Here is a 114,571-nt window from a genome sequence, read left to right as displayed (position 1 = left end):
CTTGGCGGGTGCCAGCGCAGCGATTTGCTGGCATCCTTTCCCGCCTGACCGGCCGTTCGCCCCGAATCCGCGAGCGCCGCCCCTTTGCGCAACAAGGTAAGACGCCCATGGCATCGATCGACAAACAACACAAACGTGCCGCCCGGGCAAAGGCCAAGGCCAAGCAGAACCGCGCCAAGCGCACTGCACCGACCTCGGAGCTGGAACTGGACCCCAACGACAGCCGCATCGACTTCGAATCGGTGGACCTGACCGAGCTGTTCGTGAAGATGCGCGACGCCGAGAAAACCAGCCAGCAGGCGCTGTGCACGGTCTTCCTCTCGGACCCGCTGCTGGAGCTGGTCTATGAGCAGGAGGGCGAACAGGGCGCCACGGACTTCATCCTTGCGGCGCTGATCGAATACCGTAACTGGTCCACCGAGGCCGACGAGGCCACGGCCCTGGCCTGGATCGAGTCCGAGGCCTTCCAGGCCGACTACATGGCCGCATCCCAGGCACTGTTCAGCGCCGAAGGCTGAGTTTCTTCCGGGCATGAAAAAAGGGCGCATTCAGCAATGAATGCGCCCTTTTCCGTTTCAGCTAAACAGCCTGGCGTGATGCTCAGGCAGCTTCCAGCCGAGGGATTTCCATGCCGATGCGCGAGCTGGCGAAGTTCAGGTCGCCGCTGGCGATGGACTGGGCCTTGAAGCCTGCGCCGATCAGGTCGCGTACATACAGCTTGTTGTAGATGAACATGAACACCAGGTTGCTCAGGCCGAAGGTGAACATGGCCAGCAGGAACATGATGGCAGCCCATTTCCAGTCGGCGCGGAACAGCGCCGGGATGAAGCCGAAGAAGAACACGGTCCAGGAGAAACCAACTGGCGCTTCCTTGATGGCTCCGGTGTTCGGGTTTTTGAAGATGATTTTAGTGAACGCCATGCGCGTCTCCTTGCCGCCCTTTCTTTAAGGGACCAATGGCCGGGCGATCACCATTGAACCCTGAATGCTCGTTCTTCGAGCCGGGACTGTCAGGCAGGCGCTGACACTCAGGAACCATGGCGGCTACGCAGGGAACAAGGGACAGAGGCAGAAGGCGGATTCAGGGCCCCGACAAGCATTCAATCCCTTGCAATACAGCGCTATTCCATAGCTCCTCTCACGCTGGCACGCAAGAGCTCTTATCGAAGAGCGCGCAGGCTACTATTTCGCCAGCGGGCTGTCCATGAAACGCCATGTAACAAGTCACAAATCCAGCAAAAAGGCCACCGTCAATGCTGACGGCAGCCTTTTTTGCCTTTCAGAACGCCAAACTCTCAGAGTCGGCGTCCCCTGCCGGGGCCTTCTTCAGTGCCTGGTGGTACTGCTCGGCGCTGATTTCGCTGAGCGTCGCGTAACCGTCGTACTGGTAGAAACGCTGCTTGTCCCGGGCATAGCGCTGGGCAACAAACTCCAGGCTGGCCAGGTCGATGCGCTTGGCACTCACCGGCCGCCGGCCACAGAACAGCTTGCGCGTGCCCAATTGCAGAAAGTCCGGATGAGGAACCATCACTTCCTCCGGGCTGAATTCAACCTCCAGCGGTTTGCCGGCAGCAAACATCAGTGTCGCGGTGAAGGCGTAGCTGCCCATGACGCGAGTGTGCGCCGGGTCGAGGGGCTTCTTTCTTGCGCCGTAGTAGTACACCGCCCCCTTGTCCCGGGCCCAGCCATGCCCGCATGACTCGAAGCTGGCCAGATCCGCTTTGGCCATAGGCTCGGGCACCTGATAAAAGACACTGTGGCAAAAAACCCTCTGGCCATCGGTCAGGTACGGGCCGCCCAGGGCACGGTAATGATCGGCGCAGGCCGAAGAGAATCGCTCCGGCACCCGGGTCTCGGCGCGATGAAAGGGGATCAGATACAAGCCATTGGCGTCGCCACACAGGTGTGTGTCCAGCAGCTTGAAACTACCGGCATCCAGACCATTGATGGGGCGGCCATGGAAGTGCACCTGGCTCCCCAGCTCGAACCCGGAGCCGATGGAACGCAAGGCCTGGGCTGTTGACGCCGATGGTGCCTGCAAGCGATGCCACCAATAATCTTGCAACTGCGGATGCGCCTCGAAGTACGCCGACCACTCTTGCAGCATGATGTCATCGATCACCCCATCCGAACCGAGCGGGCCGTGCCTGTCACCCACCAGCAACGGCGAATAGTTGCCTTCGCCACGCTCCAGCTGGGCCACCACAAAACTCTCTACATCCACGTCCAGCGGCTTGCTGCGCCGGTAGACGCGATGCCGGTCAGCGTAGTAGTCGAATCCCAGGTGACGGAAACTCGGGCCATCGGCACCACGCAGGCGGGTGCCATTGCAGTAGACGAACTGATCGTCCACGGCAAAGTACGGGTCCGCCGCTTCACTCTGGCTCAAGATCCGGCCACCGGCATCGAACACCGACTGAACACGGTTCAGCAGGCGGAAGTCACCGACATAGCGCAGGGTTTTTCCGGTCAGGTAATAAGCCCGGCGTGCGTCCTTGGCGTAGCGCTCGTTGAGCACGCTGAAAGTCGCCAGATCGACGTTGTCGATGCGGTAGAAATACTCATAGGCGATGCTCGAGCCCTGCTGCGCCTGGACGATCACCGAATGCCCATCCGTACCCCAGCGCCAGGCCAGCATCTGGAAGCCATCCGGATTGGCAATCGGCAACGGCGAACCGTCCTTCTGATGCAGCACAACGCCGCCCCGGCAGACTTGGCCGCTGATCACTTGATAAGCCGGATGGTTGGTACCGCGTACCTGCTGCTCCGCGCTGGCGATCGCTCGGGCGCCGAGGAAGACCTTGTCCCCGTCACTGAACAGCACCGACCCCGCAGGCCAGTTTTCTGGCACCGGGTGCACAAGCGCCAGGCGCTCAGGCTGCGCGCCGTCGATCACCTCCTGCCCGTAGTCATGACAGAAGTAGGCACGGCACTGATCACGCCAATGGTCATGGCCCAGGCTCTGCAAGCCCCGACACACACGCACCGGCAAGGCTTGCAACGGGTGGTAGCCATAACGCGCGAAGTAACGGGGCAACGCATAATAATCGGCCCGCGCATCACGCAGCAGGTGCCGATGAACACGATGTCGCCAGAGCGGCTCGCCCTCTACCAGGGGGGAAGCCGGGAATTGCTCGGTCGCGGCCTGGCAAGCCTGCTCAGCCGGGGTCCGCCCTTCACGCTGCAGCATGAGGTACACGTCACGGGCTCGCTCCTCCACCAACAGGGCCCCTTCCACGAAGGCGAACCCTTGATGCCATTCGAGGTCGAGCAGTTCCCACTCGGCATCATCCATATCCAGGTCTTTCATCGCTGCATCCCAAGCTAACCGAGTGGAGGATTATCAGCAGGCGCCCCGGGTGGGTAAAGCGCCCCGTCGCCAGGCCGCGAGCGAGCCTCTGCCCGCCACCAGCAGCCCCCCCCAAAGTTGCATCCGGGCATGAAAAAGGCCGCGGTCATTTCTGAGCGCGGCCTTTTCATAAAGAGCGGAGCAAACCGTCAGTTCAGTGCCAGGGCACCATTGCGCTCGGCCTTGCGCCGACGGGCCACCATCAGGCCGGCAGCGATGACGATGACACTCAGCAGGCCAGTGGCGAGGATCTCCACCCGGTGCTCTTCCTGGAACAGCATGATGCCCAGCACCGCGACGATGAACACGATCACAGCGTAAGTCAGGCCCGGGAACAGCCACATGCGGAAGGCGATCTTCTCGCCGGCAGCCATGCGCTTGTGGCGCATGCGCAGTTGCGAGACGGCAATCACCAGGTACACCAGCAAGGCGATGGCGCCGGAGCTGGCCAGGAGGAATTCGAACACCGCCGCCGGAGCGACATAGTTGGCGAACACCGCGAGGAAGGCCGCAGCGGTGGACAGGATCACCGCCCAGTAAGGCGTGCCGCTGGCGTTGGTGCGCTTGGCGGCGGCCGGGGCATCGCCACGCTTGCCCAGGGAGAACAGCATGCGCGAGGCAGTGTAGAGCGCCGAGTTCAGGCAACTGGTCACGGCCACCAGCACCACCAGGTCAACGATCAGCTTGGCATTGGGGATGCCCATGCGGTCGAGCACGGTCTGGTAGGAGCCGACCTGGGCCAGGCTCGGGTCGTTCCACGGCACCAGGGCCACAACGATAAAGATCGATACCAGGTAGAACAGGCCGATCCGCCAGATCACCGAATTGGTGGCCTTGGAGATCTGCTTGCCCGGGTTGTGGGATTCCGCCGCGGCGATGGTGACGATCTCGGTGCCCATGAAGGAGAACATGGTGGTCAGCATGGCGGCCAGTACCGCGCCCATGCCGTTGGGCATGAAGCCCTGGGTGTCCACTAGATGCGATACGCCGCTGACCTGGCTGTTGGGGAGCAGGCCGCAGATGGCGGCGAGGCCGAGGATCACGAAGCCGATGATGGCTACCACCTTGATCAGGGCGAACCAGAACTCGAACTCACCGTAGTTCTTCACGCTGAACAGGTTGGTGGCGGTCAGCAGCAGGGTGATCACCAGAGTGAAGACCCAGATCGCCACGTTGGGGAACCAGGCATGCAGAATGGTCGCGGCAGCGTTGGCTTCCAGGGGAATCACCAGCACCCAGAACCACCAGTACAGCCAACCGATGGTGAAACCGGCCCAGTGGCCGATGGCGCGGTCCGCGTAGGTGGAGAACGATCCGGTGTCCGGCGAAGCCACGGCCATTTCCGCCAGCATGCGCATCACCAGCACCACCAGGGTGCCGGCGGCAGCATAGGCCAGCAGCACGGCGGGGCCGGCTTCGGCAATGGCGTGGCCGGAGCCGACGAAGAGGCCTGCGCCGATCACACCGGCAATCGACAGCATGGTCACATGCCGCGGCTTGAGCCCCTGTTCGAGGTCATTGGAGAGTTGCGTACCGCTCATGAAAAGCACCTTTGCAACGAAAAAAGAGTAACTCCACCCGGTCTGCATTCGTTCTCGTAAAAAGAATCCAACAGGGCGTTCTTTATATCGCACGCAAGAATTGCGCCAAAATGTTACAGAACCCCGGGCAACAAGGGTTGGCGAGCCGACCGATGGAAATCCCAAGTCATTGAGAACAATGGCATTTCGCCATTTCGTTACCGGCCGACTCACTTGCAGGACGAAATGGCGCACCAAAAACACACCCGAAAAGCAGCCGATGAGCGATTAGAGTGCAGATCCATGACCTTTGGCCCGTTAACCCTTCCAACACCCGGCCAAAGCTGGCACCATCGCGCCTTTTTTTACGCGACACCTACCGGATTTCAGGCGGATCCAGGGTTCAAACAGGCGTTCGGTTGTTGATGGGGCGACAGTCTTCTGTGCTGATGCGACAACCTGCCACACACCGTCTGTTTACCTCCGGTAGCGCTGTTGGCTGCGCTTGGAACCCTATGCTAGCTTGGCGCCTCGCCAGGAAGGCCGCCCAACAGCAGGAGCACAATGAACTCAATGAGGACCGCACATGGCTGAGGCCACGCCCGCGCTTGAAATCCGCAACTTGCACAAACGCTACGGCACTCAGGAGGTACTCAAGGGTATCTCGCTGACCGCACGCGACGGTGACGTGATATCGATCCTGGGTTCCTCCGGCTCCGGCAAGTCCACTTTCCTGCGTTGCATCAACCTGCTGGAAAACCCGCACCAGGGGCAGATCCTGGTAGCCGGCGAAGAGCTCAAGCTCAAGGCCGCGAAAAACGGCGAGCTGGTAGCCGCCGACGGCAAGCAGATCAACCGCCTGCGCAGCGAAATCGGGTTCGTCTTCCAGAATTTCAATCTCTGGCCGCACATGAGCGTGCTCGACAACATCATCGAGGCGCCACGCCGGGTGCTGGGCCAGAGCAAGGCCGAGGCCATCGAAGTGGCCGAGGCGCTGCTGGCCAAGGTCGGCATCGCCGACAAGCGCCACGCCTACCCGGCACAGCTGTCCGGCGGCCAGCAGCAGCGCGCCGCCATCGCCCGGACCCTGGCGATGCAACCCAAAGTCATCCTGTTCGACGAGCCGACCTCGGCCCTGGACCCGGAAATGGTCCAGGAAGTCCTCAACGTGATCCGCGCCCTGGCCGAAGAAGGCCGCACCATGTTGCTGGTCACCCACGAAATGAGCTTTGCCCGTCAGGTCTCCAGCGAAGTGGTGTTTCTGCACCAGGGTCTGGTAGAAGAGCAAGGATCGCCACAGCAGGTCTTCGAGAACCCGCTTTCGGCACGCTGCAAACAATTCATGTCCAGCAACCGCTAACGGAGCTACACGCATGCAGAGCTATAAGAAAATCCTCCTGGCCGCTGCCGTCACCCTGGCCTTCAGCGCCAGCGCTGCCGCCGAGACCCTGAAGATGGGCATCGAAGCAGCCTACCCACCGTTCAACAACAAGGACGCCAGCGGCCAGGTCGTGGGCTTCGACAAGGACATCGGCGACGCCCTGTGCGCCAAGATGAAAGTCGAGTGCACCGTGGTCACCTCCGACTGGGACGGCATCATTCCGGCCCTGAACGCGAAGAAGTTCGACTTCCTGATCTCCTCGCTGTCGATCACCGATGAGCGCAAGCAGGCGGTGGACTTCACCGACCCGTACTACTCCAACAAGCTGCAGTTCATCGCGCCCAAGGCCAAGACCGACTTCAAGACCGACAAGGCCTCGCTCAAGGGCAAGATCATCGGCGCGCAGCGGGCGACCCTGGCCGGTACCTGGCTGGAAGACAACCTGGGCGACGACATCACCATCAAGCTCTACGACACCCAGGAAAACGCTTACCTGGACCTGACCTCCGGCCGCCTGGACGCGATCCTGGCCGACAAGTACGTCAACTACGAGTGGCTCAAGAGCGACGCGGGCAAGCCTTATGAGTTCAAGGGCGAGCCAATGGTGGAAAGCGACAAGATCGGGATTGCCGTGCGCAAGAAAGATCCACTGCGCGAGAAGCTGAACGCCGCCCTGAAGGAAATCGTGGCCGACGGCACCTACAAGAAGATCAACGACAAGTACTTCCCGTTCAGCATCTATTGATACTGACTTGCCTGACCGGCGCTCGCCCCCTGGGCGCCGGTCCTTAGCAAAGCCATCCAGACCCCATGAATATCGATCTCTACGGATTCGGCCCGGCGCTCGCCGCCGGCGCGCTGATGACCGTCAAGCTGGCCCTCTCGGCGTTATGCCTGGGACTGGTGCTCGGCCTGCTCGGTGCCTTGGCCAAGACTTCCCCGTACAAGCCACTGCGCTGGCTTGGCGAAACCTATTCGACCATCGTGCGCGGCGTCCCGGAACTGCTGTGGGTGCTGCTGATCTACTACGGCACGGTGAACATGATGAGCGCGCTGGGCGAGCATTTCGGCAACCCCGATCTGGCCCTCAGTCCGTTTCTCGCCGGGGTGATCGCCCTCGGGCTGTGCTTTGGCGCCTATGCCACTGAAGTGTTTCGTGGCGCGATCCTGGCCATCCCCAAGGGCCACCGCGAGGCCGGCACCGCGCTGGGCCTTTCCAAGTTTCGGATCTTCAGCCGCCTGATCCTGCCGCAGATGTGGCGTATCGCCCTGCCGGGCCTGGGCAACCTGTTCATGATCCTGATGAAGGACACCGCGCTGGTGTCGGTGATCGGCCTTGAAGAAATCATGCGCCACGCGCAGAACGCCGTGACCTTCGCCAAGCATCCCTTCACCTTCTTCATGGTCGCGGCCTTCATGTACCTGGGCCTGACCGTGCTGGCCATGACCGGCATGCACTTCCTGGAAAAACGCGCCGCCCGCGGCTTTGTGAGGACGACGTAATGGAATGGGAAGTCATCTACAAATGGCTGCCGAAGTTCATCCAGGGCGCGACGCTGACCCTGGAGTTGGTGGGCATCGCCGTGATTCTCGGTTTGCTGCTGGCCATCCCCTTGGGCATCGCCCGTTCGTCCAAGCTCTGGTACGTGCGCGCCCTGCCCTACGCCTACATCTTCTTCTTTCGCGGCACGCCGCTGCTGGTGCAGCTGTTCCTGGTGTATTACGGCCTGGCGCAGTTCGATGCGGTGCGCGACAGCTTCATGTGGCCCTACCTGCGCGACCCGTTCTGGTGCGCCACCGCCACCATGACCCTGCACACCGCGGCCTACATCGCCGAGATCCTGCGCGGCGCCATCCAGGCCATTCCCCCCGGTGAGATCGAAGCCGCGCGGGCCCTGGGCATGTCCCGGCCCAAGGCGCTGTTCTATATCATCCTGCCGCGGGCGGCGCGCATCGGCCTGCCGGCCTACAGCAACGAAGTGATCCTGATGCTCAAGGCCAGCTCCCTGGCCAGCACCGTGACCCTGCTGGAGCTGACCGGCATGGCGCGCACCATCATCGCCCGCAACTACCTGACGGTGGACATGTTCTTCACCGCCGGGGTGTTCTACCTGTTGATGTCGTTCATCCTGGTCCAGGCCTTCCGCCAACTGGAACGCTGGCTGCGGGTCGACGCCTGCCAGGGACGCTGATCTTCTCCCGCTCCCGCCAGGGAGCGGGTCTGCCCCGGACTCGACACCATGCCCGCCATCCTCCAAGGCCCCGCGCTGCTCGATCGCTTCCAGGCCCTGGACGGCTTCCTGCTTGAACACCAGGATCTCTGGCGGCCTCGTCCGTTCCAGTATCTGCACCTGCCCTGGGAAACCTCCTACCCGGAACTCGCCCAGTGGCTGCGCCAGCGCACCCTGGAAGACGCCGAGGCTGCCCACAACCACCCGGAACACCTCCGGGCACCTGCCCCCTTCGGCGAATTGGCCGCGCGCTCCGGGGCCCTGTCTGCCGTGGCCGAATGGCCCGGCCAGGCATTGCCGCCCCTGCGCCAGCGCCTCAGTGTCGACGTCCCCGGGCGCAAATGGCAGCAGATCGAAGCCTTCGCCGGCCGCCTGCACTTCACCCAGGCAACCGAGCACTGGCTCGACTGGTGTTCGGGCAAGGGCCACCTGGGGCGGCGCCTGCTGCAGCCCGGACAACAACTGACCTGCCTGGAATACGATCCGGCGCTGGTGACCAGCGGCACGCAGCTGAGCCAGCACCACGGCCTGCCTGCCCGGCACCTGCACCAGGATGTACTGGCCGCCGACGCCGACCGCCACCTCGATGCCCGACACACCCCAGTGGCCCTGCACGCGTGCGGCGATCTGCATGTGCGCTTGATCCAGCTGGCCAGCCAGCAGGGTTGTCCACAGCTGGCCATCGCCCCCTGCTGCTACAACCGCACCCGCGCCAGCCACTACCAGGGCTTATCCACAGCCGCCCAGGCATCCCCCCTGGACCTGTCCCTGGAAGACCTGGCCTTGCCCATGAGCGAAACCGTCACTGCCGGTGCCCGAGTTCGGCGTCAGCGCGACACCTCCATGGCCCGCCGCCTGGCATTCGACCTGCTGCAACGGCAAGTGCGTGGCCTCGACGAATACCTGCCGACGCCATCCCTGCCCAGCCACTGGCTGGACAAGCCCTTCGCCGACTACTGCCGCGACCTTGCCGCGCTCAAGGAGTTATCCACAGTGGGCCAGCCAGACTGGCCGGCCCTGGAAGCCGCCGGCTGGCAGCGCCTGGCCCAGGTGCGCAACCTGGAACTGCTGCGCGGCCTGTTCCGCCGGCCATTGGAACTGTGGCTGGTGCTGGACCGGGCATTGTTTCTGCAACAGCAGGGCTACCAGGTACGCCTGGGCACCTTCTGCCCTGCGCACCTGACCCCGCGCAATCTGCTGCTTCTGGCGGAGCGTTGAGAGCCTGCGACGGCCTGTCGCGACCTGTGGATAAGTCTGTTGATGGAATTCAATGAAAGCCCATGAAAGCCTGGCCTGGAGCCAAAAACAGAGGCTGGTCATTTTTTGTTCACAAAATAAACCGTCGAAAAAACAGCCAGTTGCGCAAGGAATGAGAAACGGTCCACAAAACCGGCCCGTCCAGGCCCTGGCAACCCATCCGTTGTGCATAAACACCTGAACGAACGGGCATAACGCCCTCTCGTCCAGGCCGTTTCCACAGGCTCTGTCACCTCCTGCCGCGGGCTATTCGTCCGCCCGCGCCGGAATCCACCACTCTTCGCCCCGGGCGGTACTGATGTACTCCGGCCAACGGAAATCGTGGGGCACCTGGAAGTCCTTGGGCAGCAGCGGCGCCTGCCAGCGACTGCCGCCGATACCGCCACCGGTGCGCTCGACGAACTCGGCCTTGGCCGCGCTGAGCAACGCCTCGTCGGTCAGCAGGTCCACCAGGGTTGCGGCAATGGTCTTGGCGGCGACCTCGATCATTGGGTCGATGGTCTGGCGGATGCCGCCCAGGGCGTTGGACACCCAGTCCGGATAGACCGTGCCAGCTGGCGCACTGAGCATCGGCCGGGCCACCAGCAGGCGCACGGTGGGGCAGTGCCAGGTGTATTCCGGGTAGTCATCGGAGGTCAGGTAGTTCTGCCAGGCGGGCATTTGCAGGCGCATCTGGCGCTCGCATTCCTGGGGTTCGATCAAGGCTTCGGTGGCCGGCAGAAATGGCCGTTCCATGGCTTCGAGGCCAAGGTTGCGCTGGATTTCCCGAGCGATCTCCCGGGCTTCTTCGTCCCACTGTGGAGCACCCACCGCCGCCAGGTTGTCGTAGGTGGCCTGGGCCATGATGTGGTTGGGCAGGCCGCCCCGGGACTTGCACACCCAGGTCTTTTTCCAGCGGCAGCCAGTGGCCATGGCGGCCGCTGCGGCGTTGTTGTCCATGACCTGGGAGATGGTCTCGGCCTGCTCGATGGAATCGCAGCGCAGCAGGTACTGGATCTGCGACAGGTGCGGCGGCAGGTTGTCCGCGGTGGCCTGGCCGGCGGTGAGGATCGCTTCGTTGTAGCTCCACAGGCCGGTGAACGGCAGGGTCGAACGGCGCAGGCTTTCGTTCAGGGTGTAGAAATGCACCAGGGCGTCGTTGGCCCCCGGCGCCCGGGCCGCCAGATGGTTCTGCGGGATCGGGCTGTAGCGATCGGCGGCGATCCAGTTCTGCGGATCCTCGCAGGTAAAGCTGTAGATGTAGGCGTAGGCGATGCCGCAGTGGGTGTCCCAGGTGGTGGTGTTGTTCAGCGGCAACATGTAGGTGGGGTGGAAACTGATGGCGGCATCCAGGTCATCGTAGTAGCCCTTGGCGGCGTGGACCGGCTTGGAGGCGCGGAGCTTTTCCGCCGGCTCGCCGAAGAACCTGATGCTGCCCTGCAGGCCGAATTCCACCATGGTCGCCTTGGCCGCCAGGGCCCCGCCGAGGGCGCTGATGCCCAGGGCCGAGTGCGGGTCGGTGTGCCCCGGAGCGAAGCGCGACAGGCCATCGCGCGGCTGCTTGCGGGTAGTGGCCGCCTGGCAGTTGCCAGGCACCGCATCGTATTCGCCGTAGGTGGCCAGCAGCGGTCCCTGGCCCTGGGTGAAGGTGGCGCAGAAGGCCGTGGGCATGCCGCCGCTGGCGCGCTCGACGGTGAAGCCCTCGGCTTCCAGCAGTTGCACGTACCAGGCGCTGGACTTGTATTCACGAAAGGCCGGCTCGGCGTAATGCCAGATGATCTGGTGCCAGTCCGACAGTTGCTGGCGGTGGCGTTCAACCCAATCCATGGCGAATTCTTTGTAACGGGACATCCGCGGCACTCCTGGTTATCCAGGTTCCGGCCGGCCGGCGCCAGGACGCCACAGCGCCCCCACTCGGCCTGCGGGACCTCTTGTTGTTATTAGGCTTGTCCGGTCGGCTACAGGCCGGATCGAGGCTCAGTATTGGTGAAGCGCCGATTACATCAATCGAATTTTTTAGGCGGCAATGTCAAAGTAAATTGACCAGTTTGCCGAGAGGTCGGCCCATACTGCGCCGCACTATGTGCGGAATACGAACGCCGTCGAACACAGGTTCCCTTGACCCGGAGGTTGTATGCGCTACCCCTCGATCACCGCCCTGCGCGCCCTCGACGCGGTCGCCCGGCTGGGCAGCGTCACTGCTGCCGCCCAGCAACTGAGCCTGACCCGCAGCGCCATCAGCCACCAGATCATCAGCCTGGAACAGAGCCTGGGTTTTGCCCTCACCGAACGGGTCGGGCGCGGCATCGGCCTGACCTACCAGGGCCAGTGCTATGCCCGGGAGGTGCGGCGCATCCTGGCCGACATCCAGGACGCCGGGCGGCGTTTCGACGGCCTGTCGGTGTCCGGAAAACTGCGCATCAGCTGCAACCCGGGGTTCGCCAGTTTCTGGCTGTGCAATCACATCAACGGTTTCCTGCGCCAGTACCCCCAGGTGCAGTTGCAGGTGGTCAGCCCGCGCTCCCAGGACGACACCAGCGACGCCGAAGCCGACCTGTTCATCGCCTATGGCATCGGCGACTGGCCGGGGCTGCTGGTGGAGCAGATCGTTACCCTGCGCTTCTCGCCGGTGTGCAGCCCGCGCCTGATCAACGCCATCGGCGGCCTGAAGACCCCACTGGACCTCAAGGACTTCCCGCTGATCCACATGAGCGACACCAGCGACTGGCGGGTCTGGCTGGCAGCGGCGGGCGCCAGCCAGGTCAACGCCGACAGCGGCATCACCTTCTCCGATGCGCACTGTGCCCAGTCGGCCTGCATCGCCGCCCAGGGCGTGGCGATTGGCGACAACCTGCTCAGTGGCGACGCCCTGGCCCGGGGCCTGCTGGTGCGCCCGTTCGACATCAGCATCAGCGCCTTGCGCGGCTACTTCCTGGTGATCGACCCGGCCAAGGCCGAGCGCTCGGTGGTCCAGGCCTTCAGCGCCTGGTTGAAGAACCAGTTGCAGACCAGCGCTCAGCACATCTCGGACGCCCCCTCCGGCGAACCCTGAGGCGCTCGCGACTGGGAAATTTCACTCACCAATGAGACAAAAATTATTCCATTGATGTGGCGTTGCTTTTCACAATAATGAGCCGACCGCCTGCTGTTCCGACAATAAAAATTCCATAGCGCAGGCCGGCTTTGCGGGAGATCTCCGTAGTGTCCAGCAGTCCCTCGACTCAACTCAGCGCCCAAGGAATCAGTCAGTTCTACGGCAACTTCACTGCCCTGGACGGCATCGACCTCGACGTTCGCCAAGGCGAATTCCTCACCCTGCTCGGCCCCTCGGGCTCAGGCAAGACCACCCTGTTGATGATCCTCGCGGGCTTCCTCACCCCCAGCGCCGGCAAGCTGCTGGAGCGCGGTGTGGACATCAGCCGGCGGCCGGCGGAAAAACGCAACTACGGCATGGTGTTCCAGGGCTACGCGCTGTTTCCCCACATGAGCGTGGCCGACAACGTCGCCTACCCGTTGCGCATCCGAGGCGTGAAGGCCGAGGAGCGCCAGCGCCGGGTCAAGCACATCCTCGAGGTGGTGGGCCTGGGTGCTCACCTGAACAAGAAGCCGTCCGAGCTTTCCGGTGGCCAGCAACAGCGCGTGGCCATTGCCCGGGCCCTGGTATTCGAGCCGGACATGTTGCTGCTGGACGAACCGCTGTCGGCCCTGGACAAGAACCTGCGCGAGCAACTGCAGACCGAGCTGCAGCGCATTCATCGCCAGGTCGGCACCAGCTTCGTCTTCGTCACCCATGACCAGGGTGAAGCCCTGGCGCTGTCGACCCGCATTGCCATCTTCAACCAGGGGCGGCTGGCACAGATCGACACCCCGGAAACCATCTACGACCGCCCGCGCAACCGCTTCGTCGCCGAGTTCCTGGGCAAGATGAACCTGTTCCCGCTGCAGGGCATTTCCCGCAACGGCAGCCAGGCCAGCGGACGCTTTGGCGACAGCCCGCTGCAGGCCACCACGTCCGGGGAAATCAGCAGCCAGCCGCAATTGCTGGCGGTACGCCCGGAACACATGACCCTGCACACCGAGCGCCCGCAAGCCGGCGAGCACAACGTGCTGCCCGCCTGCCTCGGCGAGCGGGTGTACCAGGGCTCCAGCACCCACCTGGCGCTGAACATCAGCCCGGAACTGGCACCGGTGAACCTCTCGGTGCCCGGCGACCACCCCGGCGCCCGATTGCCCAGCGGCACCCCGGTGTGGCTGAGCTGGCCGGTACGCCACAGCTTCCTGCTGGAAGCCTGAGCCGGCCGCTCCCCCATCGCGCACAGCTCTCCCATAACAATAATCGGCCGGCGCGCCCTGCACCGGCCTCGCGAGGACTTGCCCCATGAGCCAGCACCATCAACGCGACTGCATTGAAATCCTCATCGAAAAAGCCCGCGGCGGGCAGGTCAGCCGCCGCACCTTCCTCCAGGCCATGGGCCTGCTGGCGGCGGTGCCCCTGGCATTGCGCAGCGGTATCAGTTGGGCCGCCGACAAGCCCCTGGTGGTGGTCAACTGGGGCGGCGACGCACTCAATGCCTTTCGCAGCGCCTGGACCGACAGCTTCACCAAGAGCACCGGCATCCCGGTGCGCATCGACGGCGCCGGCCCCACCGAAGGGGCCATCCGTTCGCAGCTGGCCAGCGGCCGGCCGAGCTGGGACGTGGTCGACGTGGACAGCTACAGCGCCATGAGCCTGGGCCGCGACAAGGTCCTGCAACCCCTGGACTACAGCGTGGTGCAGCGGGACCTGGTGGCGCCGTCGCTGTCCCACGAGCACGGCATCGCCGGCTACCTGTTCAGCTACGTGATCGCCTGGGACAGCCAGAAGTTCGGCGACAACGGCCCCAAGGACTGGGCGGATTTCTGGAACGTGGAGAAATTCCCCGGCAAGCGCACCCTCTACAAGTGGATGAACGGCATGCTCGAAGCCGCGCTGCTGGCCGATGGCGTGGCCGCCGAGCAGTTGTACCCGCTGGACGTGCCCCGCGCCTTGCGCAAGATCGATGAGCTCAAGCCCCATGTCCTGTCGTTCTGGGGGTCGGGTGCGGAAAGCCAGCAGTTGATGATCGAAGGCGAAGCCTCCATGGGCGCCATCTGGCACACCCGCGCCACCCTGCTCCACGAAGACAGCGGCGGCCGCATCAAGTGGGGCTTCGACCATGCCTTCCTCAACGCCAGCAGCTGGGGCGTGCTCAAGGACAACCCCGCGGGCACCGCACCGGCCATGCAGTTCATCCAGCACGCCTTGCAGCCGGCCGGGCAACTGAAGCTGTTCGAGGCCCTGGGCAACGGCCCGTCCAACGCCGCCACCCAGCAACTGATGAGCGCCGAACAGCGGGAGATCAACTGCGCCTCCGAAGCCAACATGAAGAAGCAGATCTTCCTCGACACCCAGTGGTACGCCGACCACTACTCCAGCACCCTGGAGCAGTACCTGACCCACCTGTCCAAATGAGCCGCCGACCATGAGTGCAACCCGAACCGCACGCCTGGAACGCAGCCTGCTGCTGTTCCCGCTGCCGCTGCTACTGGTGGTGTTCTATCTGTTGCCGTTCTTCGGCGTGGTGAGCTGGAGCTTCACCCTGCCGGAGACAGGCTTCGGGCAGTACCAGCGCATCGCAACCGATCCGGCGATCCACGACATGCTCCTGCGCACCCTGCGCCTGTGCCTGACCGTGAGCCTCTTGGCCCTGGTGATCGGCTACCTGCTGGCCTACTGCTGGGTGTTCAGCCCGCCGTTCTGGCAGCGCATGGTGGAGATCTGCGTGTTCATCCCGTTCTGGATCTCGGTGCTGGTGCGGGCCTTCGGCTGGCTGATCGCCCTGCGCAGCAACGGCGTGGTCAACGACAGCCTGCTGTCCCTGGGCTGGATCGATCACCCCTTGCAACTGACCCGCAACGAACTGGGGGTGGTGATCGGAATGCTGCACTTCATGATCCCCTATGCCCTGTTCCCGCTGCTGTCGAGCATGCGCCAGCTGGATCAACGGGTGCTGCTGGCCTCACGCGGCCTGGGGGCCGGCGCCCTGCGCACCTTCTGGCAGGTGCTGCTGCCGCAGACCCTGCCGGGGCTGCTGGGGGCCTTCATCATGGTCTTCGTGTTCTGCCTGGGCTTCTTCATCACCCCGGTGCTACTGGGCGGCGGGCAGACGGTGATGATTGCCGAATACGTGTTCCTGCAGATGTTCCAGACCAGCAACTGGGGCCTGGGCGCGGCCCTGAGCCTGGTGCTGCTGACCCTGGTCAGCGCGCTGATCTGGCTGCTGATGCGCATCACCCGTGTCAATCGACTGGTGGGTTGAGGTCACTATGAATACACATCGCACTGCCCTGAGTACCCGGCTGATCGCCGTGGTCGCCATGGCCTTCATGCTGTTCCCGCTGCTGACGGTGATCCCGGTTTCCTTCACCGCCAAACGCTACCTGTCGATGCCCGACGGCCACTGGTCGCTGCGCCACTACGAGGCGCTGCTGAGCAACCCCGACTGGCTGTCGAGCATCGGCCAGAGCCTGGCCATCGCCAGCGCCACCAGCCTGATCGCCACCCTGCTGGCGGTGAGTTTCAGCCTCGGCATCTGGTACCTGCGCTCGCGCCTGGCAACCCTGCTGATCGGCCTGGTGCTGCTGCCCATGGCCATTCCGCCGGTGATCTCGGCGCTGGTGCTGTACTTCATGGAAACCAACCTCGGGCGCATCGCCCCGGGCTGGGGCTACGACACCCTGCCCGGGGTGGTGATCGCCCATGTGGTGATGGTGGTGCCCTACGGCGTGGTGACCATGCTGGTGGCGCTGAGCCAGGTGGACCGGCGCATCGAACTGGCCTCGCGCAACCTGGGGGCGAGCCTGATGCAGACCACCTTCCTGGTGATGTTGCCGAACCTCAAGCTGGGGATCTTCTCCACCGCGCTGCTGAGCTTTGCCCTGTCCTGGGAGGAAGTGGCGGTGACCCTGTTCATCACCAGTGTCGACGTCAACACCCTGCCGCGGCGGATCTGGAGCGGCCTGCGCGATAACGTCGACCCCAGCGTGGCGGCGATCTCGGTGCTGCTGATCGGCCTGACCCTGCTGGTACTCATGGGCCGCCTGGCCTTGCAGTACGCCGCCCAGCGCCGTGCCCGCTCCTAGCGCCTGTGGCGAGGGAGCTTGCTCCCTCGCCACGGGGCCCACCCTACTCCCTGGCTATTCGCTTCCGAGCTGACCGAAGTCATCCCTCACTCCCCGCGTTTTATCCGATAGTGCCCCGCTCGCCCACCCGGTTGCCCAGGCTCTTCTAGACTCAATGGGTGGTCGTAGATGGAACCGAACAAGTCGCTTTCGTGCAGATGAACCAGAAGCAGCGTGTCAAGCTGCCCTTTATGCCCTGAACAGGTGCGGCAACGACCGCGCCGGGTACAACAAGATGCCCATTCAGGGTGCATGGCCAACGGCCTGAAACGCCGCGCTACCGTGACGCGGCAACCAGCGCCGCAGCCGACACTTTCGGACAGCCGACAACCACCAGGTGTGTCCGTGACCGTGAGGAATGCTGTATGCCTGATGAAACACTGCACCTGCCTCTGATCCACCGCCTGCTGGAGCGCCACAAAGACTCCCCGGGCGCGCTGCTGCCGATCCTCCACCAGATCCAGGAAGAGCTCGGCTACATCCCCGATCCCGCCATCCCGGAAATAGCCCACAGCCTCAACCTGAGCCAGGCCGAAGTTCGCGGGGTAATCAGCTTCTACCATGACTTTCGTACCTCGCCGCCGGCGCGGCACATCCTGCGCCTGTGCCGCGCCGAATCCTGCCAGAGCCGCGGCGCCGAGCAACTGGCGGCGCAACTGCGCGAGCGCCTGCAACTGGACGACCACGGCAGCAGCGCCGATGGCAACATCAGCCTGCGGCCGGTGTATTGCCTGGGGGCCTGCGCCTGCTCGCCCGCCCTGGAGCTGGATGGCCAGCTGCATGCACGCCTGAGCGCCGAGCGCCTGGACGCGCTGCTCGACAGCTGCCGGGAGGACGCGTGATGCCCAGCCTCTACCTGCCCTGTGATTCCCTGGCCCGCGCCGTGGGCGCCGATGAAGTGGCCAAGGCCATCGCCACCCAGGCCGAACAGCGCCAGCTGCCGCTGCAGCTGCAACGCACCAGCTCCCGTGGCCTGTACTGGCTGGAGCCGCTGCTGGAAGTCGACACCCCGGACGGGCGCCTGGGCTTCGGCCCGGTGGGCGCCGCCGACGTACCGGCGCTGCTGGACGCCCTGCAAGGCGATGCCGCAAGCCATCCCCTGGCCCTGGGCCGGGTCGAAGACCTGCCCTACCTGAAGAACCAGCAACGCCTGCTGTTCGCCCGCGCCGGCATTACCCGGCCGCTGTCCCTGGCCGACTACCGGGCCCACGGCGGCTTCGAGGGCCTGACCCGCTCCATCGCCCTGGGCGGCGAGCAGACCGTGGCCGCGGTGCTCGATTCCGGCCTGCGCGGCCGTGGCGGCGCGGCCTTCCCCGCCGGGATCAAATGGCGCACCGTGCGCGACACGCCGCAGCAGCAGAAGTACGTGGTGTGCAACGCCGACGAAGGCGACTCCGGCACCTTCGCCGACCGCATGCTGATGGAAGGCGACCCGTTCCTGCTGATCGAAGGCATGGCCATTGCCGGCATCGCAGTCGGCGCCAGCTACGGCTATATCTACGTGCGCTCGGAATATCCCCAGGCGGTGGCCACCCTGCGCGAAGCCCTGGACATCGCCCGGGATGCCGGTTATCTCGGGGCCAATGCCGGCGGTAGCGGCCAGGCCTTCGACATGGAGGTGCGGGTCGGTGCCGGGGCCTATATCTGCGGCGAGGAGACCGCCCTGCTGGATTCCCTGGAAGGCAAGCGCGGCATCGTTCGCGCCAAGCCGCCGATCCCGGCGCTGCAAGGCCTGTTCGGCCAGCCGACCCTGGTGCACAACGTGCTGACCCTGGCCTCGGTGCCGCTGATCCTGGCCAAGGGCGCGCCGTTCTATCGTGACTACGGCATGGGCCGGTCCCTGGGCACCATGCCCTTCCAACTGGCGGGCAACGTGCGCCACGGCGGTCTGGTGGAACGGGCCTTCGGCCTGACCCTGCGCGAGCTGGTGGAAGGCTATGGCGGCGGCACCGCCAGCGGCCGGCCACTGAAGGCGGCGCAAGTCGGTGGCCCCCTGGGCGCCTGGGTACCGCCTTCGCAGTTCGATACGCCGCTGGATTACGAAGCCTTCGCCGCCATGGGCGCGATGCTCGGCCACGGCGGCGTGGTGGTGGCCGATGACAGCCTGGACATGGCCCACATGGCGCGCTTCGCCCTGCAGTTCTGCGCCGAGGAATCCTGCGGCAAATGCACCCCGTGCCGCATCGGCTCGACCCGCGGCGTGGAGGTCATCGATCGCCTGCTGGCCGCTCCCGATCAAGGCCGCCGCGATGAGCAGGCGCTGATCCTCAAGGACCTGTGCGACACCCTGCAATACGGCTCGCTGTGCGCCCTGGGCGGGATGACCTCCTACCCGGTGGCCAGCGCCCTGAAGCACTTCCCCGCCGACTTCGGTCTGGCGCCCTCGGAGGCCGAGCAATGATCACTCTTTTCGACCCAGCCACAGATATCGATCTCAATGCCGTGGACTTCGGCACCCCGGCCCGCGACAGCCAGGTGCAGGTCAGCCTGAACATCGACGGGCGCAGCATCAGCGTGCCCCAGGGCACCTCGGTGATGCGCGCCGCGGCCCTGATGGGCACCACCATTCCCAAACTCTGCGCCACCGACAGCCTGGAAGCCTTCGGTTCGTGCCGCATGTGCCTGGTGGAGATCGACGGCATGCGCGGCTACCCGGCCTCCTGCACCACCCCGGTCAGCGAAGGCATGGTGGTGCATACGCAAACGCCGAAACTGGCGACCCTGCGCCGCAACGTGATGGAGCTGTACATCTCCGACCACCCTCTGGACTGCCTGACCTGCTCGGCCAATGGCAACTGCGAACTGCAGACCGTCGCCGGCCAGGTGGGCCTGCGGGAAGTGCGCTACGGCTATGACGGCGCCAACCACCTGCAGGATCAGAAAGACACCTCCAACCCCTACTTCGACTACGACCCGAGCAAGTGCATCGTCTGCAACCGCTGCGTGCGCGCCTGCGAGGAAACCCAGGGCACCTTCGCCCTGACCATCAGCGGCCGCGGCTTCGAATCCCGGGTTGCGGCGGCCGGTGGCGACAACTTCCTGGACTCCGAATGCGTGTCCTGCGGCGCCTGCGTGCAGGCCTGCCCCACCGCCACCTTGATGGAAAAGAGCGTGGTGCAGATGGGCCAGCCGGAGCGGGCGGTGATCACCACCTGCGCCTACTGCGGCGTGGGTTGCTCGTTCCGCGCCGAGATGAAGGGCGACCAGCTGGTGCGCATGGTTCCGGACAAGAACGGCCAGGCCAACCACGGCCACTCCTGCGTCAAGGGCCGCTTCGCCTGGGGCTACGCCACCCACCCGGACCGCATCACCAAGCCGATGATCCGCAAGCACATCAGCGACCCTTGGCAGGAAGTCAGCTGGGACGAAGCAGTGTCCTACGCCGCCAGCGAACTGCGGCGCATCCAGCTCAAGTACGGCCGCGATTCCATCGGCGGCATCACCTCCAGCCGTTGTACCAACGAGGAAACCTACCTGGTGCAGAAGCTGGTGCGGGCGGCCTTCGGCAACAACAACGTCGACACCTGCGCCCGGGTCTGCCACTCGCCTACCGGCTACGGCCTCAAGCAGACCCTGGGGGAATCCGCCGGGACCCAGAGCTTCGACTCGGTGATGCAGGCCGACGTAATCCTGGTGATGGGCGCCAACCCCAGCGACGCGCACCCGGTGTTCGGTTCCCAGCTCAAACGGCGCCTGCGTGAAGGGGCCAAGCTGATCGTCATCGACCCGCGGCGCATCGACCTGGTGGACTCGGTGCACGCCCGCGCCGAGCTGCACCTGGCCCTGCGCCCCGGCACCAACGTGGCCATGCTCAATGCCCTGGCGCATGTGATAGTCACTGAAGGGCTGGTCGACCAGGAGTTCGTCAGCGCCCGCTGCGAGCCCGAGGCCTTCGCCCTGTGGAGCGCCTTCGTCAGCCGCGCGGACAACTCGCCGGAAGTGCTCGGCGCCATCTGCGGCGTGCCCGCCGCCGACATCCGTGCCGCTGCCCGCCTGTACGCCACCGGCGGCAACGCGGCGATCTACTACGGCCTGGGGGTCACTGAGCACAGCCAGGGCAGCACCTCGGTGATGGGCATCGCCAACCTGGCCATGGCCACCGGCAACATCGGCCGCGAAGGGGTGGGCGTGAACCCGCTGCGAGGGCAGAACAACGTCCAGGGTTCCTGCGACATGGGCTCCTTCCCCCACGAGCTGCCGGGCTATCGGCACATCTCCAACCAGGTGGTGCGCCAGCAGTTCGAGCAGGCCTGGAACGTCACCCTACAGGCCGATCCCGGGCTGCGCATTCCCAACATGTTCGAAGCAGCCCTGGGCGGCAGCTTCAAGGGCCTGTACTGCCAGGGCGAGGACATCGCCCAGAGCGACCCCAACACCCAGCACGTGACCGCGGCCCTGTCGGCCATGGAATGCGTGGTGGTGCAGGACATCTTCCTCAACGAAACCGCCAAGTTCGCCCACGTGTTCCTGCCGGGCAGCTCGTTCCTGGAAAAGGACGGCACTTTCACCAACGCCGAACGGCGCATCTCCCGGGTGCGCAAGGTCATGGAGCCCCTGGGCGGCAAGGCCGACTGGGAAGGCACCCTGGCCCTGGCCGCGGCCCTGGGCTACCCGATGCACTACAGCCATCCCTCGGAAATCATGGATGAAATCGCCCGCCTGACCCCGACCTTCACCGGCGTCAGCTACGCCAGCCTGGACCGCCACGGCAGCCTGCAATGGCCGTGCAACGACGCCGCGCCGGACGGCACGCCGACCATGCACATCGACGAGTTCGTGCGTGGCAAGGGGCGCTTCATGCTCACCGGCTACGTGCCCACCGACGAGAAGGTCAACGGTCGCTACCCGCTGCTGCTGACCACCGGCCGCATCCTCAGCCAGTACAACGTCGGCGCCCAGACCCGGCGTACCGACAACGTCGCCTGGCACGCCGAGGACCGACTGGAAATCCACCCCACCGATGCCGAGAGCCGGGGCATCAACGAAGGCGATTGGGTGGGCATCGGCAGCCGCGCCGGGCAGACCGTGCTGCGGGCCCGGGTCACCGAGCGGGTGGCACCGGGGGTGGTCTACACCACCTTCCACTTCCCCGAGTCGGGGGCCAACGTGATCACCACCGACAACTCCGACTGGGCCACCAACTGTCCGGAATACAAGGTCACCGCGGTGGAAGTCAGCCGCGTCTACCACCCTTCCGAATGGCAGAAGCGCTACCAGGCATTCAGCGAAGAGCAGCATCGCCTGCTGGACAAGCGTGGCCGCTCCCGGGGCGGCAAGGCGGAGGTGCGCCGATGAGCACCGCCAACCTGATCAAGATGGCCAACCAGATCGCCTCGTACTTCGCCAATGAGCCGGACCAGGTACAGGCCGTGCTCAGCGTACGCAACCACATGCAGATGTTCTGGACCCCAGGCATGCGCAAGGAACTGCTGGCCTGGCAGACCGAGCAGCAAGGGGCCGAACTGCATCCACTCGTGCAGCAGGCGGTGCGCGACGCGGGCTGGGAGGCCTAGACCAGCCCTCACCCCCGGCCTGCTACCCCAGGCCGGGGCTACCCTCCAACGGCTCAGCTACCCGGGCACTTGCTGTCCACCGGCGGCTTGGCCTGGACCGCCATCGGCATGACCGCTCCCGGCTTGCCCAGGGGCAACAACTGGTACACCGCAAAGGCACACATGGCTGCGGTTTCGCCGTTCGCCTGGGGGATGTAGTTCAGACCGACATAGGCCTCGTAGCTCTTGCCCGGCTCGAACAGCACCACCTTCCTCACCTCAGGGCAGGTGCTGTAGGTGCTGCCATAGCCACCTGCCGCCACGCCCCCGCCTTCCAGCAGGAAAGGCCGGCCCGCCGGTACCCGGTACTCGGTGGCGATCTCGTTGTAGGCGCCCTCGCCCCTGCGGATCGCCCCTGCGTAGGCCGGCAGTTTCGGCGCGAACCTGGGCAGCATGTCGATCTGCCGGGGCTGCACCGGGAACTGCGGGTAGTTGATGTTGGCCTGTTGATCGCTGCCGAAACGCCCGGCCTTGGCCAGGCGCTTGCTGTCCCCCAGGCACCCGGCATAGGCGTCCCCGCGCACCTCGCCGTTGGTGATCACCCGCAACTGCGCGGTCGGCACGCTCAGGGGCGGTTCCGAATAGGGCTGTACCGGTTTGACACTGCAAGCGCCGAGCAACGCCAACGCGGCCAGCAGGGTGGGAGTTGCGAGATTCATCACTGAAGTTTCCTTTGACTGAGGCGGCCACCGGGCCCGCACAGGCTATCGGCCGAGTGTCCGCAGCCTTCACTGCCACCCAGGCACTTTCCACAAAACACAAGCCAGCTTGTGCCCGCCGGGATGTACCCGGCAACCCCTGCCACCTACGCTGCGCCGACCTGCCTTCAACAACAAAAACAAAAGGAAGCGACGGTTATGGCACTCGATTATCTGGTAATGGCGATCTACGTCCTGCTGATGGCCAGCCTCGGCTGGTGGGGCATGCGCAAAGTGAAAAACCAGGATGACTTTCTGGTGGCCGGGCGCCGCCTGGGCCCGGCCCTGTACCTGGGCACGCTGTCGGCGGTGATGCTCGGCGGCGCTTCCACCATAGGCTCGGTGCGCCTGGGCTACAGCTACGGCATTTCCGGGCTGTGGCTGGTGTTCATGCTGGGCCTGGGGATCATCGTGCTGAGCCTGGTGTTCTCCCGGCAAATTGCCCAGTTGCGGGTCTTTACCGTGACCCAGATCCTGGAGCAGCGCTATCAGGCGTCCTCGCGGCTGATCGGTGGCTGCGTGATGGTGGCCTACGACCTGATGGTGGCGGTGACCGCCACCATCGCCATCGGCTCGATCACCGAAGTGGTGTTCGAGATCCCGCGGATCACAGCGATCCTCTGCGGCGGCGGCCTGGTGATCTTCTACTCGGTGATCGGCGGCATGTGGTCGCTGACCCTCACCGACATCATCCAGTTCGTGATCATGACCCTGGGGATCTTCGGCGTCCTGCTGCCCATGAGCCTGGGCCAAGCCGGCGGCCTGGAAGCCTTGCAGGCCAACCTGCCGGCGGGCTTCTTCGAGCTGGGCAATATCGGCCTGGACACCATCCTCACCTACTTCCTGCTGTACTTCTTCGGCGCCCTGATCGGCCAGGACATCTGGCAGCGGCTGTTCACCGCCCGCAGTGAAAGCGTGGTGCGCTACGCCGGGCTCGGCGCCGGGATCTACTGCATGTTCTATGGCGCCGCCTGCGCCCTGGTGGGGGCCGCCGCCAAACTGCTGCTGCCGGACCTGGCGGTGGCGGAAAACGCCTTCGCCGAAGTCACCCGCAGCGTGTTGCCCGCCGGCCTGCGCGGCTTGGTGGTGGCCGCGGCCCTGGCCGCCATCATGTCTACCGCCAGCGCCTGCCTGCTGGCGTCGGCCACGGTGCTCAAGGAAGACATCTACAGCCGCTTCCTTACCCGGGGCGGGGAAAACCACTTGGCCAGCAGCCGCTGGATCACCCTCGGGCTGGGGGCGGCGATGCTGTTGATGGCGTGCCTGGTGAACGACGTGATCGCCGGGCTGAGCATCGCCTACAACCTGCTGGTGGGCGGCCTGCTGGTGCCGATCATGGGCGCGCTGCTGTGGCGCCGCGCCTCGGCCAGGGGCGCCATCGCCTGCATGCTCACCGGCAGCCTGACGGTGATCGCGTTCATGGTCCGCGACGGCATTCTCGCCAACACCCCGATCTACTACGGGCTTGGGGTCAGCCTGCTGACCTTTGTCGGCGTCAGCCTGACAAGCCGGGCGGCACCGGCACTGCGCAGCGCCACCGAATAAATCCTTCACAGCGAACAAGGAACCCCGCCATGTCCAAGCCCTTTCCCCAACCCGTGGATGCCGCCCTGGTCCCACGCTTCGCCGGCATTCCAAGCTTCATGCGCCTGCCGCTGTTCGACGACCCGGCCCAGGTGCAGATCGCCCTGGTGGGCGTGCCCTGGGACGGCGGCACCACCAACCGTGCCGGTGCCCGCCACGGCCCGCGGGAGGTGCGCAACCAGTCGAGCCTGATGCGCAAGGTGCACCATGTCAGCCGCATCGCCCCCTATGACCTGGTCCGGGTCGGTGACCTGGGTGATGCACCGGTGAACCCCATCGACCTGCTGGATTCGCTGAAACAGATCGAAGGTTTCTTCAGCCAATTGCACCAGGCCGGCGCCGTGCCCCTGGCGGTGGGTGGCGACCACCTGGTGACCCTGCCGATCTTCCGCGCCCTGGCCCGCCACCGGCCCATCGGCATGGTGCACTTCGATGCCCACTCCGACACCAACGACCGCTACTTCGGCGACAACCTCTACACCCACGGCACGCCCTTTCGCCGCGCCATCGAAGAAGGCCTGCTGGACCCCAAGCGCACGGTGCAGATCGGCATTCGCGGTTCGATCTACAGCGCCGACGACGAGGCTTTCGCCCGGGACTGCGGGATTCGCGTGATCCACATGGAAGAGTTCGCCGACATCGGCGTCGAAGCCACCCTGGCCGAAGCCCGGCGCGTGGTGGGCGACGGCCCGACCTACATCAGCTTCGACGTCGACGTGCTCGACCCGGCCTTCGCCCCCGGCACCGGCACCCCGGAGATCGGCGGCATGACCACCCTCCAGGCCCAGCAGATGATCCGCGGCCTGCGCGGCCTGAACCTGGTCGGCGCCGACGTGGTGGAAGTCTCGCCGCCCTTCGACGTCGGCGGCGCCACCGCCCTGGTGGGCGCGACCCTGATGTTCGAGTTGCTGTGCATCCTCGCCGAATCGATAGCGCAAGGCTCCTGAGGAGGGCCAGCCAATCGTTTGCCAGCGGACGCGGCCCTGAGCGCTTCGCAAAAATAGTCAGATTTCAGGGGTTTACAGAAGCCCGCCAATCGCTATAATCGTCGCCCTGACACGCCGGTATAGCTCAGTTGGTAGAGCAACTGACTTGTAATCAGTAGGTCCCGGGTTCGACTCCTGGTGCCGGCACCATACAAAACAAAGCCCTCGCAGCGATGCGAGGGCTTTGTTGTTTCCAGGGTCAAACAATCCTCTCCCGATGCCTTCAGCACCTTGCTGGACCCGGCATCACTGCGCTTCAGCCCCCCTTACCCTTCTTCGCAAGTCCCACAAGCACAACGTCCTTCGTGTTTAATGCACATCGCCAGCACGACTCCGGCAGGTGTTTTGCGCTAGTGTTTCCTGCGGACTCGGACGTTCCTCACGTGCACGGCCTTTGAACCAGGTGCAAACGCTCATGACCCATGCAACGCCCTCCATCAAACTCAGCACGCTTCAGCAAATAGCGCCCTACCTGAGCATGCGCGGGGTGTCGCCGCTGGAGTTCTTCCGGCGTTACGGGATTTCCCCGCAGGTTTTTCAATACCCGGATGCCTGGGTGCCGCGAGCGACCTGTTTTCACATCGCCAATGAAATGGCCGCGGTCGCACAGGACCCCTTCGCGGGTGCAACGGTGGGGCATTTGATCGAAGTACGCTCACTCGGCGCCTGGGGCGGGTTGATCCTGGGTTCGACCAACCTTGCCCAGGCGTGCGCAGTGGCAGCGATCCATACGGACTTACTGCATCAAGGAAGTGACGTAAGAATCGTTACCGAAGGCCGTACGACGAAGCTGATCCAGCAATTCACCGGGCAGCACGGGGCTGATCCGAAGCAGGTCATTCTCGGCACTCTGGCGCTGCTGAGGAAAGTGCCGCTCATGTCCGGCGAGCCTTGCGCCATACGGGTGCATCTGCAAAACCCGCGGGAGCGAGGAGATGAGGCGCTGGAGGAGTACCTGGGGCCGAATCTGCACATGAACGCGAAGCACAACATGATCGAATTCGATCGTGAGCTGCTCGACACCCCTCTGCAACCTGCCCGGGATGATGCCTGGAAAGTCACCGAGGCCTTGAAGTCGACCGCGCAAGCCGCCGGTGTGCTGATCGAACGGATCGCGGATCAGGATCGATCCAAACTTACCGCTATTTCAAGAAACATCGGCTTGTCTTCCCGAACGCTACAGCGGCGCCTCAAGTACTGCGGCATCGACTTCGAAGACCTGCGTGACGAGACCCGTCGCAGCGAAGCACTGCAATTGATTGCCAGCGGCAAATACACCGCGACCGAGATTGCCTACATGGTGGGCTACAGTGACCAGGCGCACTTTACCCGAGCCTTCAAGCGCTGGACCGGAAGTTCGCCGTCGCGCTACCGCTCGCTCTTGAAAGATGATCGTTAACCTCTTCGTCTGACCCTCCCGCCCTACTATCGGGCGCCTTCAAATAACCCACTTCGCGGTACTTGCCTGGTGTGCTTTTGGCACCAAATGGCAAGTTTCCAGCAGGGTGTTCTTATAAAGTCTGAAAAGGTAATGCCCACTTAAAAGAGCTAGAGGTTTACATGCCCGATTCATCCACGGCCTGCATCGTCGCCCTGACGCTGGCCACTTTTGCCAGTGCACACGCTCAGTCATCCGCTGATGCGACGGTGCGGGTAAATGTCGATAACTTTGCTCGCGCCGAGTCCGACCTCTACATGGGCAAGAGTGTGAAGAGTGGAGGCTTGGGGCGGTTTGTTCACAGCCGCGAAGCGGTTGCCATCGACGCTCAGGATGTCATCCGCATGAACAGGGACACGCTTTACTCGTCAGCGGTGTTCGATCTCGATGCCGGCCCGGTAACTGTCACCTTGCCTGAAGCCGGTGAGAGGTTCATGTCGATGCAAGTGGTCAACGAAGATCACTACGTGCCGGCAGTCATTTATGGGCCCGGTCCCCATACGCTGGCGAAAGAGGACATCGGCACACGCTATGTATTTGTCGCTATCCGCCTGTTCTTCGACCCCACGGATCGCAAAGACCTCGAGCAGGTGCATGCGCTGCAGGACGCCATCCAGGTCAGCCAGGCCAGGCACGGGGAGTTCGTGGTTCCGAAGTGGGATCAGGCGAGCCAGAAAAAAGTGCGTGATGCCCTGGCTGTTCTGGGTTCGACCCTTCCCGATTACAACCAGTCCTTTGGCCCGAAGGGCAGGGTCGATCCGGTGCGCCACCTGATCGGAACCGCAACGGGCTGGGGCGGCAACCCGAGCAGGGACGCCATCTACCTCGGAGCAGTATTGCCGCACAACGATGGAAAAACCGTCTACCGGCTCAAGGTTGAACAGGTACCGGTCAAGAGTTTCTGGTCTGTGAGTGTTTACAACGCCGACGGGTACTTTCAGAAAAACCCCTATGACGCCTATTCGCTGAACAACCTCACTGCCAAGAAAAGTGCCGATGGTTCAATTGTCATCCAGTTCGGGGGTTGCGAGGCCAAGGTCGTCAATTGCCTGGTTACGACACCCGGCTGGAACTACACCGTCAGGCTCTATCGACCGAGTAACGAAATACTCAGTGGCCAATGGCGTTTTCCAACGCCCGAGCCCGTCGATTTGTAAATTCGATTATTCGAGCAAGTGCAAGTTTGTCGAAACGACGGACTCCTGCCATCGGTACTTGTAAACGCACTGGGGCGATCCATGAGGCCAGCGCTTGCGCCGGGGGTTTACCGGCCTGCACTCGCCTCGGATACCAGCACCTGCAAGTTGAATAGTGGTGATCAACTCAGCAATGGCTCTGCACTACAGAGTTCACACCCAAGGAAATGAACAATGACACTCAAGGATCATTCACATTCTTTCAGGTCTCCCGTGGTGTTCTCCCTAGGTGCAGCCCTTGCATTGATGCTGGTGCCGCCTGCCCAGGCTGCCCCGGCCGATTCAGGCGGCACGCCATCGGTGACGGTAGGCGGCGGCTTGGCTGTTGGCCCGTTGTACCAGGGCGCTTCCCACTACGCCGCCTTCCCGTCACTGAAGCTCAAGGCGGTCATGCCGACCCAGGACTGGGGCACCTTTACCGCGGCCTTTCCGGAAGGGCTGCGGTGGGATCTGCCGGGGCTGGCGCCTTTCGGCGTGGCCCTGCTGGTGGGTTATGACCCGGGGCGCAAGGAACGCATTCACACCCTGGACGGCCGTGATGACTACCTGCGGGGCATGGGCAACCTGGACAGCACCGCCCTGGTGGGGGCGGAAGCGTACTGGATCCTGCCCGCCGGCCGCTTGTTCGTACGCGGCCTGCAATCGAGCCAGAGGCGCAATTACGGTGGCGAAAGCCTGGCCCGTACGGCGTACCTGGAAGCCGGGGTCGCCACCACCTACCCGCTGTCTTCGACCTTGACCCTGGACTCGACGCTGTACGGCACCTGGAGCAACGAGAACGACATGATGGCCCGCTTCGGCGTCACCGCCCAGCAAGCCGCACGCACCCGGTTCGATGAATACCACTCCGGTGGCGGGATGCGCGACGTGACCTTGAAGCTGGGCCTGACCTGGCAATGGCAGCCACAGCTGGCGCTGGAAGGGGGCATCAAGACCTACGCCCTGGTCTCCGACGCCCGTGACAGCCCGCTGACGGGGGAAAAGGTCGGGGCCGGAGCCTATCTGGACGCCTTGTACCGGTTCTGATCAGCCGTGGTCATGGATAGAAAAGAGAACGCACGATGAAAAAAATACCTGAATCCTTCGCGGTGACACTGTCCCTGGCCGGCCTGCTCTGGTCGGCATGGGCGCTGGCCGAGGACGCCGCCATGAAGGTCACCGACCCGCACTTCAAGCTGGCGCCAGGCTACCTTGAACCGGCTGACTTGCCTGTACGCCTGGCCTTGCTCGGGGCCCCGCCAAAACCGGGCTCCGCGGCCCTCGCGCGGGATGAAGAAGCACGGCGTGCGGCGCTGGCGCTGCGTGGCTCGAGCCGGGAGAAACTCGCGGCAACCGATGCAGAACTGTCATTCCCCGGCCCGGCGAAAACCTTCTCTTGCGCACTGGGCACGCAGATCAGCGAAAAGAGCACACCCCATCTCTATACCTTGATGCAGCGCACCCTGACGGATGCGGGGGGCTCCACCTACGCCGGAAAGAATGCCTACAACCGTACTCGCCCCTTCGTGGTGCATGACGAAGGCACGTGCCGCAAGGACATGGAGCCACTGCTGCGCACGGATGGCTCCTGGCCCTCCGGCCACTCCGCCGCGGGCTGGGCCTGGGGCCTGGTCCTGGCCGAGATCAGCCCGGCCCGCGCCACCGAACTGATGACCCGTGGCCTGGCATACGGCCAGAGCCGGGTCATCTGCGACGCCCACTGGCAGAGCGACGTGGACGCTGGCCGCATCATGGGGGCCGCGACGGTGGCCAGCCTGCATGGCAATCCGGCATTCCTCGCCGATCTGGCGGCCGCGAAGGAGGAGGTCAAGGCAGCGCAGCAGGCCGGCCTGAAGCCTGCCGAGGACTGCGCAGCCGAAGGCGTGGCTCTTGGGCTGACCCAGCACTGATCGGAGAAACAGCATGATCCACCGTGACCATCCGCACTCACCGTTGCTGCACCGGCGTACCCGCCTGGCGCTGCTGCTCGGTGCCTTGACGACCGCCGGTACCAGCCTGCCGCCCGTGGCCATGGCGGCAGACGACGATGGCTGGCGGTTCAACGGCGGCCCGTACGTGTGGGGCGCCGGGATCCGCGGGCACGTAGGCCACCGCAGCACAGGGACCCAGTTCATCAAGTCCGACTTCTCGGACATCGCGCGCAGTGTCGACATGTCGGTGATGCTGATGGGCGAAGCGCGGCGCGGCCCCTACAGCGTGCTCGCCGACCTGATGTACATCGACACCGACACCCGCAACCGGCTGCCAGCCGGAGCGCTGGCGTCCAAGCTTGAGGTGCAGAGCAAGACCGCCTCGGGTTTCCTGGGGGGCGGCTACCAGGTGCTGGGGGATGACGATCATCGCCTGGACATCGCCGGCGGCGTGCGCGTCTGGTACAGCAGCACCAGCATCACCCTGCACGGTGGGCCGGCCGGGGGCCTGTCGGGCTCGGACAAGGCCACCTGGGCCGACGCGATGGCGGGGTTGCGCGGGCACTACGCCGTGAACGAGCGGTTCTGGCTCTCCGCCTGGGGCATGGCGGGCGCCGGGCAGTCCCGGGAAGACTGGGACCTGGCCGCACTGGCGGGCTGGGAGTTCCTGCCGGGCTTTTCGGCGGTGGCCGGCTACCGGGCCATGGGGGTCGATTATCGCCATGACGGGTTTGTCTACGACATCGTCCAGAAGGGCCCGCTGCTGGGTATCAGTGGGCGCTTCTGAGCCTTGTATCGCAAGGCTCCCCCCAGGCATGCGCTTCATGCTCCAATAGCCGCCGATTCCAGCTGCACGCAGGCCGCCCATGAAGCCCATCGCCGTATCGATCCTAACCCTGTTGCTCCACTCCCTGCTATTCAGCGCCCCGGCCCTGGCCGGTGATGCCGAAGCCGGCGCCAAGCTGTTCAAGCGCCTGTGCAACGGCTGCCATAACATCGGGCCTTCGGTGCGCAGTTCCTTCGGGCCGCAGCTCAATGGCATCATCGACCGCCCCGCCGGCAGCGCCGCGGACTACCAGTACTCGACGGCCATGAAGTCCTCGGGCATTGTCTGGAGCCGGGACAAGCTCATCCAGTACCTGGAAGACCCCAAGGCCGTGGTGCCCGGTACCCGGATGATTTTCTGGGGGCTGAGCGATGAGGAAAAAATCGATAATCTGCTGGCCTATCTGCAGACGTTCCAGACCCCCTGACCCGTTTTCGACAAGGATGTGTTGATGAAGCTCCCTTTGCTCTCGCTGGCGGCCATGAGCCTCGCGCTGGCGCCCGATCTGCAGGCCGCCGGCTTCGACTGCGCCAAGGCCTCGACCCAAGTGGAAAAGACTGTCTGCGCCACGCCGACGCTGTCCGCCAAGGACGAGGAGATGACCCGCCGCTACCAGGCGCTGAAGCACTTGCAGGTGTTCCGCCTGCTGCAAGGCCACTGGTTGAAGAACACCCGCAATACCTGCCCCGACACCGATTGCCTGGAGTCGGTCTACCGGGCCCAGGTGAAAATGCTCACGTCGCTGCCGATTCCTCCCGAGCCCGCCCCGGACGCACTGCGCCCACTGGCTCCCGGCGAGGCGTACCTGGTATATGACCCGGACGACTGGCAGAACTTCACCCTGGCCACCTTCAACAGCACCCTGCCCCAGGGCGACCAGCAGATCGTCGATGCCCAGGTGATAGCCGGGGTGTTGCATGTGGTGCTGTTTGTCGGGCGCTATCAGCAGGGCAAGCCGGTGTATGTCGGCACCCTGTATGAGTACGCCGATGACCAGCCGGGGCTGCATCCCATCGCCCAGGACATCGCCTTCGCCGGCTGGGCCAATCCCGGGGCCAACGACCAGGGGCCGCGCTACGCCGGGATAGTCGATGGCCAGTTCTACTACCGCGAGCAGCTGGCGGGCCAGTTGCAGCAAAGCATGGTCTACCGCCTGGGTTCGCGCAGCGCGCCCTCCAGCACCCAGCAGGTGTTCCAGGTTGGCTCCAACACCTTCATGCACGCCCGGGCGCGGGTGGAGCAGGACCTCAATCGCGACAGCAGCCAGCTGTCCCTGAACTATGACCGCGCCAACGCGGGCAGCCATTCGGAGAACATCACCGAGCAGAAACAGCCCGATGCCGGATGGGCCATCGTCAACCCGACCTGGAGCACCACGCGCCCGGTGCTGTACTTCGATAACCAAGGGCCCCGGGCCTGTATCTGGCGGGTCGATATGCGGGGCAAGGAGTTGTCGAAGATAGTCACCGATCACGACGCGATGTCGGCCCGGCCGGTGGATATCCATGGCCGTGAAGCGGTGGTCTACCTGCAGGGCAACCAGCTGAAGTTCGCCATCAATCCGGACGACTGACGAACAGCGTTCGCGGATAAAAAAAGGCTCGCGATCAGGCGAGCCTTTTTTATTGCATCAACCACGCTGCATTCAAGGCAGCTTGATCTTGTACTCGGCCAGCTTGGCCTGGTGCTGCGGCTCGACGTACTTCTGGTTCACCAGCTTGGCGAACTGGGCAAAGTCGGCGCGGGCGTCGTCGGTCTGGCCCAGTTTGTCGTAGGCCAGGCCGCGGTGGTAGAAGGCCCAGGCATAGTCGGGCTGCTTCAACAGGCCTGTGCTGTAGGCTTCCGCGGCCTCGCGGTAGCGACCCAGGTCGTACAGCGTCTGGCCCAGGTGGTAGTAGGTCGGCATGTTGAAACCGCTGCCCTTGCCCGCCTCGCCCAGGTTGTTGTCAAGGTTGGACTGCACCAGCTCCAGGGCCTTTTGCGGGTTGCCCGCTTCGCGATACAGACGGCTCAGGTCCAGCACCGCCCGAGCATCGGGCTTGGGGCCCAGCTCGATGGATTTTTCCTTGGCGGCGATGGCTTCCGGGTAACGCTTGAAGCTGGCGTAGGCATCGGATTTGAGCCAGTACACCAGGCTCTGCATGGGCTGGCTCAGCTGGTTCTTCTCAAGGCACAGGTCGGCCTCTTGCAGCACCACGTCGAATTTTTCGGCCTTGGAAGCCTGGCCCACCATGCGGCAATGGGCGTAGTTGATCTGGTCCTGGCTCTGCAGGCTGGCGCAGCCAGTCACAGCAAGGGCACACACAAGCAGGAGCGACCCGCGTACAGACAATGAAGGCATGTTTTTCAATCCAGCAGATGGGCGTTGAGGTCTGGGCGATACACCTGCAGCAACGGCGCGGTGACCGTACCCTGCAAGCTGCAGAAGATCGTGGTGCGTCCGGCAATCGGTGCGTGGGTGGTACCGATGTCGATGCTCAGGATGCGTTCGACATAACCGAACGGCGTAGCCACGCCACCGCCCGCCAGGCCTTCGGTGCGCCACTGGTCGATGGGGTCGCCGACCCGGCGGATCTCCACCCGGCTCATGGCGCTGCGGTCTTGCTTCAGGCGGCTGTTGTCCACCAGCAGCGGCTTGAGCGCCGCGGCCACGCCCTTGGGCTGGCCCTCGGCGACAAAGCCCCAGAACAGCAGGTTGCCCACCGACTTCAGCGACTGAGCTTCGTTGTAGTAGCCCACCAGGCGCACGCCATTGACCAGCAGCGGCTGTTCGAAGGCCTGGTAGCGCCCGCCTTCCTGCAAAGGGTTCATGACCTTGGGCGCGCTTACCGCACCGTACCGGGCCAGGCTCAAGGTGCCGGTCGGCAGTCGGGCGGTATTCAGGTTCTGGAAGAACTGCGCATCGCAGCGGGAGAAGTCGCTCAGCAACTGCTCGGGCGCAGTCGCTTGCTGGCCGTGGGCGATGCTGGCGACGCTCAGCAGGCACAGGCCGGATAGCAGGGTACGGAACATCGAAATCATCCGTGACAAGACAGGGGGGTGGACTGTAACAAGATTGATATGCGCCAACCACTGGCTGAAAATCCCGGCGCCCCGCGACTTGGCCATTCATGCCCTAGCTTTCCCTGCCCCAAGGACCACCTATCAAATGGAACTCTCGGAACGACTGCTGAATATCCTCAAAAACAACCCCAGCTGGATCGGGCGGGTATATGAGTCATTCATCATTTCCGCGATCAAGGAATTCGAGCGCAACAATCCGCCGGCCCATAGCCCCGACTTTGATCCAAAGACCAACCAGCGGCCTTACGGATACCGGCACAACAAGCTGTTCGACCCGGCCAGTGAAGACAATGGCGAAACCGATGTGGCGGATATCTATTTTGGCTACCCACAACCGCTGCTGGATGCGTGCAAGATCACCACAGATCCGTTGGTAGAGGACCAGAGCTGGTTCTGCCGGACAACCTGGAACGGCTGGGCAGTGGAGGTCAAAACCAAGCGCGTCGACAAAACAGATAGGCCGCTGCATCACCTGGCCTTTGCCGGGGAACTGAACACCGCACTGCCCGTGGCGCGCAAGACAGCCTGGATGCAGACCCGCAACGGCGAGGAATTGATCAGCAACCAGCTCAAGCGCCGCTGGGCAGACCTGTACGTCTACATCCTCTACCAACTCGATGACGGGCTTCCCGACTTCACGGGCGCCACCGGCACTTACATCCTGGTGATCCCGACGCTCCTCTTGAATGAAGCCTTGAGAGACACAAGTGAAGACGCAGAAACCATACAGCTGAACAAACTCATGAAGATTCTGGACCTTCATCACCTGCGCTACTTCACCCACCTGACGCAAAACATTCCGGGAAAAATGCTCCAGCTCGCCAGTGAACAGTGGCAAGCAATGTTTGCCTACAAGCGTGAAGGCGACGCCTTGAAACGACAGTGGTACGAAAACACCTACCTGCCCTCGCAGGCAAAACCCCAGAAACAATAACCCGGACATGAAAAAGCCCCAAACCAGTCGGGGCTTTTCGTGTGGCAACCACCTGGTATCAGGCGGTGATCAGGCGTTCATCAGAACACGTTGATCGGGTAGTCGACGAACACACGCAGTTCGTTGCCACCTTTGTTGTACTCATACGACTTCTGCGACACACGCAGAACCGAGCTGCGCACTTTGACGCTCAGGTCCTTGGCCGGGCCGCTCTGCACTACGTACTTGAGCTGGTTGAAGATTTCTCGCTCGCTGCCACCAGTGCTGTTGACGGTGGTGATGTTGTCGCCACGCACGTAGGCCACGTTGTAGGTCAGGCCCGGTACGCCGAAGGCGCCGAAGTCCAGACCGTAGCCCAGTTGCCAGCTGCGTTCGTCTTCGGCGTTGAAGTCGGACCAGTAGGAGTTGGCCAGGTAGATGGTGTTGCCGCCATCACCCACATAGCCGGACTTCTGATAACCGCCATAGGCGTAGCCCAAGTGGCTGTCGCCGGTGCTGCGCTGATGGGCGACGGTGAACGAGTGCGGGCCAGTGGCGAAGGTCGCCGCCAGGCTCCAGATCTTGTTGTCCTGGCCGCCGGCGTTGAGGTCCTTGGCGAAGGATTTGTCCAGCTTGGTGCGGTAACCGTTGAAGTCCAGGGTCAGGGACTGGTCGGTGGCCAGTGGGAACACGTAGTTGAGGTTCACGTATTGTTTCTTCAGCACGTCTTCGACGTCGGATGCGTACAGCGCGCCCTTGAACTGTTCGGTGAACTGGTAGCTACCGCCCAATACGTTGATCGACTTCAGGCCACCACTGTCACGGCCTTCGGCGCTCTTGCGCGATTCGGCGGTGAAGTGACCGGCGTTCAGCTCCAGGCCCTTGATCTCCTTGGAGGTGATCAGGGTACCGGTGTAGCTTTCCGGCAGCAGGCGCGAGTTGTCGTAGTTCAGCACCGGCAGGGCCGGCATCTGGTCACCGTAGGTCAGCACAGTGTTGGAGAAACGGAACTTGACTGCAGCACCGGCCTTGGCCAGGTCGTCTGCAGCGCTACCGCTGTCACCCTGCTTGAAGAAGTCGATGCCGCCGGCACCGCTGCGACCCTTGCCGCCGTCCAGGCGCAGTGCGTACAGGCCGAAGGCGTCAACGCCCACGCCCACGGTGCCTTGGGTAAAACCGGAAGAAAAGGTGCCGATGGCAGCCTGGCCCCACTCGGCCTTGTCCTTGTTACGGTCTTTGTAGTCACGGTTGATGTAGGCGTTGCGCAGCAGCACTTTCAGGCTGCTGTCTTCAACAAAACCCTTGGCGTCGGCCTGGCCGTCGGCCATGGCCTGTGTAGCGCTCAAAATCCCCAGTGCAATCAAGCAGATCCGCTGTTTAAACATTTTATTTTCCTTATTACGGTTTGGTGACGCGCTGTGAGCTCCGCGGCTATGGCGATTGAACGCTCTTCTACCGTTGAAACAAAAAAGCCCGACCGCGGGTGAGCGCGACGGGCCTTTTATTATTCTGAAATATGGCTCCTGGCCACAGGCGTTGGGGCGAATCCTATCTGCGCCTTTAACAACGTGTCAATTTCGTGAATCGTCTTTGAATAGCTGAAAATATTCTAAGAACTGCGGGCTAGAGCATTGCCAGCTGCACACTGTGACTGTCCACGAATTGTTCGAAGTGGGTGACCTTGCCATCTTTAAGTGTCCACAAGTGAGCCACCCGTACATCGATCGGTTTGCCCGAGGCCTTGTAGACGCCCTGGTAATTGCCATAGGCGAACACCTTGTCGCCCTGGGCCACATAGTTCTCGACCTTGAAGGTGAAGTCCTGCCATTCCGAGCCCAGGCGCTTGAAGACGTGCTCCAGCACCGCCTCGAACCCTATATAGGTGCCGGCATAGGGAAAGCCCGCCGCCTCGGTCCAGCGGGCATCGGGGGCCAGGGCCGCTGCGGTGTTGCGCGCATTTTCCTGGGAGTTGGCACCTTCGTAGGTGCTCTTGATCAACGCTAGGTTATCCATGGGTGACTCCACGCAGGTCAGGTGAGTTCAGGGTGTGCAACCGTCCAGGCCACAGGCCTGGGCCACGCCATCGTGAGGGCCGCTATCGGCGCCCAGGGAGGTCTTCAGCCAGTCGGCGAAGGCCTCGGGTTTGCCCAGCCAGGGGCTGATGTCGAGCAGCTGGTAACGACCATCGCGCTCCAGCACCAGAGTCGGGAAGCCTTGCCCGCCGACCTTGGCCAACAGGGCCCGGCTGGCCTTTATATGGTTGTCCAGTTCATGGGCCACCGCCTGGTCGAAGGCCGCCTCGAAGGCAGCCGGGGCAAACCCCTGGGCCTGCGCCAGCTCCAGCAGCACCTGCCGGTCGGCGATCCTGCGTCCTTCCAGATAATGCGCCGTCTGCAACCGGCCCAGAAATTCCAGGCCCCGCCCTTCCATAGCCTGGGCCGCCAGTACGGCGGCAATCGGCGGCGCCGAGTCGAAGGTGGCCGTCTCATCCCGCAGCAGGCCCTCGAAATAGGCCTGGCCAAAAGGCTGCCCGGTGTACTCGGCGATCCGCCGGTCATGGGGCATGACGTAATCGCGCAGTTGCGGCGAGACCGGCTGGCGGTTGCGCCCGGTCATCATGCCGCCGGCATGGGCCACCACCGGCACCACCGCCTGGGCGGCCTGCACCAGCGGCTTGGCACCGTAGCACCAGCCGCACAGGGGGTCATAAATATAGTGAAGGGTGGCCAAGGACATATCGGGGCTCCAGCAAGGTCTTGAAAATTCGATGTCACGCAGACTAGGCCGCGCGCGCCAAGGGAAAAACCTCGAATTGGCTTTTAGTCTGTTGCTGTAACCGGTCGAATCCGTCTGTTTAGCTTCAGTATGCGAACCGATACCCGAAAGATACATTCAGAAACAAATAGCCTGGGGAACTTATTAGGGAATATTTAACATATGTTAATGACAAGCATTATCATTCGCACCCTCGAATTCCCCCTTCTCGGATGCGTTTCAGATGCCTGCCCATTTCCGCCTCATGCCCCTGTCCCTGGGTCTTTGCACCCTGCTGGCCAGCGGTTTTGCCTGCGCTGCCAGCACTACCCTGCCGATGACCTCCATCAGTGCCGAGGCCGAAGCCGACCCCGATGACCCACGGGTCAAGGAAGTCAGCACTGCAACCCGTACCTCGACCCCGGCGCGCTACGTGCCCCAGGCCATCGACACAATCAAGACCGCCAACGTGCTGGACTACGGCGTCAACGACCTGGGCAGCGCCCTGAGTGGCATTCCCAACGTCAGCAGCGGCTCGGACACGCGCTTCGACAGCCTGCGGATCCGCGGCTTCGATGCCAGTAACGACTTCTACCTGGACGGCATCCGCGACGACAGCCAATACGTGCGCGACCTGCACAACATCGAGCGCATCGAAGTGCTCAAGGGCCCGGCAGCAGTGCTCTACGGCCGTGGCAGCCAGGGCGGGATCATCAACCGGGTGAGCAAGCTGCCGGAATTCGGCCGCCGCTCCAGCGTCGAAGTCCAGGGCGGCAGCCAGGACCTGCGCAGCCTGTATGCCGATCTCAGCGCCGACCCGACAGAGAACATCAGCCTGCGCCTGAACCTGGGCAACGAGGACCGGAACAGTTTCCGCAAAGGCGTCAGCGGCAACCGCCAATTGTTCGCCCCGTCCATGAGCTGGCAACTGACCCCGGACCTGAACTGGCTGGTGCAGTACGAATACAGCCGCTACAACCGCACCCCGGACCGCGGCATCCCCGGGGTCAACGGACGCCCGGCGGACGTCAGCCGCGACACCACCTACGGCGATCACCGCGACTACATCGACGACAAGTCCCAGTCCCTGCGCTCCAAGCTGAGCTACGAGCTCAGCGAGAACTGGCAACTGCGCCACACCCTGGGGGTATTCAAGCTCGACAGCGACTTCGACAACACCTACCAGACCGGCTACAACGCCACGACCGGCAAGGTCCAACGCCAACGCTGGCAGCAGGACCTGAAGACCCGCAACGTCTACAACAACACCGAACTGGAGGGCCGTTTCGACACCTTCGGCCTGGAACATCGCCTGCTCACCGGCCTGGAGCTCGGCAGCCAGCGCCGCGACCCGATCCTCTACAACGCCGCCACTTCCGGGCCGGGCAGCCAGGCGGTGCCCGCCGTCGACCTGTACAACCCCAACCCGTACCAGAGCCACACCGGCCGCATGCAGGTCTCCAGCAACAACCACACCGAGGTCGAAAGCCGAGCCCTCTATGTGCAGGACCAACTGCGCCTGAACGATCAATGGCAATTGCTCGCCGGCCTGCGCTACGACAACTTCGATGTGCAGACCAGCAACCGCAAGAACGGGCTCTCCGAAAGCCGCGAGAGCCATAGCGTCAGCCCGCGCCTGGGGGTGGTCTGGACGCCGCTGGAGCACCACTCGTTCTATGCCTCGTGGAGCAAGTCGTTCTCACCGGTGGGCGGCGGCCTGATCGGCATCACCCCGAACGCCGCCGGTAACGGCAACGACCTGAGCCCCGAGCTCACCCGGCAGAAGGAAGTCGGAGTCAAGAGCGACTGGCTGGGCGAACGCTTGAGCACCACCCTGGCGGTGTATGAGCTGGAGCTCTACAACCGTCGCACCTCCGATCCGCAGGACCGCAGCATCACCCTGCTCACCGGGCTGCAACGCTCCCGCGGCGTCGAGCTGACGGGCACCGGCAAGATCGTCGGCAACTGGTACCTGCGCGGCGGCATCGGCCTGCAGGACGCCGTGGTGGTCAAGGACAACAACGGCTTCGAAGACAAGCGCGTGAACAACGTCGCCAAGCGCAATGGCAGCCTGTTCATCACCTGGAAACCGGAACTGGGCTGGTACGCCGAGACCGGCCTGACCCTGGTCGGCGACCGCTTCGCCGATAGCAGCAACACCGTGGCGCTGCCCGGTTATGGCCGCTGGGACGCCCTGGCCGGTTACCGGCACAAGGACTGGGACGTACGCGCTGCGCTGAACAATATCGCCGACCGCGAGTACTACAGTTCCGCCACCAGCGCCTTCCAGATCCAGCCGGGCGACCCTCGCAGCCTGGTGGTCACCGGCAACTACCGCTTCTGACGCCCGGATGCCCGACATCTGAATGCCAGGCAAAAAAAAGCGCTGCCATCCCGGCAGCGCTTCGCACAATCCCTTGTTTGTCTATCCTTTCACCACATCCCACAACGCCTGCAGTTCCGCCTCGCTGAGCAATCCAGCGGGGTAACGCTCAATGATGATCCGGCGCGGATCAGGTTCCCTGATCTGACGCGTTCCATTGGACTTCAACCACTGGGCCAGCACCTGCAGCGACTCGTTATTCATTGCCAAGGGATGGGACGCCCGCTCGCTGACCATGTTCATTCCAGCGCTCTCCTGGTATCTGAGCGGCCTAACTTATCCAAGCTTTATGACAGAACAACACCGTTCTCCATGTCTCAGAATCACGCCAGGAGAGATACAAGAGCTATGCCAATGTGCCACCTGTGCCGATATACGGCCATGAAAAAGCCCGCGGCCTGTCTAGGCTGCGGGCTGGCTGGCGAAGCTCAGGCCATGGGCCGGGCCGGCACCGGCAAACAACCGGCATCGGCTGTTACAACGGCACTCAAATCCGCTGTGGCGCGGGCTGTTGCTGGGTAAGGCAGTGGATATTGCCGCCCCCCAGTAACAGTTCACGGCCCGGCACCATCACCACTTCGTGCTCGGGAAACAGCTGCTGCAGGATGGCCTTGGCCTGGGCGTCCATCGGGTCGTCAAAGCTGGGCGCGATGATCCCGCCATTGACGATCAGGAAGTTCACGTAGGAACCCGCCAGACGCACCGAAGGGTTGCGCTCCTGGCTGCCCTCTACCGCGTCGACCCCGGCGCATTCCTCTTCGGTGGCGTACAAGGGGCCGGGAATCGGCATCTTGTGCACCTTGAAGGTGCGGCCCTTGGCGTCACGGGTGTTTTCCAGCACCTGCAGGGCGGCCTGGCAACGCGGGTAGTTCGGGTCCTGGGGGTCGTCGGTCCAGGCCAGCAGCACTTCGCCCGGGCGCACATAGCAGCAGAAATTATCCACATGGCCGTCGGTTTCGTCGTTGTACAGGCCATCCGGCAGCCAGACGATCTGCTCCACCGCTAGATGCTCGCGCAGTACCGCCTCGATCTCTTCGCGGGACAGGTGCGGGTTGCGGTTGTGGTTGAGCAGGCATTCCTCGGTGGTGATCAGGGTGCCTTCGCCATCGACGTGGATCGAGCCACCTTCGAGCACGAAGCCCTCGGTGCGGTACTCCTGGCAACGTTCGATTTCCAGCACCTTGCTGGCGACCTGCTCGTCACGATTCCAAGGCGAATACAGGCCGCCTTCGAAGCCGCCCCAGGCGTTGAAACCCCAGTGCACGCCGCGCACTTCGCCGCTGGCGTTGATGACGAAAGTCGGGCCGGTGTCGCGGACCCAGGCGTCGTCGCTGGACATTTCCACCACACGGATATTGGGCACGTCCAAGCGTGCCCGGGCGTTTTCATACTGGGCCGCGGACACCGCCACGGTCACCGGTTCAAAGCGCGCGATGGCCTTGGCCACCGCGGCATGGGCAGCCTGCGCCGGCTTGCCGCCCAGGCGCCAGTTGTCCGGGCGCTCGGGCCAGATCATCCAGGCCTGGGTCTGGGTCGCCCATTCGGCGGGCATGTAGAAACCGTCGGCGCGCGGCGTGCTGTGCAAAGTGCTCATAGTGTTCAGGACTCCAGGGAACCGTCGAGGGTTTTCAGCGCGCCATAGAGGTTCGGACGACGGTCACGGAAACTGCCCCAGGCGCTGCGGATGTGCTCGAGCTCGTCGAGGTCGAAGCTGTGCACAAGGATACCTTCTTCAGTTTGGTTGAGCTCCTGAACCTTCTCGCCGAACTGATTGGCGATGAAGGACGAGCCGTAGAAGGTGATGTCGTAGCCGTCCTGCTCTTCGTTGCCGATGCGGTTGCTGGCGATCAGCGGCATCAGGTTGGCCCCGGCATGGCCCTGCTGCACCCGCTGCCAGTGGTCGCGGGAGGAAATTGTCTGGTCGTGGGGCTCGCTGCCGATGGCGGTGGGGTAGAAGAGAATCTCCGCGCCTTGCAAGGCCATGCTGCGGGCGCACTCGGGGAACCACTGGTCCCAGCAGATGCCCACGCCGATCTTCGCGTAGCGGGTGTTCCATACCTTGAAGCCGGTATCGCCCGGGTTGAAGTAGTACTTTTCGTGGTAGCCGGGGCCATCCGGGATGTGGCTTTTCCGATAAATCCCGAGGTTGCTGCCATCGGCATCGATGATCGCGATGCTGTTGAAACGCGCCCGCCCGGCCAGCTCGTAGAAGCTGATGGGCAGCACCACTTGCAGCTCCCTGGCGACTTTCTGGAAGTGCGCGATGGCGGCGTTGCTGTCCACCGTGGTGGCCAGTTGCAGGTAATCCGGGTTGGGCTTCTGGCAGAAGTAAGGCGCCTCGAACAGTTCCTGGATCAGGATGATCTGCGCCCCCTTGGCCGCGGCTTCGCGTACCAGTTTCTCAGCGGTTTCGAGGTTGGCCTCAAGGTCCCAGGAACAGGCCATCTGGGTAGCGGCGACGGTAACGGTACGGCTCATGGATCAACTCCAGGGCAAGGCGAAGCGGTCGATGACAACGGACACAAGGCACCGGGCACGGCGAGGCCGAGCCTGGATATGGCCACTTTATATCCGATAAATATCGACTTTAAAAGCTGAAAAACCATTAACTACGATAAATTAACGACAAAAAGCCGATAACAATCGAATTATAAAGAAACGCATTCGCCGGCAAGCCGGCTCCTACCAAGCGTTGCAGGAGCCGGCCTGCCGGCGAATGGAGGTCAACGCAAAGCAGAGCCCTGCGCCTACAGCTCTTCGCTCAACACCTTGGCCAGCATGTCGACGAAGAAATCCACGCTCTGGCGAGTCGTGACCATCGGCGGCTTGATCTTGAGGATGTTCAGGTGATCGCCGGTAGGTTGCATGAAAATCCCCAGCTCGCGCAGGCGTTCGCACAGCAGGGTGGTTTCCTCGGTGGCCGGTTCCAGGGTGGCGTGATCGCGGATCAGTTCCAGCCCCAGGTAGAAACCGGAACCATGCACCGCTCCCACCAGCGGGTGGTTTTCCTTGAGCGCCTCCAGGCGCTGCCGGAAGTGTTCACCGACCACCTGGGCGTTTTCCCAGAGTTTCTCCTCCTGCATCACGTCCAGCACCGCAATGCCGATGCGGCAACTGACCGGGCTGCCGCCGGACGAGGAGAAGAAATAGCCTTCGGCCTCCAGCGCTTCGGCGATTTCCCGCCGGGTGATCACCGCACCCAGGGGCTGGCCGTTGCCCATGCCCTTGGCCATGGTGATGATGTCCGGGGTCACGCCCTGCTCCTCGAAGCCCCAGAAGAACTGGCCCATGCGCCCGTAGCCGACCTGGATCTCGTCGGCGATGCACACCCCGCCCCGGGCCCGCACCCGCTCGTAGACCTGCTGCAGGTAGCCCGGTGGCAGCGAAATCCCTCCGGCGTTGCCATACACGGGTTCGCAGATGAAACCGGCCAGTTGGCGTTGCTGCTCATCCAGCTTGTGCAGTTGCTGGTCGACGCTGCGCAGGTAGTGCGGGGTGCTGTCCTGGCCGCGGAACTCGCCGCGATAGGTGTTGGGCGCGGTCACCGGGTGCACCCACTCCGGACGGCTGGTGAGGGCCTGGGGGTTGTCGGCGATGGAGGTGGACACTGCGTCAGCCGCCACCGACCAGCCATGGTAGGCCTCCAGCACACTGAGCATGTCGCGCCCGCCGCTGTAGGCCCAGGCCAGGCGGATCGCCAGGTCATTGGCCTCGGTGCCGCTGTTGACCAGGAACACCCGGTCCATGGAATCCGGTGCCAGGGCCAGCAGGCGCTCGGAGAACTCGGCGATCGCCGCATAGTGGAAACGCGAGTTGGTGTTGAGCAGCGACCATTGCCGCGCCGCTTCAGCGGCCATGCGCGGGTGACCGTGGCCCAGCACCGCGACGTTGTTGAGCATGTCCAGGTAGGAACGCCCCTGCATGTCGATCAAGTGGTTGCGCCAGCCGCGCTCGATCCGCGGCGGATCGACGTAATAGTGCTTCTGCGAGCGGGCAAAACTGGCGTCACGACGCTCCAGCAGGGTTTGCGGATCCAGTTCCGGCTCGGCATCGCAGGCCAGCCCCAGCAGCGCCGCCGGCGAGGGGCAAAGGGCTTGCCAGGCCGGGGCTCGGGACGGCGTACAAAACAGCGGCGGATCCAGTTCGGCAGCGCGACACAGCTGCACCTTGAGCCGACCATCCGCCGCCACGGCGCCCAGCACCTGGCCCTTGACCAGCGCCGCTCCCGGCTGCAGCGAAGGCTCGACGCCCCACAGGTGCATACTCAGGGTCGGGCCATCGAGGCGCAACAGGCCTTGCTCGGCACGGTGCAGGACCCCGGCGAACGGCGCTTCCACAGCGGTGCCTGGCGGCACTTGCAGTTGTACATGCAAGGGGCAGGTCGAGGGTTCCTCGGCGCTATCGGGACGGGTCTGCGACAGGCGGTACTGTCCATAGCGGCTGGCCGCCAGGCCATGGGCGGCGCAGGCTTCGGCCAACAGGCGATCGTCGATCCCCGGCTGCTCCCAATTGCCCGCCTCGAAGTGCGGGCTGAGCACGCCCAGGTCGATCAGGGCGAATTCGCGCCCCACCAGGCTCGGCAACAGCGGGGCGAACCCCTCACCGCCGATGGCAGGCAGTGCGTGCCCGACAGCGGTGAGAATCGCCGCCTCCATGAACTCGAACGACACCGAGTTGGCGACCTGGAAAATCTCCCACTCGTGGCTCAGGTTGGCACGGCTGTAGGCATTGCCCGGGTCGATGCTGACCTGCTGCTCGCCACTGAGCACCAGCACCGCCGCCCGGGCCACGATCAGAGGCCAGAGCGCCAGCAGTTCCGCACGTTGCAACGGGTTGACCTGATGGTAGGCCTGGATCGCCGGGAGGATGCGCAGCGGGTCGCCCTCGGCGTGATGCAGCAGCGCCGCGCAGGTCACCGACAGGTCGGTGATGCGCCAAGTGCGGATCAGGTCGCCGAAATCGATCACCCCCTGCACCTGCCAATGCCGTGCTTCATCCCGCTGCCAGACCACGTTGTCATCGGTGATGTCCATATGGATAGCCTGCACCGGCAGTTGCTCCAGCAGCGGATGCAGGCGGCGCTCGGCGCGTTGCGCGGCGCTGGCGATCACCGCTCGTTGCTGCGGGTGGGCAATGACCGGCAGCAGATGCCCGATCAATGCCTGGGCATGCCGGGCGTCCCATTGCAGGGTGCGCTCCAGGCCCGGATGCTCGAAATCCGCCAGGGCCAGGTCCATCTGCCCGCACAGCCGGCCCAGGCCCGCCACCAGCTCTCCACCCAGGTGCGGCAGCTGGGTCAGGGAGCGGCCTTCTATATAGTCCAGCAGGCGCACGTGCAGCGCTTGCCCGGCGATCTCCAGGGATAGCAGGTCCGCGCCGTTTGTCGCCGGGATGACCCTGGGTACTCGCAGCTCCGGGTGCTGTTGCAGATGCTTGAGGCCGGCGTGCTGCGCCTGCAACTCCAGGACCGAGTAGTCACCGCGGCAGATCTTCAGGACAAACCGCCCCTGGGGGCTGTCGACGCGATAGTTGAGGTCTTGCTGGCTACCCAGCGAGTGCAGGGTGCCGTGCAGGCCGTAGTGGCTTTCCAGCAACTCCAGCGCTTGCTGCGCTAAGACTTGCGGGCTGGGCAGACTGGCACGGTGGATCAAGGTGGCGAGCAACATACAACGACCCCTGGAATTGTTATAGGGCGCTTATATCGCCACTGCGCAAGTTAATGCGCAACCCCAAAGCGCACAGGCAAGACCAGAGCCTTGCCTGCTGTAAACTTCGGCCGGCGAAATTTCCGACGGTTCGCAGAGCAATCAAGCGGTTGTTGCTATTGCACCCTAGGCGTCCTATCGACAAGCTATGCTGCATTCGTCGCAGCAAATGACCGTTTTCAAGGATACAGGCCCCAAATATGCGCATTCTCGTTACCGGCGGAGCCGGTTTTATCGGCTCGGCCCTGGTCCGCCATCTGCTTCAGCACACGGAACACGAAGTGCTGAACCTGGACAAACTGACCTACGCAGGCAACCTGGAATCGCTGCACAGCATCGCCAGCAACAGCCGCTATGAGTTCGTCAAGGCCGATATCGTCGACCAGGCCACCGTCAGCGCCGTGCTGGCGCGCTTCCAGCCCCACGCGATCATGCACCTGGCTGCCGAGTCCCATGTCGACCGCTCCATCGACGGGCCGTCCGACTTCATCCAGACCAATATCGTCGGAACCTACAGCCTGCTGGAAGCGACCCGCGCCTACTGGCACGCATTGCCCGAGGCGGAAAAAGCCGCTTTCCGTTTCCACCATATTTCCACCGATGAAGTCTATGGCGACCTGCATGGCGTCGATGACCTGTTCACCGAAACCACGCCCTACGCCCCCAGCTCGCCCTACTCCGCCAGCAAGGCCGCATCCGACCACCTGGTCCGCGCCTGGCAGCGTACCTATGGGCTGCCGGTGCTGATCACCAACTGCTCCAACAACTACGGCCCGTTCCACTTCCCCGAAAAGCTGATTCCGCTGGTGATCCTCAACGCCCTGGCAGGCAAACCGCTGCCGGTGTACGGCAACGGCCTGCAGGTGCGCGACTGGCTGTATGTCGAGGATCACGCCCGGGCCCTGTTCAAGGTGATGACCGAAGGCGCGGTCGGCGAGACCTACAACATCGGCGGCCACAACGAGCAGAAGAACATCGACGTGGTGCGCGGCATCTGCAGCCTGCTGGAAGAGCTGGCCCCGCAGAAACCCCAGGGCGTGGCTCACTACGCCGACCTCATCACCTTCGTCCAGGACCGCCCCGGCCACGACCTGCGCTACGCCATCGACGCCGGCAAGATCGAGCGCGAGCTGGGCTGGGTTCCGGAAGAAACCTTCACCAGTGGCCTGCGCAAGACCGTGCAGTGGTACCTGGAAAACCTCGAGTGGTGCCGCCGGGTACAAGACGGCAGCTACCAGGGCCAACGCCTGGGTTCCACCGACATCAAGGATCTGATTGCATGATCAAAGGCATTGTTCTGGCGGGCGGCTCCGGCACCCGTCTGCACCCCATCACCCTCGGTGTGTCCAAGCAGCTGCTGCCGATCTACGACAAGCCGATGATCTACTACCCGATCTCGGTACTGATGCTGGCCGGCATCCAGGACATCCTGATCATCTCCACCCCTCAGGACCTGCCGCAATACCGCAACCTGCTGGGTGACGGCAGCCAGTTCGGCGTGCGTTTCAGCTATGCCGAACAGCCTTCGCCGGATGGCCTGGCCCAGGCCTTCCTGATTGGCGAGGAGTTCATCGGCAATGACCCGGTGTGCCTGATCCTGGGCGACAACATCTTCCACGGCCAGTACTTCGGCGAACAGCTGCGAGATGCCGCCAAGCGCACCCGCGGCGCCACGGTGTTCGGCTACTGGGTCAAGGACCCGGAGCGTTTCGGGGTCATCGACTTCGACAGCGAGGGCCGTGCCCTGTCCATCGAAGAGAAACCCAAGAAGCCGAAGTCCAGCTACGCGGTCACCGGCCTGTATTTCTACGACAATGACGTGGTGCAGATTGCCAGGGACGTCAAGCCTTCGCCCCGGGGCGAACTGGAGATCACCGACGTCAACAACGCCTACCTTAAGCGTGGCGACCTGCACGTGGAGCGCTTCGGCCGGGGCTTTGCCTGGCTCGACACCGGCACCCACGACAGCCTGCTGGAGGCCTCGCAATACGTGCAGACCATCGAGCATCGCCAAGGCCTGAAAGTCGCCTGCCTGGAAGAGATCGCCTACGAGAACCACTGGATCAGCCGCGAGCACCTGCTGGAGCGCGCCGCTTATTTCGGCAAGACCGGCTATGGCCAGTACCTGTTCACTCTGGCGGGGGAAGCGCAATGAAGGTCATCCCCACCGACCTGCCCGGCGTACTGATCATCGAGCCCAAGGTCTTTGGCGACGAGCGTGGCTTCTTCTACGAGAGCTTCAATGCCAAGGCCTTTGCCGAGGCCACCGGCATCGACGCGCAATTCGTCCAGGACAACCATTCACGCTCGCAGAAAGGCGTGCTGCGCGGCCTGCACTATCAGTTGCAGAACACCCAGGGGAAGCTGGTGCGAGTGACCCAGGGCGAGGTGCTCGACATTGCGGTGGATATCCGCCGCAGCTCCCCCCACTTCGGCCAATGGGTAGCGGTACGCCTTTGCGCACAGAATCATCGCCAGCTCTGGGTGCCCGAAGGGTTTGCCCATGGTTTCGTGGTGCTCAGTGATTTCGCCGAGTTCCTCTACAAGACCACGGACTACTACACCCCTTCCGCCGAGCGCTGCATCCGCTGGGACGACCCGACCCTGGCCATCGACTGGGAGCTCGACGAGCCCCCGCAACTGTCCGCCAAGGATCAGGCCGGCGCCCTTCTGACCGAGGCCGATCTGTTCCCATGAACGCTCCTCTGAAAATCCTTATCAGCGGCCAGCACGGCCAGGTCTCCCGGGAGCTGCAGCAGCGCCTCGGCGACCTCGGTGAGCTGGTGGTCCTTGGTCGTGAGCAACTGGACCTGAGCCACCCGGAACAGATCCGCCAGCAAGTGCGCGCCATTCGCCCGGACCTGATCATCAATGCCGCCGCCCACACCGCCGTCGACCAGGCCCAGAGCGAGCCGGACCTGGCTTTTGCGATCAACGCCACGGCCCCCGGGATCTTCGCCCAGGAAGCCTTCGAGCTGGGTGTGCCGCTGATTCACTACTCCACCGACTACGTGTTCGATGGCAGCAAGGAAACGCCCTATGTGGAGGACGACGAGCCCAACCCGCTGAGTGTCTACGGCGAGAGCAAGCTGGCCGGCGAACGGGCGATCCGGCTGGTCCAGGGCCAGCATTTGATCCTGCGCACCAGCTGGGTCTATTCCAGCCATGGCAAGAACTTCCTGCTGACCATGCAGCGCCTGCTGCAGGAAAAACCCGAGCTGCGGGTGGTGGCCGACCAGATCGGCGCGCCCACCTGGGCCGGCACCATCGCCACCAGCACCCGGGCGCTGATCGAGCGTTGGCGAGCCGGGCAGCCCGGCGCATGGGGCACCTACCACCTCACCGCCCACGGCGAGACTTCCTGGTTCGGCTTTGCCCAGGCCATCGGCGAGCAGTTGCTGGCCATGGACAAACCCTGCGCCGTCCTTGAAGCCATCCCTTCCAGCGCTTACCCGACACCGGCGCCGCGGCCGTTGAACTCGCGTCTGGACTGCAGCCGCCTGGCACGGGAGTGGGGCGTGGTCCAGCCGGACTGGCACACCGCATTGCGCGAGTGTCTTGCCGAGCAGGGCTAGGCATAATGCGCCTGTATCCACAGGCGCCTTTTCCATGACCCCACCCCTTCCCCGTCGCCCTCGCTGGCGCAGCCTGGCCTTGCTGGCACTGTGCCTGGCGCCGTTGCTGTGGCCGCTGGAGCATCTGGCGGAGCGCTACTACCGCAACGAGCTGACCAGCCAGAACCGCCAGACCCTCGACCTGTACGTGGCCAACCTGCTGGGCACCCTGCACCGCTACGAAGTGCTGCCGCAGATCCTCGGCGACCTGCCGGCACTGCGCGCGGTACTCGGCGCCCCGGACGATGGCGTGACCCAGGGCAATGCCAACCGCCTGCTGAAGAACATCAGTGCCCAGACCGGCGCCGAGGTGATGTACCTGATGGACACCAGCGGCAAGACCCTGGCGGCCTCCAACTGGGACAAGCACGACAGCTTCGTCGGTCGCAATTTCGCCTTCCGCCCCTATTTCAGCGAGGCCATGGCCGGGCGCCTGGGGCGCTTCTTCGGCCTGGGCACCACCTCGGCCAAGCGCGGTTACTTCTTTGCTGCCGCGGTGCGCGATGGCGAGCGGATCCTTGGCGTGCTGGTGGTCAAGGTCGACCTGGACCACACCGAAAGCCTGTGGGGAAAGACCCCGGAACAGCTGCTGATGACCGACCACAATGGCGTGGTGATCCTCACCTCGCGCCCGGAATGGCGCTTTCGCGCGACCCGGCCGCTGAGCGACGAGGAACGCCAGGCGATCGTCGCCATCCAGCCCTATCCGACTCGCGACCCAAGGCCGCTGAACCTCAACCCCAATGCCTGGCTGACCCAGACCCAGCAGATCGACGAAACCCGCTGGGCCGTGAGCATCCTCGCGCCGCGCACTCTGATCGACCGGCCGGTGCGCACGGTAGTGGCCGTGGGCGCCGCCGCGCTGCTGGTGCTGATGCTGTTGCTCGGCCTGATGATGCAGCGCCGCCGCCACTACCTGGAGCGGATCGCCTTCGAAGCCAAGGCGCGGCGCGAGCTGGAGATGCGTGTGGCCGAGCGCACCAGCGACCTGGAAAGCCTCAACCGGCGCCTGAAGCAGGAAGTGCTGGAGCGCGAAACCGCCCAGCAGGAACTGGTGCGGGCCCAGGACAACCTGGTCCAGGCCGGCAAGCTCTCGGCTCTGGGCACCATGTCGGCCAGCATCAGCCACGAGCTCAACCAGCCCCTGGCGGCGATCCGCAGCTATGCCGAGAACGCCGAAGTGCTGCTGGACCACCAGCGCACCGACGACGCCCGAGGCAACCTCAAACTGATCAGCGAACTGACCGGGCGCATGGCCTCGATCATTGCCCACCTGCGGGCCTTCGCCCGGCGCGATCACCACGCCCCGGAAAGCGTGGCCCTGCAACCGGCCCTGGACGACGCCCTGGCGCTGCTGGCCAAGCGCCGCCGGGCCATGGAAGTGGAACTGATCCGCGACCTGCCGGCCGCCACCCTGTGGGTCGAAGCCGGGGAAACCCGCCTGCGCCAGGTACTGGGCAACCTGCTGGCCAATGCCCTGGATGCCCTGACCGAAAAAGGCCCCCCGCGCAAACTCTGGCTGAGTGCCGAATCCACCGCCACCGGCGTCAACCTGTACATTCGCGACAACGGTCCGGGCTTCTGCATGGAAGCGCTGGGTCGCGCCGGAGAGCCGTTCTACACCACCAAGACCCGTACTCAGGGCCTGGGCCTGGGGCTGGCCATCTGCGACACCCTGATGCGTGCCTTCGGTGGTGAACTGTCATTCGCCAACCACCGCGAAGGCGGGGCCCTGATCACCCTGCGCCTGCGGGCCGGGGCCCCCGGGGTCAGCCTGCAGCCTTCCGAGGACCGCGGGGTATGAAGCAGAACGGCAACCCGATATCAACCCTGTCCGGCCCGGCGCTCCCGGCCCCGACACGATCTGGAAAGTGAGCGATGAGCCATCCCGAGAGCCTCGATCCTCAGTTGCAAGTGGTGCTGATCGACGACGATCCCCACCTGCGCCAGGCCCTGAGCCAGACCCTGGACCTGGCGGGGCTCAAGGTGCTGTCCCTGGCCGAAGCCCAGGGCCTGGCGCCGCGCCTGGAGCGGGATTGGCCGGGGGTGGTGGTCAGCGACATCCGCATGCCCGGCATGGACGGCCTGGAGCTGCTCAACCAGCTGCATGCCCAGGACCCGGAACTGCCGGTGCTGCTGATCACCGGCCACGGCGACGTGCCCCTGGCCGTGCAGGCCATGCGTGCCGGCGCCTATGACTTTCTGGAAAAGCCCTTCGCCAGCGATGCCCTGCTGGACAGTGTGCGCCGCGCCCTGGACTGGCGGCGCCTGGTGCTGGACAACCGCAGCCTGCGCCTGGCCCTCAGCGACCGTCAGGAACTCAGTGCACGGCTGGTAGGCCAGTCGGCGCCGATGCTGCGCCTGCGCCAGCAGATCGGCGCCCTGGCGGCGACCCGGGCCGATGTGCTGATCCTCGGCGAGACCGGCGCCGGCAAGGAAGTGGTGGCCCGTGCCCTGCACGATCTCTCCGGACGGCGCAACGGGCCGTTCGTAGCGATCAACGCCGGGGCCCTGGCGGAATCGGTGGTGGAAAGCGAGCTGTTCGGCCACGAGCCGGGGGCCTTCACCGGCGCGCAGAAACGCCGCATCGGCAAGTTCGAATTTGCCAACGGCGGCACCCTGTTCCTCGATGAGATCGAAAGCATGAGCCTCGATGTCCAGGTCAAGCTGCTGCGCCTGCTGCAGGAGCGGGTGGTGGAACGCCTGGGGGGCAATCAATTGATCCCGCTGGATATCCGCATCATCGCCGCGACCAAGGAAGACCTGCGCCAGGCCGCGGACCAGGGACGCTTTCGCGCCGACCTCTACTACCGCCTGAACGTCGCGCCGCTGCGCATTCCGCCGCTACGCGAGCGTGGCGAAGACGTGCTGATGCTGTTCCAGCACTTCGCCGACGAAGCCAGCACCCGCCACGGCCTGCCCCCCCAGGAACTGCAACCCGGACACCGTGCCTTGCTGCTGCGCCACAGCTGGCCGGGCAACGTGCGCGAGCTGCAGAACGCCGCCGAACGCTTCGCCCTGGGCCTGGAACTGGCCCTAGACAACAGCGAGCCGGGTACTCTCGCGGCTGCGGCCCCGAGCCTGATCGAAGGTGGCTTGAGCGAGCAGGTGGAGCACTTCGAAAAGACCCTGATCGCCGCTGAAATGGCCCAGCCCCACAGCTCCATGCGCAGCCTCGCCGAAGCCCTGGGGATTCCGCGCAAGACCCTGCACGACAAGCTGCGCAAGCACGGTTTGAACTTCGCCGACGGCGGCGCCAACCAGCCCGGCGACGAATCAGAATGAAGCGTTCCGTTATTCCCTTGACCCCTGAGGCCCCGGCATGAATCGCGACAGTCGATACCTGGAATCCATCCTCCACCACGACATCCCCCTGACACGGGACATGGGTCTGCAGGTGCTCGACTGGCAGGGGCAAGAGTTGCGCCTGCACTTGCCCCTGGAGGCCAACGTCAACCACAAGAGCACCATGTTCGGCGGCAGCCTGTACTGCGGTGCGGTGCTCGCCGGCTGGGGCTGGCTGCACCTGCGGCTCAAGGAACAGGGCATCGATGACGGGCACATCGTCATCCAGGAAGGCCAGATCAGTTACCCGCTGCCGGTGACCGGCGACGCCGTGGCGATCTGCGCCGCACCGGATGACAAGGTCTGGAACAAATTCCTCGCCATGTATCAGCGCTACGGCCGTGCCCGGCTGACCTTGCACACCCGGGTCGTCAATGCCGGCAGCGCAGAAGACGCCGTGCGTTTTACCGGCCAGTACGTCCTGCACCGCTAACCCGTTTGCGACCCGGCTCAAATCTGTAGGAGCTGGCTTGCCAGCGAAGAGGCCGGAAATGCTTGCACAGGGCCCAAGGGCCCCGTCGCCGGCAAGCCGGCTCCTGCACAAGGGTGGCAGAGGCAAGTCGCCGCGAGGTGATCAGGAGCGGGCCAGTTCCAGCAACTTGGCGCGCCAGGGCGCCTTGGCCGGCAGGGCCAGGAAGAAGCCGTTGAGCAACGACTCCCGAGGTGGATAGCAGAACGGCGCACCGCTGAGATCCAGCACCTCGCCGCCCGCGCCTTCGAGCACGCCCTGGGCCGCCGCGGTGTCCCACTGCGAGGTGGGCGCCAGGCGTGGATAACAGTCCGCCGCGCCTTCGGCCAGCAGGCAGAATTTCAGCGAACTGCCGATATTGGCCAGTTGCAATTCACCCAGGGCGGCGCTCAAACCACTGAGCAGACGTTCCTGCTCCGGGCTCGAATGCCGGCGGCTGGCCACCACGGTAAACGCCTCGCCGGCCCCTGGTTGCTCACGCACCTGGATCGCCTGCGGTGCCTGCCCGCGATCCACGCGCCAGGCCCCAAGGCCGGCACCGCCCAGGTAGCAGCGGCCACTGGTGGGCATCGACACCACGCCGAACACCACCCGCCCCTGCTCGATCAGGGCGATATTGACGGTGAATTCTTCACTGCCGGAAATGAATTCCTTGGTGCCGTCCAGCGGGTCCACCAGCCACCAGCGCTGCCAGCTGGCGCGGGTGGCCTGGGGAATGTCCGCATCCTCTTCGGACAGCACCGGGATGCTCGGGTCCAGGGCCGTGAGGCCGGCCACGATCAGGTGATGGGCGGCCAGGTCGGCGGCGGTCACCGGCGACTCGTCGGCCTTGTGATTGACCGCCACATCGGCGCGCCAGAACGGCAGGATCGCTTCACCGGCACGCAGGGCCAGCTCGGCAACCGGCGCCAGCAAGGGATGGGGAAAATTCATTGACGTCTCGCTCATGCTTGAAAGACCCCGCGCTGGCTCAGCAGGTCGCGGGTCAGGTACAGCGCAGCCAGGGCCCGGCCTTCGCTGAACTGAGGGTTCTGCGCCAGGCTCGCCAGTTCGCGCAGGTTGACCTTGTCGACCCGCATCGGCTCCGGCTCGTCGCCTTCCAGGCGCTCTTCATACAGATCGGTGGCCAGCACTACCTGGATCTTCTGGCTCATGTAGCCCGGGGACAGCGACAGCTCGGTCAGGTGCTCCAGTTGCCGCGCGCCAAACCCGGCCTCTTCCTTGAGCTCGCGCTCGGCCGCTGCCAGCACATCCTCCCCCGGCTCGATCAGGCCCTTGGGCAACGACAGCTCGTAGGCGTCGGTGCCTCCGCAGTATTCCTCCACCAACACTGCATGCTCGGCGTCGAGCATTGCCACGATCATCACCGCGCCATAGCCGGCGCCCTTGCCCACCAGGCGCTCATAGGTACGTTCGACGCCATTGGAAAACCGCAACTGCACCTCTTCGACACAGAACAGACGACTGGTGGCGACGATCTCGCGGGCGAGTACGGTGGGTTTCTGGCGCATAGCGGGCTCCTTGGCGATAGCGGGTTACTATACAGCCTGTTTTAAAGTGACTGGGTTGCAGATTGCCGGTGCACAGCACCACGGCGGAACCTATTGTTTACTGCGTGTGACCGTCCTCTTCGAGGCGGCTCCTTTCTATCCGTTCTAGTGACCGGGCCTCCCTGCCCCACTGGCCTTGTCGACCCCGCCGGTCGGCTGTTTTCTTACCACTGGAGAAGTGTTCGATGGCCCTACTGCCCTGGCACCAGATCGATACCGTCCTGCTGGACATGGACGGCACCTTGCTGGACCTGCACTACGACAACCATTTCTGGATGGAACACCTGCCCCAGCGCTACGCCGAGCTGCACGGGGTCAGCCGGGCCATGGCCGAGCTGGAGCTGGAGCCCCTGTTCGAACGCAACGCCGGCCAGTTGCAGTGGTATTGCCTGGACTTCTGGAGCGCCGAACTGCAACTGCCGGTGCGCGAGTTGAAGCTGGAAACCGCGCACCTGATCGCCCTGCGTCCGGACGCAGACACCTTTCTTGCAGCCATCAAGCAAGCCGGCAAGCGGGTGATCCTGATCACCAACGCCCATCGCGACTCCCTGTCATTGAAGCTGGAACGGATCGAACTGGCGCCATACTTCGAACGCCTGATCAGTTCCCACGACTACGGTTTCCCCAAGGAAAGCCCACAGTTCTGGGACGCCTTGCAGGCCGATATCCGCTTCGACCCGGCCCGCAGCCTGTTCATCGACGACACCCTGCCCATCCTGCGCAGTGCGCGGGACTTTGGTGTGGCGCAGTTGCTGGCGGTGAGCCAGCCGGACAGCCGCAGAGGGCCGAAAGACACCGCGGAGTTCGCGGCGGTGGGGGATTACCGGGCGTTGATCGAAGGCTTGTGAAGCCCTTCGCGGGCAAGCTCGCTCCTACAGAACCCCGTGGGAGCGGGCTTGCCCGCGAAGAGAACCGATCATTCGGGAATACGCAGCACCTGGCCCGGGTAGATCTTGTCCGGGTGGGACAGCAGCGGCTTGTTGGCCTCGAAGATCTTGTTGTACTTGTTGGCATCGCCGTACTGCACCTTGGCGATGGCGCTCAGGGTGTCGCCTTTCTTCACGGTGACGAATACCGCAGAAACCACCGCCGGACCGGTCACGGTGATCTGGTCCTCGACACTGCCGACGCCGGAAATGTTGCCCAGGGCCAGCAGGATCTTCTCCTTCTCTTCCTGGCTCGCCACTTCACCGCTGACAATCACCTTGTCACCTTCCACCGTGGCATGAACATTGGGATTGCCCAGGCCAACCTTTTCGATGTGCTCCTTGAGTTGCTCACTGGCATTGGCGTTACCCGGGGTCAACAGGTCGATCAGTTTCTCACCGGCTTCCTTCACAAAGCTGAAAATGCTCATGTCGCACACTCCTTGGTTGATAGATCCAGACGCGAAAGACTAGACCAGCCTGGCCGGATGAGGTTCCCGGGCGACCAGTGACCCAAGGTCACAGGCCCGCGGTAGAATCCCGGCCTTTTGCCGCTCCGGAGCGAAGATGGACCTCAAGCAGCTGAAATTCCTCATCGCCCTCGACGAAACCCGGCATTTCGGCCAAGCCGCCGCGCGCTGCCACATCACCCAGCCGACCCTCTCCATGCGCCTGCGCAGCCTGGAAGAAGAGCTCGACTTGCCGCTGGTCAAGCGCGGCCAGCGTTTCGAAGGCTTCACCGCACCCGGCGAGCGGGTGCTGGCGTGGGCCCGCACCGTGCTCACCGCCCATGACGGGCTATTGGCCGAGGCCGCCGCCTGCCGCGGCAACCTGGTGGGCACCCTGCGCGTAGGGGTGGTGCCGCTGTCGAGTTTCAATCCCCAGCCACTGCTGCAGCGCCTGCATGCCGAGCACCCGAACCTGCGCTTCGAACTCTCGTCCCTGAGCTCGGAACAGATCCTCGAACAGTTGGCCAGCAATCGCCTGGACCTCGGGGTTTCCTACCTGGAGCGCCTGGACAGCGAGAATTTCGACTCCCTGCCCCTGGAACCGACCCACATGGGCCTGCTCTACGACCACCGGCACTTCAGCTTCGGCGAGCAGCCCCTGAGCTGGGAGGCGCTGATCGAACTGCCCCTGGGCCTGCTCACCAGCGGCATGCACTTTCGCCAGTCCATCGACCACAACTTCCACATCCGCGGCCTGCAACCGCAGCCGGTGCTGCAGACCGACGCCGTCCATCAGCTGGTGCAGATGGTCCATGGCGGCCTGTGCTGCGCCGTGATGCCTCTGGACAGCAGCCTGGAAACCCTCACCGAGCACCTGCGCCTGCAACCCATTGCCGATGCCCAGACCCTGGCCCGCCTGGGCCTGATCATGCGCCGCAGCGCGCCGCGCTCGGCCCTGGCACAAGCCTGCTTCGCCCTCTACCAGCAATCCTTCGGCGATTCTTGATCGACGCCATCTATCAATAGATCAGTACTAGCAATTAGACGCGACAGATTGCCGCGCTTAGTCTTGGGAGCCGTTACGCCGCTGGTCACCCCGGCGCGGCGCCAGCCCTGGCGAAACGGGCACCCGCACTCGCTGCCAGCCAGCCCCACAGCATCCCTCGAACGCTAGTACGCGAAGGCATTTGCCCGGCCAGACGCTGGTCGCGCGAGCAGCGTCTCAACCTTGTCCACCTGCCGCCGAGCGTGCGCTGCGGGTCAGCAGCCTGCGATGGAGAGTCGCCCGTGAGTACACATAACCAAGCCGATCAGAAACCCGTAGCCCGCTACAAGCCCTACAAGGGACCCGCCGGTGGCTGGGGCGCCCTGATCAGCGTGGCCCAGGCGTGGCTGACCAGCGACAACGCGCTGAAGAACATCCGCATGATGCTCAAGACCAACCAGAACGGCGGCTTCGACTGCCCGGGCTGCGCCTGGGGCGACTCGCCGGAAAGCGGCATGGTCAAGTTCTGCGAGAACGGCGCCAAGGCGGTCAACTGGGAAGCCACCAAGCGCCGGGTGGACGCAGCGTTCTTCGCCAAGCACAGCGTCACTTCGCTGCTGGAGCAGAGCGACTACTGGCTGGAGTACCAGGGCCGGCTGACCGAGCCGATGAGCTACAACGCCGAGACCGACCGCTACCAGCCCATCAGTTGGGAAAATGCCTTCAGCCTGATCGCCAGGCACCTGCACAACCTGCCCAGCCCGGACATGGCCGAGTTCTACACCTCGGGCCGGGCCAGCAACGAAGCGGCCTACCTGTACCAACTGTTCGTGCGCGCCTATGGCACCAACAACTTCCCCGACTGCTCGAACATGTGCCACGAGGCCAGCGGCGTGGCCCTGGCGCAGAGCGTCGGGGTCGGCAAAGGCACGGTGACCTTCGACGACTTCGAACACGCGGACGCCATCTTCGTCTGGGGCCAGAACCCCGGCACCAACCACCCACGCATGCTCGAACCGCTGCGTGAAGCAGTGAAGCGCGGCGCCCAGGTGGTGTGCATCAACCCGCTCAAGGAGCGCGGCCTGGAACGCTTCCAGCACCCGCAAAGCCCGATCGAGATGCTCACCAACGGCAACCGCCCGACCAATACCGCCTACTTCCGCCCGGCCCTGGGCGGCGACATGGCGCTGCTGCGGGGCATGGCCAAGTTCCTCCTGCAGTGGGAGCGCGATGCGCAGAAAGCCGGCGCGGCGTCGGTGTTCGACCACGACTTCCTCAATGCCCACACCGCCAACGTGCTCGACTACCTGGGCACCATCGACGACACCCCGTGGGAGCAGATCGTCGAGCAGTCCGGCCTGGCCCTGGTGGAGATCGAGCAAGCGGCGCGCATGTATGCCAAGGGCAAGAACGTCATCATGTGCTGGGCCATGGGCATCACCCAGCACCGCCACTCGGTGCCGACCATCCAGGAAATCGCCAACCTGATGCTGCTGCGCGGCAACATCGGCAAGCCCGGCGCCGGGCTGTGCCCGGTGCGTGGCCACAGCAACGTGCAGGGCGACCGCACCATGGGCATCAACGAACGCCCGCCAGTGGCCTTCCTCGACTCCCTGGAGCGGCGCTTCCAGTTCAAGGTCCCCCGGGACAACGGCCACAACGTGGTCGAGGCGATCCACGCCATGCTCGAAGGCCGCTCCAAGGTATTCATCGGCCTGGGGGGCAACTTCGCCCAGGCTACCCCGGACAGCCCGCGCACCTTCCAGGCCCTGAGCAACTGCGACCTCACCGTGCAGATCAGCACCAAGCTCAACCGCAGCCACCTGGCCCACGGCAAGGACGCACTGATCCTGCCGTGCCTGGGACGTACCGATATCGACCAGCAGGCGGGCGGCCCGCAAGCGGTGACCGTGGAAGACTCCTTCAGCATGGTCCACGCCTCCAACGGCCAGTTGCAGCCGCTGTCGTCACAGATGCGCTCCGAGCCCTGGATCCTCGCCGGTATCGCCGCTGCAACCCTGGGCAGCCGGCCGGTGGACTGGAACTGGCTGGCGGCCGACTACGGACGCATCCGCGACCTGATCGCCGACACCATTCCCGGCTTCAAGGACTTCAACGAACGGCTCAAGCATCCTGGCGGTTTCTACCTGGGCAACAGCGCCGGCGCCCGCCAGTGGAACACCCCGTCGGGGCGTGCCAACTTCCGCGCCAACTCGTTGCCCAGGGACCTGATCCACGAGCGCACCCGGGCCACCGGCCAACTGCCGGACCTGATCCTGCAATCGATGCGTTCCCACGACCAGTACAACACCACCATCTATGGGCTGGACGACCGCTACCGCGGGGTCAAGGGCCAGCGCGACGTGCTGTTCGCCAACGAGGCGGACATCATCCGCCTGGGCTTCAAGCCGGGGCAAAAGGCCGATATCGTCTCGCTCTGGGACGACGGCCGCGAGCGCCGGGTCAAGGGCTTCACCCTGCTGGCCTTCGACATTCCGGCCGGCCAGGCCGCGGCTTACTACCCGGAAGTGAACCCCCTGGTACCGCTGGAAAGCACCGGCGACGGCAGCCACACCCCGACTTCCAAGTTCATCGCCATTCGCCTGGAAGCGGCCAGCGACAGCGGCCTGATCATGGCTCGCTCGGCCTGATTCCTGGCTTGAGGACCTCTTCGCTGGCAAGCCAGCTTCTACGGCTAGCGCGTGAATCGTAGGAGCCGGCCTGCCGGCGACAGCCGCTGCGCAGCCTTGAACCGCAGGCACAAAAAAGGCCGCTTTTGTATCAAAGCGGCCGTTCCGAAGTAGCTAAAGACCCGCAAAAATCGCTTAAGTTCCGCATTAAAAACAATAAGTTACGATATTGTGTACAATTCGTGCTATTCGTCGGATTTCGTTTGTAAGCCCCTCGATACAGCCTCAGGATCGCGCCGTCATCCCTTTGAGGCTCCTCTATGAAGTTCTCCTCGATTCTCTTGTTGTCCCTTGGCCTGGTCAGCGGCGTCGCCTCTGCCGGAGGCACCACTGAAGCAGGTGTGGGCGGCGCATTGGGCGGGGTTCTAGGCTCGGTGGTCGGTCAGCAGATCGGCGGCAATACCGGTTCCGCCATCGGTGCGGCCCTGGGCGGCGCCGGCGGTAGCGCAGTGGGCGCGGACAAACGCAGCCGTGGCCAGGCAGCCATTGGCGGCGCCCTGGGCGCAGCCGGTGGCAACGTGGTGGGCCGCAGCATGGGCGGCAACACCGGCAGCCTGATCGGCGCAGCGGCAGGCGGTGGCGCCGGCGGCGCGCTGGGCAACTACATGGGCAATGAAAGTGCCCGGGAAGATCGCGACTACCGCGGCCGCGACGACCGCCGCTACTACCGCGACGGCCACCGTGGCCGTGGCCATGCCTACGGGCATCGCAAGCACCGCCACTACCGCGACTGATCCCCTGTAGCCGCTGCCGCAGGCTGCGAACGAGGCCGCAGGACTCGCCAGAGCAGGCGCTGCGGTGTGTCAGGCGGCTCGTGGAGACAGGTTAGCGTCTCCTGCGGAGCCGATCGCAGCCTACGGCAGCGGCTACAGATTCCAGATTCCAGATTCCAGATTCCAGATTCCAGATTCCAGATTCCAGATTCCAGATTCCAGATCGATTATCGACGTTCACGCCACCAGCAGCTGTTCCAGCGCCGCCCGCAATGCGGGCGGAATCGGCACCGGCTGGTTCGATGCCCGGTCCACGAACACATGGACAAAACGCCCCGCCGCACAGGCATCCGCCTCTCCCGCCTTGAACACCGCTAGCTCGTACTGCACTGAACTGTTACCCAGCTTGCCGACCCGCAAACCGATCTCGATGCGTTCGGGAAAGGCGATGGACGCAAAGTAATCGCAAGCCGAGCTGACCACGAATCCCACCACCTCGCCGTCATGGATATCCAGCCCGCCCCGTTCGATCAGGTAGGTGTTCACCGCCGTGTCGAAGAAGCTGTAGTAGGTGACATTGTTCACGTGGCCGTAGACATCGTTGTCATGCCAGCGGGTGATGATCGGCTGGAAATGACGATAGTCGCCGCGTTGCGGCATAGGCTCGGACATCAGGGCTCTCTCCCATCGATTGAAGGCCGGGCGATCGGTTGATCGCCCGGCATTTCACCCCAGGCAGCTAAGCCTGGGCAAACCCTTTTCCGGCCGCGGCCAGTTCCTCGATCAACTGCGCCGGGCGCCAATGCGCCCCGTGTTCGGCTTGCAGGTGCTGCAAACGCTGGCGGACCTGCTCCAGCCCCTGGGCATCCGCCCAGCTCATCGGCCCACCCTGCTCCTTGGGAAAACCGTAGCCATTGAGATAGACCCGGTCGATGTCGGCGGCCGACTGGGCGATGCCCTCCTGGAGAATCTTCGCACCTTCGTTGACCAGCGCCAGCAGGCAGCGCTCGAGGATCTCCTCGGAGCCGATGTCCCGGCGCCGGTAACCCAGCTCCTCGCTGACCTGCAGCACCAGCGCATCCACCTGCAGGTCGTGCTCGGCCTGGCGGCTGCCGGGTTCGTAGTGGTAGTAGCCGTCGCCACTCTTCTGGCCGAAACGACCCGACTCGCACAACCGGTTGTCGATCTGCACCTCGGGCGCATCCTGGCCCACACCGTCCAGTTGCCGGGCGCGCCAGCCCAGGTCGATGCCCACCACGTCATACATGCGGAACGGGCCCATGGCGAAACCGAACCCCTGCAAGGCGCCATCCACCTGATAGGGAAACGCCCCTTCCAGCAGCATCTTGCGCGCCTCGAGCACGTAGGTGTTGAGCATGCGATTGCCGATGAAGCCGAAGCAGTTGCCCGCCACGACACTGACCTTGCCCATGCGCTGCCCCAGGGCCAGGGCAGCGTCGAGCACCGCAGGAGCGGTCTTGGCCGCGCGCACCACCTCCAGCAGTTTCATGATGTGGGCCGGGCTGAAGAAGTGCAGGCCCAGTACCTGTGGCGCCCGCTGGGTGACTGCGGCAATCGCGTCGATATCCAGGGCCGAGGTGTTGCTGGCAAGGATCGCCTCGGGCTTGAGGGTCGCGTCCAGCTGGCGAAAGATCTGCTGCTTGAGTTCGAGGTTTTCGTAGACCGCCTCGATCACCAGATCCACGTCGGCGAGCTGTGGATAATCCGCCGCCGGCTTGATCCGCGCCACCCGCGCATCGGCCTCGGCCTGATCGATGCGCCCCTGGCGCACGTTGTGGGCATAGGTGTCCGCCACCGCCGCCAGGGCCTGCTGGAGCATCTGCGGGTTGTTGTCCAGCCACAGTACCGGCAGGCCGGCATTGGCCAGGCACATGACAATGCCACGGCCCATGGTGCCGGCACCGATCACGGCGGCGCGCTGAATATCGAAAGCTGTCTGGCTCATGTTGGCTCTCTTGTGGGCGATCCAAAGACAGCCCCCACCATAGTCAGGCCCTCATCATTTTTGAAATTTATTCCTGTGATGAGCAGCATTCAGCAGATGGATTTTCAGCCTGGCAAATGGGCCTCGCACCACGCCCGCACCGCGGCATAAGGGTAATCTTCCAGTGCCGCGAAACCGGGGATGCTCCGAGCCTTGAGCCGGGTGAACAACGGCACGCTGATACCACAGAGAAAACGGGTCAGGCGTTCCGCCCCGGGTACATCGCCGGTGTGCTGCTGGTGCCTGTGGATAAAGTGGCCACACAGCCCGTCGAAACTCTTATCCACAAGCGCGGGCAGAACCGGCGGCTCCGGCAGCCGCGCCACCTGGCCATGGCACACCGAACAATGCCCGCAACGCTGGGGTGCCTGCCGGTCGCCGAAATACTCCGCCAGGCGGTAACCCAGGCACTGCTCGGTGGCGAACAGGTCGAGCATGGCGTGGATCCGCGCAATTTCACTGCCCTCGTGGCGGGTGAAATAACCGTGCAGGTCGGCACTCAGTGCCGCCAGGTCAAAGTCCGTCTGCAACAGGCTGTAGACCTCGGTCATCTGCTTGCTTTCCAGCTCTACCCAGCCTTTTTCCTGGAAGTAGTCCAGGGCCTTGACCACCCGGTTGCGCGGCGCCTGGTACTGCTCGTAGAGCGCGTCGAAATTCACCGTGGCCCAGGTCCTGGCGCGGCTTGAAGTGTTGATCACGGCCTCGACGAAGTCCCTCCGCTCGCCTTCGAAACACGCCAGCAGGGCCTCGGTTTCCAGCAGCAGTTTGAAGCGGTATTCCGCGAAATAGGCATAGCGCGGCGCGATCAGGCCCCGCAGTTCCAACTGCACCAGCAAGGTCTTGAGTGGCAGCTGGCGAATATTGCTCTGGTCCGCCAGGGGACCGAGCAGGAACTCCCATTGCCCGTCCGCCGCCGATGCCTGCAACTCCTCCAGCACACAACGGATGCCACTCAATTCCGGGGTGTCGCCGTAGACGAAGTTTTCCAGCACGTTGAGGCTGTCGCGGTTGGCCAGCACCAGGCAATCCGAAGGCTGGCCGTCGCGCCCGGCACGACCGATTTCCTGGCTGTAGTTCTCGATGGACTTGGGCAGATCGAAGTGCACCACGTTGCGAATGTCGCTCTTGTCGATGCCCATGCCGAAGGCGATGGTGGCGACGATGCAGTGGCTGCGGCCCTCCATGAAGCGACGCTGGATCGACTCGCGCTGCTCGTGGGGCAGGCCGGCGTGGTAGGCCTCGGCGGCGATGCCTTGCTGGCTCAGGTGCTCGGCGATCTGCTCGGCGGTTTTCTGCAGGGTCACGTAGACAATGCTCGGCTGCCCGGCCCGGTCGCTCATCCACTGCACCAGCCGCCGACGCTTGTCGGCGCCCCGAACCGGCTCCACCAGCAGGTTGAGGTTGGGCCGGTAGAAACCGGTGGTTACTACGTCCTGCTGGGCGATGGCGAACTTGGCCTGCATGTCGGCGATCACTTTGGGGGTCGCCGTGGCCGTCAGTAGCAGGGCCTGGGGGATGTTGAACTGGCGCTGGTAGTCCGGCAGTTTCAGGTAGTCGGGGCGGAAATTGTGGCCCCATTCGGAGATGCAGTGCGCCTCGTCCACCACCAGCAGGGAGATGGGCACCTGCTGCAGAAAATTGCGAAAGCGTTCGTTCTTCAGCCGTTCCACCGAGATCATCAGGATCTTCAGCTCCCCGGAACGAGCCCGGGCCATGACCTCATTGGCTTCATCCCGGCCCTGGGCCGAGTCGATGCTGGCAGCGGCAATGCCATGGCGCTGGAGGAAGGCCAGTTGGTCCTGCATCAGCGCCAGCAGCGGCGAGACCACCAGGGTCAGGTGCGGCAGCAGCAGGGCCGGCAACTGGTAGCACAGGGACTTGCCCGAGCCGGTGGGAAAGATCGCTGCCGCCGAGCGCCCGGCGAGCACCGCGCTGACCGCGGCCTCCTGGCCCAGACGAAACTGTGGATAACCGAAGACCTGTTCCAGGGTGCTGTGCATAAGGGTCACTCCTTGGACCGCTGACCTGTCTTGAAGACTAGCGGGACAGGTCGGCAGGGCCAGAAAAGGTCGAAGGAAAAGCGCTACCGGATGATACCGGGCATAAGAAGCTTCATCGGCAAGCCAGCCCCAGCGCAGTAGCCGGCTTGCCGGCAAAGGAGGCCACCGCTAGCGCAAGGTCCGGCAATCCAGCCACTGCACGCCGTTGTGCTGATTGGCCTTGAGCAAGGCCGGCACCGCCTGGGCGGCCTTGGCATGGGTGTCATGGAACAGAATGATGCCCCGGCGCCAGAGCAGCATCAGTGTCTGCACCCGCTGCGCGGCCGCCTCGGCGCCGACCTTCTTGCTCCAGTCCTGGGAGTCGATGTTCCACAGCATCACCTGCACCCCCTGGGCCTTGAAGAACCCGGCGCTGTCACTGCGACGCTGCCCGTAGGGCGGCCGGAACAGCGGCAGGTACTCATTGGTCAACGTGCGGTTGGCCAAGTTGGCGCTGCGAATCACCGAGCTTTGCCATTCGTTCCAGGAGGAGTGGGACTTGTGCTCCCAGCCGTGTACGCCCGCACACTGACCGTCGTACAACTCGCGCATTTTCCCTGCCGAAGACTGGCTCAGGCGCGCCTGAAACGAGTCCCCCAGGACAAAGAAAAGGCTATGCAGATCGTAGGCCCGCAGCACCTCGATCAACTGATCCGTAGGCCCGTCTCTCAGGCTCGGCCCATCGTCGAAGGTCAGCAGAAACTGCCGGTCTGCCAGTTCGTCGCCCAGGCGCTCTGCCGGGTCCATGCGCTGGATCTCACTGCTGACGGCGGGAAACAAGGCGGCCAGGCGCAGCTGTTCATTGAGGTACTGCTGATGAAACTGCCCACTGGCCTCACCCCAGGCGCCGTAGGCCGCCTTGCTGGCGCCGGTGAAACTGGCCGCCAGTTGCCGCAGCTCCCCAAGGCTGCGTACCTGCAGACAGAAAGGCTGGCCATCACAGTCCTGGCTGGCCTGCCGGTAGTTGTCCAGCAATTGCTCCCAAAAACGCTGGCGCAGTTGATCCACCGACTTGCGGTCAAGCTGCCGCACTCCAAGCCGCTGCTTGAGGGCCTTGTCATCCAAGGCCTCGGTGGCCAGCAGGGCTTTGCTGAACATCAGAATCTCGGCACGGGAGGCGATATCGAAATCTGCGGCGCTGGTCAGCGGATTCGGCCAGCCACTGCGGTCGATGGTGGCGAACACCAGCGGCCCGGCCGCCTGGGCCACCCCTGTGGTCAGACACAGCGCCAGCAACCAGGGGAAAACACGAATTCGCATACCAACCTCCATAAATGCACAACGCGCCACTGCCGGCGCGTTGTGGAGATAACTTCTGCCTGTGTGATCAGCGGTTCTGCAACCGCTCTATCGCCTTGTCGTACACCGGGTTGGCCTTCTGCTCCCGGGCCTTGCGGTAGTGCTCCAGCGCCGTGACCAATTGCCCGGCATCTTCGTAGATGCGCCCCATGTCGTAGTAGGCGCTGGCGCGTATGGTGGGTGCCGACGGGCCACTGGCCAGGGCGATTGCCTGGCGATCGGCGGCCACGGCCTCGTCGGGGCGGCTGTTCTTGCGGTTGGACAGCGCCAGGTTGCTGTAGGCCTGGGCAAAGCCTGGATCCAGCTCGATGGCTTCGCGATAGTAGATACCCGCACTGCCGAAGTCGCCCTTGCGGTAGGAAGCCTCGCCTTTCTGGTTGAGGCTCTTGGCATCCACCGGCCCCTCGTCCCTGGCCAGCACTTCATCGATGGGCTTGCCATTGGCCAGTAGCAGCGGATCGAGGTCGCTCATCCGCGACTCCACTTCCTCGTTGCCTTGCAGCACCCGATCGATGTCCTGCAGTTGGCCATTGGCCGTCAGGCGAAACACTACCCAGAGGTTGCCCTGGCGGTTCTGTGGCACCCGGTAGCTGCGCATCAGCGTCGGGCCCTTATAGACAAAGACCTGCGCCTGGCTGCGGCCCAGGCGCAAGGATTCGGGATTATTGCCGTTGGTAAAGTCGTGCACCGCATACACGTAGGCATCGCCCGGCACAGGCTGTTCGATGGTGAGGGTCTCCGGCCCGCGGCTGTCGGTGCTATCCACATTCATCCGCGCCCCCGGCCCGGTGCCGGTGGCGTAATACAGCAACCGGTGGGGATAACTCAAATGCGCATCCAGGTCTTCCCCCGGTGCACTCCAGCTCAGCACCACGCGCAGGCTTTGCGGATCCTTGAGCACCGGGCTCATGGCGTAGCTCAGCCCCTGGCACGGGCACTTGGCCCGCAGGTCGGCATAACCGAGCTTGCGGATCAGCAGTTCACTGCCCGGCGAATCGGCGGCCTCCAGCGTCACTCGCCCCTGGGCATCGGTCCGCCCGGAAGCCTGCCCCAACTGCACTTCGGCATCGGCCAGTACCGCGTCCTTGACCACCGCATCCAGCACCTGGAGCGACAACGACTGAGCCTGCACCGGACTCATCAGCATCCCTAGCCACAACAACGCCGCCAGGCGGAAAAAAGCCATAACAAAATCCCTGTAGATAACGATGGCCGGACCTCTGTCCCGCCCCACCCATCAGCGGCGAACCATACACAGTTTTGCCCGCCAATGCTCGGCCTGGCGCCGTAAATACAGCGCAAAACGACAGTCTTGCCTACCCGGAGCAACGCCCCCCGTCCCGACCTCCGAGCACTTGCAAGCCAAACCCCTACTCGCCTTACACTGCAGCTCCTGGAAACCGCAAGTGAACCCCGACCATGCAACTGGCCCCCGGCTTTCCCGACGACGTCATCATGCGCCAGCTCATGCAACTGCTGCATGAGGAAATAGGCCTGCCCGAGCGCAAGACTCTTCGCCTGAACACCGCGATCAATCTCGACCTGGGTTGCGACGGCGCCGACGCCCGTCATTTACTCAACGCTCTGGAAGAACAGTTTGATATCGATTTTGTCGATTTCGACAGCTATCGCTACTTCCAGCCCGAAGGCTACGATGTGTCCCTCAAGCGTCGCGCCAAGGGTCGGGGAGATAAGCTCCCGCTGACCATCGGCATGCTGTACCGGGCGCTCAAGGAGCAACGCTGGGACACTCAGGAGCTGGAAGGCCTCTAAGGTTCACGGCAGTACATAAGGAAATGCCGTGGACGTACTGATGGGCTTGCTCGCCGCCCTGCTCTGGGGCGGCACCGATTTTCTCGTGGGGCTCAACGTGCGCGCCGTGGGCGTGAAACGTGCGGTGTTCTTCAGCCAGAGCCTGGGGTTCACCCTGATGAGCCTGCTGCTGACGATCTTTCCCGCCTTCCTGCTCAAGGCCATGGCCGCGCCCCTGGAGGTCTGGCTGATGGGCGTGGTCGCCGCGGCCTTCACCGTCTCCGGCGCCCTGGCCCTGGGCAAGGCCTTCGCCCTGGGCAAAGCCTCCATCGTCGCCCCATTGGTGACCTCCTACGGTGTGGTCACCACCTTGCTGTCCTGGGCCAGTGGCGAGCAGATCAGCCTGCTGCAGCTCATGTGCATCCTGTTGTGCGTGATCGGCGTGATCCTCTCCAGCCTGCACTCGGACTCCAAGCTGCCCCACAGCACCGCCGCCGGCCGCTCGATCTTCTTCGCCCTGCTCTCGGCCTTCCTCTATGGCACCAGCTTCTGGCTGCAGGGCCGCTACACCCTGCCGCAACTGGGGCCGATCAGCATGCTCTGGCTGGGTTACGCGGTGGGCAGCGGCGTAATGCTGCTGATGGTGCTGAAAGTCGCGGACGGGCTGAAGATTCCGCCACTGAAGAACTGCGGCCTGCTGGCCTCCACCAGCCTGATGAACCTGGGCGCCTTCTTCGCCTTTTCCTGGGGCGCCATGAGCGGCTCGGTGTCGGTGGTGACGGTAATCAGCACTCTGTCCGGCGGCATCGCTGCGGTGCTGGGCTATGTGTTCTTCAAGGAGCGGCTGACGGCGGTGCAGGTGACGGGGGTGGTGCTGGTGTTACTGGGGGCGTTGGTGTTGCACTTGAAGACGTGAGGGTGTCTGGCTGGCCCAGGGGATGCCGCGCATCCCATCGCAGCCTGCGCCAGCGGCTACAGCTGCGCACAAAAAAGCCGCCCCGAAGGGCGGCTTTTTAATGGCAGGTCGAAGCTTACAGCTTCGGACCAGCAGCCTTGATCGCGTCGCTCACGTCGAACTTCTTGAAGTTCTCGATGAACAGGCCGGCCAGGGCCTTGGCGGCTTCGTCGTAGGCAGCTTTGTCAGCCCAGGTGTTGCGTGGGTTGAGCAGGCCGGTCTCGACGCCCGGTACGGCTTTTGGCACGTCCAGGTTGACGATGTCCAGGTGCTCGGTCTCGGCACCGATCAGCGCGCCGCTCTGGATCGCTGCAATCACGCCACGGGTGGTGGGGATGTTGAAGCGTTTGCCCACGCCGTAGCCACCGCCGGTCCAGCCGGTGTTGACCAGGTAGACCTTGGAGCCGAAGCCGCGGATGCGCTTGATCAGCAGCTCGGCGTATTCGCCCGCCGGACGCGGGAAGAACGGTGCGCCGAAGCAGGTGGAGAAGGTCGACTTGATGCCCGAGCCCGAACCCATTTCAGTCGAGCCCACCAGAGCGGTGTAGCCGGACAGGAAGTGGTAGGCGGCTTGTTCTTCGCTGAGGATCGACACCGGCGGCAGTACGCCGGTCAGGTCGCAGGTCAGGAAGATCACGGCGTTAGGCTCGCCACCGAGGTTCTTCGGTGCGCGTTTTTCGATCAGCTCGCGCGGGTAGGCGGCGCGGCTGTTCTGGGTCAGGCTGTCGTCGGCGTAGTCGGCTTTCTTGGTGACCGGGTCGATCACCACGTTTTCCAGAACGGCACCGTGCTGGATGGCTTTCCAGATCACCGGCTCGTTCTTTTCCGACAGGTCGATGCACTTGGCATAGCAACCGCCTTCGATGTTGAACACCACGCCCACGCCCCAACCGTGTTCGTCGTCACCGATCAGGTAACGGCTTTCGTCAGCGGACAGGGTGGTCTTGCCGGTGCCCGACAGACCGAAGAACAGGGTCACGTCGCCTTCTTCGCCCATGTTGGCGGCGCAGTGCATCGGCAGTACGTCGGCAGCCGGCAGCAGGAAGTTCTGCACGGAGAACAGGGCTTTCTTCATTTCACCGGCGTAGCGCATGCCGGCGATCAGCACTTTCTTGGCCGCGAAGTTGAGGATCACGGTGCCATCGGAGTTGGTGCCGTCGCGCTCTGGCTCGCAGACGAAGTTCGGCGCGTTGAGGATCTGCCACTCATCCTTGCCACCGGCGTTGTACTGCTCGGGGTTGATGAACAGGCAGCGGCCGAACAGGTTGTGCCAGGCGGTCTCGGTGGTCATTTTCACCGGCAGGTAGTGCGCCGGATCGGAACCTACATGCACATGGGAAACAAAACGCTCGCGCTCGCCCAGGTAGGCTTCAACGCGGTCCCACAGGGCGTCGAACTTGGCCGCCGGGAACTTGCGGTTGATCGGGCCCCAGGCGATAGCGTCCTGGGTGCTGGGCTCTTCTACGATGAAACGATCCACTGGCGAACGGCCGGTACGATGACCGGTGCGAACCACCAGAGCGCCGGTATCGGCAAGCTCGCCCTCACCGCGGTTCAGGGCTTCTTTGACCAGATCATCCACACTCAGATCGGTGTACACGGCGTTATTGGCTTGCGTCATGAGGTTCCCCGTCGGCCATTGGCCGAGTGCTCCAAACGTTTTGTAGTAGAAACTCGCGCACTACTACCGCGAAAAAAGTGCGCCGGATTATGCCAGAAAAGCCCCAAAATAGTAGGGCCCTCCCGTCAGCACGGCGTAATTCCGGCGTTTGCCAGGTGATTTACCTGCGCTGAATCGTTTTAGTGACGAGTATCTGACGGCGTGTCCACGCCCGCCCCCGCGAACAATTGAGCGATATCAGCGGCATCGAACAGGTAGCGTTCGTTGCAGAACTGGCAATCGATCTCGATGCTGCCGCCATGTTCGACCACCAGTTGCTGGGCATCTTCCAGACCCAGGCTGACCAGCGCATTGCCCGAGCGTTCCCGCGAGCAACTGCAGCGAAAATGCAGCGGCTGCACGTCGAACAGGCGCACGGCTTCTTCGTGGTACAGGCGGTGGAGCACGGTTTCGTTGTCCAGGCTCAGCAGCTCATCGGCGGTCAGGGTGCTGGCCAGAGCAGTGAGGTGCTGCCAGCTGGCGTCACGCTCTTCCTGATCACGCAGGCGGTCGGCGGGCAGTTGTTGCAGAAGCAGGCCACGGGCGCTGCGGCCGTCGGCATAGAGCCAGAAACGGGTGCCGGTCTGTTGCGACATGACGAAGTAGTTGGTGAAGCATTCCGCCAGGTTGCTGCCGTCCAGGTCGACGATGCCCTGGTAGCGCTGGCCATTGGTCGGGTCCACGGTCAGGGCCAGGACGCCGTTGGGCATCAGGTCGGCGAGGGTGGCATCAGGGGCGATCTGCTCCGCGTCGTAACGGGCCAGGCCACGGATCTCGCGCTCGCTGGAGCACTCGATCATCAGCAGCGGCACCGGGCCTTCGGAGCGGGCCTGGAGAATCAGCAAGCCATCGAATTTCAGGGTGCCGACCAGCAACGATGCCGCCGCCATCAGTTCGCCAAGCAGCTGTGCAACCGGCTCGGGATAGGGGTGTTTGGCGAGGACTTCCGCGTAACTGCGCTCCAGCGCCACCAGCTCGCCGCGGGTGTCGCTCTCATCGAAGATGAAGCGTTGAGTGAAGTCGGTATCCGGCAAATCAGTCATAGGTCTGGGTATCTGAATGATGACAAAAAGGTGACAAGCACCGAAAATTGCGGCTTTGCACCATGAGGGTGCAGTTTTGCGGTGATTGGAGATATTTTATGAACAATCCGGGTTTGTTCCAAGCAAGGTGGAACCTCGGCAAGCTGGTTCTGTGCAATTTACTCCCTTTGGCCCTGCTGGGTTTCTGGTTGTGGCCCACCGGGCAGGCGCTCTGCACGGTCTTCGACGAATGGCTGTTCCACCACCTCAACGCCCCTCTGGCAAGCAACTCGACCTGGCTGCATATCTGGGCCGTGGCCAGCCTGCGGCCGTTCGATATCGTAGTGGGGCTGATCATGCTCGGCCTGCTGATTCGCGGTGACTGGGTGTTCAAGGCGGTGGACGTGCGCCGTGCCTTCTTCGGCTTTCTATCGATCCTGATTCTGATGGTGGTGATTCGCGCGCTGTTTTCCAAGCTGGTGGCCGTCATGAACTGGCAGCACAACAGCCCGTCCATGGTGCTGGAAGGCGCCGTGCACATGAGCGACTACTTCCCGGGCTGGGAAAAGACCTGGGAACTCAAGGACCGCTCCAGCCAGAGCTTCCCGGGCGACCACGCTTCGGTGCTGCTGATCTGGGGCCTGTTCATGGGGATCTTCAGCCGCAGCATCGGCCAGTTCCTGATCGTCTGGGGCCTGACCCTGCTGTTCATGATGCCGCGCCTGGTGGCAGGCGCCCACTGGGGCCAGGACGACTACATCGGCGGTGTGCTGCTGGCGGTGCTGGCCCTGGGCTGGGGCTACTACACCCCGTACGCGGCGCGGATGTCGAACTTCCTGCTGCGCCTGACCCACCCGCTGTTCAACCTGTTGAGCCGGATGCCCGTGCTCTCGCGCATGAGCGTGGTGCGCGCCAGCAGCCTGCTGCGCTAAGCAGCCCCGTAGGAGCCGGCTTACCGGCTCCTACGGTTTCATTCGTGGTTGCTGCCGTGGAACTTGAACAGGTCCCGGCGCTGTTTCTTGCTCGGTTTACCGTCGGTGCTCACTCCTAGGGCACCAGCCTTGCGCTGGGCCGCAGCGGCTTCGCGCTTGGCGATGCTGGCCTCGGTTTCCGCGTACAGAGCCTGCGCTTCAGGAGCGCCACGGCGGACGATGGACAGGGCCTGGACCACCACGGTGCGTTCGTCGAAGCCAGCGCGAATCTGGTATTCATCGCCTACCCGCGGCTCCTTGCCCGGTTTGCAGCGCTCGCCCCGGTGATGCACCTTGCCGCTTTCAATCGCTGTCTTGGCCAGGGCACGAGTCTTGTAGAAGCGCGCTGCCCACAGCCATTTATCCAGACGAACCTTGTCCTCTTCTTCCTGCTTGTGCGCCACTGGAATTCCCCTCGCTGAAAAATGTCGCAACTTTACCGCCTGCAAGCGGGCTCTCATAAACCCTGCCGCTCACCTAAAATAACCCAGGTTGCGCCCTGATACGCGAGGAGTCCCCGTGACTGACTTCCCCACTTCCCTGACCTCGCCCGGCAACCGTTGCGAAGGTTGCCAGCAAAGCCAGCCACTGGGCTTCGATTTTTCCTTCGCCTACCAGCCCATAGTCGATCTGCGGGACCACTCGGTCTTCGCCCATGAAGCCCTGGTGCGCGGGGTCAATGGCGAAGGGGCGAGAACGGTGCTGGGCCAGGTCAATGACAGCAATCGCTACCGTTTCGACCAGCGCTGCCGGACCCAGGCAATCACCCTCGCCGCCCAGTTGGGGATGCAAAGCCACCTGTCGATCAACTTCATGCCCAACGCCGTGTACCGGCCGGAACTGTGCATCCGCAGCACCCTGGAGGCGGCCCGGGCCCAGCGTTTTCCCCTGGACCGGCTGATTTTCGAAACCCTGGAAAGCCAGCACGTAGATAACTATCGCCATTTGACCAATATTCTGCGTGAATACCGCGAATTCGGCTTCAAGACCGCCATCGACGACTTCGGCTCGGGGTACTCGGGGCTGAACCTGCTGGCGGATTTCCAACCCGACCTGATCAAGCTCGACATGGCGCTGGTGCGCGATGTGGACCAGGATCGCGTACGCCAGGCGATCATCCGCGCGATTGTCACAATGTGTGCGGAGTTGGGGGTTACAGTCATCGCCGAAGGTATTGAAAGCGCCGGTGAACGGGACTTTCTCAGCGACTGTGGAATTTATCTGATGCAGGGCTACTGGTTCGCCAAGCCTGCATTCAAAGCCCTGGCCGAGGTTCCGGCCGCGGCCTGGAACAGCTAATTGCGGATTTTCCTTATTGAAGACTTTTGACCATTTGACCGTTGTCGGTCTGCGCGAGTGGGTGGCGCTCCCGGATCTGGGCGTGGCCGGCCTGCGCGCCAAGATCGACACCGGGGCCAGCACCTCCAGCCTGCATGCCACCGAGATCGAGCCCTTCGAGCGCGACGGTGAGCAGTGGGTGCGCTTCAATGCCCACCTGGGCAGTGTGGTGCAGTTGCGTCACCGGCGCTGCGAAGCACCGCTGGTGGCGATGAAAACCATTAAAAGCTCCAACGGCCAGGCCCAGGTGCGCTACGTGATCAGCACCACCCTGGCCCTGGGCGATCGGGTGTGGCGGGTGGAGTTCACCCTCGCCTGCCGCAAGGCCATGCGCTATCGCCTGCTGCTGGGTTCCAAGGCTCTGATCGACGGCCAACTGGTGGTCAATCCGGGCATCAAGTACGTACAAGACAAACCGGTGTTCCCGGTATCCACTACCTCTGCCACAGGTGTTGCATGAAGATCGCTGTGCTGTCGCGTAACCCGCGTCTGTATTCCACTCGTCGTCTGGTCGAGGCCGGCACCGAGCGTGGCCATGAAATGGTAGTGGTCGATACCCTGCGCGCCTACATGAACATCGCCAGTCACAAGCCGCAGATCCACTACCGCGGCAAGCCCCTGGAAGGCTTCGATGCGGTGATCCCGCGGATCGGTGCCTCGGTGACCTTCTATGGCTGCGCGGTGCTGCGCCAGTTCGAAATGATGGGGGTGTTCCCCCTCAACGAATCGGTGGCCATCGCCCGCTCCCGGGACAAGCTGCGCTCGCTGCAGTTGCTGTCGCGGCGTGGCATCGGCCTGCCGGTGACCGGCTTCGCCCATTCCCCGGACGACATTCCCGACCTGATCGAGATGGTCAATGGCGCGCCATTGGTGATCAAGGTGCTGGAAGGCACCCAGGGCATCGGCGTGGTGCTGTGTGAAACCGCCACGGCGGCGGAATCGGTGATCGAGGCCTTCATGGGCCTGAAGCAGAACATCATGGTCCAGGAGTACATCAAGGAGGCCGGCGGCGCCGACATCCGCTGCTTCGTGGTGGGGGACAAGGTGATCGCGGCGATGAAACGCCAGGCCAAGCCGGGGGAGTTTCGCTCCAACCTGCATCGCGGCGGCAGCGCCAGCCTGATCAAGATCACCCCGGAAGAACGCATGACTGCGCTGCGGGCGGCCAAGGTCATGGGCCTGAGCGTGGCAGGGGTGGATATCCTGCGTTCCAATCACGGGCCGCTGGTGATGGAAGTCAATTCCTCGCCGGGCCTGGAAGGCATCGAGACCACCACCGGCAAGAACGTGGCGGGAATCATCATCGAGCACATCGAGAAGAACGGCGGGCCGAACATGACCCGGACCAAGGGCAAGGGCTAGGGATCGCGTTGCCGGCCTTGCGCTGGCAAGCCAGCTCCTACGGGCTATGTGCTGCCTGCAGGAGCGAAGCCCCGATCAATCCGCATCACGGGGCAGCAGCAAGCCCAGCGGCAGGCGTACTCGCGCTTCCAGGCCACCATCGGGGCGGTTGCGCAGTTCGACATTGCCACCGTGCATGGCGGCAATCCGCTTGACGATGGCCAGCCCCAGCCCGGTGCCCTTGCCGCCGCGGGCACGGTCGCCACGGGTGAAGGGGTTGAAGATCGCTTCCAGTTCCGAAGGATCGATCCCCGCGCCACGGTCCATCACGCTGAGCACCACATAGGGCGCATTGGTGTCACCGGACACATAGGCCGCCACTTCCACTTCCGTACCCGCATGATTCAGGGCGTTGCCGATCAGGTTGTTGAGCAGGCGCTTCATCGACACCCGGCGCAACGGGAACGGCTGGATCGGCTCCAGGCGCAGGTGCACCCGTTCTTCGTTCTGGTTGTAGGGCGCCGCCACTTCCTGCACCAGATCGCCCAGGTCCACCTCTTCCACCGACTCGTCGCGCCCATCGCGAATGAAGGCCAGGAACTGGTCGAGAATGGCGTCCATGTCCTCGATATCCCGCACCATGTCGTCGGTCAGGTCAGTGTGATCGCCCATCAATTCCAGGGACAGGCGCAGCCGGGTCAGCGGCGTGCGCAGGTCGTGGGACACCCCGGCCAGCATCAACTCCCGTTCTCGCCCTGCCTGTTCCACGTCCTCGGCCATCTGGTTGAACGCGCGGTAGACCTCGGTCATCTCGCTGGGCGTATCGCTGATGGGCAGGCGCACGCTGCGTCCCTGGCCCAGTTGCCGGGCAGCATACACCAGGCGCTTGAGGGGCTGGTTGAGCTGGCTGACGAAAATCCAGGCCGAGGCGGTGGACAAGAGGCCAATGGCCAGGAACCAGCCCAGCACGCTCCAGATCTTCTGCCCCCGCAGCGGATGGGGGTACAGCGGCACCTTGAGCCAGCCGTCCCCCAGGCTCGGCGCCCGCACCCAGAGCGCCGGCGGCGCATGCATGCGCAGGCGCACTTCGGTGTCGGCGCCCAGTTCGGCCTGCATCTGCCGCTGGTAGATCTCGCTGTAGGGCCAATGCTGCTCGCCGGCCGGTACGCCGCTGCCCACCACCTTGATCAGGCCGGCAGCCTCGGCGATCTGGTCACGGTTGGATTCATCGGCGGCCCAGTAGGCGCGCAGGGTCAGGGCCACGCCGTGGCTGTACTGCCGGTCCACCAGCACGTCCTCGTTCATCAACAGATAAACCAGGGTCAATGCCTTGGAAAACAGCACCACGATCAGCACCAGCCACAGGGTGCGGGAGAAGAAACTCTGGGGGAACCACAGCGGGGTTTTCATAACAGCCACTACACACTTTGCAGGAGCGACTCGCGCTCGCACCGTTGCGGAATGCGAACGCCCGGGTCGTTACCGGCCCGGGCGTTGGCTCCTACAAATCAATGATCACTTGGTCGCGGTGCCATCCGGCACAAAGACATAACCCACGCCCCAGACGGTCTGGATGTAGCGCGGCTTGGAAGGATCGGGCTCGATCATCCGACGCAGGCGGGAGATCTGCACGTCAATGGAGCGCTCCAGGGCGTCCCATTCGCGACCACGGGCCAGGTTCATCAACTTGTCCCGGGTCAGCGGCTGGCGGGCGTTCATCACCAGCGCCTTGAGCACCGCGAATTCACCGGTGGTGAGCATGTGCACTTCATTGCCGCGCTTGAGCTCGCGGGTGGCCAGGGACAACTCGTAGTCGCCGAAGGTCACGCTTTCGTCTTCGCTGCCCGGCGCACCCGGCACCGGGGCGGACTGGCGACGCAATACGGCCTTGACCCGCGCCATCAGCTCGTCGGGGTTGAACGGCTTGGCCAGGTAATCGTCGGCGCCCAGTTCCAGGCCCTTGATGCGGCTCAGCTCGTCGCCCTTGGCGGTGAGCATGATGATCGGAATCTGGTTGTTCGCGCTGCGCAGGCGGCGGCATGCGGTCAAGCCGTCTTCGCCGGGCAGCATCAGGTCGAGTACCACCAGGTTGAACACTTCGCGACCCAGCAGGCGGTCCATTTGCTCGGTGTTCGGTACTGCGCGGGCACGGTAGCCCTTGCTGACGAAGAAACGCTCCAACAGGCTGCTCAGCCCCGGGTCGTCGTCAACAATAAGAATTTTTTCGCCTTCAGCAGTTTGTACAGTGCTGCTCATTGGATGCTCCTCTAATCTCGGTGCGCATTATGGCGTAGCTGCCGTTATACGCACCGAGTGCATTGTTAGCAGATTTTTCCTCTATCGCCAGCAAACCCGCTGTCGGCCTGAGGCTGGCGATCACCCCGCAACGGCTAACGCTGGGTATAATGCGCCGCCTTTTGTGTTGGGCAATATCTGATCAGTACGCCTGCGGCCGGTTTATTTTTTTACCCGGGCCGGCAGTATTTTTTCGATTTCACGGGTCAACAGGCAGCCTTTTGATCCAGGTGGCGGCGCGTGCCAGGCCGCTCAACCAGACTCGCCGGGCCTTATTTTCGTGCCCGCGGGCCTGCTTTCACAATTTGTCAGGTGGTTTTATGGACAGCATCAACAGCCGCATTGCCGAGGAACTCGGCGTACGCCCACAACAGGTCGAAGCGGCCGTCGCTCTATTGGATGAAGGCTCCACCGTGCCCTTCATCGCCCGCTACCGGAAAGAAGTCACCGGCAGCCTCGATGACACCCAGCTGCGTCATCTGGAAGAGCGCCTGCGCTACCTGCGAGAACTCGACGAACGGCGGATCAGCATCCTGGCCAGCATCGAAGAGCAAGGCAAGCTGACCCCGGAGCTGGCACGCGACATCAAGCTGGCCGACACCAAGACCCGCCTCGAAGACCTTTACCTGCCTTATAAGCAGAAGCGCCGCACCAAGGGCCAGATCGCCCTGGAAGCCGGCCTCGGCGAACTGGCCGACGGCCTGTTCAACGACCCGAACCTGGCTCCGGAAACCGAAGCCGCACGCTTCGTCGACGCCGAAAAAGGCGTGGCCGACGTCAAGGCCGCCCTGGAAGGCGCCAAGTACATCCTGATGGAGCGCTTCGCCGAAGACGCCAGCCTGCTGGAAAAGCTGCGCAATTTCCTCAAGCAGGAAGCGACCATCAGCGCCCGCGTGATCGCCGGCAAGGAAGAGGAAGGCGCCAAGTTCCGCGACTACTTCGAACACGATGAACCACTCAAAAGCATGCCGTCGCACCGCGCCCTGGCAATTTTCCGTGGCCGCAACGAAGGCATTCTCAGCTCCGCGCTGAAAGTCGGTGACGAGCTGCCGGGCACCATGCACCCGTGCGAAGGCATGATCGGCCAGCAATTCGGCATCCAGAACCAGAACCGCCCGGCCGACAAATGGCTCGGCGAAGTGGTGCGCTGGACCTGGAAGGTCAAGCTCTACACCCACCTGGAAACAGACCTGCTGGGCGAGCTGCGCGATGGCGCGGAAACCGAGGCGATCAACGTCTTCGCCCACAACCTGCACGACCTGCTGCTGGCCGCTCCGGCCGGCCCGCGCGCCACCCTGGGCCTGGACCCGGGCCTGCGCACCGGCTGCAAGGTGGCGGTGGTGGATGCCACCGGCAAGCTGCTGGACCACGCCACCGTCTACCCCCATGTGCCGCACAACAAATGGGACCAGACCCTGGGCATTCTGGCTGCCCTGTGCGCCAAGCACTCGGTGGACCTGATCGCCATCGGCAACGGCACCGCCAGCCGGGAAACCGACAAGCTGGCGGCCGAGCTGATCAAGAAATACCCGGCCATGAAGATGACCAAGGTCATGGTCTCCGAAGCCGGTGCATCGGTGTACTCGGCCTCGGAGCTGGCGGCCAAGGAATTCCCGGACCTGGACGTATCGATCCGTGGCGCGGTGTCCATCGCCCGCCGCCTGCAGGATCCACTGGCCGAGCTGGTGAAGATCGACCCGAAATCCATCGGTGTCGGCCAGTACCAGCACGATGTCTCGCAACTGAAACTGGCCCGTGGCCTGGACGCGGTGGTGGAAGACTGCGTGAACGCCGTGGGCGTCGACGTCAACACCGCCTCCGTGGCCCTGCTGGCGCGGATCTCCGGCCTCAACGCGACCCTGGCGCAGAACATCGTCAGCCACCGCGACGAACACGGTGCCTTCAAGACCCGCGCCGCGCTGAAAAAAGTCGCCCGCCTGGGTGAAAAGACCTTCGAACAGGCCGCCGGCTTCCTGCGTGTGATGAACGGCGACAACCCGCTGGACGCTTCCGCAGTGCACCCGGAAGCCTACCCGCTGGTACAACGCATCGCAGCCGACACCGGCCGCGACATCCGCTCGCTGATCGGCGACAGCGGCTTCCTCAAGCGCCTGGACCCGAAAAAGTTCACCGACGAAACCTTCGGCCTGCCCACCGTCACCGACATCCTCCAGGAACTGGACAAGCCCGGCCGCGACCCGCGCCCCGAGTTCAAGACCGCCGAGTTCCAGGACGGTGTCGAAGACCTCAAGGACCTGCAACTGGGGATGATCCTCGAAGGCGTGGTGACCAACGTCACCAATTTCGGGGCCTTCGTCGACATCGGCGTGCACCAGGACGGCCTGGTGCACATCTCGGCGCTGTCGGAGAAGTTCATCAAGGACCCACGCGAAGCGGTGAAGGCCGGTGACGTGGTCAAAGTGAAGGTCATGGAAGTCGATATCCAGCGCAAACGCGTCGGCCTGTCGATGCGCATGGGCGACACCCCGGGCGAGAAGATCGACGGTGCCCGTGGCTCCCGCCCCGGCTCGGCGCCACGCTCCTCCCAGGGCAATGCACCGCGCAAGGAGAGCGCCGCGCCCGCCCCGAGCAACAACGCCATGGCCTCGCTGTTCGCCAACGCCAAGCAGTTGAAGAAACGCTGATGCAGATCCCTGCCGGCCTGACCGAAAGCGCCTTCAGCCAATTGCTCGGCTGCCGTCTGCAACGCCTGGAAACCGGCGAAGCGGACGTCGCCCTGGAGCTGACCCCGCAACTGCGCAATCGCGGGCAGAAGCTGCACGGCGGGGCGATCTTCAGCCTGGTGGACATTGCCATGGGGCTGGCCTGTTCCAGCACCCACGGCTTCGACCAGCAGAGCGCCACCATCGAGTGCAAGATCAACTACATCCGCGCCGTGGCCGAGGGCGAGGTGCTGTGCCGGGCCAAGGTGATCCACCCCGGCCGCCGCACCCTGGTGGTGGAAGCGGATGTGATCCAGGGCGACAAACTGGTCGCAAAAGCACAAGGCACCTTCGCGGTCCTATAGCTCCCTGTCATGTATTTGGGTTAATTTCGGCGCTGCAAAAGCGGCGTCGGAGTTTTCTGCCCGCGCTAAAGCCAGATTCAGGGATGAAGGATTGGCGTTTTCAGGCGAGTCGGCTTGACTCAAAAACCAGGCGAAAACGCCAGTTTTAACTTCACCCTTGTAGACCGTCCTGCCCACCCCCATATTGGGGCGACTGACGCGTGAAGGAATCCAACTTGAGCGAACTTCTCAACCGCCGCCTGGCTCTGCTCGGCGAGCGCGCTAACCTCTCTCTGCTCGAGCAGTGCCTGCACGGTATCGAACGTGAATGCCTGCGTGTCACCGGCGAAGGCCGCCTGGCACAGACCCCGCACCCGGAAGAACTGGGTTCCGCGCTGACCAACGAACAGATCACCACGGACTACTCCGAGTCGCTGCTGGAGTTCATCACCCCGGCCCTCAAGGACCCGGCGGACACCCTGGCCAGCCTCGACAAGATTCATCGCTTCGCCTACAGCAAGCTCGGCAACGAGTACCTGTGGAGTCCATCGATGCCGTGCCCGTTGCCGGCCGAGGAAGATATCCCCATCGCCTACTACGGCACCTCCAACATCGGTCAGCTCAAGTACGTGTACCGCAAGGGCCTGGCCCTGCGCTACGGCAAGACCATGCAGTGCATTGCCGGGATCCACTACAACTTTTCCCTGCCAGAACAGCTATGGCCGCTGCTCAAGCAGGCCGAGGGCTTTGTCGGCACCGACCGTGACTACCAGTCCTCGGCCTATATCGCGCTGATCCGCAATTTCCGTCGCTACAGCTGGCTGCTGATGTACCTGTTCGGTGCCTCGCCGGCCCTGGACGCGGGCTTCCTGCGCGGCCGCTCGCACCAGCTGGAGCAGTTGGACGCCGAGACCCTGTACCTGCCCTACGCCACCAGCCTGCGCATGAGCGACCTGGGCTACCAGAGCAAGGCCCAGGCCGGCCTGACCCCTTGCTACAACGACCTGAACAGCTACACCGACAGCCTGCGCAAGGCCGTGGCCACGCCCTACGCGCCCTATGTGGAAGTCGGCACCCACAAGGATGGCGAGTGGGTGCAACTGAACACCAACATCCTGCAGATCGAAAACGAGTACTACTCCAACATCCGCCCCAAGCGCGTGACCTACACCGGCGAGCGGCCGATCCAGGCGCTGATGGCCCGGGGTATCCAGTACGTCGAAGTACGCTGCCTGGACATCAACCCGTTCCTGCCACTGGGCATCGACATCCAGGAAGCCCGCTTCCTCGACGCCTTCCTGCTGTATTGCGCACTCAACGACAGCCCGCTGTTCGAGAACAACGAGTGCGGCAATGCCACCTCGAACTTCCTCGCCGTGGTCAAGGAAGGCCGGCGCCCGGGCCTGCAGCTGCAACGCCAGGGCCAGCCGGTGGAAATGAAGGAGTGGGCCGCCCAACTGCTGGAGCAGATCGCCCCTCTGGCCGCCCTGCTCGACCAGAGCCATGGCAGCGACGTGCACAGCAAGGCCCTGGACGCTCAGCTGGCCAAGGTCAAGGATTCGTCCCTGACCCCTTCGGCCCAGGTGCTGGCGGCCATGAGCGAGCACAAGGAGAGCTTCACCCAGTTCTCCCTGCGCCAGAGCCAGGCCCATGCCGAGTACTTCCGCAGCCAGGCCCTGAGCAAGGAAGAGCAAGCCGCGTTCGAAGAAGCGGCGCGCAAATCCCTGGAACAGCAGACCGAGCTTGAACAGAACGAGGTGGGTGATTTCGACGTGTTCGTCGGTGCCTACCAGGCCAGCATCCTGGCCATCAGCAACTGACGCTTCGCCGGCCAGCCGGCTCCTACACCCCTCCCGTAGGAGCCGGCTTGCCGGCGAACAGCACTCTGCATATTCCCCTCATAAGCTAATGCAAATAAGTTATTTATTTCTGCATTCTTAGATCATTTAGTCTCCTCCCACGCCGATCACCGGCCGCCTATGAGGAGCCTCCCATGAAACTGCATTTCCCCCTTCGCCTCCTGGCGGCCGCGTCCCTGGCCGCAGCGAGTTTCTTCGCCCAGGCGGCCGACGTCACCGTCGCCTACCAGACCACCGTCGACCCGGCCAAAGTGGCCCAGGCCGACGGCAGCTATGAAAAAGCCACCCAGGCCAAGATCAACTGGCGCAAATTCGATAACGGCGCCGACGTCATCGCCGCCATCGCTTCCGGCGATGTGCAGATCGGCTACCTGGGCTCCAGCCCGCTGACCGCCGCCATCACCCGCAAGGTGCCGGTGCAGACCTTCCTCATCGCCACCCAGATCGGCGCCGCCGAAGCCCTGGTGGCCCGGGACGGTTCCGGGATCAACAGCCCTCAGGATCTGGTCGGCAAGAAAGTCGCCGTGCCCTTCGTTTCCACCGGCCACTACAGCCTGCTGGCAGCCCTGAAGCACTGGAACATCGACCCCTCGAAAGTGCAGATACTCAACCTCGCGCCACCGGCGATCATCGCCGCCTGGAAGCGCGGCGATATCGATGCCACCTACGTCTGGGACCCGGCCCTGGGCGTGGCCAAGGAAAACGGCAAGGTGCTGATCACCTCCGGTGAACTGGCCAAGTTCGGCGCGCCGACCTTCGATGCCTGGATCGTGCGCAAGGATTTTGCCGAGAAGCATCCGGAAATCGTCACGGCCTTCGCCAAGGTGACCCTGGATGCCTACGCCCAGTACCGCAAGGACCCGCAAGCCTGGCTGGCCAACCAGGGCAACGTCGACAAGCTGGTGAAACTCTCCGGGGCCAAGGCCAGCGATATCCCGCTGCTGCTGCAGGGCAACGTCTACCCGCTGGCCGCCGACCAGGTGGTCAGCCTCGGTGCGCCGACCACCAAGGCCATCACCGACACCGCCGCGTTCCTCAAGGAGCAGGGCAAGGTGGAGGCAGTGCTGCCGGACTACGCCCCCTACGTCAGCGCCAAGTTCATCCCTGAATAACCCGCGTCAGGACAGGAGATAGCCGTCATGGCCTTGCTACAACTGGAGCGCATCAGCGCACAGTACCCCGGCGCCGCCGAACCGGTGCTGGCGGATATTTCCCTGACCCTGGGGCCACAGCAACTGCTGGTCGCCCTGGGCCCTTCCGGCAGCGGCAAGACCTCGCTGCTGAACCTGATTGCCGGCTTCGTCGAACCCAGCGCCGGGCGCATCCAGCTCGATGGCGTACCGGTGCAGGGCCCCAGCGCCGAACGCGGCGTGGTGTTCCAGGACGATGCCCTGCTGCCCTGGCAGGACGTGCTGGGCAACGTCGCCTTCGGCCTGGAGCTGGCCGGCGTGGCCCGCGACAAGCGCGAAGCCCGGGCTCGGGAAATGCTTGCCCTGGTGGACCTGGCCGGCTTCGACAAGCGCCGCATCTGGCAGCTCTCCGGTGGCCAGAAGCAGCGTGTGGGCCTGGCCCGCGCCCTGGCGGCCGACCCGCGGGTGCTGCTGATGGACGAACCTTTCGGTGCCCTGGATGCCTTCACTCGCGAGCAGATGCAGGAGCTGTTGCTGCAAGTCTGGCGGCGCACTGCCAAGCCGGTGTTCCTGATTACCCACGACATCGAGGAAGCGGTGTTCCTGGCCACCGACCTGATTCTCCTGGCGCCCAACCCGGGGCAGATCGTCGAACGCCTGAACCTGGACTTCGGCCAGCGCTACGCCGCCGGTGAGTCGGCGCGGGCGATCAAGTCCGACCCGCGGTTCATCGAAACCCGCGAACACGTGCTGGCCCGGGTGTTCTCCCAGCGCAGCGCCACCCAGCAGCAGGAGCGGCCATGAGCAGCTACGAGATTCCCGCCACCGCCACCGGCGAGGCCAACCCCAAAGCGCCACAAATCGTGCGCCGCAGCCTGAGCACCCGCTGGATCAGCGTGCTGACCCTGGTGGTCCTGCTGGCCTTGTGGTGGGCCGTCACCGCCACCGGCCTGATCGAGCCGCTGTTCCTGCCGCCCCCTTCTGCGGTGCTGCAAAAGGGCTGGTTGCTGGCCACCAGCGGCTACATGGATTCCACCCTATGGCAGCACCTGGCGGCGAGCCTGCAACGCATCGGCCTGGCCCTGGGCTTTGCCGTGCTGACGGCGATTCCGGTGGGCATCGCCATCGGCGCCAACCGCATCGCCCGTGGCGTGCTCGACCCTTTGATCGAGTTCTACCGGCCGATTCCGCCCCTGGCCTACCTGCCGCTGATCGTCATCTGGTGCGGCATTGGTGAGCTGTCCAAGGTGCTGCTGATCTACCTTGCGATCTTCGCCCCGATCGCCATCGCCACCGCCACCGGCGTGCGCACCGTGGACCCGGCGAAGCTGCGCGCCGCCCAGTCCCTGGGGGCTACCCGGGCCCAGCTGATTCGCCATGTGATCCTGCCCAGCGCCCTGCCGGACATCCTCACCGGCGTGCGCATCGGCCTGGGCGTGGGCTGGTCGACCCTGGTGGCGGCAGAGCTGATTGCCGCCACCAGCGGCCTGGGCTTCATGGTGCAGTCCGCCGCGCAATTCCTGGTCACCGATGTGGTGGTGCTGGGGATCCTGGTGATTGCCCTGATCGCCTTCGCCATGGAAATGGGCCTGCGCGCCCTGCAGCGCAAGCTGGTGCCCTGGCATGGCCAGAGCCACTGACTGGCGCCTGCCTTGCGTCGATTGCCCCGGTTGTCTGTAGCCGTGCATGCCAGCGATTTCAAGATTGATGCAGATAAACCGAATCCGACCACGCCGACGTCCGGCGCCGTACAAGAGAACGACCATGAGCCTGACCATCACTCCTCTAAGCTCCGCCCTCGGCGCCCAGATCGGCGGCATCGATATCAGCCAGCCCTTGAGCATCGAACATCGTGACGCCATCGAGCAGGCGCTGCTCAAGCACCAGGTACTGTTCTTTCGCAACCAGCCGGTCACCCCGCAGCAGCAGGCGCGTTTCGCCGCCTGCTTCGGCGACCTGCACATCCACCCGATCTACCCCAATGTGCCGGAGCAGCCGGAGGTATTGATCCTCGATACCGCCGAGACCGACGTGCGCGACAACGCCATCTGGCACACCGACGTAACCTTTCTGCCGACCCCGGCCCTGGGCGCGGTGCTCAGCGCCAAGCTGCTGCCGGAGTTCGGCGGCGATACCCTGTGGGCCAGCGGCATTGCCGCCTACGAGGCGCTGTCGGAGCCAATGAAGAATCTGCTGCAGGGCCTGACCGCGACCCACGACTTCACCAAGTCCTTCCCTCTGGAGCGCTTCGGCAACACCACCGAGGACCTGGCGCGCTGGGAAGAAACCCGGCGCAAGAACCCGCCGCTGTCGCACCCGGTGATCCGCACGCACCCGGTGAGCGGGCGCAAGTCGCTGTTCGTCAACGACGGCTTCACCACCCGGATCAACGAGCTGTCGGAAAGCGAAAGCGCAGCCATCCTGCAACTGCTGTTCGCCCACGCCACCCGCCCGGAATTCACCATTCGCTGGCGCTGGCAGGAGAACGACATTGCCTTCTGGGACAACCGCGTGACCCAGCACTATGCGGTGGACGACTACCGTCCACAGCGCCGGGTGATGCAGCGCGCGACCATTCTTGGGGATGTGCCGTTCTTGCGCTGAAACGCGGGGATGCAGCAAACCCCGGCCGCGCTGCATGAGCGGGGCCGGGGCCACTGGTTATTTGACGCCGGCGGGGGCTTTCTTCTTGCGATTGCCGATATGGATCGCCTGGCCATTCACGGCCAGCGCGGCTTCATGCAGGGCTTCGGACAGGGTCGGATGGGAGAACACCATCATCCCCAGGTCCTCGGCACTGGTGCCGAACTCCATGCCGATGGCCCCTTCCTGAACCAGCTCCGCCGCGCCCGGCCCGATCACATGCACGCCCAGCACGCGGTCGGTGCCTGCATCGGCAATCACCTTGACCAGCCCGGCGGTGTCGTTGGCCGCCATGGCCCGGCTGCTGGCAGCGAACGGGAAGGTGCCGATGTTCAACTCGACGCCCTCGGCCTTGAGGGCCTGCTCGGTCTGGCCGACCCAGGCGATTTCCGGGTGGGTGTAGATTACCGAGGGGATCAGGTCGTAGTTCAACGGGTGCCGATGCCCGGCAATCCCCTCGGCCACCATCACCCCCTCTTCAGAAGCCTTGTGCGCCAGCATCGGGCCGCGTACCACGTCGCCAATGGCGAACACCCCGGGGACGCTGGTGCAGCACTGGCCATCGACGTGGATAAAACCGCGTTCGTCCAAGTGCACGCCGCTGTCGGCGGCCAACAGATCGGTGGTCAGGGGGCGGCGACCGACGGCGACGATCAGCCGGTCGAACACCTGCTGCTTGTCCTCGCCGGCCTCACTGAGGCTGACCTTGACGCTGTCGCCCTGCACTTCGCAGGCCGTCACCCGGGCGCCCAGGCGGATATCCAGGCCCTGCTTGCCGAGGATCTTCTGCGCCTCCTTGGCGATCTGCGCATCCACCGCAGGGAGGAAGCTGTCGAGGGCTTCCAGCACCGTGACTTCAGCCCCCAGGCGTGCCCAGACCGACCCCAGTTCCAGGCCGATGACGCCGGCACCGATCACCCCGAGGCGCTTGGGCACCTGGGTGAATTCCAGGGCGCCGGTGGAGTCCACTATCACCTCGCCGGCCAGGGGCGCCGCGGGAATGTCGATCGGCCGCGAGCCGGGAGCCAGGATGATATTGCCGGCGCTGATGCGTTGCGTGCTGCCATCGGCGGCGGTGACTTCCACTTCCTTGTTGGCCAGCAGCTTGCCGTGACCTTCCAGCAGGGCCACGCCATTGGCCTTGAACAGCGAGGCAATGCCGCCGTTGAAATTGCGCACCACGTTGTCCTTGCGCGCCAGCATGGCCGGTACATCCATCTGCGGATTGCTGATGGCGATGCCGTGCACTTCGAATCCGTTGCGCGCTTCGTAGTAGTGGTGGGAACTGTCCAGCAGTGCCTTGGAGGGAATGCAGCCAACGTTCAGGCACGTCCCGCCCAGGGCGGTCTTGCCATCCTTGCCCTTGTAGCGCTCGATGCAGACTGTCTTGAGCCCCAGTTGCGCGGCCCGGATGGCGGCGACATAGCCGCCGGGACCCGCACCAATAACGATCACATCGTAACTTTCACTCATAGGTTGCCGTCCTTTGCACAGACAAACTCGACCACGGCCTCCATGGTCGCGCTGTCCTTGAGAATTTTCAGATGGCCCAACCCGCGAGTCTGCAAGACCCGCCGGTGTCGCAAGCCTTCGGCGAAGGATTGCAGGTCATCTGCCGGGACTTCCTGATCCTGCTGGTCATGCACCAGCAGCACCGGGACCTCCACCTGGCGCCCATAACGGCTGACCGCCAGGCTGGCCATGTCCTTCTGATAGCGTTGCTCAACCAGAAGTTGCATGCGTTGCCTGACGTCATCGTTGATCCACAAAAATGCGCCAAAGCGCCGGACCACGTTTTCGATATCGGCCGGCGCGGCCACCAGGACCGCCCGCTGGAAACCCTTGCCGACCGGAGTGCTCAAGGCATACCCGGCGGCAGCGCCGCCCAGGGAGTGACCAATCACGGTGTCGAAGGGCCCCAGTTGCTTTTGCACCTGGTCGAGCATGCTGACGAAGGTCGGCAGCGAGGCCTGCCGACCGCCGCTGCCGCCATGGCCGATGCAGTCGAAGGAGAGGACCTCGCAGCCCTCCTCCAGCAACAGCGGGATCAGGTACTGCCACTGGGTGCTGGCGCCACTCCAACCGTGCACCAGCACCACCCGGCGCCGGACCTGCGGTGGAGTCCAGCGAAAGCAGCGCAGGCGCCCCTGGTCGGTTTCCAGGTCCTGCACCGTGGCGCTGGGCAAGGTCTGCGGAAAATGCTGGCGCAGCCGTTGTGGCGTCGTGAACATCTTCAGCGCCCGTGCTGCAGCGCGCTGGGGAAAAAGCCGCGACTCAATCCAGAAGCTGCAGCGAAGCAGCCCCAGAACCCCGTTGTAAATGCCCTTGAAGAGCATCTTCCTGAAGCTGTTGCGCCGGCCCCTGGCAGGTGCCGGCCTTGGCTCTTGGGTCGCCATCTTCCTTCCTCATCGACTACAGAATTCAAGCGCTGGGCTACAGCTTCACCATGTTGAAGTCCAACTTGCTCACGCCGCATTCCGGGCAGGTCCAATCCTCGGCAATGTCGTCCCAGGCGGTGCCCGGAGGCACCCCCGAATCCGGATCGCCAAGGCGTTGATCGTAGATCCAGCCACAGATCAGGCACATCCACAGGCCGGACTCGGCCACAGCGTTTTCAGCGTAGGTGCTCATGGGTGGTCAACCATCATCAAAGGGTTATGCGTTGTTCTCATGCGCTGGCCTGGGCCACTTCGGCCACCTTGACGTTCTCCACGAGGAACTGCGCCACCTGCTCCAGTACCGCGGCATCGGAGAGGATCCGCACATGCCCGAGCCCGGACACCGGCTCCAGCTTGGCCCATGGCATCAGCGTGGTGATCTGCTGCGCTTCGCAGAACGGCACGATCGGGTCGTTGAGGTCATGCAGCACCAGGGTTGGCAGTTGCAGGGCGTTGCCCAGCGCCGGGATATCCCAGTGCTCCACCGGCACGCCGTTGCGTTTCCACAGTTCCCGGTGCATGGCCTGGACCACCGCCGGCTTGAGCTTCAGGTAGCCGTTGGCCCAGCGCTGGATCACCACCGGCAGGTTGGCCGGCGAGCCCAGCAGGCACAGGGCCTTGATCCGATGAGTCTCGGCCAGTTCGGCCAGGGCTCCGGTGGCGGCGATCCCGCCCAGGGAATGGGCAACGATACCCACCACGTCGCCGAGGGCGACAATCGCCGCTTTCACCGCGTCCTTGAACTCGGTCATGGTGCTCAGCGAGCCCGGCGAGATGCCGTGGGCCGGCGCATCGAAGGTCGCGACCTTGAAGCCCTGGCGCTGCAGGACCCGGGTGAAGGAATACAGGCTGCGGCTGTCCGCACCCCAGCCATGGACCAGCAGGATGGTCTGGTTGCCCGTGCCCCACTGATAGCCATGGGGAACGCCGGGGATACCCTTGATATGGAAACGCTGGGCGCCCAGGGGGCTCATTTCCTTGTCCGGCTGCTTGATGTATTCCCGGGTGTAGCCGAACAGGTCGGTGGCCTTGGCCCCGGCGGTCTCCAGCGACACCGATCCCAGCACGCCCATGTAGCTGCGCAGCATCTGCTGCTTCATGGTCAACGGGCCGTTGGCGGCCCGGGCTCCGGGGGTGCTCGGGTCACCGGCCGCCTGGGCTGGTTGGTCGAAGGACTCATAGAAACCGTTCACCGGGTCGTACAGGTGGCAGCTACGCGCCACGTGCCACACGTCCTGCACGGTCATGGGCTTTTCCCGGACCATGCCGGGGAAGGCCGTCTTCAACGCGGCCTGGGCTTCGGGCAGGTTGTAGTGGGGAATGATCGGCGCCACATGGTGCGCGGTGTGCACCGAAATGTAGTGGGTCAGGAACAGCAGCCACTTGGGGTACATGTAGTCGGTGGTCAGCAGCAGGCGGCTGCTGTTGAAGCTCCAGTGTTCCTTGGTGAGGAACGGGGTCTCGTCGCTGATGTGGTGCATCATGGTGGTCAGGCTGAACCAGGCATGGGTCGCCAGCCACGGGGCGATGAAGTACAGGAACAGGCCGGTGAAGCCGGTGAAGTAGACCAGGGTCGGCAGGTAGATCAGCGCAGCCACCACCATGAACAGGATCGAGCGACGCACTTCGTTGCGCGCTTCGAGCTTGTGGAACATCGACGGACGGAAGCCCGAGTGACGCTGGTAGTTGACCGTGCCCAGCCAGAACAGCCAGGTGCGGGTGCTGCTGTAGACCAGCTTGTCCCACCAGGGCATGGCGTCATATTGCACGCGCAGCACCGGGCGCCAGTCGACGTCCATTTCCAGGTTGTTGGTGTTGGCGTGGTGCATGTTGTGCATGTGGCGCCAGCCGTGGAACGGGTACAGCAACGGCAGCAGCGCGATGTGCCCGAGGATGTGGTTGAAGCTGCGGTTGCGCGAGAACGAGTTGTGCCCGCAATCGTGAGCGACACAGAACAGGCCCCAGCCGCCCAGGCCCGCCACCAGCCACAGCGGCAGGTAGAACATCCAGTGCACGTGGGCGACCGCCACGATGGCACCGATGTAGAGCATGTAGCTGACGACGAAGCTGAGCATCCCGCGCCATACCCGCGGCTGATACAGGTGCTTGGGGATTGCGTCGGTCAGACGCAGGCCCTCGATCTCCTGAGAGCGTCGGAGCAGGTCATTGAATTTATCGTTTTTTTGCGAGGGCATCTGTGCAATGGCCATGGCCAAGCTCCTGCGAAGTCAAACTTCGGATGTGGTCAGTTCATTGGCCAGGTATTTGGACAGGTCATCGATGCTGGAGTATTCGAACAGCAGGGCCGGCGACAGGCGCTGCTCCATGAACTTCTCCAGGTCACCCGCCACCTTCACCGCTACCAGCGAATCGAGGCCGTAGGACTCGAAGCTGCGGGCGGTATCGACCTGGGAAGGATCGATCTTCAAGAGCGCGCCCATCTTCTGCACCAGCCAATGCTTGATGCTGTCCTCGTTGAGTTCGACCGCCGCCTGTTTTTTCTCTGAGAAGCTCAGAGTGCTCAGCAAATTGGAGATGAAATTGGACATAGGATCTTCCTTGATGAGTGAGGTGGTTAATACGATCAGCCGATTGGGCGTTTCAGGACGAGGCCTGGCGCTTGCGGACTTTGTCGATCATTGCCTGGGACGGGGAACGCAGGTCTGAGACCAGTCTCAGCTTGCCCATTAACGCCAGTGTCCAGCCCGACAGGTCGGGCTCCCACCAGTGCACGCCATGCCGGTACCAGGCAGGGAATGCGTGGTGATTGTTTTGCAGCCCCTCGCCAAAGGTGAGGAAGGCCACGATCCAGTTGTTGGTGCTCTGGTCGTGGGTCACGAACGGGCGAGCGCCGTAGCGGTGGCAGATGGAGCCCACACACCAGGCCGCCTGGTTGGCGACGAAGATCCGCGCCAGGCCGCCGAAGATCAGGCCGCTCCAGGCACCGGACCAGCTCTGGCTGACCAGCCCGCCGATCACCCCTGGCAGGATTACCCCCAGGGCCACCCAGAACAGGTAGGTCTGGTTGTAGAAGAACAGCCGGCGGTCGCGCAGGATGTCCGGGGCGAAGAAGTTCCAGCTCGACATGTCCGGGGCCAGCATCCACGGCATGTGCGCATGCCACAGCCCCTTGGCCCGTTGCCAGCGGCTCTGGCCCATGAGGTTGGGGGAATGCGGGTCACCGTGCTGGTCGCTGTAGGTGTGGTGCCGGCGATGGGTGGTGACCCAGAACAGGATCGGTCCCTGGGCCGCCATGCAACCGGCGATCAGCATCAGGCTGCTCATCAGCCGCGAGGTCTTGAACGCACGATGGGCCAGGTAACGGTGGTAGCCCATGGAAACCCCGAACATCTGCACCGCGTAGAACACCGCGAAGAGGATGAAATCCAGGGCATGGACCTGGCCGGTGAACCATAGCCGGATTGCCTCGAAGGTCCCGAACAGGGGCACCAGCATGACTGCCAGCGCGATCCGCGCCTTGGTCCTGGCCGCACTCGGGCTCAGCTGGGCAACCCCGCCGACCTCTGGTGTCGCTGTGTTGGTGAGTATCTCGTCCATGAATTGCTTCCTGTGAGGTAGGGACCGGCAATCAGCTTTCTGAAGGTTCTGCAGCCACGGTCGGGCCGGGCCGTTTGACATCCCAGGCCAGGCCGCAGAGGGCGAGCAGCTCGATGAACAGGCCGCCAATATCCAACTGCCAGGGTTTCAGGCCGGCATGGGCCAGCGCCGGGAAGGCATGGTGGTTGTTGTGCCAACCGCCCCCTACCGTCGGAATCGCCAGCCAGAACACGTTGCGGCTGGTATCCCGGGTCTTGTGGTCGCGGCCGCCAACCCGGTGGGCAAAGGAGTTGATGCACCAGGTGGCGTGGTCCACCAGGAAGATCCGCACGAAGCCGCCCCACAGCAGGCCGCTGAGCGCGCCCTCCCAGCTGCGGGTTATCAGCCCGCATGCCAGGCTGGGCAGCAGCAGGCCGAGGATGATCCACAGGTAGTAGCGCTGGTTGATCTGCATGATCAGTCGATCGCGCAGCAGGTCCGGCACGAACTGGCTCCAGTTCTGCTTGCGCAGGCTGAACAGCCAGCCCAGGTGAGCGTGCCACCAGCCCTGGATATTGCCGATAAAACCCGCCTTGAGCGGGCGCGGCGAATGCGGGTCGCCTTCCTTGTCGGTGAAGGCGTGGTGCTGGCGATGGGTCGCCGCCCAGAACAGGATCGGGCCCTGCGCCGCCATCGAACCGGCGATGCCGAAGAATGCGGTGATCACCGGGCCGGCCTTGAACGCATGGTGGGAAAAGAACCGGTGCATGCCCACTTCCACTCCCAGGGCGGTCAGCAGGTACATGCTGGCCAGCGCGCCGATTTCCAGCCAGCCGATGCCCTGATGCCAGGCCAGCACCAGGGCCACCACGGTGCCCACTGCCGGAGTTGCGACCGTCAGCCAGGCCAATTGCCGCTCGCGCTGGCCGGTGCGGTCGATATGAGGATTCATGGCCGTCATGACAGGGCATCCGTAGCAGTTTTAAGGGTAGGTGCCGCAGCCGCGCGACTGGCGCCATAGCGCGCCAGCGTGTCGTTGAGCAGGGCCTTGCGGGTGGCCTGGCGCTGGACCTTGCCACTGGTGGTCAGTGGAATGCCGCCCATGGGCGCCAGGTGGATGCGCGCCGGGGCCACGCCGAACTGGCTGACCAGCGCACTGGTGATCACCTGGCGCAGCTGTTCCTGCTGGGCTTCATCGAGTTTCTCGCTGCGCTTGACCTCGGCCACGATCGCCAGTTGTTCCTGCTGGCCGTTATCGATGCCCACCGCCACGCAGCCGTTGCTGCGGATGCGCGGGTCGGCGCTTTCCACCGCCAGCTCCAGGTCCTGGGGATACAGGTTGCGCCCGGCAATGATGATCAGGTCCTTGAGGCGCCCGGTGACGAACAGCTCATCGCGGTGCAGCGCGCCAAGATCGCCGGTGCGCATGAAACGCCCATGGATGCCCGGCAGGCTGGCGCGAAACACCTGCTGGCTCAGCGCTTCCTTGCCCCAGTAGCCGGCGCCCACGTTGTCGCCCTGGACCCAGATCTCGCCGATCTGGCCGTCCGCCACCGGCTGCAGGCTGACAGGGTCGACAATCGCCACGCGCAGGCCCGGGGCGACCCTGCCGCTACTGACCAGCGGCAGGGCCCGGGCATCCTCGGCATCGACGATGGCCAGGGTGCCACTGGCGAGTTGGTCCCGATCCACCTGGGTATTGAACGCCGGCTCATCGTGGCGCTTGCCCGAGACCAGTACGGTGGCCTCGGCCAACCCGTAGCAGGGGCCCAGGGCCGCCGGGTTGAAGCCGGCGGCGGCAAAACGTTCGGAGAAGCGCGCCAGGGTGCTCTGGCGCACCGGCTCGGCCCCGCAATAGATAGCCTTGAGCTTGCTCAGGTCGAGCTCTGCCAGTTCCTCGTCGGTGATGTTTTCGACACACAGGTCGAAGGCGAAGTTGGGCGCGATGGTGACGTCGGCGCCGTACCTGGACACCGCATCCAGCCAGCGCAGCGGTCGCTGGACAAAGTGCCCGGGGCTGATGAGCACGGTAGGGAAGGCATCGAAGATCGGCTGCAGGATTCCGCCCATCAGGCCCATGTCGTGATAGGGCGGCAGCCAGCTGCAACCCACGCGATTCCTGGCCGGGCCCATCCACTGGCTGGCACTGCGGCAATTACTGTAGAGGTTGTCGTGGGTCAGCATCACGCCCTTGGGCGCCGAGGTGGAGCCCGAGGTGTATTGCAGCAGGGCCAGTTGGCCGTGGGCGAGCGCCTGCCCGCGCCAGGATGAATCCGCCTCGGCCAACTGCTCCGGGTCAACCCACTGGGGCACGGGCAAATCACCCTGGAGCAGAGCGTTGACCCGCTCCTGGGACCGCATGAAGCGCGAGCTGGTGAGCACCAGTTGCGGATGGGCATCAGCGCAGATCAGTGCCAGCCGCTCCAGCCCCCGGGTCCCCACTGGGGGAAAGGCCGGGATCGCCACGGCACCGGCCAGCAGCAGGCCGAACAGTGAAACGATGTAGTCGATACCGGTCTCGAACAGCATCAGCACCCGTTTTTCACGGGGCTCGAAGATCTGCAGCGCGGCGGCCAATCGTTGACTACGCTTCCACAGTTCGGCGTAGCTGATCGACGCCTCCTCCCGCTCGCCATCGAGCAGATGGATGAAGGCAATGGCATCGGGTTGCCGCCATGCGCGATAGGCCAGTACTTCGGTAACCGAACTTAAACATTCGATGCCCGGGACTTCAGCCAACGGCAGATCATCAACTGCTACATGCGCTGAGATGGCTGGATTGACATCATTAAGATAATCACGAGGCACGGCGTAGTTCATTCAAAATCCTTTTTAAATGGAGAGCCATATATTGACCTGAAGGTCGTTTATTATTTTCAGCACTAAGGAACCGAACAAACGCCCCTAAGAAGGGGAGCTCTTACTAGGCAGTAGACAAAGATGTCATTTTATTGACAGAGCAACGCATTCACTTGATGAATGCATATTTTTTTATGTCCCACAGGGAATAGCGTGGGCAGGAAAGTGAAATCTGGATGCGTTGAGAAGTCTGCCACCAGCTTGTATATTTTGCTAATGCACAAATGGACACTTACAGGGAGAAAATGGACATGGATGTGCTCACGCTTATTGCGCTGGAAGGTGCCATGGGATCGAGTGTCGCGATCACCCTGGATGTGCTGCGAACAGCTAACCAGGTCGCCGAAGTCATGGGCCGGCCAACCATCACCTGGAAGATTATCGGCAGCAGCGAATCGGTTCGCATGCGCAACGGCATGCGCCTGGATGCCCAGCCACTGGACAAGGTCCAGGCCATCGAAGGCAGCATGCTGGTGATCCCGGGACTGGGGCTGGAGAACACCCAGGAGCTGGATTTCTTTGGCTGTCGCCGGGAAAAAAGGCTGCCTGGGCTCAGCCTGTCCAGCGAACTGATCACCCGGCTCGGGCACGCCGATATCCGCAAGCTCAGCCAGTTGGTGCATGACCATCACCGCCGCGGGCAGCAGACGGCGGCGTCCTGTTCAGCAGTTTTCGTCCTGGGTGAGGCGGGGGTTCTGGAGGGGCATACGGTCACCACTCATTGGCAACTGTATGAAACTTTCAAAGAGCGTTATCCCGAAGCGATACTCGACACAAAACGCATGCTTATTCATGACGGAAATATGATTACAGCAGGCGCAGGCATGTCGCAAATGGATCTAATGCTCTACATATTGCGTAATAAGATGGGCAATCAGATTGCTGAATTGACCATGCGTTATCTGTTGATAGATGGTCGACCGGCGCAATATCACTACATGGCCCTGTCCAACTTGCAAACGGAAAACCGTGAAGTTTTGTTAATGGAGAAGTTCATCGAGGATTGCCTGCCCAACGTTCCGCCACTGAGCACCATTGCCGAACATTTGCGTATAACCGAGAAGACCTTATCCCGCAGAATTCGTAGCGCCACGGGAAAACCGCCCATGGCCTTCATTCAGAAAGTTCGCCTGCAACATGTTCAAAGCTTATTGGAAACCACCAATATGAGCATTGAAGAAGTTGCTTTCAAAGTGGGCTATGCCGATTCCACCGCTCTACGCCGCCTGATGTGGAAAAACATGGGCTGCACCCCCAGCCAGTTGCGCAAGACACGCTCCGGGCCGCCGATCATCTAGGCCCCAGCTGCTTATCACTTCTCCTCCTCGGCTGCGCCTGGCGCGGCCGGGGGCACCTTGCACAACGGCACCAGCAACAACGCCACCACGAACATCATCGCCATCAGGCGGAACACATCGCCAAAGGCCAGGGTCAGCGCTTCACGCCCCACCAGGCGGCCGAGAATGCCCTGAGCCATCAGGAAAGCGTGGCTGGCATCCGGTGTATCGGCGGCAATCTTCAGCGCCAGTTGGCCCATGAGTTCCTGGGCAGCGACAGCCTTGCTCCCCAGCGACTCGGACAGGCGCAGGACCTGAGTCCGGGCATCGTCCTGCAGCCAGGTGTTGACCGTAGCAATACCAATGGCGCCGCCCAGGTTGCGCATCAGGTTGAACAGCCCGGAGGCCTGGCGCAGTTCAACCCCCTGGAACGAACTCAAGGCCATGTTCACGCTCGGCACGATGCACAGCATCAGGAACAGCCCACGCGCCACCTGCGGCACCAGCAACTCATCGAATCCCCAGTTGGAGGTGACCCGGGAAGTCAGCCACAGGCTCAGCGCCAGGCCGAGGAAACCCACCGAGATGATCAGGCGCCGATCAACTTTTTCCGAGGCTCGGGCTGCAATAATCGTACTGACCAACTGCCCGATGCCCACGACAAAAACCGTGGTGCCGATTTCCAGGCTATCGAAGCCACGCACCCGGCCAAGAAACACCGGCACCAGGTAGGTCGACGAATAAAGGCCAAAACCGATCACCAGGTTCAACAGGCAGGCAATGGAAAAGGTGCGGTCGCGAAACGGCACCAGGGACACGATCGGGTTGTTCGAATACAACGAGCGCTCGATGAACAAACCAAAGGACACAAGGGACACCCAGGCCGCGATGACGATCCCGGTATCGCTGAACCAGTCCTTGCGCGGCCCCTCCTCCAGCACGTATTCAAAACACCCCAGGGCCAGCGCCATGGCGACGAAATGCAGCCAGTCGATACGCCGCAGCATGGACAGGTCCGGGCGATCCACATCGATCAGCAACGCCGCGCCGATGCAGATCACCAGCCCCGGCAGCACGTTGATGAAGAAGATCCAGCGCCAGTCCAGGTAGAAGGTCACCAGGCCGCCCACCGTGGGGCCCAGGGTCGGTGCCAGCACCGCGGTCATGCCAAGGATTGCCGGGACCATCGCCCGCTGCTTGCCTTCGAACAACACGAACCCCACGGCGAATACCGTGGGCACCATCGCCCCGCCGGCAAAGCCTTGCAGGGCCCGCAGCACGATCATCGACTCGATGTTCCAGGCCATCCCGCAACCCACGCTGAACAGGGTAAAGAACGCCGCGCTGGCAGCGAACAGCCAGCGGGTGGAAATCGCCTGGGCGAGAAACGCCGAGAAGGGAATCATGATCAGTTCGGCAATCAGATAGGCGGTCTGCACCCAGCTCACTTCATCAGGGCCGGCACTGAGCCCGGCCTGCACGTCGTTGAGCGAGGCCGCCACGATCTGGATGTCGATCAGCGCCATGAACATGCCGAAAGCCATGATCGTGAAGACCAGAAACTTGCGCTTAGTGGACTGTTGGCCGGGCTGGGCACCCGCTTCGGAGAGGTCAGTTGCGCTTGTCGTCACGGTAGGTACTTCCCTGTAGTATTGCGACCGACATGTGAATATTATGATCGTAATTCAAAACAGCATGGAGCTTCAACATGGAGCAGAGCACCCAGACTCAGAACGCCATCCTGCAAGCCGCCCAAGAGTCCGAGAAGCCGCGCAAGCGTTCCAAGCGCCCGCTGATCGCCGGCGCTATCGCCCTGACATTGGTAGCAGTCGGTGTTGGCTGGGTGCTGATGGCGCCGTCGACACAGGCCACGGACGATGCCTACATCGCCGCCGATGCGACCTCCGTCGCGCCGCGGGTCCATGGCCTGGTGACAGAGGTGCTGGTCAAGGATCACCAGAACGTCACCGCCGGGCAGCCCCTGGTACGCATCAACAGCGAAGAGTTCGACAGCCGGGTATCCCTGGCCGAAGGCGATCTGGCGGACAACCAGGCACAGGTCGCCCTGGCCGAGGCCGCGCTGACCATCCAGGACGCCGAGCAGCGCCTGGCCAGTGCCCGCGTGCAGGCGGCGCGCACCTCGATCCGCACCAACCAGGCCGAATCCAAGCGTGCCGGTGCGGAGCGCAATCGCTTCGATACCCTGGTCACCACCGGCGCCGTGGCGCGCAACGAGGTGGAGAAATACAGCACCCAGGCCATCTCCGCCGAACAAGGCCTGGCCTACGCCCAGGCCATGTTGCAAGTGGCGGAGAACGACCTTGCGGTCACCACCGCGCAACGGCAACGCCTGCAAGCGCAATTGCAGATGGCCAAGGCCAAGGTGGTAACCGCAAAGGCGCGGCTGGAACTGGCCCAGCAGGACCTGCGCCACACCACCATCTATGCACCGATGGACGGCACCGTCGGCAATCGGCAGATCCAGGTCGGCGATTACGTGCAACCGGGTTCGCGCCTGCTGACCCTGGTGCCGCTGCATGACCTCTATGTACTGGCCAACTTCAAGGAGACCCAGACCCAGCACATGTACCCGGGGCAATCGACGCAGATCAAGATCGATGCCCTGCCAGGCGTCAGCATCACCGGCACCGTGGAAAGCCTGGCTCCGGGTTCAGGCTCGACCTTTGCCCTGCTGCCCTTCGAACCGGGCACCGGCAACTTCACCAAGATCGTCCAGCGGGTGCCGGTGCGCATTCGCTTCGACGCCAACCAGTCCGGCCTCGAACGCCTGCGGCCGGGCCTGTCGGTGACCGCCAAGGTCGACCTCGATGATCCCCAGGACCGCACCGTGGCCGGCAATCCGTCTTCCTTGAAAGTCAGCAGCACGACCAGGTAACGACGCCTGCCGCCCCGCTCCAGGCGGCAAAGCCAACAGCCCCCGGCAGATCGCTCTGCCGGGGGCTGTTTTATCGGTGCAGGGGCAGATTTACCTCACTCTGCCGTCGAAGGTTTTTCCCACAGGTTGATGCGCCCTTCTTTGGCGAAATGATCGATTTCCGCCAGTTCCTCGACACTGAAGCTCAAGTTCTGCAACGCCCCGACGTTCTCGACGATCTGCTCCGGCCGGCTGGCACCGATCAGCGCCGAGGTCACCCGCGGGTCGCGCAGGGTCCAGGCCAGGGCCAGTTGCGCCAGGCTCTGGCCGCGGTTCTTGGCGATCTCGTTGAGCGCGCGGACATGGGCGATATTGGCCTCCGACAAGTGCGAAGCCTGCAACGAGCCGCCCCCCGGACGATTGACCCGCGCATCCTCGGGAATGCCATTGAGGTACTTGTCGGTAAGCAGGCCCTGGGCCAGCGGCGTAAAGGCGATGACCCCGGCGCCGAGTTCCTCGGTGGTATCCAGCAGGTCCTTCTCGACCCAGCGGTTGAGCATGTTGTAGGCCGGTTGATGGATCAGCAGCGGCACCTTCCACTCCTTGAGCAACGCGGCGATTTCCCGGGTCTTGGCCCCCGAATAGGAAGAAATACCGATATACAGCGCCTTGCCCTGCTGCACGGCGGTGGCCAGGGCGCTGGCGGTTTCCTCCAGCGGCGTATCCGGGTCGAAGCGGTGGGAATAGAAGATATCCACATAGTCCAGGCCCAGGCGCTGCAGGCTCTGGTCGAGGCTGGCCAGCACGTACTTGCGCGAACCGCCGCCCTGGCCGTAAGGCCCGGGCCACATGTCCCAACCGGCCTTGCTGGAGATGATCAATTCATCGCGATAGGCCTTGAAGTCTTCACGCAGCAGGCGGCCGAAGTTGATTTCGGCGCTGCCGTAGGGCGGGCCGTAGTTGTTGGCCAGGTCGAAGTGGTTGATCCCCAGGTCGAAGGCGGTGCGCAGCAAGGCACGCTGGGTGTCGATCGGCGTGCTGTCGCCAAAGTTGTGCCACAGCCCCAGGGACAGCGCCGGCAGTACCAGGCCACTGCGGCCGACACGGCGATAGGGGATGGAGTCGTAGCGGTTTTCAGCAGCTATGTAAGTCATCGAATCCTCTCTGAGTCAGGTCTTTCCAAAACGACTAACGTCGATCAAAGCGCCCCAGGGTAGGAGCCGGCTTGCCGGCCAAAGGCCCGCAAGCCTTGGCCACCACGAGCGCCTTCGCTGGCAAGCCGGCCCCTGCGCCAGCCGCGTTGTCACACAAACTGATTTTTCGGTCGCGCCAACCCCAGGTTTTCCCGCAGGGTTCGGCCCTCGTATTCAGTTCTGAACAGCCCGCGCCGCTGCAGTTCCGGAATCACCCCGCCGGCAAAGTCCCGTAGCCCACCAGGGAGATGCGGCACCAGCACATTGAAACCATCGGCCGCGCCCTCCTCGAACCAGGCTTGCAGTTCGTCGGCTATCTGCCCGGGCGTACCGATCAGGCTGTAGTGCCCACGGCCACCGGCAATCCTGCGCCCCAGCTGGGCCAGGGTCAGGTTGTCCTTGCCGGCCAGCTCGGTGAGCAATTGCTGGCGGCTCTGCTGGCCGCTCTCGGTCAGTGGCAGCGCCGGCAACGGTGCATCCAGCGGGTAGCCGGACAAGTCGAAGTTGCCCAGCATCCTCCCCAACAGGGCCACGCCCACTTCGGGCTCCACCAGGTCCTGGAAGGCTTCGAACTTTTCCCGGGCCTGACTTTCGCTGTCCCCCACCACCACGAATACCCCAGGCATGATTTTCAGGGATTGCGTACTACGATCGTACTGCTTCAGGCGTCCTTTCAGGTCGGCATAGAAGGCCTGCGCGGCGGCCATGGAAGGCTGGGCGGTGAATACCACTTCGGCGGTCTGGGCCGCCAGCTCACGACCGCTCTCGGAAGAACCGGCCTGGACGATCACCGGGTATCCCTGGGGTGGGCGCGCCACATTCAATGGCCCTTTGACCTGGAAGAATTCACCGCGATGGTCCAGTAAATGCTGCTTGTCTGGGTCGAAATACTTGCCACTGGCCTTGTCGCGGACAAAGGCGTCGTCCTCCCAGCTGTCCCAGAGCCCGGTGACCACCCGATGGAACTCCCGGGCCCTGCGATAACGTTCCGCGTGCCCAAAATGTTCCTCCCGACCGAAATTCCGCGCTTCGGCGGCATTGTCGGAAGTCACCAGGTTCCACCCCGCCCGACCACCTGAAAGATGGTCAAGCGACGCGAATTTACGTGCTACGTGGTACGGTACGTTATAGCTCGTAGTGCTAGTGGCAATTAGCCCTATCCGCTCGGTCACGGCCGCCAGGGCCGCCAGTAACGTCAAGGGTTCGAAGTAATCGGAGCGGGCCATGCGGCTGGCGATGGGGCCGGTAGGGGCTGCCAGGCTGTCGGCGACGAACAGTGCATCGAAGCGCGCGGCTTCGGCGATCTGCGCCAGTTCTTTATAGACGGCAAAATCCAGCCCTGCCTGGGCCGGAACATCCGGATGACGCCAGGCGGCAACGTGGTGACCGGTGGCCATGAGAAAGGCGCCGAGCTTGAGCTGGCGAGTGGAACGGGACATGGATCACTCCTTGTTTCATGCTGCAAAAAGGGCACCGCCAAAGCCCGCTGTAGGAGCTGGCTTGCCAGCGAAAGCGCCCTCGGGACATGCTCCCAGCTCGCCGACCCATTCGCCGGCAAGCCGGCTCCTACAACGGCAGGGCATCAGAAATCCTTGCGCAACTGCACGCCGAAATAACGTTCGTCATCCCGGGGCACGGCGCGGTAGATGTAGTTGCCGCCACTGGCCAGCAGGGGCGAATAGGACTTGTCGGCAAGGTTCTTGCCCAGCAATGCCACGCGCCAGCCATCGTTGTAGTCGGCCAGGGCAATGCTGGCGTTCCAGATGCCGTAGGCGCCCTGCCGGGTGTCGAGGTTCTGGCTGATGTCGTACTGCACTTCGCTTTGCCAGCTGTAGTCAGTGCCCAACTCGATATCCAGGCCGTTATCCAGGGGAATGCTGTAGTCGGCGCGCACGTAGCTTTTCCAGTCCGGGCTGAAGGGCAACGGCTTGCCGTTGACATTGCACGAAGCCGCCGCGCCCGCCGGGCAGGCGAATTCGTCGATGCGCGCCCGGGTGTAGGCCAGGGCCCCGGAGAACTTCAGTTGCTGGGTGGCCTGCAGGGCGTAATCCAGTTCCACGCCCTCGCTGCTGACGCTCCCGGCATTGATCAGGCGGGTCACTACCTGCCCGGCCACGGTGTCGAAGAAGTTGGCCTGGTAGTTGTCGTATTCGCTGTGGAACACCGCGAGGTTGGTGGTCAGCCGGTTGTTCCAGCTGCTGGCCTTGATCCCCACCTCCCAGGTGTTGGAGGTTTCGGGTTTCAGTGCTTGGGTGTCCCGCGGCTGCATGTTGAAGAACACGTTGTAGGCCGGGCCCTTGTAGCCCCGGGAATAGGTCAGGTAGCTGGTGACCGTGGCGCTGAGGTCATATTGCAGGCCCAGGCGCCCGGACCAGCCATCCTCGTCCACCGAGCCGGAACTCTGGGTGCCCGGCTGGATACCGCTGACCGTGGTCGCCGAAGTCGAGACCCGGCGGTGATCGTACTTCAGGTCATCGTGGGTCCAGCGCAGGCCGGCGATGCCACGAAAGTCCTCGGTGAAATTCAGGGTGCTCTCGCCAAATACCGCGTAGCTGTCGTTGGTGGTGCTGTAGTCGGCAATGCCCCGGTTGGCGCCGGTGGTCGTGGTCAGGGTGCGCTGGTAGGTTTCTTCATCCTTGCCGTGCATGTAGAACAGGCCGCCGACGTACTCCAGGAACTGCCCCTTGGGCGATGCCAGGCGCAGCTCCTGCGAGTACTGGTTGTAGTCCAGGTCACCCTTGTCGGCGGTCCCGGGGAAAGCCGCAGTGACCGTGCCAAGACGGTCGCCGTCCTGGTACTGGGTATTGTTCCAGCCGCGCCAGGCGGTGATCGAGGTCAGGGTGTAGTCGCCCAGGCTCCAGTCCAGCTGGCCGGAAAGGCCCTTGTTGATATCGTCCACATGGGTACGGGTGTCGGTGTTGATGTCCCGGTTGTCGCTGCTGGCGCGCACGGGGTTCAGGGCATTGGCGAAGGCGGGTGTCAGGGCCTTGCTCACCACCCCGTTGGGGGCGTCATCATGGGATTGCATGTAGTCCGCCGCGAAGGTGAACTTGAGGTCCTCGCTGGGGGTGAACTCCAGCTTGCCGCGCACGCCCTTGCGGTTGTAGCCGTTGACCTCCTGGCCGTTGTGGCGGTTATCCACATTGCCGTCGTAACTGCCGAACAAGGTGGTGAGCGAGCCCTTGAGGGTGTCGGGAATCAGGCTGCCGCCAATGCCGAAACGGGTGCGGCTTTCATTGCCGCTGTAGTAGGCCTGGTCGATGTAGCCATGAGTCTCGGCCGTAGGCGCCTTGGTGATGACATTCAGCACCCCGGCCGAGGCGTTCTTGCCGAACAGGGTGCCCTGGGGCCCGCGCAGGACTTCGATCCGTTCCAGATCCAGCAGGTCCAGGGTGGCCTGGCCGGGGCGGCCGTAGACCACGCCGTCGATCACCGTCGCCACCGTCGGCTCCACCCCCGGTGAGGTGGAAATGGTGCCCACGCCACGGATGAACAGCGAGGTGTCCTTGTTCGAGGCACCCGTGCGGAAGTTCAGCGATGGCACCTGCTGCACGATGCTTGCAACGCCGTTGCGGTTATCCCGCTCCAGTTGCTCGCCCTCCACTACCGAGACCGCCACCGGGACTTTCTGCAGCGATTCCTCGCGGCGGGTGGCGGTGACGGTCACCGACTTCAGGGTCGGTTCCTGATCCTGTGCGCTGGCGCCGCTGCCAGCGGCATAAGCCGCCGGCAGCGGCAAGGCGGCCAGCCCCGCCAGCAACCAGCCCAGATGGGGTCGCAATGGCGTGGCACCACGGATCGACTGCGTGAGACTGTGCTGTTCCCCAAGAAAGTTCTGCATGCTGCACCTGCTGAAAAATGCCCCGAACCGCTGCCGATCTGTGCCGGCAGCGCCTGAAAACTGTCTTGGGCATTCGCTCGAGCGAGTAGCAGACATGGCGCTTTGTTAGCGCTAACATCGCCAGTATCGACAGGCTCCTGATAGAGCGTCCAATACTGAAAAATTACTTTTATATGCCTTTTTGTTCAGCCAAAGGAATGCGCTCATGAGCTCTGACCAAGCGCCTGGCCGCAAGCGCCGCGGCGCCGGCCGCGTAACCCTGAACACCGTGGCGCGCCAGGCCGGGGTGTCGGCGATCACCGTTTCGCGCTATTTCAACCAGCCCGACAGTGTTTCCCCCGAGCGCCGTGAACGCATCGCCGCGGTGGTCGCCGAACTCGGCTATGTACCGAACCTGGTGGCCGGCGGGCTGGCCTCGGCCCGCGGGCGGATTGTCGCCATGGTCATCCCGAACATTTCCGGGCCGATTTTCGCCCAGACCATCCAGGGCTTCAGCGACACCCTCAGCCGCCATGGCTACCAACTGCTGCTGGCTTCCAGCTACTTCGACGCAAGGCAGGAGGAGAGCGCGGTAAGGGCCTTTCTCGGCTGGTCGCCGGCAGCCCTGGTACTGACCAGCCACTTCCATAGCCCGGGCACGGAAAAGATGCTCGCCGACACCGAGATCCCGGTGATCGAAACCTGGGACTACCAGCCCCAGCGCCAACCGCTGCAGATCGGCTTTTCGCACTTTCAGGTAGGGGTCACGGCCGCTCGCCACCTGCACGCCAAAGGCTACCGGCGCATCGCCTTCGTGCAGAACAGCGCCCCCGGAGACTTCAGTGCCCTGGAGCGGCGCGACGGCTATCTGGCAACGCTGGCCGAGTTGGGGCTGGCGCCCCGGGTGTTTGCCCCGGATGCCGACCGCGCGCCCTTCGAGGCCGGCAAACAGGCCATGGAAGCGCTGATGGGCAGCCCGGAACGCCCCGACGCGATCATCTTCGCCAACGACAACCTGGCGGCCGGCGGCCTGCTGGCGGGGCAACGAGCCGGGCTGAAGATCCCCGAGGAATGTGCGGTGCTGGGCTTTGGCGACTATCCCTTTGCGCAGATGCTGCTGCCCAGCCTGAGCACCATCCAGCCACCGGCGCTTCAGATCGGCGTACTGGCCGCGACCCGGGTGCTGGAGAGCCTGGGAGTGCTGCCAGTGGCAGGCACGGTGCAACGCCTGAACCTGCTGCAATGCCGGCTGATCGAGCGCGAAAGCAGTTGAGCCCATTGCCCCTCAGGCAGAGAGCTCGCGCAGCGCCCCATACGCCACCGGCGTAGTCGGGGTTGTCCAGGTGATCCACTGGGTTGATCAATACGCTGGCGGCCCATAGCTCCTGCGCATGGCGTGCCAGCGGGGGCGTCAATGCGCCTCGGTAAACACCTGCGCCAGCCAGTCGACAAATACCCGCACCCGCGGCGACATGTGCCGACTGTGGGGGTAGACCACCGACACCGGCATTGCCGGGGGCGGCGTGTGACAGAGAATCTCGCGCATCGACCCCTGCTCGATCTGCCGCGCCACGTGATAACGCGGACACTGGATGATCCCCAGCCCCGCCAGGGCCGAGGCGCCGTAGATCTGCGCACCGAACACCGACAAGGCGCCATCGATGGCCACTTCGCGCACCTGCCCCTCGACCAGGAACTCGAAGGGGAACGAGCGGGTGGCGGTACGCGAAACGTAGTTCACCGCCCGATGCGCGCCGAGTTCGTCCAGGCTCTGCGGTTCGCCGTATCGCGCCAGGTAGGCGGGGCTGGCGCAGGTCACCTGCTGCAGGTTCGCCACCCGCCGGGCAATCAGCGAGGAGCCTTCCAGGTTGCCGGCACGCAGCACGCAGTCCACGCCCTCGGCGACCAGGTCGACAAAGTGGTCGGCCTCGCTGATGGCCAGTTCGATCTGTGGATAACGTTGCATGAACTCCCCCAGCCGCGGGATCACGAAGTGCTTGGCCAGGGTGCCGTGCATGTCCACCCGCAAGCGCCCATGGGGCTCCACAGTACGAAACGCCAGTTCAGCCTCTTCCAGCTCCGCCAGCAGTTGCACGCAACGGGGGTAATAGGCCTGGCCATCCAGAGTCGGGCGTACCCGGCGGGTGCTGCGCTCCAGCAGCCGGGTGCCGAGCCAGGCCTCGAACTGGTTGAGGGTGTGGGTCAGGGTCGCCCGGGGCAGGTTCAGGTCATCGGCGGCTAGAGTGAAGCTGCTGCGCTCGTAGATCCTTACGAACACTTTCATCCCTTTGACTTGGTCCACAGGAGGCTCCAGAAGCTCGATTGTTGGCGAATATTGAACAGTCAAGGCAACTCTGGCGTATTTATCCAGCACGGTAAATCCGTGAACCTGTTGCCCAGACAAGCCGTTCAACCTCCATGAAGGACTGACCCCATGACCGCTCAAGCCGCAAAAGTCGCCATTGTCACCGGAGCCTCCCGAGGCATAGGCGCAGTGATCGCCCGCCAGTTGGCCAAGGAGGGTTACGCCGTGGCGATCAACTACGCCAGCAGCAGCGAGGAAGCTTCCCGGCTGGTGGTGGAACTGCGCCAGGCCGGGCACCGGGCCATAGCGGTCAAGGCCGACGTGGCCAGCGCCAGCGATGTGCGCCGGCTGTTCGAAGAGACCGAGACCCAACTGGGCAAGGTCGATGTGCTGATCAACAACGCCGGCATCCTCAAGGTGCTGCCCCTGGCCGAGCACAGCGACGAGCTCTACGAGCAGACCTTCGCCATCAACACTCGCGGTACCTTCAACACCCTGCGCGAAGCCGCCGGGCGCCTGAATGACGGCGGCCGTATCGTCAATTTCTCCAGCAGCACCGTCGGCCTCAACCTGCCGGGCTACGCGGTGTACATCGCCAGCAAGGCGGCGGTGGAATCCCTGACCCAGGTGTTTGCCAAGGAGCTGCGCGGGCGCCAGATCACGGTCAATGCCGTGGCGCCGGGGCCGGTGGCCACCGAACTGTTCCTCAAGGACAAGACTGCCGAGCAGGTGGCCAGCTTCGCCAGGATGCCGCCCCTGGAACGCCTGGGGCAGCCGGAGGATATCGCCAGCATCATCAGCTTCCTGGCGAGCCCGGCGGCGGCCTGGGTCAACGGGCAGATCCTGCGGGCCAATGGCGGGCTGGTTTGACGCCTATGCTCGATATATGCGCCGGCACACCGGCTCCCGGGGAGTACCCATCATGCACACCACCATCATCATCACCTTTGGCCTGATCCTGCTGGCACTGGTGCTGTTTATCGGCGAGCGACTGGGTTTCAGCCGCCAGACCCTGGGCTATGGCTTCTCGGGGCTGTGGCTGGCGTTGACGGTCATCAACGGTGCGGTGGGCATGGTCACCGCCCACCAGCCCCTGCGTTCGGAGCTGGCGGTCGGCAGCCTGGTGTTTGCCGTGCCGGTGCTGGCCCTGGTGTTCTACCTGTTGCTCACCAAGGCCTGAGCGAACGGCTCAGCGCACCAGATGCAGGAACTGCATATGGCGTTCGTACTGGTCGAGGATGTCGTTGATGATCTGCTCCTTGGTGTAGCCCATCAGGTCGTAATCCTGACTGCCCTCGGCCAGATGCACCTCGGCCCGGTAGTAACGGCGGTTGCGCAGCTCCTTGGGCCCCATGCCGCCACGGGCGAAGGACGGGGTGAAGTAACCGCGCATCTGCACCTGGTAGATGAACGGGTGCTGGTCGCCATGGCCGATTTCCAGGCTCACGCTGTCGTTGGCCGGGTCGGGCTGGGTCACCACGTTCAAGCCCTTCTCGACGAACACCGCGGTCACCTCTTCGATGGCCGGGCGCACTGTCTGGTCGAGGAAGCGATACACCTCATCCCGTGACGGGAAATGCACCGCCTGGCTCAGGCGCTGGCGCCAGCCGCCCTTGCCCCGCCGCGAAGGTGCAACCGGCGCCAGGGAATGCAACTGGGCGATGCGCCGCTGGGATTCCAGGTAGAACGCCTTGTGCAGCCCCCACATCATCAACAGCAGGATCAGCGAGAACGGCAGCGAGGTCAGCACCACCGCCGACTTCAGCGAGTCGATGCTGCCGGCGAACAACAGCGCACTGGTGACCAGGGCGGTCATCGCGCCCCAGAACACCCGCAGCCATTTCGGCCCGTCTTCATCGGCGTTGCCGCCCTTGGCCGACAGGGTCGAGAGCACCACGGTGCCGGAATCCGCCGAGGTGACGAAGAACACGAAGCTGATGAACACCGTGACCGCAATCACGGTCTTGCTCCAGGGGTAGGTTTCCAGCAGCAGGTAGAGGGTCATCGACGGGTTGTCGATAGCCGACATGCCCAGGGCGCTCATACCGTGGTTGAGCACCTGGTCGATGGCGCTGTTACCGAAGATCGACATCCACGCCAGGGTGAAGCCCAGGGGAATCAACAGCACGCCGAAGACGAACTCACGAATGGTCCGGCCACGGGAAATCCGCGCGATGAACAGGCCCACGAACGGCGACCATGCAATCCACCAGGCCCAGTAGAACACCGTCCAGCCGCCCAGCCAGTCGCTGGGCTTGTTGTAGGCGTAGACGTCGAAGCTCTTGGTGGGCAAGGCGCCCAGGTAGTCGCCCAGGTTCTGGATCAGGGTGTTGAGCAGGTGCTGGGTGGGCCCGGCGAACAGCACGAACAGCAGCAGCGCCACCGCCAGCAGCATGTTGATGTCGGACATCACCCGCACGCCCTTGTCGACCCCGGACACCGCGACAATGATCGCCGCGCCCATCATCAGGGTGATCAGGCCAACCTGGATCCACTGGGTGTGGGCGATGCCGAACAGGTAGTCGAGGCCGGAGTTCAGGTGCAGTACGCCAAAGCCCATGTCGGCGCCCAGGCCGAACACCGTGGCGATGATGCCGAAGCCATCCACCGCGTAGCCGATAGGGCCGTTGATGCGCTTGCCGATCAGCGGGTACAGCGCCGAACGCAGGGCCAGCGGCAGGTTGTGCCGATAGGCGAAGTACGCCAGGGCCATGCCGACGAAGGCGAACACGCCCCAGCCGTGCAGGCCCCAGTGCAGGAACAGCAGCTGCATGCCCTGGCGCGCCGCCTCGGCGGTGCCGGCCTCGCCCTGGGGCGGTTGCAGCATGTGGGTCAGGGGCTCGGAAACGCAGAAGAAGAACAGCGTGATGCTGATCCCGGCGGCGAACAGCATGCCGGCCCAGGACAGGTAACTGAACTCGGGTTCGTCGTGGTCGGCACCGAGCTTGATCTTGCCGTAGCCGGACAAGGCGGTGACCACCACGAAGACCAGGTACAGGGTCATCGCCAGCATGTAGTACCAGCCGACCGTATTGGCCGCCCAGTTTTGCGCCGCCAGCAGCCAGGCGCCGGCCTGTTCCGGCATGGAAATGACCACCACGCCGAAGATCAGGATAAAGCTCGCGGCGAAGTAGAACACCGGAGGGTTCATGCGAATCAAAGCATTCGCGGAGGTGGATGGTGCACTCATGAACGGTGCACCTCGAAGGGATGAAACATGGCTGAAATAGACGGACTCAGCAAAGGCAAGCCTCCTGTTGTGAGCGGGCAGCGAACCACCGGTTTAACTTGAACAAGCGTTCAAGTTAAACATGGATAGGGGGCTCAGGACTAATCGCAGGGCTCAGCGGTACCTTTTGTACGCTAGCTCAGGGAAGGGTATGACGTGTGTCGAACGCAATCGTTCAGCAGAAAAAGCCCCTTGCCGGGCCGGCCTCTCTCCCGTAGGAGCCGGCTTGCCGGCGAATAGGCCGGCAAGCCCTGCATCGCCCTCAGGGACGCCTTCGCTGGCAAGCCAGCGCCTACACAAGCCAGCGCCTACTTCTGCGAGCCGTCGTCGTGCTGCAGGTTGGCCTGGGTCAGGTTGCAGCCGGCCGGCACGCTGCGGGTCAGCCAGACGTTGCCGCCAATGGTCGAGCCCTTGCCGATGGTGATGCGCCCCAGGATGGTCGCGCCGGCGTAGATCACCACGTCGTCCTCGACGATCGGGTGGCGCGGGTGGCCCTTCTGCAACTGGCCGTCCTCGTCCGCCGGGAAGCGCTTGGCGCCCAGGGTCACCGCCTGATAGATGCGCACCCGCTCGCCGATGATCGCGGTCTCGCCGATCACCACGCCGGTACCGTGGTCGATGAAGAAGCTGCGGCCGATCTGCGCACCCGGGTGGATGTCGATGCCGGTGGCCGAGTGGGCGATTTCCGAGCTGATCCGCGCCAGCAGCGGCAGGCCGGCGCGATACAGATGGTGCGCCAGGCGGTGGTGAATCACCGCCAGGATGCCGGGGTAGCACAGCAGCACCTCATCCACGCTGCGGGCCGCAGGGTCGCCGTGATAGGCCGCCAGCACATCGGTGTCCAGCAGCACCCGCAGGCCGGGCAGGGCCAGGGCGAAATCCTGGATCAGGCGGATCGCCCGGGCGTTGACTTCAGCATCGGCCTCGCCGCTCTGCCGGGCCACATAGCGCAGCTCCAGGCGCGCCTGGGCCAGCAAGGCGTTGAGCGCCGCGTCCAGGGTGTGGCCCACGTAGAAATCCTCGCTCTCTTCGCGCAGGTCCACCGGCCCCAGGCGCATGGGAAACAGGGCACCGCACAGGGCCTCGAGGATTTCCGCCATGGCCGCCCGCGACGGCAGCTCACGCCCGCCCTGCTCGCCGCTGACCCGACCGTTGCGGGTACGCCACTGGTCACGGGCATCACGCAGTTGGCCAACGATGGTCTGCAATTGCCAATGGCTGGAACGCTCGCTCACGATAAGACTCCTTACTCGGGCGGCCGGACAATCGGGCCGCGCAAACGGCGATCACTTTACGCCCGGCGACGGCGGCGCTTAAGAACTAATTGTCTGGCTTCAAGCACTTTTTCGCATAAGCGATTGGCGGTTGCCCGGGCAAAAAGGGCTGCCTATAGTCCTTGCACCTTCCCTGTTCCGTGCGGCCCCATGATCAAACAACAGCTCGCCCGCTTTAACCGTCTCGACCTGCTCAGGTCTACCACCGCCCTGGAAAAACTCGAACGCCTGTCGGCCTGGATCGGTCGCGATGTCTACGTCAAGCGTGACGACAGCACACCCCTGGCCATGGGCGGCAACAAGCTGCGCAAGCTCGAATACCTGGCCGCCGATGCCCTGGCCCAGGGCGCCGACACCCTGATCACCGCCGGTGCCATCCAGTCCAACCATGTGCGCCAGACCGCAGCCCTGGCTGCCAAGTTGGGGCTGGGCTGCGTGGCCCTGCTGGAAAACCCCACCGGCACCCAAGACCCCAACTACCTGGGCAATGGCAACCGCCTGCTGCTGGACCTGTTCGACGCCAAGGTGGAGCTGGTGGAAAACCTCGACCAGGCCGACGAGCAACTGCACGCCCTGGCCGCGCGCCTGCGCAGCAACGGCAAGAAACCCTACCTGGTGCCCATCGGCGGCTCCAACGCCCTGGGGGCCCTGGGCTACGTGCGCGCCGGCCTGGAGCTGGCGCAGCAGATCGAAGACAGCGGCCTGGAATTTGCCGCCGTGGTCCTGGCCTCCGGCAGCGCCGGCACCCACAGCGGCCTGGCCCTGGCCTTGAGCGAAGTACTGCCGCAACTGCCGGTGATCGGCGTTACCGTATCCCGCAGCGACGAGGACCAGCGGCCCAAGGTCCAGGGCCTGGCCGAACGCACCGCCGAACTGCTGGGAGTGAAGCTGCCCGACGCTTTCAACGTGCAGTTGTGGGACGAGTACTTCGCCCCCCGTTACGGCGAACCCAATGCCGGCACCCTGGCGGCGGTCAAGCTGCTGGCCAGCCAGGAAGGCCTGTTGCTGGACCCGGTGTACACCGGCAAGGCCATGGCCGGCCTGCTGGACGGGGTCGGTCGCCAGCGCTTCGACGATGGCCCGCTGATTTTCCTGCACACCGGCGGCGCCCCGGCCCTGTTCGCCTACGCCGGCGCCTTCTCGTAGCAGCGCAAGCCTTGCATCGCCCTCGATGCCGCCTTCTCTGGCAAGCCAGCTCCTGCGGGGTCAGGGCAATGGAGTTCTTTGTAGGAGCCGGCTTGCCGGCAAAGAGGCCCACGAGCCTTGCATCGCCCTCGATGCCGCCTTTTCTGGCAAGCCAGCTCCTACGGAAGGATGGTGCGAGGAGAACCAAACAAAAATGAATAACAAAGTAAATTTATATTATTTTTAAACCTATAAATGCCGTCTTATAGTCGCGCCGCAGGCCCAATTGCCACGAGACGCGCCACGCGCATTTAAGGCAGGATAAAGCACAGTTCGCGCCTCACCGATTGACCTGCAACTCCACCCGCATCGTGCATAAGAAAACACACAGGGGCTTGTCATGAATTTTTCCGTACTGCGTCGCAATCTGCTGATTGGCACACTGGGCCTGGCCTTGGGTGCCGGACTGATGGGGCAAGCGGTTGCCGGCGAGCAACTGCAGAAAATCAAGGATGCCGGAGTCATCAACGTCGGCCTGGAAGGCACCTACCCACCGTTCAGCTATGTGGACGAAAACGGCAAGCTGACCGGCTTCGAGGTGGAATTCTCCGAAGCCCTGGCGAACAAGCTCGGGGTCAAGGTCAAGCTGCAGCCGACCAAGTGGGACGGCATTCTCGCCGCCCTGGAGTCCAAGCGCCTGGACGCCGTGGTGAACCAGGTGACCATCTCTGAAGAGCGCAAGAAAAAGTACGATTTCTCCATCCCCTATACCGTCTCCGGCATCCAGGCCCTGACCCAGAAGAAGGACGAAGGCAAGTTCAAGACCGCCGCCGACCTGGGTGGGCACAAGGTCGGCGTGGGCCTGGGCACCAACTACGAGCAGTGGCTCAAGGACAACGTGCCCACCGCCATCATCAAGACCTACGACGACGATCCGACCAAGTACCAGGACCTGCGCGTAGGCCGTATCGAAGCCATCCTGGTGGACCGCCTGGCGGCCTTCGAGCTGATCAAGAAAACCAAGGACACCCTGGTGGTATCCGGCGAACCCTTCTCCCGCCAGGAAGCCGGCGTGGCCCTGCGCAAGGGCGAACCTGAGCTGCTGGCGGCGGTGAACAAGGCCATCGAGGAACTGCGGGCGGACGGCACGTTGAAAAAACTCTCGGAAAAATACTTCAACGCTGACGTCACCCAATAATGGAAGCAGGCCTGCAACTGGCGCTGGAATCAGCGCCATTTCTTCTCAAAGGCTCGTACTACACGGTCATCCTCAGCCTCGGCGGCATGTTCTTCGGGCTGCTGCTGGGCTTTGGCCTGGCCTTGATGCGCCTGTCACACCTGGCCCTGGTGAGCTGGATCGCCCGCATCTACGTGTCGTTCTTTCGCGGCACGCCGCTCTTGGTGCAGCTCTTCGTGATCTATTACGGCCTGCCGCAACTGGGGCTGGAACTGGACCCGCTGCCCGCGGCACTGATCGGTTTCTCCCTGAACATGGCGGCCTATGCCTGTGAAATCCTCAGGGCTGCCATCGGCTCCATCGAACGTGGCCAATGGGAAGCCGCCGCCAGCATCGGCATGACCCGCGCGCAGACCCTGCGCCGGGCGATCCTGCCCCAAGCCATGCGCACGGCCCTGCCGCCGCTGGGCAACAGCTTCATTTCCCTGGTCAAGGACACGGCCCTGGCCGCCACCATCCAGGTGCCTGAACTGTTCCGCCAGGCGCAGCTGATCACCGCCCGCACCTTCGAAATCTTCACCATGTATCTTGCCGCCGCCCTGATCTACTGGATTCTCGCCAGCGTGCTCGCGCACCTGCAGAACCGGCTTGAAGAGCGGGTCAATCGGCACGACCAGGAGTCCTGAAGCCATGATCGTGGTGGAAAAACTGACCAAGCAGTTCAAGGGCCAGACGGTGCTCAATGGCATCGACCTGGAGGTCAAGGAAGGCGAAGTGGTCGCCATCATCGGCCCCAGCGGCTCGGGCAAGACCACCTTCCTGCGCTGCCTGAATTTTCTCGAAGAACCCACCAGCGGCCGCATCCGCATCGGTGACATCAGCATCGACAGCAGCATCCCCCTGAGCCATCAGCAGGGCCGGATCCGCCAGTTGCGCCAGCAAGTGGGCTTCGTATTCCAGAACTTCAACCTGTTCCCCCACCGCACCGCCCTGGAGAACGTCATCGAAGGCCCGCTGGTGGTGAAGAAAACCCCGCGGGAGCAAGCCGTCGCCCTGGGCCGCGCGCTGCTGGCCAAGGTCGGGCTTGCAGGTAAGGAAGATGCCTACCCCAGGCGCCTGTCCGGCGGCCAGCAACAGCGGGTAGCGATCGCCCGGGCGCTGGCCATGGAACCGCGGGTGATCCTGTTCGACGAACCCACCTCGGCCCTGGACCCGGAGCTGGTGGGCGAAGTACTGGCCACCATCCGCAGCCTGGCCGAAGAGAAACGCACCATGGTCATCGTCACCCACGAGATGGGCTTTGCCCGGGACGTGGCCAACCGGGTGATCTTCTTCGACAAGGGGGTGATCGTCGAACAGGGCGAAGCCAAGGCGCTGTTCGCCAACCCCCAGCACGAACGCACCCGACAGTTTCTCAGCAAGTTCCTCGGCGCAAGCCACGCCCCCTTGTAGGAGCCGGCTTGCCGGCGAAAAGGCCCTC

The 114,571-nt window shown here is 63.8% G+C and carries 101 protein-coding genes and 1 tRNA gene; 60 read left to right on the top strand and 42 right to left on the bottom strand.

Annotated features, from left to right (window positions below):
- The first annotated feature begins 107 nt into the window (after positions 1–107).
- Entirely contained in the window at positions 108–518 is a 411-nt protein-coding gene (locus BM382_RS21120) for a hypothetical protein (protein ID WP_011058723.1), read from the top strand.
- 82 nt (positions 519–600) lie between these two features.
- Here the strand turns inward: BM382_RS21120 and BM382_RS21115 are convergent, their stop codons facing one another.
- From BM382_RS21115 to gabP, 3 genes are all read right to left on the bottom strand, one after another.
- Complete coding sequence (locus BM382_RS21115; RefSeq protein WP_011058722.1) at positions 601–921, bottom strand: hypothetical protein; 321 nt, start codon at positions 919–921, stop codon at positions 601–603.
- Positions 922–1,279: 358 nt separating this feature from the next.
- Positions 1,280–3,310, bottom strand: a complete 2,031-nt coding sequence (locus BM382_RS21110; RefSeq protein ID WP_011058721.1) for a DKNYY domain-containing protein — start codon at positions 3,308–3,310, stop codon at positions 1,280–1,282.
- Between the two features lie 188 nt (positions 3,311–3,498).
- The gene (gene gabP, locus BM382_RS21105; RefSeq protein WP_011058720.1) at positions 3,499–4,890 is read right to left on the bottom strand and encodes a GABA permease; all 1,392 of its coding nucleotides are present in this window, start codon (positions 4,888–4,890) and stop codon (positions 3,499–3,501) included.
- Positions 4,891–5,455: 565 nt separating this feature from the next.
- Between gabP and BM382_RS21100 the strand changes: the two genes are divergently transcribed.
- The 5 genes from BM382_RS21100 to BM382_RS21080 all read left to right on the top strand — a co-directional run bounded on the left by BM382_RS21100 (position 5,456) and on the right by BM382_RS21080 (position 9,699).
- Positions 5,456–6,229: an ABC transporter ATP-binding protein gene (locus tag BM382_RS21100; RefSeq protein ID WP_011058719.1), complete on the top strand. Its 774-nt coding sequence runs from the start codon at positions 5,456–5,458 to the stop codon at positions 6,227–6,229.
- A gap of 13 nt (positions 6,230–6,242) precedes the next feature.
- Positions 6,243–6,995: an ABC transporter substrate-binding protein gene (locus BM382_RS21095; protein ID WP_011058718.1), complete on the top strand. Its 753-nt coding sequence runs from the start codon at positions 6,243–6,245 to the stop codon at positions 6,993–6,995.
- Positions 6,996–7,060: 65 nt separating this feature from the next.
- Positions 7,061–7,753, top strand: coding sequence for an ABC transporter permease (locus BM382_RS21090; RefSeq protein ID WP_011058717.1), 693 nt, complete (start codon positions 7,061–7,063; stop codon positions 7,751–7,753).
- A complete protein-coding gene (locus BM382_RS21085) occupies positions 7,753–8,442 on the top strand; it encodes an ABC transporter permease (protein ID WP_011058716.1) in 690 nt (229 codons plus the stop codon). The genes BM382_RS21090 and BM382_RS21085 overlap by 1 nt, the downstream gene beginning before the upstream one ends.
- Positions 8,443–8,490: 48 nt before the next feature.
- Positions 8,491–9,699 carry a methyltransferase gene (locus BM382_RS21080; RefSeq protein ID WP_072443816.1) on the top strand — a complete coding sequence of 403 codons (1,209 nt, stop codon included), beginning with the start codon at positions 8,491–8,493 and terminating at the stop codon, positions 9,697–9,699.
- 285 nt (positions 9,700–9,984) lie between these two features.
- Here the strand turns inward: BM382_RS21080 and BM382_RS21075 are convergent, their stop codons facing one another.
- Positions 9,985–11,568: a zinc-binding metallopeptidase family protein gene (locus BM382_RS21075; RefSeq protein WP_011058713.1), complete on the bottom strand. Its 1,584-nt coding sequence runs from the start codon at positions 11,566–11,568 to the stop codon at positions 9,985–9,987.
- A 283-nt stretch (positions 11,569–11,851) separates the two neighbouring features.
- Here BM382_RS21075 and BM382_RS21070 point away from each other — a divergent pair, with 283 nt between their 5' ends.
- The 9 genes from BM382_RS21070 to BM382_RS21030 all read left to right on the top strand — a co-directional run bounded on the left by BM382_RS21070 (position 11,852) and on the right by BM382_RS21030 (position 22,430).
- A complete protein-coding gene (locus BM382_RS21070; RefSeq protein WP_011058712.1) occupies positions 11,852–12,769 on the top strand; it encodes a LysR substrate-binding domain-containing protein in 918 nt (305 codons plus the stop codon).
- 149 nt (positions 12,770–12,918) lie between these two features.
- Complete coding sequence (locus BM382_RS21065; protein ID WP_019093895.1) at positions 12,919–14,010, top strand: ABC transporter ATP-binding protein; 1,092 nt, start codon at positions 12,919–12,921, stop codon at positions 14,008–14,010.
- An 85-nt stretch (positions 14,011–14,095) separates the two neighbouring features.
- Positions 14,096–15,208 carry an ABC transporter substrate-binding protein gene (locus BM382_RS21060; protein WP_072443814.1) on the top strand — a complete coding sequence of 371 codons (1,113 nt, stop codon included), beginning with the start codon at positions 14,096–14,098 and terminating at the stop codon, positions 15,206–15,208.
- A 10-nt stretch (positions 15,209–15,218) separates the two neighbouring features.
- Complete coding sequence (locus BM382_RS21055) at positions 15,219–16,055, top strand: ABC transporter permease (RefSeq protein WP_011058710.1); 837 nt, start codon at positions 15,219–15,221, stop codon at positions 16,053–16,055.
- Between the two features lie 7 nt (positions 16,056–16,062).
- Entirely contained in the window at positions 16,063–16,878 is an 816-nt protein-coding gene (locus BM382_RS21050) for an ABC transporter permease (RefSeq protein WP_019093897.1), read from the top strand.
- Between the two features lie 404 nt (positions 16,879–17,282).
- Positions 17,283–17,759, top strand: a complete 477-nt coding sequence (locus tag BM382_RS21045) for a formate dehydrogenase subunit gamma (RefSeq protein WP_019093898.1) — start codon at positions 17,283–17,285, stop codon at positions 17,757–17,759.
- Positions 17,759–19,318: a formate dehydrogenase beta subunit gene (locus BM382_RS21040; protein ID WP_065364811.1), complete on the top strand. Its 1,560-nt coding sequence runs from the start codon at positions 17,759–17,761 to the stop codon at positions 19,316–19,318. Before BM382_RS21045 ends, BM382_RS21040 begins: the two co-directional genes overlap by 1 nt.
- Positions 19,315–22,212 (top strand): formate dehydrogenase subunit alpha, encoded by a 2,898-nt coding sequence (gene fdhF / locus BM382_RS21035; RefSeq protein ID WP_072443812.1) that lies wholly within the window; start codon positions 19,315–19,317, stop codon positions 22,210–22,212. Before BM382_RS21040 ends, fdhF begins: the two co-directional genes overlap by 4 nt.
- On the top strand, positions 22,209–22,430 hold the full coding sequence (locus tag BM382_RS21030) for a formate dehydrogenase subunit delta (RefSeq protein WP_011058705.1): 222 nt from the start codon (positions 22,209–22,211) through the stop codon (positions 22,428–22,430). The genes fdhF and BM382_RS21030 overlap by 4 nt, the downstream gene beginning before the upstream one ends.
- 53 nt (positions 22,431–22,483) lie before the next feature.
- Here BM382_RS21030 and BM382_RS21025 read toward each other — a convergent pair whose 3' ends face one another.
- A complete protein-coding gene (locus BM382_RS21025; RefSeq protein ID WP_011058704.1) occupies positions 22,484–23,128 on the bottom strand; it encodes a hypothetical protein in 645 nt (214 codons plus the stop codon).
- Positions 23,129–23,326: 198 nt separating this feature from the next.
- On the opposite strand from BM382_RS21025, the gene BM382_RS21020 reads away from it, so the two are divergent.
- The 10 genes from BM382_RS21020 to BM382_RS20975 all read left to right on the top strand — a co-directional run bounded on the left by BM382_RS21020 (position 23,327) and on the right by BM382_RS20975 (position 32,680).
- Complete coding sequence (locus tag BM382_RS21020) at positions 23,327–24,712, top strand: sodium:solute symporter family protein (protein WP_072443810.1); 1,386 nt, start codon at positions 23,327–23,329, stop codon at positions 24,710–24,712.
- 29 nt (positions 24,713–24,741) lie between these two features.
- The gene (gene speB, locus BM382_RS21015) at positions 24,742–25,698 is read left to right on the top strand and encodes an agmatinase (RefSeq protein WP_019093902.1); all 957 of its coding nucleotides are present in this window, start codon (positions 24,742–24,744) and stop codon (positions 25,696–25,698) included.
- A 113-nt stretch (positions 25,699–25,811) separates the two neighbouring features.
- A tRNA-Thr gene (locus BM382_RS21010) sits at positions 25,812–25,887 on the top strand.
- A 265-nt stretch (positions 25,888–26,152) separates the two neighbouring features.
- Positions 26,153–27,136, top strand: a complete 984-nt coding sequence (locus BM382_RS21005) for a helix-turn-helix domain-containing protein (protein WP_011058701.1) — start codon at positions 26,153–26,155, stop codon at positions 27,134–27,136.
- A 161-nt stretch (positions 27,137–27,297) separates the two neighbouring features.
- A complete protein-coding gene (locus BM382_RS21000; protein WP_011058700.1) occupies positions 27,298–28,332 on the top strand; it encodes a DUF1254 domain-containing protein in 1,035 nt (344 codons plus the stop codon).
- Between the two features lie 213 nt (positions 28,333–28,545).
- Entirely contained in the window at positions 28,546–29,397 is an 852-nt protein-coding gene (locus tag BM382_RS20995; RefSeq protein ID WP_072443808.1) for a MipA/OmpV family protein, read from the top strand.
- Between the two features lie 35 nt (positions 29,398–29,432).
- The gene (locus BM382_RS20990) at positions 29,433–30,260 is read left to right on the top strand and encodes an acid phosphatase (RefSeq protein ID WP_072443806.1); all 828 of its coding nucleotides are present in this window, start codon (positions 29,433–29,435) and stop codon (positions 30,258–30,260) included.
- Positions 30,261–30,273: 13 nt separating this feature from the next.
- Positions 30,274–31,068, top strand: coding sequence for a hypothetical protein (locus BM382_RS20985; RefSeq protein WP_011058697.1), 795 nt, complete (start codon positions 30,274–30,276; stop codon positions 31,066–31,068).
- Between the two features lie 79 nt (positions 31,069–31,147).
- On the top strand, positions 31,148–31,534 hold the full coding sequence (locus BM382_RS20980) for a c-type cytochrome (protein WP_072443804.1): 387 nt from the start codon (positions 31,148–31,150) through the stop codon (positions 31,532–31,534).
- A 24-nt stretch (positions 31,535–31,558) separates the two neighbouring features.
- Positions 31,559–32,680, top strand: coding sequence for a lysozyme inhibitor LprI family protein (locus tag BM382_RS20975; RefSeq protein ID WP_072443802.1), 1,122 nt, complete (start codon positions 31,559–31,561; stop codon positions 32,678–32,680).
- A 72-nt stretch (positions 32,681–32,752) separates the two neighbouring features.
- On the opposite strand, the gene BM382_RS20970 is transcribed toward BM382_RS20975, so the two are convergent.
- Together BM382_RS20970 and BM382_RS20965 are read right to left on the bottom strand one after the other, a co-directional pair.
- Positions 32,753–33,448, bottom strand: coding sequence for a tetratricopeptide repeat protein (locus BM382_RS20970; RefSeq protein ID WP_011058694.1), 696 nt, complete (start codon positions 33,446–33,448; stop codon positions 32,753–32,755).
- 5 nt (positions 33,449–33,453) lie between these two features.
- Entirely contained in the window at positions 33,454–34,119 is a 666-nt protein-coding gene (locus BM382_RS20965; protein WP_239690415.1) for a hypothetical protein, read from the bottom strand.
- Positions 34,120–34,255: 136 nt separating this feature from the next.
- Between BM382_RS20965 and BM382_RS20960 the strand changes: the two genes are divergently transcribed.
- The gene (locus tag BM382_RS20960) at positions 34,256–35,104 is read left to right on the top strand and encodes a hypothetical protein (protein ID WP_041774032.1); all 849 of its coding nucleotides are present in this window, start codon (positions 34,256–34,258) and stop codon (positions 35,102–35,104) included.
- A gap of 80 nt (positions 35,105–35,184) precedes the next feature.
- On the opposite strand, the gene BM382_RS20955 is transcribed toward BM382_RS20960, so the two are convergent.
- The 3 genes from BM382_RS20955 to BM382_RS20945 all read right to left on the bottom strand — a co-directional run bounded on the left by BM382_RS20955 (position 35,185) and on the right by BM382_RS20945 (position 37,819).
- Positions 35,185–36,468, bottom strand: coding sequence for an OprD family porin (locus tag BM382_RS20955; RefSeq protein ID WP_072443798.1), 1,284 nt, complete (start codon positions 36,466–36,468; stop codon positions 35,185–35,187).
- Positions 36,469–36,706: 238 nt separating this feature from the next.
- Positions 36,707–37,096: a nuclear transport factor 2 family protein gene (locus BM382_RS20950; RefSeq protein WP_015633792.1), complete on the bottom strand. Its 390-nt coding sequence runs from the start codon at positions 37,094–37,096 to the stop codon at positions 36,707–36,709.
- A gap of 27 nt (positions 37,097–37,123) precedes the next feature.
- Positions 37,124–37,819: a DsbA family protein gene (locus BM382_RS20945; RefSeq protein ID WP_072443796.1), complete on the bottom strand. Its 696-nt coding sequence runs from the start codon at positions 37,817–37,819 to the stop codon at positions 37,124–37,126.
- Between the two features lie 262 nt (positions 37,820–38,081).
- On the opposite strand from BM382_RS20945, the gene BM382_RS20940 reads away from it, so the two are divergent.
- Positions 38,082–40,181 (top strand): TonB-dependent receptor, encoded by a 2,100-nt coding sequence (locus BM382_RS20940; protein ID WP_072443794.1) that lies wholly within the window; start codon positions 38,082–38,084, stop codon positions 40,179–40,181.
- 81 nt (positions 40,182–40,262) lie between these two features.
- Here BM382_RS20940 and BM382_RS20935 read toward each other — a convergent pair whose 3' ends face one another.
- From BM382_RS20935 to BM382_RS20920, 4 genes are all read right to left on the bottom strand, one after another.
- A complete protein-coding gene (locus BM382_RS20935; protein WP_011058687.1) occupies positions 40,263–40,463 on the bottom strand; it encodes a hypothetical protein in 201 nt (66 codons plus the stop codon).
- Positions 40,464–40,707: 244 nt separating this feature from the next.
- Positions 40,708–41,814, bottom strand: coding sequence for an agmatine deiminase (gene aguA / locus BM382_RS20930; protein WP_011058686.1), 1,107 nt, complete (start codon positions 41,812–41,814; stop codon positions 40,708–40,710).
- A 5-nt stretch (positions 41,815–41,819) separates the two neighbouring features.
- Entirely contained in the window at positions 41,820–42,698 is an 879-nt protein-coding gene (gene aguB, locus BM382_RS20925) for an N-carbamoylputrescine amidase (RefSeq protein ID WP_011058685.1), read from the bottom strand.
- 269 nt (positions 42,699–42,967) lie between these two features.
- Complete coding sequence (locus tag BM382_RS20920; RefSeq protein ID WP_072443792.1) at positions 42,968–45,886, bottom strand: aminotransferase; 2,919 nt, start codon at positions 45,884–45,886, stop codon at positions 42,968–42,970.
- A 239-nt stretch (positions 45,887–46,125) separates the two neighbouring features.
- On the opposite strand from BM382_RS20920, the gene rfbB reads away from it, so the two are divergent.
- The 7 genes from rfbB to BM382_RS20885 all read left to right on the top strand — a co-directional run bounded on the left by rfbB (position 46,126) and on the right by BM382_RS20885 (position 53,317).
- A complete protein-coding gene (rfbB, locus tag BM382_RS20915; RefSeq protein ID WP_011058683.1) occupies positions 46,126–47,208 on the top strand; it encodes a dTDP-glucose 4,6-dehydratase in 1,083 nt (360 codons plus the stop codon).
- A complete protein-coding gene (gene rfbA, locus BM382_RS20910) occupies positions 47,205–48,080 on the top strand; it encodes a glucose-1-phosphate thymidylyltransferase RfbA (protein WP_072443791.1) in 876 nt (291 codons plus the stop codon). The genes rfbB and rfbA overlap by 4 nt, the downstream gene beginning before the upstream one ends.
- Positions 48,077–48,622, top strand: a complete 546-nt coding sequence (gene rfbC / locus BM382_RS20905) for a dTDP-4-dehydrorhamnose 3,5-epimerase (protein ID WP_072443790.1) — start codon at positions 48,077–48,079, stop codon at positions 48,620–48,622. The genes rfbA and rfbC overlap by 4 nt, the downstream gene beginning before the upstream one ends.
- Positions 48,619–49,500, top strand: a complete 882-nt coding sequence (gene rfbD, locus BM382_RS20900) for a dTDP-4-dehydrorhamnose reductase (RefSeq protein ID WP_072443789.1) — start codon at positions 48,619–48,621, stop codon at positions 49,498–49,500. The genes rfbC and rfbD overlap by 4 nt, the downstream gene beginning before the upstream one ends.
- 34 nt (positions 49,501–49,534) lie before the next feature.
- Entirely contained in the window at positions 49,535–51,343 is a 1,809-nt protein-coding gene (locus BM382_RS20895; RefSeq protein ID WP_011058679.1) for a sensor histidine kinase, read from the top strand.
- A gap of 74 nt (positions 51,344–51,417) precedes the next feature.
- Positions 51,418–52,824 (top strand): sigma-54-dependent transcriptional regulator, encoded by a 1,407-nt coding sequence (locus BM382_RS20890; RefSeq protein WP_011058678.1) that lies wholly within the window; start codon positions 51,418–51,420, stop codon positions 52,822–52,824.
- A gap of 37 nt (positions 52,825–52,861) precedes the next feature.
- The gene (locus tag BM382_RS20885; RefSeq protein WP_011058677.1) at positions 52,862–53,317 is read left to right on the top strand and encodes a YiiD C-terminal domain-containing protein; all 456 of its coding nucleotides are present in this window, start codon (positions 52,862–52,864) and stop codon (positions 53,315–53,317) included.
- Positions 53,318–53,458: 141 nt separating this feature from the next.
- Here BM382_RS20885 and cysQ read toward each other — a convergent pair whose 3' ends face one another.
- A complete protein-coding gene (gene cysQ / locus BM382_RS20880; protein WP_011058676.1) occupies positions 53,459–54,286 on the bottom strand; it encodes a 3'(2'),5'-bisphosphate nucleotidase CysQ in 828 nt (275 codons plus the stop codon).
- 11 nt (positions 54,287–54,297) lie between these two features.
- On the bottom strand, positions 54,298–54,864 hold the full coding sequence (gene nudE, locus BM382_RS20875) for an ADP compounds hydrolase NudE (RefSeq protein WP_011058675.1): 567 nt from the start codon (positions 54,862–54,864) through the stop codon (positions 54,298–54,300).
- Between the two features lie 224 nt (positions 54,865–55,088).
- Between nudE and yrfG the strand changes: the two genes are divergently transcribed.
- Positions 55,089–55,751: a GMP/IMP nucleotidase gene (gene yrfG / locus BM382_RS20870; protein ID WP_011058674.1), complete on the top strand. Its 663-nt coding sequence runs from the start codon at positions 55,089–55,091 to the stop codon at positions 55,749–55,751.
- 68 nt (positions 55,752–55,819) lie between these two features.
- On the opposite strand, the gene lysM is transcribed toward yrfG, so the two are convergent.
- Positions 55,820–56,260: a peptidoglycan-binding protein LysM gene (lysM, locus tag BM382_RS20865; RefSeq protein ID WP_011058673.1), complete on the bottom strand. Its 441-nt coding sequence runs from the start codon at positions 56,258–56,260 to the stop codon at positions 55,820–55,822.
- Between the two features lie 136 nt (positions 56,261–56,396).
- Here lysM and BM382_RS20860 point away from each other — a divergent pair, with 136 nt between their 5' ends.
- The 3 genes from BM382_RS20860 to BM382_RS20850 all read left to right on the top strand — a co-directional run bounded on the left by BM382_RS20860 (position 56,397) and on the right by BM382_RS20850 (position 60,687).
- Positions 56,397–57,284: a LysR family transcriptional regulator gene (locus BM382_RS20860; protein ID WP_015633778.1), complete on the top strand. Its 888-nt coding sequence runs from the start codon at positions 56,397–56,399 to the stop codon at positions 57,282–57,284.
- Positions 57,285–57,565: 281 nt separating this feature from the next.
- Positions 57,566–59,914, top strand: a complete 2,349-nt coding sequence (locus BM382_RS20855; RefSeq protein WP_072443788.1) for an FdhF/YdeP family oxidoreductase — start codon at positions 57,566–57,568, stop codon at positions 59,912–59,914.
- A gap of 299 nt (positions 59,915–60,213) precedes the next feature.
- Entirely contained in the window at positions 60,214–60,687 is a 474-nt protein-coding gene (locus tag BM382_RS20850; RefSeq protein WP_011058670.1) for a YMGG-like glycine zipper-containing protein, read from the top strand.
- A 216-nt stretch (positions 60,688–60,903) separates the two neighbouring features.
- Here the strand turns inward: BM382_RS20850 and BM382_RS20845 are convergent, their stop codons facing one another.
- From BM382_RS20845 to BM382_RS20825, 5 genes are all read right to left on the bottom strand, one after another.
- Positions 60,904–61,338: an acyl-CoA thioesterase gene (locus tag BM382_RS20845; protein WP_011058669.1), complete on the bottom strand. Its 435-nt coding sequence runs from the start codon at positions 61,336–61,338 to the stop codon at positions 60,904–60,906.
- Positions 61,339–61,405: 67 nt separating this feature from the next.
- Positions 61,406–62,632, bottom strand: a complete 1,227-nt coding sequence (locus BM382_RS20840; protein WP_019094910.1) for a 3-hydroxyacyl-CoA dehydrogenase — start codon at positions 62,630–62,632, stop codon at positions 61,406–61,408.
- A gap of 104 nt (positions 62,633–62,736) precedes the next feature.
- The gene (locus BM382_RS20835) at positions 62,737–64,671 is read right to left on the bottom strand and encodes a RecQ family ATP-dependent DNA helicase (RefSeq protein WP_072443787.1); all 1,935 of its coding nucleotides are present in this window, start codon (positions 64,669–64,671) and stop codon (positions 62,737–62,739) included.
- Positions 64,672–64,839: 168 nt separating this feature from the next.
- A complete protein-coding gene (locus BM382_RS20830) occupies positions 64,840–65,970 on the bottom strand; it encodes a polysaccharide deacetylase family protein (protein WP_072443786.1) in 1,131 nt (376 codons plus the stop codon).
- Positions 65,971–66,037: 67 nt separating this feature from the next.
- On the bottom strand, positions 66,038–67,195 hold the full coding sequence (locus BM382_RS20825; RefSeq protein ID WP_015633773.1) for a YfaP family protein: 1,158 nt from the start codon (positions 67,193–67,195) through the stop codon (positions 66,038–66,040).
- Positions 67,196–67,428: 233 nt separating this feature from the next.
- Between BM382_RS20825 and BM382_RS20820 the strand changes: the two genes are divergently transcribed.
- Both BM382_RS20820 and BM382_RS20815 read left to right on the top strand, forming a co-directional pair.
- A complete protein-coding gene (locus BM382_RS20820; protein ID WP_011058664.1) occupies positions 67,429–67,782 on the top strand; it encodes a DUF1493 family protein in 354 nt (117 codons plus the stop codon).
- 40 nt (positions 67,783–67,822) lie between these two features.
- Positions 67,823–68,677, top strand: coding sequence for a DMT family transporter (locus tag BM382_RS20815; RefSeq protein WP_170866345.1), 855 nt, complete (start codon positions 67,823–67,825; stop codon positions 68,675–68,677).
- Between the two features lie 115 nt (positions 68,678–68,792).
- On the opposite strand, the gene BM382_RS20810 is transcribed toward BM382_RS20815, so the two are convergent.
- Complete coding sequence (locus tag BM382_RS20810) at positions 68,793–70,337, bottom strand: phosphoenolpyruvate carboxykinase (RefSeq protein WP_011058662.1); 1,545 nt, start codon at positions 70,335–70,337, stop codon at positions 68,793–68,795.
- A gap of 179 nt (positions 70,338–70,516) precedes the next feature.
- Complete coding sequence (gene hslO, locus BM382_RS20805; RefSeq protein ID WP_072443785.1) at positions 70,517–71,419, bottom strand: Hsp33 family molecular chaperone HslO; 903 nt, start codon at positions 71,417–71,419, stop codon at positions 70,517–70,519.
- Positions 71,420–71,517: 98 nt separating this feature from the next.
- Between hslO and BM382_RS20800 the strand changes: the two genes are divergently transcribed.
- Complete coding sequence (locus BM382_RS20800) at positions 71,518–72,330, top strand: phosphatase PAP2 family protein (protein WP_011058660.1); 813 nt, start codon at positions 71,518–71,520, stop codon at positions 72,328–72,330.
- A gap of 38 nt (positions 72,331–72,368) precedes the next feature.
- Here BM382_RS20800 and BM382_RS20795 read toward each other — a convergent pair whose 3' ends face one another.
- Positions 72,369–72,773, bottom strand: a complete 405-nt coding sequence (locus BM382_RS20795) for an RNA-binding S4 domain-containing protein (RefSeq protein ID WP_011058659.1) — start codon at positions 72,771–72,773, stop codon at positions 72,369–72,371.
- 115 nt (positions 72,774–72,888) lie between these two features.
- Here BM382_RS20795 and BM382_RS20790 point away from each other — a divergent pair, with 115 nt between their 5' ends.
- The 3 genes from BM382_RS20790 to rimK are packed head-to-tail and all read left to right on the top strand — an operon-like array spanning position 72,889 to position 75,069.
- Positions 72,889–73,668, top strand: coding sequence for a S6 modification regulatory phosphodiesterase RimA (locus BM382_RS20790; RefSeq protein WP_065364786.1), 780 nt, complete (start codon positions 72,889–72,891; stop codon positions 73,666–73,668).
- Between the two features lie 16 nt (positions 73,669–73,684).
- Positions 73,685–74,167: a retropepsin-like aspartic endopeptidase RimB gene (locus tag BM382_RS20785; protein ID WP_007931742.1), complete on the top strand. Its 483-nt coding sequence runs from the start codon at positions 73,685–73,687 to the stop codon at positions 74,165–74,167.
- On the top strand, positions 74,164–75,069 hold the full coding sequence (gene rimK / locus BM382_RS20780; RefSeq protein WP_007931744.1) for a 30S ribosomal protein S6--L-glutamate ligase: 906 nt from the start codon (positions 74,164–74,166) through the stop codon (positions 75,067–75,069). Before BM382_RS20785 ends, rimK begins: the two co-directional genes overlap by 4 nt.
- A gap of 75 nt (positions 75,070–75,144) precedes the next feature.
- On the opposite strand, the gene BM382_RS20775 is transcribed toward rimK, so the two are convergent.
- Both BM382_RS20775 and ompR read right to left on the bottom strand, forming a co-directional pair.
- A complete protein-coding gene (locus tag BM382_RS20775) occupies positions 75,145–76,458 on the bottom strand; it encodes an ATP-binding protein (protein ID WP_011058657.1) in 1,314 nt (437 codons plus the stop codon).
- Positions 76,459–76,563: 105 nt separating this feature from the next.
- Positions 76,564–77,304 (bottom strand): osmolarity response regulator transcription factor OmpR, encoded by a 741-nt coding sequence (ompR, locus tag BM382_RS20770; RefSeq protein ID WP_011058656.1) that lies wholly within the window; start codon positions 77,302–77,304, stop codon positions 76,564–76,566.
- Between the two features lie 359 nt (positions 77,305–77,663).
- Here ompR and BM382_RS20765 point away from each other — a divergent pair, with 359 nt between their 5' ends.
- From BM382_RS20765 to tauD, 7 genes are all read left to right on the top strand, one after another.
- Entirely contained in the window at positions 77,664–79,988 is a 2,325-nt protein-coding gene (locus tag BM382_RS20765) for a Tex family protein (protein WP_072443784.1), read from the top strand.
- On the top strand, positions 79,988–80,371 hold the full coding sequence (locus tag BM382_RS20760; protein WP_011058654.1) for a PaaI family thioesterase: 384 nt from the start codon (positions 79,988–79,990) through the stop codon (positions 80,369–80,371). Before BM382_RS20765 ends, BM382_RS20760 begins: the two co-directional genes overlap by 1 nt.
- A gap of 215 nt (positions 80,372–80,586) precedes the next feature.
- On the top strand, positions 80,587–82,170 hold the full coding sequence (gshA, locus tag BM382_RS20755; protein WP_026020196.1) for a glutamate--cysteine ligase: 1,584 nt from the start codon (positions 80,587–80,589) through the stop codon (positions 82,168–82,170).
- 173 nt (positions 82,171–82,343) lie between these two features.
- Complete coding sequence (tauA, locus tag BM382_RS20750) at positions 82,344–83,321, top strand: taurine ABC transporter substrate-binding protein (RefSeq protein WP_011058652.1); 978 nt, start codon at positions 82,344–82,346, stop codon at positions 83,319–83,321.
- Between the two features lie 27 nt (positions 83,322–83,348).
- The gene (tauB, locus tag BM382_RS20745) at positions 83,349–84,143 is read left to right on the top strand and encodes a taurine ABC transporter ATP-binding subunit (protein ID WP_011058651.1); all 795 of its coding nucleotides are present in this window, start codon (positions 83,349–83,351) and stop codon (positions 84,141–84,143) included.
- Positions 84,140–84,979: a taurine ABC transporter permease TauC gene (tauC, locus tag BM382_RS20740; protein ID WP_011058650.1), complete on the top strand. Its 840-nt coding sequence runs from the start codon at positions 84,140–84,142 to the stop codon at positions 84,977–84,979. The genes tauB and tauC overlap by 4 nt, the downstream gene beginning before the upstream one ends.
- A 124-nt stretch (positions 84,980–85,103) precedes the next feature.
- Complete coding sequence (gene tauD, locus BM382_RS20735) at positions 85,104–85,943, top strand: taurine dioxygenase (protein WP_011058649.1); 840 nt, start codon at positions 85,104–85,106, stop codon at positions 85,941–85,943.
- 57 nt (positions 85,944–86,000) lie between these two features.
- Here the strand turns inward: tauD and lpdA are convergent, their stop codons facing one another.
- The 8 genes from lpdA to BM382_RS20695 form a co-directional block, all read right to left on the bottom strand.
- On the bottom strand, positions 86,001–87,455 hold the full coding sequence (lpdA, locus tag BM382_RS20730; RefSeq protein WP_015633763.1) for a dihydrolipoyl dehydrogenase: 1,455 nt from the start codon (positions 87,453–87,455) through the stop codon (positions 86,001–86,003).
- Entirely contained in the window at positions 87,452–88,213 is a 762-nt protein-coding gene (locus tag BM382_RS20725) for an alpha/beta hydrolase (protein ID WP_169892889.1), read from the bottom strand. The genes lpdA and BM382_RS20725 overlap by 4 nt, the downstream gene beginning before the upstream one ends.
- 202 nt (positions 88,214–88,415) lie before the next feature.
- A complete protein-coding gene (locus BM382_RS20720) occupies positions 88,416–88,613 on the bottom strand; it encodes a rubredoxin (protein ID WP_011058646.1) in 198 nt (65 codons plus the stop codon).
- Positions 88,614–88,650: 37 nt separating this feature from the next.
- A complete protein-coding gene (locus BM382_RS20715) occupies positions 88,651–90,630 on the bottom strand; it encodes an alpha/beta fold hydrolase (RefSeq protein ID WP_015633761.1) in 1,980 nt (659 codons plus the stop codon).
- 18 nt (positions 90,631–90,648) lie between these two features.
- A complete protein-coding gene (locus BM382_RS20710; protein WP_011058644.1) occupies positions 90,649–90,969 on the bottom strand; it encodes an acyl carrier protein in 321 nt (106 codons plus the stop codon).
- A 52-nt stretch (positions 90,970–91,021) separates the two neighbouring features.
- On the bottom strand, positions 91,022–91,978 hold the full coding sequence (locus tag BM382_RS20705; RefSeq protein WP_015633760.1) for an acyl-CoA desaturase: 957 nt from the start codon (positions 91,976–91,978) through the stop codon (positions 91,022–91,024).
- A gap of 31 nt (positions 91,979–92,009) precedes the next feature.
- On the bottom strand, positions 92,010–92,918 hold the full coding sequence (locus tag BM382_RS20700; RefSeq protein WP_015633759.1) for an acyl-CoA desaturase: 909 nt from the start codon (positions 92,916–92,918) through the stop codon (positions 92,010–92,012).
- On the bottom strand, positions 92,915–94,696 hold the full coding sequence (locus BM382_RS20695; RefSeq protein ID WP_019095745.1) for a fatty acyl-AMP ligase: 1,782 nt from the start codon (positions 94,694–94,696) through the stop codon (positions 92,915–92,917). Before BM382_RS20695 ends, BM382_RS20700 begins: the two co-directional genes overlap by 4 nt.
- Positions 94,697–95,067: 371 nt before the next feature.
- Between BM382_RS20695 and BM382_RS20690 the strand changes: the two genes are divergently transcribed.
- The gene (locus tag BM382_RS20690) at positions 95,068–96,114 is read left to right on the top strand and encodes a GlxA family transcriptional regulator (RefSeq protein ID WP_011058640.1); all 1,047 of its coding nucleotides are present in this window, start codon (positions 95,068–95,070) and stop codon (positions 96,112–96,114) included.
- A gap of 14 nt (positions 96,115–96,128) precedes the next feature.
- Here the strand turns inward: BM382_RS20690 and BM382_RS20685 are convergent, their stop codons facing one another.
- Complete coding sequence (locus BM382_RS20685; RefSeq protein WP_011058639.1) at positions 96,129–97,724, bottom strand: DHA2 family efflux MFS transporter permease subunit; 1,596 nt, start codon at positions 97,722–97,724, stop codon at positions 96,129–96,131.
- A 77-nt stretch (positions 97,725–97,801) separates the two neighbouring features.
- Here BM382_RS20685 and BM382_RS20680 point away from each other — a divergent pair, with 77 nt between their 5' ends.
- Positions 97,802–98,989 (top strand): HlyD family secretion protein, encoded by a 1,188-nt coding sequence (locus BM382_RS20680; RefSeq protein WP_011058638.1) that lies wholly within the window; start codon positions 97,802–97,804, stop codon positions 98,987–98,989.
- 95 nt (positions 98,990–99,084) lie between these two features.
- Here the strand turns inward: BM382_RS20680 and mgrA are convergent, their stop codons facing one another.
- The 3 genes from mgrA to BM382_RS20665 all read right to left on the bottom strand — a co-directional run bounded on the left by mgrA (position 99,085) and on the right by BM382_RS20665 (position 104,002).
- Positions 99,085–100,122 (bottom strand): L-glyceraldehyde 3-phosphate reductase, encoded by a 1,038-nt coding sequence (gene mgrA, locus BM382_RS20675; protein WP_011058637.1) that lies wholly within the window; start codon positions 100,120–100,122, stop codon positions 99,085–99,087.
- A 149-nt stretch (positions 100,123–100,271) separates the two neighbouring features.
- Positions 100,272–101,600, bottom strand: a complete 1,329-nt coding sequence (locus tag BM382_RS20670; protein WP_019094918.1) for an LLM class flavin-dependent oxidoreductase — start codon at positions 101,598–101,600, stop codon at positions 100,272–100,274.
- A gap of 143 nt (positions 101,601–101,743) precedes the next feature.
- Complete coding sequence (locus BM382_RS20665) at positions 101,744–104,002, bottom strand: TonB-dependent receptor (RefSeq protein ID WP_011058635.1); 2,259 nt, start codon at positions 104,000–104,002, stop codon at positions 101,744–101,746.
- A 205-nt stretch (positions 104,003–104,207) separates the two neighbouring features.
- Between BM382_RS20665 and BM382_RS20660 the strand changes: the two genes are divergently transcribed.
- Positions 104,208–105,254 (top strand): LacI family DNA-binding transcriptional regulator, encoded by a 1,047-nt coding sequence (locus BM382_RS20660; protein ID WP_011058634.1) that lies wholly within the window; start codon positions 104,208–104,210, stop codon positions 105,252–105,254.
- Between the two features lie 138 nt (positions 105,255–105,392).
- Here BM382_RS20660 and BM382_RS20655 read toward each other — a convergent pair whose 3' ends face one another.
- Positions 105,393–106,283, bottom strand: coding sequence for a LysR family transcriptional regulator (locus tag BM382_RS20655; RefSeq protein WP_011058633.1), 891 nt, complete (start codon positions 106,281–106,283; stop codon positions 105,393–105,395).
- A gap of 132 nt (positions 106,284–106,415) precedes the next feature.
- Between BM382_RS20655 and BM382_RS20650 the strand changes: the two genes are divergently transcribed.
- A complete protein-coding gene (locus BM382_RS20650; protein ID WP_019094920.1) occupies positions 106,416–107,156 on the top strand; it encodes an SDR family oxidoreductase in 741 nt (246 codons plus the stop codon).
- A 52-nt stretch (positions 107,157–107,208) separates the two neighbouring features.
- Positions 107,209–107,466 carry a hypothetical protein gene (locus BM382_RS20645; RefSeq protein ID WP_015633747.1) on the top strand — a complete coding sequence of 86 codons (258 nt, stop codon included), beginning with the start codon at positions 107,209–107,211 and terminating at the stop codon, positions 107,464–107,466.
- A 9-nt stretch (positions 107,467–107,475) separates the two neighbouring features.
- Here the strand turns inward: BM382_RS20645 and betT are convergent, their stop codons facing one another.
- Entirely contained in the window at positions 107,476–109,437 is a 1,962-nt protein-coding gene (gene betT, locus BM382_RS20640) for a choline transporter BetT (RefSeq protein WP_161466434.1), read from the bottom strand.
- Positions 109,438–109,823: 386 nt separating this feature from the next.
- The gene (epsC, locus tag BM382_RS20635) at positions 109,824–110,750 is read right to left on the bottom strand and encodes a serine O-acetyltransferase EpsC (RefSeq protein WP_011058630.1); all 927 of its coding nucleotides are present in this window, start codon (positions 110,748–110,750) and stop codon (positions 109,824–109,826) included.
- 189 nt (positions 110,751–110,939) lie between these two features.
- Between epsC and BM382_RS20630 the strand changes: the two genes are divergently transcribed.
- The 4 genes from BM382_RS20630 (at position 110,940) to tcyN (ending at position 114,543) form a co-directional block, all read left to right on the top strand.
- Positions 110,940–111,935: a D-cysteine desulfhydrase gene (locus tag BM382_RS20630; RefSeq protein ID WP_072443783.1), complete on the top strand. Its 996-nt coding sequence runs from the start codon at positions 110,940–110,942 to the stop codon at positions 111,933–111,935.
- Positions 111,936–112,314: 379 nt separating this feature from the next.
- Entirely contained in the window at positions 112,315–113,112 is a 798-nt protein-coding gene (gene tcyJ, locus BM382_RS20625; RefSeq protein ID WP_011058628.1) for a cystine ABC transporter substrate-binding protein, read from the top strand.
- On the top strand, positions 113,112–113,777 hold the full coding sequence (gene tcyL, locus BM382_RS20620; protein WP_072443782.1) for a cystine ABC transporter permease: 666 nt from the start codon (positions 113,112–113,114) through the stop codon (positions 113,775–113,777). The genes tcyJ and tcyL overlap by 1 nt, the downstream gene beginning before the upstream one ends.
- A 4-nt stretch (positions 113,778–113,781) precedes the next feature.
- Positions 113,782–114,543 (top strand): L-cystine ABC transporter ATP-binding protein TcyN, encoded by a 762-nt coding sequence (gene tcyN, locus BM382_RS20615; protein ID WP_011058626.1) that lies wholly within the window; start codon positions 113,782–113,784, stop codon positions 114,541–114,543.
- The last annotated feature ends 28 nt before the right edge of the window (positions 114,544–114,571 follow it).

This window comes from Pseudomonas sp. NFPP25, from assembly GCF_900116505.1.
Classification (GTDB): Bacteria; Pseudomonadota; Gammaproteobacteria; order Pseudomonadales; family Pseudomonadaceae; genus Aquipseudomonas; species Aquipseudomonas protegens.
Note: the sequence above shows the minus strand (reverse complement) of the source record. Positions and strands in the feature narration are given on the sequence as shown.

Bases quoted from the DNA above. Each gene is read 5' to 3' on its own strand.
- BM382_RS20935 (WP_011058687.1), bottom strand. From the start codon at position 40,463: ATGAACATGGTCAGCGAGCGGGCGTCCCATCCCTTGGCAATGAATAAC.
- BM382_RS21045 (WP_019093898.1), top strand. From the start codon at position 17,283: ATGCCTGATGAAACACTGCACCTGCCTCTGATCCACCGCCTGCTGGAG.
- BM382_RS21030 (WP_011058705.1), top strand. From the start codon at position 22,209: ATGAGCACCGCCAACCTGATCAAGATGGCCAACCAGATCGCCTCGTAC.
- BM382_RS20995 (WP_072443808.1), top strand. From the start codon at position 28,546: ATGACACTCAAGGATCATTCACATTCTTTCAGGTCTCCCGTGGTGTTC.
- BM382_RS20885 (WP_011058677.1), top strand. From the start codon at position 52,862: ATGAATCGCGACAGTCGATACCTGGAATCCATCCTCCACCACGACATC.
- BM382_RS20815 (WP_170866345.1), top strand. From the start codon at position 67,823: ATGGGCTTGCTCGCCGCCCTGCTCTGGGGCGGCACCGATTTTCTCGTG.
- lysM (WP_011058673.1), bottom strand. From the start codon at position 56,260: ATGAGCATTTTCAGCTTTGTGAAGGAAGCCGGTGAGAAACTGATCGAC.
- nudE (WP_011058675.1), bottom strand. From the start codon at position 54,864: ATGCGCCAGAAACCCACCGTACTCGCCCGCGAGATCGTCGCCACCAGT.
- gabP (WP_011058720.1), bottom strand. From the start codon at position 4,890: ATGAGCGGTACGCAACTCTCCAATGACCTCGAACAGGGGCTCAAGCCG.
- BM382_RS20830 (WP_072443786.1), bottom strand. From the start codon at position 65,970: ATGCGAATTCGTGTTTTCCCCTGGTTGCTGGCGCTGTGTCTGACCACA.
- BM382_RS21100 (WP_011058719.1), top strand. From the start codon at position 5,456: ATGGCTGAGGCCACGCCCGCGCTTGAAATCCGCAACTTGCACAAACGC.
- tauD (WP_011058649.1), top strand. From the start codon at position 85,104: ATGAGCCTGACCATCACTCCTCTAAGCTCCGCCCTCGGCGCCCAGATC.
- BM382_RS20645 (WP_015633747.1), top strand. From the start codon at position 107,209: ATGCACACCACCATCATCATCACCTTTGGCCTGATCCTGCTGGCACTG.
- tcyJ (WP_011058628.1), top strand. From the start codon at position 112,315: ATGAATTTTTCCGTACTGCGTCGCAATCTGCTGATTGGCACACTGGGC.
- BM382_RS21080 (WP_072443816.1), top strand. From the start codon at position 8,491: ATGCCCGCCATCCTCCAAGGCCCCGCGCTGCTCGATCGCTTCCAGGCC.
- BM382_RS20835 (WP_072443787.1), bottom strand. From the start codon at position 64,671: ATGCACAGCACCCTGGAACAGGTCTTCGGTTATCCACAGTTTCGTCTG.
- BM382_RS20975 (WP_072443802.1), top strand. From the start codon at position 31,559: ATGAAGCTCCCTTTGCTCTCGCTGGCGGCCATGAGCCTCGCGCTGGCG.
- BM382_RS20890 (WP_011058678.1), top strand. From the start codon at position 51,418: ATGAGCCATCCCGAGAGCCTCGATCCTCAGTTGCAAGTGGTGCTGATC.
- BM382_RS20670 (WP_019094918.1), bottom strand. From the start codon at position 101,600: ATGTCCCGTTCCACTCGCCAGCTCAAGCTCGGCGCCTTTCTCATGGCC.
- fdhF (WP_072443812.1), top strand. From the start codon at position 19,315: ATGATCACTCTTTTCGACCCAGCCACAGATATCGATCTCAATGCCGTG.
- BM382_RS20895 (WP_011058679.1), top strand. From the start codon at position 49,535: ATGACCCCACCCCTTCCCCGTCGCCCTCGCTGGCGCAGCCTGGCCTTG.
- rfbA (WP_072443791.1), top strand. From the start codon at position 47,205: ATGATCAAAGGCATTGTTCTGGCGGGCGGCTCCGGCACCCGTCTGCAC.
- rfbB (WP_011058683.1), top strand. From the start codon at position 46,126: ATGCGCATTCTCGTTACCGGCGGAGCCGGTTTTATCGGCTCGGCCCTG.
- ompR (WP_011058656.1), bottom strand. From the start codon at position 77,304: ATGAGCAGCACTGTACAAACTGCTGAAGGCGAAAAAATTCTTATTGTT.
- BM382_RS20820 (WP_011058664.1), top strand. From the start codon at position 67,429: ATGCAACTGGCCCCCGGCTTTCCCGACGACGTCATCATGCGCCAGCTC.
- lpdA (WP_015633763.1), bottom strand. From the start codon at position 87,455: ATGAGTGAAAGTTACGATGTGATCGTTATTGGTGCGGGTCCCGGCGGC.
- BM382_RS20810 (WP_011058662.1), bottom strand. From the start codon at position 70,337: ATGACGCAAGCCAATAACGCCGTGTACACCGATCTGAGTGTGGATGAT.
- mgrA (WP_011058637.1), bottom strand. From the start codon at position 100,122: ATGACTTACATAGCTGCTGAAAACCGCTACGACTCCATCCCCTATCGC.
- BM382_RS21110 (WP_011058721.1), bottom strand. From the start codon at position 3,310: ATGAAAGACCTGGATATGGATGATGCCGAGTGGGAACTGCTCGACCTC.
- BM382_RS20705 (WP_015633760.1), bottom strand. From the start codon at position 91,978: ATGGACGAGATACTCACCAACACAGCGACACCAGAGGTCGGCGGGGTT.
- BM382_RS20765 (WP_072443784.1), top strand. From the start codon at position 77,664: ATGGACAGCATCAACAGCCGCATTGCCGAGGAACTCGGCGTACGCCCA.
- BM382_RS20720 (WP_011058646.1), bottom strand. From the start codon at position 88,613: ATGAGCACCTACGCTGAAAACGCTGTGGCCGAGTCCGGCCTGTGGATG.
- BM382_RS20700 (WP_015633759.1), bottom strand. From the start codon at position 92,918: ATGACGGCCATGAATCCTCATATCGACCGCACCGGCCAGCGCGAGCGG.
- BM382_RS21115 (WP_011058722.1), bottom strand. From the start codon at position 921: ATGGCGTTCACTAAAATCATCTTCAAAAACCCGAACACCGGAGCCATC.
- BM382_RS20845 (WP_011058669.1), bottom strand. From the start codon at position 61,338: ATGTCCGAGCCTATGCCGCAACGCGGCGACTATCGTCATTTCCAGCCG.
- BM382_RS20980 (WP_072443804.1), top strand. From the start codon at position 31,148: ATGAAGCCCATCGCCGTATCGATCCTAACCCTGTTGCTCCACTCCCTG.
- speB (WP_019093902.1), top strand. From the start codon at position 24,742: ATGTCCAAGCCCTTTCCCCAACCCGTGGATGCCGCCCTGGTCCCACGC.
- aguA (WP_011058686.1), bottom strand. From the start codon at position 41,814: ATGAGCACTTTGCACAGCACGCCGCGCGCCGACGGTTTCTACATGCCC.
- hslO (WP_072443785.1), bottom strand. From the start codon at position 71,419: ATGACTGATTTGCCGGATACCGACTTCACTCAACGCTTCATCTTCGAT.
- BM382_RS20990 (WP_072443806.1), top strand. From the start codon at position 29,433: ATGAAAAAAATACCTGAATCCTTCGCGGTGACACTGTCCCTGGCCGGC.
- BM382_RS20665 (WP_011058635.1), bottom strand. From the start codon at position 104,002: ATGCAGAACTTTCTTGGGGAACAGCACAGTCTCACGCAGTCGATCCGT.
- betT (WP_161466434.1), bottom strand. From the start codon at position 109,437: ATGAACCCTCCGGTGTTCTACTTCGCCGCGAGCTTTATCCTGATCTTC.
- BM382_RS20680 (WP_011058638.1), top strand. From the start codon at position 97,802: ATGGAGCAGAGCACCCAGACTCAGAACGCCATCCTGCAAGCCGCCCAA.
- BM382_RS21095 (WP_011058718.1), top strand. From the start codon at position 6,243: ATGCAGAGCTATAAGAAAATCCTCCTGGCCGCTGCCGTCACCCTGGCC.
- BM382_RS20985 (WP_011058697.1), top strand. From the start codon at position 30,274: ATGATCCACCGTGACCATCCGCACTCACCGTTGCTGCACCGGCGTACC.
- aguB (WP_011058685.1), bottom strand. From the start codon at position 42,698: ATGAGCCGTACCGTTACCGTCGCCGCTACCCAGATGGCCTGTTCCTGG.
- BM382_RS21085 (WP_011058716.1), top strand. From the start codon at position 7,753: ATGGAATGGGAAGTCATCTACAAATGGCTGCCGAAGTTCATCCAGGGC.
- tauC (WP_011058650.1), top strand. From the start codon at position 84,140: ATGAGCAGCTACGAGATTCCCGCCACCGCCACCGGCGAGGCCAACCCC.
- BM382_RS21060 (WP_072443814.1), top strand. From the start codon at position 14,096: ATGAGCCAGCACCATCAACGCGACTGCATTGAAATCCTCATCGAAAAA.
- tauA (WP_011058652.1), top strand. From the start codon at position 82,344: ATGAAACTGCATTTCCCCCTTCGCCTCCTGGCGGCCGCGTCCCTGGCC.
- cysQ (WP_011058676.1), bottom strand. From the start codon at position 54,286: ATGAATTTTCCCCATCCCTTGCTGGCGCCGGTTGCCGAGCTGGCCCTG.
- BM382_RS21020 (WP_072443810.1), top strand. From the start codon at position 23,327: ATGGCACTCGATTATCTGGTAATGGCGATCTACGTCCTGCTGATGGCC.
- BM382_RS20660 (WP_011058634.1), top strand. From the start codon at position 104,208: ATGAGCTCTGACCAAGCGCCTGGCCGCAAGCGCCGCGGCGCCGGCCGC.
- BM382_RS20825 (WP_015633773.1), bottom strand. From the start codon at position 67,195: ATGGCTTTTTTCCGCCTGGCGGCGTTGTTGTGGCTAGGGATGCTGATG.
- BM382_RS21025 (WP_011058704.1), bottom strand. From the start codon at position 23,128: ATGAATCTCGCAACTCCCACCCTGCTGGCCGCGTTGGCGTTGCTCGGC.
- BM382_RS20860 (WP_015633778.1), top strand. From the start codon at position 56,397: ATGGACCTCAAGCAGCTGAAATTCCTCATCGCCCTCGACGAAACCCGG.
- BM382_RS20950 (WP_015633792.1), bottom strand. From the start codon at position 37,096: ATGGATAACCTAGCGTTGATCAAGAGCACCTACGAAGGTGCCAACTCC.
- BM382_RS21005 (WP_011058701.1), top strand. From the start codon at position 26,153: ATGACCCATGCAACGCCCTCCATCAAACTCAGCACGCTTCAGCAAATA.
- BM382_RS20690 (WP_011058640.1), top strand. From the start codon at position 95,068: ATGGATGTGCTCACGCTTATTGCGCTGGAAGGTGCCATGGGATCGAGT.
- BM382_RS21090 (WP_011058717.1), top strand. From the start codon at position 7,061: ATGAATATCGATCTCTACGGATTCGGCCCGGCGCTCGCCGCCGGCGCG.
- BM382_RS21055 (WP_011058710.1), top strand. From the start codon at position 15,219: ATGAGTGCAACCCGAACCGCACGCCTGGAACGCAGCCTGCTGCTGTTC.
- BM382_RS21050 (WP_019093897.1), top strand. From the start codon at position 16,063: ATGAATACACATCGCACTGCCCTGAGTACCCGGCTGATCGCCGTGGTC.
- BM382_RS20920 (WP_072443792.1), bottom strand. From the start codon at position 45,886: ATGTTGCTCGCCACCTTGATCCACCGTGCCAGTCTGCCCAGCCCGCAA.
- rfbC (WP_072443790.1), top strand. From the start codon at position 48,077: ATGAAGGTCATCCCCACCGACCTGCCCGGCGTACTGATCATCGAGCCC.
- BM382_RS20840 (WP_019094910.1), bottom strand. From the start codon at position 62,632: ATGAGCCAGACAGCTTTCGATATTCAGCGCGCCGCCGTGATCGGTGCC.
- BM382_RS20960 (WP_041774032.1), top strand. From the start codon at position 34,256: ATGGAACTCTCGGAACGACTGCTGAATATCCTCAAAAACAACCCCAGC.
- BM382_RS20940 (WP_072443794.1), top strand. From the start codon at position 38,082: ATGCCTGCCCATTTCCGCCTCATGCCCCTGTCCCTGGGTCTTTGCACC.
- tcyN (WP_011058626.1), top strand. From the start codon at position 113,782: ATGATCGTGGTGGAAAAACTGACCAAGCAGTTCAAGGGCCAGACGGTG.
- BM382_RS21075 (WP_011058713.1), bottom strand. From the start codon at position 11,568: ATGTCCCGTTACAAAGAATTCGCCATGGATTGGGTTGAACGCCACCGC.
- BM382_RS20650 (WP_019094920.1), top strand. From the start codon at position 106,416: ATGACCGCTCAAGCCGCAAAAGTCGCCATTGTCACCGGAGCCTCCCGA.
- BM382_RS20955 (WP_072443798.1), bottom strand. From the start codon at position 36,468: ATGTTTAAACAGCGGATCTGCTTGATTGCACTGGGGATTTTGAGCGCT.
- BM382_RS20725 (WP_169892889.1), bottom strand. From the start codon at position 88,213: ATGTTCACGACGCCACAACGGCTGCGCCAGCATTTTCCGCAGACCTTG.
- rimK (WP_007931744.1), top strand. From the start codon at position 74,164: ATGAAGATCGCTGTGCTGTCGCGTAACCCGCGTCTGTATTCCACTCGT.
- BM382_RS20715 (WP_015633761.1), bottom strand. From the start codon at position 90,630: ATGGCCATTGCACAGATGCCCTCGCAAAAAAACGATAAATTCAATGAC.
- tcyL (WP_072443782.1), top strand. From the start codon at position 113,112: ATGGAAGCAGGCCTGCAACTGGCGCTGGAATCAGCGCCATTTCTTCTC.
- rfbD (WP_072443789.1), top strand. From the start codon at position 48,619: ATGAACGCTCCTCTGAAAATCCTTATCAGCGGCCAGCACGGCCAGGTC.
- BM382_RS20760 (WP_011058654.1), top strand. From the start codon at position 79,988: ATGCAGATCCCTGCCGGCCTGACCGAAAGCGCCTTCAGCCAATTGCTC.
- BM382_RS20800 (WP_011058660.1), top strand. From the start codon at position 71,518: ATGAACAATCCGGGTTTGTTCCAAGCAAGGTGGAACCTCGGCAAGCTG.
- BM382_RS20945 (WP_072443796.1), bottom strand. From the start codon at position 37,819: ATGTCCTTGGCCACCCTTCACTATATTTATGACCCCCTGTGCGGCTGG.
- BM382_RS21070 (WP_011058712.1), top strand. From the start codon at position 11,852: ATGCGCTACCCCTCGATCACCGCCCTGCGCGCCCTCGACGCGGTCGCC.
- BM382_RS20850 (WP_011058670.1), top strand. From the start codon at position 60,214: ATGAAGTTCTCCTCGATTCTCTTGTTGTCCCTTGGCCTGGTCAGCGGC.
- BM382_RS21120 (WP_011058723.1), top strand. From the start codon at position 108: ATGGCATCGATCGACAAACAACACAAACGTGCCGCCCGGGCAAAGGCC.
- BM382_RS20630 (WP_072443783.1), top strand. From the start codon at position 110,940: ATGATCAAACAACAGCTCGCCCGCTTTAACCGTCTCGACCTGCTCAGG.
- BM382_RS21040 (WP_065364811.1), top strand. From the start codon at position 17,759: ATGCCCAGCCTCTACCTGCCCTGTGATTCCCTGGCCCGCGCCGTGGGC.
- BM382_RS20965 (WP_239690415.1), bottom strand. From the start codon at position 34,119: ATGTTCCGTACCCTGCTATCCGGCCTGTGCCTGCTGAGCGTCGCCAGC.
- BM382_RS20710 (WP_011058644.1), bottom strand. From the start codon at position 90,969: ATGTCCAATTTCATCTCCAATTTGCTGAGCACTCTGAGCTTCTCAGAG.
- yrfG (WP_011058674.1), top strand. From the start codon at position 55,089: ATGGCCCTACTGCCCTGGCACCAGATCGATACCGTCCTGCTGGACATG.
- BM382_RS20970 (WP_011058694.1), bottom strand. From the start codon at position 33,448: ATGCCTTCATTGTCTGTACGCGGGTCGCTCCTGCTTGTGTGTGCCCTT.
- tauB (WP_011058651.1), top strand. From the start codon at position 83,349: ATGGCCTTGCTACAACTGGAGCGCATCAGCGCACAGTACCCCGGCGCC.
- BM382_RS21000 (WP_011058700.1), top strand. From the start codon at position 27,298: ATGCCCGATTCATCCACGGCCTGCATCGTCGCCCTGACGCTGGCCACT.
- BM382_RS20775 (WP_011058657.1), bottom strand. From the start codon at position 76,458: ATGAAAACCCCGCTGTGGTTCCCCCAGAGTTTCTTCTCCCGCACCCTG.